The organism is Flavobacterium sp. UMI-01, from assembly GCF_019656315.1.
Lineage (GTDB): Bacteria > Bacteroidota > Bacteroidia > Flavobacteriales > Flavobacteriaceae > Flavobacterium.
Map to the genome: position 1 here is coordinate 128655 of NZ_BPLU01000007.1, position 99394 is coordinate 228048.

Annotated in this window: 96 protein-coding genes and 1 tRNA gene (1 of these 97 running past the window's edge); 38 read left to right on the forward strand and 59 right to left on the reverse strand. The window is 33.3% G+C overall.

Annotated elements, in window-relative coordinates; all coding sequences use genetic code 11:
* The 7 genes from K5R64_RS03830 to K5R64_RS03860 all read right to left on the reverse strand — a co-directional run.
* Positions 1-38, reverse strand: partial view of a F0F1 ATP synthase subunit B gene (locus tag K5R64_RS03830; protein ID WP_220761069.1) — the 5' end (the start) only. 463 nt of this gene lie to the left of the window's left edge; 38 of the gene's 501 nt are visible here — the first part of the coding sequence; the start codon lies at positions 36-38; its stop codon lies beyond the left edge, outside the window.
* A gap of 89 nt (positions 39-127) precedes the next feature.
* Positions 128-325 carry an ATP synthase F0 subunit C gene (atpE, locus tag K5R64_RS03835; protein WP_008465835.1) on the reverse strand — a complete coding sequence of 66 codons (198 nt, stop codon included), beginning with the start codon at positions 323-325 and terminating at the stop codon, positions 128-130.
* Between the two features lie 52 nt (positions 326-377).
* Entirely contained in the window at positions 378-1538 is a 1161-nt protein-coding gene (gene atpB, locus K5R64_RS03840) for a F0F1 ATP synthase subunit A (RefSeq protein ID WP_220761071.1), read from the reverse strand.
* Between the two features lie 111 nt (positions 1539-1649).
* Positions 1650-2048, reverse strand: a complete 399-nt coding sequence (locus K5R64_RS03845; protein WP_220761073.1) for a hypothetical protein — start codon at positions 2046-2048, stop codon at positions 1650-1652.
* 91 nt (positions 2049-2139) lie between these two features.
* Positions 2140-2370 carry an AtpZ/AtpI family protein gene (locus K5R64_RS03850; RefSeq protein ID WP_220761075.1) on the reverse strand — a complete coding sequence of 77 codons (231 nt, stop codon included), beginning with the start codon at positions 2368-2370 and terminating at the stop codon, positions 2140-2142.
* A complete protein-coding gene (locus K5R64_RS03855) occupies positions 2336-2743 on the reverse strand; it encodes a polymer-forming cytoskeletal protein (RefSeq protein ID WP_220761077.1) in 408 nt (135 codons plus the stop codon). Before K5R64_RS03855 ends, K5R64_RS03850 begins: the two co-directional genes overlap by 35 nt.
* A gap of 2 nt (positions 2744-2745) precedes the next feature.
* Entirely contained in the window at positions 2746-5427 is a 2682-nt protein-coding gene (locus tag K5R64_RS03860) for a gliding motility protein (RefSeq protein ID WP_220761079.1), read from the reverse strand.
* A gap of 246 nt (positions 5428-5673) precedes the next feature.
* On the opposite strand from K5R64_RS03860, the gene K5R64_RS03865 reads away from it, so the two are divergent.
* Complete coding sequence (locus tag K5R64_RS03865; protein WP_220761081.1) at positions 5674-6726, forward strand: ferredoxin--NADP reductase; 1053 nt, start codon at positions 5674-5676, stop codon at positions 6724-6726.
* 267 nt (positions 6727-6993) lie between these two features.
* Here the strand turns inward: K5R64_RS03865 and dprA are convergent, their stop codons facing one another.
* Positions 6994-8094 carry a DNA-processing protein DprA gene (gene dprA / locus K5R64_RS03870; protein WP_220761083.1) on the reverse strand — a complete coding sequence of 367 codons (1101 nt, stop codon included), beginning with the start codon at positions 8092-8094 and terminating at the stop codon, positions 6994-6996.
* Positions 8095-8196: 102 nt separating this feature from the next.
* Here dprA and K5R64_RS03875 point away from each other — a divergent pair, with 102 nt between their 5' ends.
* Positions 8197-9135, forward strand: a complete 939-nt coding sequence (locus tag K5R64_RS03875; protein ID WP_220761085.1) for an SPOR domain-containing protein — start codon at positions 8197-8199, stop codon at positions 9133-9135.
* 228 nt (positions 9136-9363) lie between these two features.
* Positions 9364-9903, forward strand: a complete 540-nt coding sequence (locus tag K5R64_RS03880; RefSeq protein ID WP_220761087.1) for a hypothetical protein — start codon at positions 9364-9366, stop codon at positions 9901-9903.
* A gap of 279 nt (positions 9904-10182) precedes the next feature.
* On the opposite strand, the gene K5R64_RS03885 is transcribed toward K5R64_RS03880, so the two are convergent.
* From K5R64_RS03885 to K5R64_RS03935, 11 genes are all read right to left on the reverse strand, one after another.
* Entirely contained in the window at positions 10183-10482 is a 300-nt protein-coding gene (locus K5R64_RS03885) for a type II toxin-antitoxin system RelE/ParE family toxin (protein WP_220761089.1), read from the reverse strand.
* Positions 10482-10727, reverse strand: a complete 246-nt coding sequence (locus K5R64_RS03890) for a type II toxin-antitoxin system ParD family antitoxin (RefSeq protein ID WP_220761091.1) — start codon at positions 10725-10727, stop codon at positions 10482-10484. Before K5R64_RS03890 ends, K5R64_RS03885 begins: the two co-directional genes overlap by 1 nt.
* A 299-nt stretch (positions 10728-11026) precedes the next feature.
* Positions 11027-11689: a hypothetical protein gene (locus tag K5R64_RS03895; protein ID WP_220761093.1), complete on the reverse strand. Its 663-nt coding sequence runs from the start codon at positions 11687-11689 to the stop codon at positions 11027-11029.
* A 236-nt stretch (positions 11690-11925) separates the two neighbouring features.
* Positions 11926-12153, reverse strand: a complete 228-nt coding sequence (locus K5R64_RS03900; RefSeq protein WP_220761095.1) for a hypothetical protein — start codon at positions 12151-12153, stop codon at positions 11926-11928.
* A 2-nt stretch (positions 12154-12155) separates the two neighbouring features.
* Positions 12156-13049, reverse strand: a complete 894-nt coding sequence (locus K5R64_RS03905; protein WP_220761097.1) for an SH3 domain-containing protein — start codon at positions 13047-13049, stop codon at positions 12156-12158.
* Between the two features lie 534 nt (positions 13050-13583).
* The gene (locus tag K5R64_RS03910) at positions 13584-15857 is read right to left on the reverse strand and encodes a helix-turn-helix domain-containing protein (protein WP_220761099.1); all 2274 of its coding nucleotides are present in this window, start codon (positions 15855-15857) and stop codon (positions 13584-13586) included.
* A gap of 799 nt (positions 15858-16656) precedes the next feature.
* Entirely contained in the window at positions 16657-17217 is a 561-nt protein-coding gene (locus tag K5R64_RS03915; protein ID WP_220761269.1) for an OmpH family outer membrane protein, read from the reverse strand.
* A gap of 313 nt (positions 17218-17530) precedes the next feature.
* Positions 17531-18379: a bifunctional 2-polyprenyl-6-hydroxyphenol methylase/3-demethylubiquinol 3-O-methyltransferase UbiG gene (locus K5R64_RS03920; RefSeq protein WP_220761101.1), complete on the reverse strand. Its 849-nt coding sequence runs from the start codon at positions 18377-18379 to the stop codon at positions 17531-17533.
* A 181-nt stretch (positions 18380-18560) separates the two neighbouring features.
* Positions 18561-20432, reverse strand: coding sequence for a tRNA uridine-5-carboxymethylaminomethyl(34) synthesis enzyme MnmG (gene mnmG / locus K5R64_RS03925; protein ID WP_220761103.1), 1872 nt, complete (start codon positions 20430-20432; stop codon positions 18561-18563).
* 209 nt (positions 20433-20641) lie between these two features.
* Entirely contained in the window at positions 20642-21061 is a 420-nt protein-coding gene (gene ybeY, locus K5R64_RS03930; protein WP_220761105.1) for an rRNA maturation RNase YbeY, read from the reverse strand.
* The gene (locus K5R64_RS03935; protein WP_220761107.1) at positions 21058-24354 is read right to left on the reverse strand and encodes a hypothetical protein; all 3297 of its coding nucleotides are present in this window, start codon (positions 24352-24354) and stop codon (positions 21058-21060) included. Before K5R64_RS03935 ends, ybeY begins: the two co-directional genes overlap by 4 nt.
* 273 nt (positions 24355-24627) lie before the next feature.
* Here K5R64_RS03935 and gltX point away from each other — a divergent pair, with 273 nt between their 5' ends.
* Positions 24628-26133, forward strand: a complete 1506-nt coding sequence (gene gltX / locus K5R64_RS03940) for a glutamate--tRNA ligase (RefSeq protein WP_220761109.1) — start codon at positions 24628-24630, stop codon at positions 26131-26133.
* 77 nt (positions 26134-26210) lie between these two features.
* Here the strand turns inward: gltX and K5R64_RS03945 are convergent, their stop codons facing one another.
* Positions 26211-26852, reverse strand: coding sequence for an outer membrane beta-barrel protein (locus K5R64_RS03945; protein WP_220761112.1), 642 nt, complete (start codon positions 26850-26852; stop codon positions 26211-26213).
* Positions 26853-26929: 77 nt separating this feature from the next.
* On the opposite strand from K5R64_RS03945, the gene K5R64_RS03950 reads away from it, so the two are divergent.
* Entirely contained in the window at positions 26930-27928 is a 999-nt protein-coding gene (locus tag K5R64_RS03950; protein WP_255580295.1) for an SPFH domain-containing protein, read from the forward strand.
* Between the two features lie 31 nt (positions 27929-27959).
* Here K5R64_RS03950 and K5R64_RS03955 read toward each other — a convergent pair whose 3' ends face one another.
* From K5R64_RS03955 to K5R64_RS03975, 5 genes are all read right to left on the reverse strand, one after another.
* Positions 27960-28223, reverse strand: a complete 264-nt coding sequence (locus tag K5R64_RS03955) for a DUF6327 family protein (RefSeq protein WP_220761114.1) — start codon at positions 28221-28223, stop codon at positions 27960-27962.
* A 2-nt stretch (positions 28224-28225) separates the two neighbouring features.
* The gene (locus tag K5R64_RS03960; protein WP_220761116.1) at positions 28226-28576 is read right to left on the reverse strand and encodes a competence protein; all 351 of its coding nucleotides are present in this window, start codon (positions 28574-28576) and stop codon (positions 28226-28228) included.
* Between the two features lie 33 nt (positions 28577-28609).
* On the reverse strand, positions 28610-28939 hold the full coding sequence (locus tag K5R64_RS03965; protein WP_220761119.1) for a YtxH domain-containing protein: 330 nt from the start codon (positions 28937-28939) through the stop codon (positions 28610-28612).
* 129 nt (positions 28940-29068) lie between these two features.
* Complete coding sequence (locus K5R64_RS03970) at positions 29069-29548, reverse strand: hypothetical protein (protein WP_220761121.1); 480 nt, start codon at positions 29546-29548, stop codon at positions 29069-29071.
* A 600-nt stretch (positions 29549-30148) separates the two neighbouring features.
* A complete protein-coding gene (locus K5R64_RS03975) occupies positions 30149-32272 on the reverse strand; it encodes a glutamine--tRNA ligase/YqeY domain fusion protein (RefSeq protein ID WP_220761123.1) in 2124 nt (707 codons plus the stop codon).
* Positions 32273-32382: 110 nt separating this feature from the next.
* On the opposite strand from K5R64_RS03975, the gene folB reads away from it, so the two are divergent.
* Together folB and K5R64_RS03985 are read left to right on the forward strand one after the other, a co-directional pair.
* A complete protein-coding gene (folB, locus tag K5R64_RS03980; RefSeq protein ID WP_220761125.1) occupies positions 32383-32742 on the forward strand; it encodes a dihydroneopterin aldolase in 360 nt (119 codons plus the stop codon).
* 105 nt (positions 32743-32847) lie between these two features.
* Positions 32848-32918, forward strand: a tRNA-Cys gene (locus K5R64_RS03985).
* Between the two features lie 123 nt (positions 32919-33041).
* Here K5R64_RS03985 and K5R64_RS03990 read toward each other — a convergent pair.
* Genes K5R64_RS03990 through rnr form a run of 3 tightly spaced genes read right to left on the reverse strand, consistent with a single transcriptional unit; the run spans position 33042 to position 36632 of the window.
* Entirely contained in the window at positions 33042-33725 is a 684-nt protein-coding gene (locus tag K5R64_RS03990) for a LysE family translocator (protein WP_220761127.1), read from the reverse strand.
* A gap of 36 nt (positions 33726-33761) precedes the next feature.
* Entirely contained in the window at positions 33762-34430 is a 669-nt protein-coding gene (locus tag K5R64_RS03995) for a head GIN domain-containing protein (protein ID WP_220761129.1), read from the reverse strand.
* 15 nt (positions 34431-34445) lie between these two features.
* Positions 34446-36632, reverse strand: coding sequence for a ribonuclease R (gene rnr / locus K5R64_RS04000; RefSeq protein WP_220761131.1), 2187 nt, complete (start codon positions 36630-36632; stop codon positions 34446-34448).
* Positions 36633-36774: 142 nt separating this feature from the next.
* Between rnr and K5R64_RS04005 the strand changes: the two genes are divergently transcribed.
* Positions 36775-37014, forward strand: a complete 240-nt coding sequence (locus tag K5R64_RS04005) for a DUF2007 domain-containing protein (protein ID WP_220761133.1) — start codon at positions 36775-36777, stop codon at positions 37012-37014.
* Between the two features lie 683 nt (positions 37015-37697).
* Positions 37698-38129, forward strand: coding sequence for a ribose 5-phosphate isomerase B (gene rpiB / locus K5R64_RS04010; protein WP_220761135.1), 432 nt, complete (start codon positions 37698-37700; stop codon positions 38127-38129).
* Between the two features lie 129 nt (positions 38130-38258).
* Here the strand turns inward: rpiB and K5R64_RS04015 are convergent, their stop codons facing one another.
* On the reverse strand, positions 38259-38537 hold the full coding sequence (locus tag K5R64_RS04015; protein ID WP_220761137.1) for a DUF1294 domain-containing protein: 279 nt from the start codon (positions 38535-38537) through the stop codon (positions 38259-38261).
* 72 nt (positions 38538-38609) lie between these two features.
* Here K5R64_RS04015 and K5R64_RS04020 point away from each other — a divergent pair, with 72 nt between their 5' ends.
* Genes K5R64_RS04020 through K5R64_RS04040 form a run of 5 tightly spaced genes read left to right on the forward strand, consistent with a single transcriptional unit; the run spans position 38610 to position 44289 of the window.
* Positions 38610-39659: a DNA-binding protein gene (locus tag K5R64_RS04020; protein ID WP_220761139.1), complete on the forward strand. Its 1050-nt coding sequence runs from the start codon at positions 38610-38612 to the stop codon at positions 39657-39659.
* Between the two features lie 2 nt (positions 39660-39661).
* Positions 39662-40126, forward strand: a complete 465-nt coding sequence (locus tag K5R64_RS04025; RefSeq protein ID WP_255580296.1) for a type II toxin-antitoxin system death-on-curing family toxin — start codon at positions 39662-39664, stop codon at positions 40124-40126.
* 33 nt (positions 40127-40159) lie between these two features.
* Positions 40160-42283 carry a Tex family protein gene (locus K5R64_RS04030; RefSeq protein WP_220761141.1) on the forward strand — a complete coding sequence of 708 codons (2124 nt, stop codon included), beginning with the start codon at positions 40160-40162 and terminating at the stop codon, positions 42281-42283.
* 39 nt (positions 42284-42322) lie between these two features.
* Positions 42323-43606, forward strand: coding sequence for an AAA family ATPase (locus tag K5R64_RS04035; RefSeq protein WP_220761143.1), 1284 nt, complete (start codon positions 42323-42325; stop codon positions 43604-43606).
* The gene (locus K5R64_RS04040) at positions 43603-44289 is read left to right on the forward strand and encodes a retron system putative HNH endonuclease (RefSeq protein ID WP_220761145.1); all 687 of its coding nucleotides are present in this window, start codon (positions 43603-43605) and stop codon (positions 44287-44289) included. The genes K5R64_RS04035 and K5R64_RS04040 overlap by 4 nt, the downstream gene beginning before the upstream one ends.
* An 86-nt stretch (positions 44290-44375) precedes the next feature.
* Here K5R64_RS04040 and tatA read toward each other — a convergent pair whose 3' ends face one another.
* Complete coding sequence (gene tatA / locus K5R64_RS04045) at positions 44376-44555, reverse strand: twin-arginine translocase TatA/TatE family subunit (protein ID WP_220761147.1); 180 nt, start codon at positions 44553-44555, stop codon at positions 44376-44378.
* Positions 44556-45041: 486 nt separating this feature from the next.
* On the opposite strand from tatA, the gene recA reads away from it, so the two are divergent.
* From recA to K5R64_RS04065, 4 genes are all read left to right on the forward strand, one after another.
* Positions 45042-46049, forward strand: a complete 1008-nt coding sequence (recA, locus tag K5R64_RS04050; protein WP_220761149.1) for a recombinase RecA — start codon at positions 45042-45044, stop codon at positions 46047-46049.
* 185 nt (positions 46050-46234) lie between these two features.
* The gene (locus tag K5R64_RS04055; RefSeq protein ID WP_220761151.1) at positions 46235-46645 is read left to right on the forward strand and encodes a membrane lipoprotein lipid attachment site-containing protein; all 411 of its coding nucleotides are present in this window, start codon (positions 46235-46237) and stop codon (positions 46643-46645) included.
* 16 nt (positions 46646-46661) lie between these two features.
* A complete protein-coding gene (locus tag K5R64_RS04060; RefSeq protein ID WP_220761153.1) occupies positions 46662-47210 on the forward strand; it encodes an RNA polymerase sigma factor in 549 nt (182 codons plus the stop codon).
* Positions 47207-48583, forward strand: a complete 1377-nt coding sequence (locus tag K5R64_RS04065) for a hypothetical protein (RefSeq protein ID WP_220761155.1) — start codon at positions 47207-47209, stop codon at positions 48581-48583. The genes K5R64_RS04060 and K5R64_RS04065 overlap by 4 nt, the downstream gene beginning before the upstream one ends.
* On the opposite strand, the gene K5R64_RS04070 is transcribed toward K5R64_RS04065, so the two are convergent.
* Entirely contained in the window at positions 48534-49319 is a 786-nt protein-coding gene (locus tag K5R64_RS04070) for a 1-acyl-sn-glycerol-3-phosphate acyltransferase (protein ID WP_220761157.1), read from the reverse strand. The two genes, K5R64_RS04065 and K5R64_RS04070, sit on opposite strands and share 50 nt — an antisense overlap.
* A gap of 249 nt (positions 49320-49568) precedes the next feature.
* Between K5R64_RS04070 and trpS the strand changes: the two genes are divergently transcribed.
* From trpS to K5R64_RS04095, 5 genes are all read left to right on the forward strand, one after another.
* The gene (gene trpS, locus K5R64_RS04075; RefSeq protein WP_220761159.1) at positions 49569-50543 is read left to right on the forward strand and encodes a tryptophan--tRNA ligase; all 975 of its coding nucleotides are present in this window, start codon (positions 49569-49571) and stop codon (positions 50541-50543) included.
* Between the two features lie 176 nt (positions 50544-50719).
* Entirely contained in the window at positions 50720-51406 is a 687-nt protein-coding gene (locus K5R64_RS04080) for a response regulator transcription factor (RefSeq protein ID WP_220761162.1), read from the forward strand.
* Positions 51396-52784, forward strand: coding sequence for a HAMP domain-containing sensor histidine kinase (locus K5R64_RS04085; RefSeq protein WP_220761164.1), 1389 nt, complete (start codon positions 51396-51398; stop codon positions 52782-52784). Before K5R64_RS04080 ends, K5R64_RS04085 begins: the two co-directional genes overlap by 11 nt.
* Before the next feature lie 77 nt (positions 52785-52861).
* Complete coding sequence (locus tag K5R64_RS04090) at positions 52862-53584, forward strand: hypothetical protein (RefSeq protein ID WP_220761167.1); 723 nt, start codon at positions 52862-52864, stop codon at positions 53582-53584.
* Positions 53585-53595: 11 nt separating this feature from the next.
* Complete coding sequence (locus K5R64_RS04095) at positions 53596-54543, forward strand: bestrophin family protein (protein ID WP_220761169.1); 948 nt, start codon at positions 53596-53598, stop codon at positions 54541-54543.
* Between the two features lie 39 nt (positions 54544-54582).
* On the opposite strand, the gene K5R64_RS04100 is transcribed toward K5R64_RS04095, so the two are convergent.
* The 3 genes from K5R64_RS04100 to K5R64_RS04110 form a co-directional block, all read right to left on the reverse strand.
* Entirely contained in the window at positions 54583-55593 is a 1011-nt protein-coding gene (locus K5R64_RS04100) for a glycosyltransferase family 9 protein (RefSeq protein WP_220761273.1), read from the reverse strand.
* Positions 55594-55780: 187 nt separating this feature from the next.
* Positions 55781-57532 carry an ATP-binding protein gene (locus tag K5R64_RS04105; protein ID WP_220761171.1) on the reverse strand — a complete coding sequence of 584 codons (1752 nt, stop codon included), beginning with the start codon at positions 57530-57532 and terminating at the stop codon, positions 55781-55783.
* Between the two features lie 22 nt (positions 57533-57554).
* Entirely contained in the window at positions 57555-58160 is a 606-nt protein-coding gene (locus K5R64_RS04110; RefSeq protein ID WP_220761173.1) for a DUF4254 domain-containing protein, read from the reverse strand.
* Between the two features lie 98 nt (positions 58161-58258).
* On the opposite strand from K5R64_RS04110, the gene upp reads away from it, so the two are divergent.
* Complete coding sequence (gene upp / locus K5R64_RS04115) at positions 58259-58912, forward strand: uracil phosphoribosyltransferase (protein ID WP_220761175.1); 654 nt, start codon at positions 58259-58261, stop codon at positions 58910-58912.
* Here the strand turns inward: upp and K5R64_RS04120 are convergent.
* A complete protein-coding gene (locus tag K5R64_RS04120; protein WP_220761177.1) occupies positions 58907-59836 on the reverse strand; it encodes a DUF6427 family protein in 930 nt (309 codons plus the stop codon). The genes upp and K5R64_RS04120 overlap by 6 nt on opposite strands.
* Positions 59837-59968: 132 nt before the next feature.
* On the opposite strand from K5R64_RS04120, the gene K5R64_RS04125 reads away from it, so the two are divergent.
* Entirely contained in the window at positions 59969-60199 is a 231-nt protein-coding gene (locus K5R64_RS04125) for a uracil phosphoribosyltransferase (RefSeq protein WP_220761178.1), read from the forward strand.
* 189 nt (positions 60200-60388) lie between these two features.
* Here K5R64_RS04125 and K5R64_RS04130 read toward each other — a convergent pair whose 3' ends face one another.
* Together K5R64_RS04130 and purD are read right to left on the reverse strand one after the other, a co-directional pair.
* A complete protein-coding gene (locus K5R64_RS04130) occupies positions 60389-61453 on the reverse strand; it encodes a T9SS type A sorting domain-containing protein (protein ID WP_220761180.1) in 1065 nt (354 codons plus the stop codon).
* A gap of 244 nt (positions 61454-61697) precedes the next feature.
* Positions 61698-62972, reverse strand: a complete 1275-nt coding sequence (purD, locus tag K5R64_RS04135) for a phosphoribosylamine--glycine ligase (RefSeq protein WP_220761182.1) — start codon at positions 62970-62972, stop codon at positions 61698-61700.
* A 253-nt stretch (positions 62973-63225) separates the two neighbouring features.
* On the opposite strand from purD, the gene K5R64_RS04140 reads away from it, so the two are divergent.
* The gene (locus K5R64_RS04140; protein WP_220761184.1) at positions 63226-64545 is read left to right on the forward strand and encodes a phenylacetate--CoA ligase family protein; all 1320 of its coding nucleotides are present in this window, start codon (positions 63226-63228) and stop codon (positions 64543-64545) included.
* Here K5R64_RS04140 and K5R64_RS04145 read toward each other — a convergent pair.
* The 7 genes from K5R64_RS04145 to K5R64_RS04175 all read right to left on the reverse strand — a co-directional run bounded on the left by K5R64_RS04145 (position 64520) and on the right by K5R64_RS04175 (position 72137).
* Complete coding sequence (locus K5R64_RS04145; RefSeq protein ID WP_220761186.1) at positions 64520-65299, reverse strand: glycosyltransferase family 2 protein; 780 nt, start codon at positions 65297-65299, stop codon at positions 64520-64522. The genes K5R64_RS04140 and K5R64_RS04145 overlap by 26 nt on opposite strands.
* Complete coding sequence (locus K5R64_RS04150; protein WP_255580298.1) at positions 65300-66667, reverse strand: undecaprenyl-phosphate glucose phosphotransferase; 1368 nt, start codon at positions 66665-66667, stop codon at positions 65300-65302. It lies immediately after the preceding gene.
* Between the two features lie 35 nt (positions 66668-66702).
* On the reverse strand, positions 66703-67686 hold the full coding sequence (locus K5R64_RS04155; RefSeq protein WP_220761188.1) for a UDP-glucuronic acid decarboxylase family protein: 984 nt from the start codon (positions 67684-67686) through the stop codon (positions 66703-66705).
* An 80-nt stretch (positions 67687-67766) separates the two neighbouring features.
* On the reverse strand, positions 67767-69440 hold the full coding sequence (locus K5R64_RS04160; protein ID WP_220761190.1) for a DUF6909 family protein: 1674 nt from the start codon (positions 69438-69440) through the stop codon (positions 67767-67769).
* Positions 69437-70924, reverse strand: coding sequence for a GH3 auxin-responsive promoter family protein (locus K5R64_RS04165; RefSeq protein ID WP_220761192.1), 1488 nt, complete (start codon positions 70922-70924; stop codon positions 69437-69439). The genes K5R64_RS04160 and K5R64_RS04165 overlap by 4 nt, the downstream gene beginning before the upstream one ends.
* A 5-nt stretch (positions 70925-70929) precedes the next feature.
* The gene (locus K5R64_RS04170; protein WP_220761194.1) at positions 70930-71442 is read right to left on the reverse strand and encodes a peptidase; all 513 of its coding nucleotides are present in this window, start codon (positions 71440-71442) and stop codon (positions 70930-70932) included.
* Positions 71443-71780: 338 nt separating this feature from the next.
* Positions 71781-72137, reverse strand: coding sequence for an arsenate reductase family protein (locus tag K5R64_RS04175; RefSeq protein WP_220761196.1), 357 nt, complete (start codon positions 72135-72137; stop codon positions 71781-71783).
* A 78-nt stretch (positions 72138-72215) separates the two neighbouring features.
* Here K5R64_RS04175 and K5R64_RS04180 point away from each other — a divergent pair, with 78 nt between their 5' ends.
* Entirely contained in the window at positions 72216-72671 is a 456-nt protein-coding gene (locus tag K5R64_RS04180) for a DinB family protein (RefSeq protein ID WP_220761199.1), read from the forward strand.
* 69 nt (positions 72672-72740) lie between these two features.
* Here K5R64_RS04180 and K5R64_RS04185 read toward each other — a convergent pair whose 3' ends face one another.
* From K5R64_RS04185 to K5R64_RS04220, 8 genes are all read right to left on the reverse strand, one after another.
* Positions 72741-72974, reverse strand: coding sequence for a DUF6814 family protein (locus K5R64_RS04185; RefSeq protein ID WP_220761201.1), 234 nt, complete (start codon positions 72972-72974; stop codon positions 72741-72743).
* Positions 72975-72976: 2 nt separating this feature from the next.
* The gene (locus tag K5R64_RS04190) at positions 72977-74497 is read right to left on the reverse strand and encodes an MFS transporter (RefSeq protein WP_220761203.1); all 1521 of its coding nucleotides are present in this window, start codon (positions 74495-74497) and stop codon (positions 72977-72979) included.
* Positions 74498-74597: 100 nt separating this feature from the next.
* A complete protein-coding gene (nadD, locus tag K5R64_RS04195) occupies positions 74598-75209 on the reverse strand; it encodes a nicotinate (nicotinamide) nucleotide adenylyltransferase (RefSeq protein WP_220761205.1) in 612 nt (203 codons plus the stop codon).
* A gap of 327 nt (positions 75210-75536) precedes the next feature.
* Positions 75537-76109 carry a guanylate kinase gene (gene gmk, locus K5R64_RS04200; protein ID WP_220761206.1) on the reverse strand — a complete coding sequence of 191 codons (573 nt, stop codon included), beginning with the start codon at positions 76107-76109 and terminating at the stop codon, positions 75537-75539.
* Positions 76110-76239: 130 nt separating this feature from the next.
* Positions 76240-77100 (reverse strand): YicC/YloC family endoribonuclease, encoded by an 861-nt coding sequence (locus tag K5R64_RS04205; RefSeq protein ID WP_220761208.1) that lies wholly within the window; start codon positions 77098-77100, stop codon positions 76240-76242.
* Between the two features lie 98 nt (positions 77101-77198).
* The gene (locus K5R64_RS04210; protein ID WP_220761277.1) at positions 77199-77708 is read right to left on the reverse strand and encodes an acyl-CoA thioesterase; all 510 of its coding nucleotides are present in this window, start codon (positions 77706-77708) and stop codon (positions 77199-77201) included.
* A gap of 159 nt (positions 77709-77867) precedes the next feature.
* Complete coding sequence (locus K5R64_RS04215) at positions 77868-78251, reverse strand: DoxX family protein (protein WP_220761210.1); 384 nt, start codon at positions 78249-78251, stop codon at positions 77868-77870.
* Between the two features lie 5 nt (positions 78252-78256).
* On the reverse strand, positions 78257-79405 hold the full coding sequence (locus K5R64_RS04220; protein ID WP_220761212.1) for a DNA polymerase III subunit delta': 1149 nt from the start codon (positions 79403-79405) through the stop codon (positions 78257-78259).
* A gap of 416 nt (positions 79406-79821) precedes the next feature.
* Here K5R64_RS04220 and pgk point away from each other — a divergent pair, with 416 nt between their 5' ends.
* The 3 genes from pgk (at position 79822) to K5R64_RS04235 (ending at position 84296) form a co-directional block, all read left to right on the forward strand.
* Entirely contained in the window at positions 79822-81009 is a 1188-nt protein-coding gene (gene pgk, locus K5R64_RS04225) for a phosphoglycerate kinase (RefSeq protein WP_220761214.1), read from the forward strand.
* Between the two features lie 106 nt (positions 81010-81115).
* Positions 81116-83134 (forward strand): LysM peptidoglycan-binding domain-containing protein, encoded by a 2019-nt coding sequence (locus tag K5R64_RS04230; RefSeq protein WP_220761216.1) that lies wholly within the window; start codon positions 81116-81118, stop codon positions 83132-83134.
* Between the two features lie 175 nt (positions 83135-83309).
* Positions 83310-84296 (forward strand): DUF4837 family protein, encoded by a 987-nt coding sequence (locus tag K5R64_RS04235; protein WP_220761218.1) that lies wholly within the window; start codon positions 83310-83312, stop codon positions 84294-84296.
* A 208-nt stretch (positions 84297-84504) separates the two neighbouring features.
* Here the strand turns inward: K5R64_RS04235 and K5R64_RS04240 are convergent, their stop codons facing one another.
* From K5R64_RS04240 to rnpA, 4 genes are read right to left on the reverse strand one after another with little or no spacing between them, the layout of a single operon-like run.
* A complete protein-coding gene (locus K5R64_RS04240; protein ID WP_220761220.1) occupies positions 84505-85311 on the reverse strand; it encodes an OmpA family protein in 807 nt (268 codons plus the stop codon).
* Positions 85311-86948 (reverse strand): S41 family peptidase, encoded by a 1638-nt coding sequence (locus K5R64_RS04245; RefSeq protein WP_220761223.1) that lies wholly within the window; start codon positions 86946-86948, stop codon positions 85311-85313. The genes K5R64_RS04240 and K5R64_RS04245 overlap by 1 nt, the downstream gene beginning before the upstream one ends.
* 3 nt (positions 86949-86951) lie before the next feature.
* Complete coding sequence (locus K5R64_RS04250; protein ID WP_220761225.1) at positions 86952-87782, reverse strand: DUF4349 domain-containing protein; 831 nt, start codon at positions 87780-87782, stop codon at positions 86952-86954.
* Between the two features lie 41 nt (positions 87783-87823).
* Complete coding sequence (gene rnpA, locus K5R64_RS04255; protein ID WP_220761227.1) at positions 87824-88204, reverse strand: ribonuclease P protein component; 381 nt, start codon at positions 88202-88204, stop codon at positions 87824-87826.
* Positions 88205-88525: 321 nt separating this feature from the next.
* Here rnpA and K5R64_RS04260 point away from each other — a divergent pair, with 321 nt between their 5' ends.
* From K5R64_RS04260 to K5R64_RS04285, 6 genes are all read left to right on the forward strand, one after another.
* On the forward strand, positions 88526-89260 hold the full coding sequence (locus K5R64_RS04260) for a 1-acyl-sn-glycerol-3-phosphate acyltransferase (protein ID WP_220761229.1): 735 nt from the start codon (positions 88526-88528) through the stop codon (positions 89258-89260).
* 10 nt (positions 89261-89270) lie between these two features.
* Entirely contained in the window at positions 89271-90257 is a 987-nt protein-coding gene (locus K5R64_RS04265; RefSeq protein WP_220761232.1) for an acyl-ACP desaturase, read from the forward strand.
* 257 nt (positions 90258-90514) lie between these two features.
* On the forward strand, positions 90515-91177 hold the full coding sequence (locus K5R64_RS04270) for an HD domain-containing protein (RefSeq protein WP_220761234.1): 663 nt from the start codon (positions 90515-90517) through the stop codon (positions 91175-91177).
* Positions 91178-91600: 423 nt separating this feature from the next.
* On the forward strand, positions 91601-93256 hold the full coding sequence (locus K5R64_RS04275) for a sensor histidine kinase (protein WP_220761236.1): 1656 nt from the start codon (positions 91601-91603) through the stop codon (positions 93254-93256).
* A complete protein-coding gene (locus K5R64_RS04280; protein ID WP_220761239.1) occupies positions 93253-93885 on the forward strand; it encodes a response regulator transcription factor in 633 nt (210 codons plus the stop codon). Before K5R64_RS04275 ends, K5R64_RS04280 begins: the two co-directional genes overlap by 4 nt.
* Before the next feature lie 171 nt (positions 93886-94056).
* Positions 94057-94380 (forward strand): hypothetical protein, encoded by a 324-nt coding sequence (locus tag K5R64_RS04285; RefSeq protein WP_220761241.1) that lies wholly within the window; start codon positions 94057-94059, stop codon positions 94378-94380.
* Positions 94381-94921: 541 nt separating this feature from the next.
* On the opposite strand, the gene K5R64_RS04290 is transcribed toward K5R64_RS04285, so the two are convergent.
* Both K5R64_RS04290 and K5R64_RS04295 read right to left on the reverse strand, forming a co-directional pair.
* A complete protein-coding gene (locus K5R64_RS04290) occupies positions 94922-95674 on the reverse strand; it encodes an ATP-binding protein (protein ID WP_220761243.1) in 753 nt (250 codons plus the stop codon).
* Between the two features lie 333 nt (positions 95675-96007).
* Positions 96008-96373: a helix-turn-helix domain-containing protein gene (locus K5R64_RS04295; protein ID WP_220761245.1), complete on the reverse strand. Its 366-nt coding sequence runs from the start codon at positions 96371-96373 to the stop codon at positions 96008-96010.
* Positions 96374-97253: 880 nt separating this feature from the next.
* Here K5R64_RS04295 and K5R64_RS04300 point away from each other — a divergent pair.
* Together K5R64_RS04300 and K5R64_RS04305 are read left to right on the forward strand one after the other, a co-directional pair.
* Positions 97254-98024, forward strand: a complete 771-nt coding sequence (locus tag K5R64_RS04300) for a DpnI domain-containing protein (protein ID WP_220761247.1) — start codon at positions 97254-97256, stop codon at positions 98022-98024.
* Complete coding sequence (locus tag K5R64_RS04305; RefSeq protein ID WP_220761249.1) at positions 98021-98221, forward strand: hypothetical protein; 201 nt, start codon at positions 98021-98023, stop codon at positions 98219-98221. The genes K5R64_RS04300 and K5R64_RS04305 overlap by 4 nt, the downstream gene beginning before the upstream one ends.
* 1 nt (position 98222) lies before the next feature.
* Here the strand turns inward: K5R64_RS04305 and K5R64_RS04310 are convergent, their stop codons facing one another.
* Positions 98223-98702, reverse strand: coding sequence for a phage N-6-adenine-methyltransferase (locus K5R64_RS04310; protein ID WP_220761251.1), 480 nt, complete (start codon positions 98700-98702; stop codon positions 98223-98225).
* Positions 98703-99394: the final 692 nt, after the last annotated feature.

A 99394-nucleotide genomic window follows, 5' to 3' on the forward strand; every position in this document is an offset into this window, starting at 1 on the left:
AATAAACCGAATGAAAAATCATTAATTAACTTCTCCATTATATATAACTTTATAAAATTTAATTTCTCTTTTAAAATATAACAACACCTTTAACCAACCGTTAAAGATGTTGTTATGGTTTTCTTTATTATTTTCCTAAGATTAAAGCAGCAAATGCTAAACCTTCTAATAAAGCCGCGATGATAATCATCGCAGTTTGAATTTTACCTGCAGCTTCTGGTTGACGAGCGATAGCGTCCATTGCAGATCCACCGATTTTACCTAATCCTAAACCTGCACCGATTACTACTAAACCTGCACCTACTAAAGTTGGAATTGTTCCCATAAAAAGTATTTATATATAAAATTAAACTTCAAAAAATTAAAAAAGAATGCTATTAATGTGCTGCATGCTCCTCATGATGGTGGTCTTGAACCGCCATTCCGATAAACAATGAAGACAACATTGTAAAAATAAAGGCCTGTAAAAATGCAACTAAAACTTCAATTACAGAAATAAACAATGTTAAACCTAACGAGATTGGTAAATCTGCTGCTAAATTCTTACCTACAAATATCATCGCAATCAAACTCATGATAACTACGTGACCAGCAGTGATGTTAGCATACAAACGAATTAATAAAGCGAAAGGTTTTGTCAATGTTCCTAATAACTCAATTGGAGCTAAAATGATTTTCATTGGGACTGGTACACCTGGCATCCAGAAAATGTGTCCCCAATAATCTTTATTGGCACTGAATTGTGTAATGATGAAAGTAAATAAAGCTAAACAAATAGTGATAGCAATATTACCCGTAACGTTAATTCCTAGAGGAGTCATTCCTAATAAGTTCAACAACCATACAAAGAAAAACACGGTCAATAAGTAGCCCATAAATTTTCTGTATTTTTTCTCTCCAATATTTGGGATAGCTATTTCGTCTCTAATGAAAAGAATAAGTGGTTCTAAAACTCTACCAAAACCAGTTGGGATTGGTCCTTTTTTATAAGATTTAGCCAAACCAGTAAACATTAAAAATAACAATACTGAAACTAAAAGCATTGAAACTACGTTCTTTGTAATAGAAAAATCTAAAGGTTGCTCGTTAGTTGGGTGGTGGTGCTCATCGTAGTTGATAGTTCCTTCAGCATCTGTTTTGTAGATTTTACCGTGTACTAACTTGTAGTAATTACCATCCACTTCTGCAACGTGCTCTCCATGATGTAACTCTGAAGAAGAAAAGATTTTTAATCCTTCGTCAAAAAGGATAACTGGTAATGAAAAACCATAATGTTTGTTCTCTTTTTCATCTGAAAAGAACACAAAATCATGAGAATCTTGTAAGTGATGATCAATAAATGCGTTGATTTTCTCTTTTGGATCTTGAGCTGCATGTCCCAATTCTTCATGATTTTCACTAGTCGCTATTTGCTCTTCATGAACAACCTGAGTTTGAACATGTGTGGAGTCAATTTCAGAGTTTGCAAAACTCATTACAGGTAGTAAAGCTATAAAAGCTCCTAGGACAAATTGGAGTGGTTTGTTTGAAATCACCATATTGTTAAAATCTTATTTTTTTACGTTTCTAAAATTTGGTGCAAAGGTACATTTTTTATTAATACTCAAAAGAATATCAAAAAAATATTTTTAAATTTTTCACAACCAGAATCAATTTTGTTGCTTTTCGTTTAATATTCTTATAGTTATATAAGTGTCTATTATCAAATACAAAATGAATATCATAAAAAAACTCATTTTTTCCAAAGCAACATTTTCGTCATTTTTGGCTAAGATGGGTCTCAAAATAACATAGGCTACCAGCATCTTACAGGAAGTTAGCAACAAAAAACTCATCCCTACCTGTTCATAACTTTTCTTTTTTACTAGTAATAAAGCGATTAAAACCAGTAAAGACAAGCCAAAAAAAAGGAAATACAAAAACCCCAATGAATAATGAAAGGTACTCAAATCTATTTCTAACCATTCGAAAACAAAATAATGAATGACAAATAAAACAACCGAAAAAAGAGCCAATCGAGCAAACGAAAAATAGTGATTTGTAAACATACTTTGTAGTGGGTAATTCTTTGGAATCAGATACAGTTTAAATGGTTTCGTTTTTTTTACCTATAGTTAAAATAAAAGAAAAATACTCCTTTTATTCCTTATCCTTATTTATTTGAACAACCTGCCTGATGACATTGTACATGGCAATAGCTGCTCCTATAATTACTAAAATTTGGCTATAGTACACCTTGTTACTCGGATGATTTTCATCTAACCAATCCCCTACATACGAAAACACAAATATAATGGTTCCCATTTGCACCGGAATATTGATAAGCGCCATCCACTTACTCGATTTGTTTTTTTGAGGTTTCTTTTCCATCGGTAAGTAATAGTTTTTTGTTGTCTTTCATTGTACATGAAGCGCTAAATTCGGCACCTGGTTCCACTGCTAATTTGCCCACAGTAACCTCACCATGAATACGGGCTTTGGATTTTACATTCAAAATTTCGGCAACTTGAATTTTACCATTAAACGTACCTTCAATATCGGCATTTTTACAAATAATATCACCTGTAACGCTTCCTGAAGGACCTATTACCAGTTTACCCGTCGATTGAAAATTACCTATGAGTTCTCCATCCAGTCTAAAATCAGCTTGCGAAATAATGTCACCATTGATTACCGTTCCTTCCACAATTCTATTTGTTTTCCCTAAAAGTTCGGTGTAGGATTTTGATTTTTTATCAAACATAATTATTGTTTTTTTGAAGCTAAATAGTCTTCTAAGTTCTTTTTTATTTGAACTATTTTATAATTTTCATTAGATAAAATAATAGCCGGTTCCTCAATTTTATAGTTTTTATTATCTCTTAAAATTGTGGTTACATTTTTGGCATAGGCCTCTGAATCTGCTCCTTGAATTACCAAAAAACGCTCTTTGCCTTTATAATCTTCCCAGTGATAACCTAAACTTTGATTGTATTCATTGGTTATAAATTGCTTCACTTTATTTTCAATCGATTTTAACTTACTATCCTCTGCTTTTGAAATTTTATAGAGAATTTTCCAATTTTTAGAATCCGTAGCGTTGAAATTCATGTTTTCTAAAACTGGAATTTGTTTGTTCATAATCTCCATCGCTTGTTTTCCTTCTTCGGTATTAGGATAGGTATCGGCAACATATTGAATGGCTTTTTTATAAGCTGCTAAACCATTTAGTTTCCCAATAGCGTTTGCTCTTAAAAACTCCATTTTGGACACTATGGCATCCCCCGAATATTGATTGATTAATCCCTCTGTTTTTTCCAAAACAACGTCATATTGCCCTTCCTGATACAAAGCATAGGCTTGATCATAACTCTGTTCTGGTGAATCTTGTGTGCCAGCGTTCAACTTAGCATTTGTTATAATTTGGGCATACCTCGAATTAGGGAACTGTGTTACAATGGCATTTTTAACTTCGTATGCTTTTGCAGCATCTGTAATTTGGTAAATTTTATACAAATTATATAAGGTAGGGAGTACCAATTTCTCTTCTGGCTGCTGACGTAATAATTGCTCTAATTTTGTCGTTGCCAATTGGTATTCTTTGAATTTTTCCTTGTAAATAACCCCCAATTGGTAGTACGCAAAATTGCGTTCTTTGTAAATGCTGTCTTTGACTTTTGGGTCTGTAGGCAATTGATTCAAGTAGAAATCAGTGGTATATTCCACAATTTCTTCGGTTTCTTTTTTTCCATCTTCCTCTTCAGTTGCTACGTTTTCTTCGTTGGTTGTACTGGCAATTTGACCATTAGACGCTGCAGCCATTCTCCAGTTTCCATTGGAAGAACGATTTCCCCACGTACTTTTAAAATTTATTTTTCCAAAAGAAACAAGTGAGGGGTTGTAAAAATAAAATACAGAAGTATTTGAATTAGCTCCTCCTATTGAAGGTGGTAAGGCAGCTGCTCTTGGTTTTGGCAACCCTATATTGCTGTCAGAAGCAAAATCCTCTACTGTTGATTTATTGTTGTTAGCGATGTTTTTCTGGATTTGCAATTGCTTTTCGGCAAGAATTCTTCTTTTCTCATCCTCTTCTTTCAAAACTTTGATGTGTTTTTCATAATAAGCCACACGTTCAGGAGCTGACATCGATAAAACCTGAATAATACTGTCGTTGCGCACTGCTATTCCTTCATACAGAATTACATCATCTAAGTCTTTACGAACTTTATTAATATGAATGTATTCTCTGCTTTTGTCATTCAGTTTAGTCAATGTACTATCATAATATTTAGCCGCCATAGCGTATTTGGCTTTTCGGAAATACATATTCCCAATATTTCTATAGTTAGAAGCTACTAAATATTGGTCTGTTTTAGATTTTTTAATGGCCGTTGTATAATGTGCCAATGCTTTTTTCTGGTTGTCTTGTTTGTCATAGAAAAGTCCCATTTGGTAATGCAATACATCCAAGAAAGGACGGTTTTCTCTATCTTTTAAAAGTTTGTCAAACGTTTTTAAGAAAACTAGCGTATCTTCTTTTTCAAAATCAAACAGTTGTGCTTTTTTGGCCTGAGCCTGAATAACATATTTTCGTTCCGCTTTTCGATTCATTTCAATTACCGACTCGTAATGGGCTAAAGCTTTTTCAGGATGCTTCATCTCTTCATGCAATTGTCCTAAAATAAAACGATAACGCGCTCTTTGTTGGTTGTTTTTAGTGAATTTTTCAGCCAAAATCAATTTAACTACTGCACTGTCTTTTTCTTCCAGATTCAAATACGCTTCTGCCAACAGCGCATTGGCATCCGAAAAAACTTGTTTCGGCAAAATAGTCGTGTTCTCTAGACTTGCTGTTGCCTTTATTTTATTCTTGTCCGCTACTTGCTTTTGCGTTGTTTCTAAAAGTCGGGTAATATTTGCAATTACTAAGGCATCGTTTCCTAGACGCATATTGGTTTTTTCGCGCCAAACTTTAGCTTCATAAATTTTACTACTTCCAGGGTATTTGTATAAAATATAATTAAAGGCATCCAGAGCAGGAATAAAACGTTGGTCATAATATCTTGATTTTCCTAGTAAAAGATAAGCTTCATCCGTTTGATAATTGCGCTCCATTCCATCAATATTCATGGAATGTTTCTGAATGGCTTTAGTCGCTTTTTTTTCGGCTAACTCAAAATCGGCATTAGCGGCTTTTTTAGTCCCAGTTCCATCGTCCTTGAATTGCATTTTCTCAATAGGCAGTCGCTTCCAGAAATTGTCTTTTTCATTATCTTCAATACTGACCAAGCCTTTATCTAAACCTATTCCACCATTATATAAAATATTATATTTTGTACTTAAAGCATGAGAGTTTCTTGATAAAAAATTATCTCTCTTTGTGGAACAAGCGCCCAAAAATATAAAGAGTCCTAACGAAATTGAACGGTAAACTATGGTGGTTTTCAATTGACTGTATTTTTTATCATTTAACTTTTAAAACACTCTTCTAGTATAATTGACTGGTAAAAATACGTTTCTTTTTGAAATATAGAAATTTATAGTTCGAAAAACACTTTTAAAGAACAATTTCTTTCTGTTCTCAAGAGACCACTGTTGTTTGGTTTTGGATTTGAGGACTAGCATACAAAAAAAAATCTGGTAAATAGGTACAATTTATCAAGGTTTCCTACTTTTGTAAAAAATATAATCAAGATGCCTTCATTTTTAAAATTAATTATAAAAGAAGTAAAACGTGAAACGGCAAATGCTGTTTCGATTCTTTTTAATGTACCCGAAGAATTAAAATCTAACTATTCTTTTATTGCAGGACAATACCTGAATTTAAAATTAACCCTTGATGGAAAGGAAATCCGCAGGGCTTATTCTATTTGTTCTTCACCTGAAAGTGGTGAATTACGCATTGCTGTAAAAGCAGTCAAAGACGGTGTTTTTTCACAATTTGCCAACAATCAATTAAAAGCTGGTGATGTAATTGAAGTAGGTGAACCCGAAGGAAAATTTACATTTGAGCCTGTCGCTGACAAGCAAAACAATTACATCGCTTTTGCCTCTGGAAGCGGAATTACTCCTGTGATTTCCATAATAAAATCTGTGTTAAAAAGTGAACCAAAGAGTTCTTTTGTTTTGGTTTACGGAAACAAATCGCCTGAAGAAACTATTTTTCATCAAGAGCTGCATGATTTACACCTGCAATATGTCAATCGTTTTTTTGTGGATTATGTGTATAGCCAAGTGCATGTTGAGCATGCACAATATGGTCGTATTGACAAAGCTATTGTTAATTTTGCATTGAATAACAAACACAAAGAAATTGATTTTGACAAGTTTTACTTGTGTGGCCCTGAAGAAATGATCAATACAGTTTCGACGGTTTTAAAAGAGAAAAACGTTAAAGATTCGGCTATTCTTTTTGAACTTTTCACTGCTTCGTCTCAAGAACTTGAAATCAAAGATTCTCTGGAAGGACATTCTAAAATCACCATTATGGTAGATGATGATGAAACTAGCTTTGAGATGTCGCAAAAACAAACGATACTAGAAGCTGCATTGAAAAAAGGAATTGATGCGCCATATTCTTGTCAGGGTGGAATTTGCAGTAGTTGTTTGGCGCGTGTTACTTCAGGTACCGCCGAAATGAAGAAAAACTCCATTTTGACGGACAAAGAAATCGCAGATGGACTTATTTTGACTTGTCAAGCGCATCCTACTTCGGACACTATTTATGTTGATTATGATGATGTTTAATGAAGTTCTGAGACACTGAGATTCTAAGATTTTGAAGGCGTTTCTATTGTCAGGCTGTCCCGAAACTTCGGGAGTCGAAGTCTTTTTTAACTAAAAAACTCATAAAAATGGACTAATGCTATCTTTTAGAAGATGTACCCTATATCAGCTTTGACAACTTTTTGAAAGTTGTCAAAGCTTTTTTTTTAATGCAATTCACAAAAAACCATTTCGCTACATTACCCTACAATCAAAAAAATCATAACGCCTTTCTGTCTTTTGTTAAACTTAAATCGCCTCAAATAATTTTCCTGGTAATGGACGAATCACCCCTTTGAGTTCCATCGTAAGCAATAATCCCGACATGCGATAGATAGGAAAATCACAATGCAAAGCAATGATATCCATTAGTTCTTTACCCGTTTTGAGCAAATAATCATATACTTTTTGTTCATCAGGTTCTAGGGAAACAAAAAGTTGTTTTTGCACCGCTTTGGGTTCTGGCTGAATGTCCCAATTGAGCATGTAAATCAAATCAGCTGCGCTAGTTAATACATGGGCTTTTTGAGTTTTTATCAGCTGGTTACACCCTTGACTGTACTTATCTGTCACTCTACCAGGTACCGCAAACACATCACGATTGTAATCATTGGCCATATTAGCAGTAATCAAAGAACCTCCTCTTTCGGCAGATTCAATAACGATAGTAGCTTCCGTCATGCCTGCTACAATGCGATTGCGACGTACAAAATTTTCTTTATCTGGATTGGCATTACTCCAAAACTCGGTCATAAATCCTCCATTTTCCTCAACTTTGGCCACATATTTTTTATGCGGTTTGGGATAAATTTGGTTCAACCCATGCGCTACCACTCCTATGGTTTGCAAATCGTTTTCCATTGCCAATTGATGAGCAACAATATCTACACCATAGGCAAAACCGCTTACAATAACTGGATTCAAAGGAGCCAAATCTTCGATTAATTTGCGACAAAATTCGGTGCCATACGACGTAATTTGGCGTGTACCTACAATGCTAATCATTTTGCGTTGGGACAAATCAATTTTACCCGAAGAAAACAATATTACCGGACTGTCAAAACAATGTTTTAAGCGTTCGGGGTAATTTTCTTCCTGAAAAAAATGAGTTGTAATCTTATTTGCCCGAATAAAAGCCAATTCTTTTTCGGCTTTTTCAAAAACGGTTTTGTCCTTAAGACTCTTCAATAATGCCGTTCCTACTCCATCAATTGAAGCCAATTGTTGGGATTTTGTATGGAAAACATTTTCGGCCGAGCCACAATGCGTTAGAAGTTTTTTGGCCATAATATCTCCTACTCCATCCACTCTTTGAAGGGCCAAAACGTAAAATAATTCCTGTTCTGTCATGGTAATGAATTGTTTTTGAAAAGTATAAAAAATTACTGCAATTGTTAATAAAAATTGTGAATAAATTTTTGATAACTATTTTCATTGTCTAAATTTGTAGGTATGAATATAGAACATTACATCGCCCAGCTTTTATACCGTCACCAATGTGTTACCATCCCTGGTTTTGGTGCTTTTTTAACTGAGATTCAATCCGCACAATGGATTGAAAGTTCTCATTCATTTTTTCCTCCAAAAAAATTGATTTCTTTTAATGCCAACATTAAAAACAATGACGGCTTATTAGCCAATCATATTGCGCATGCTGAAAAGACCTCTTACAGTTATGCGGTGAGTGCTATTCAACATGAAGTGCTTCAATGGAAAAAAACATTAGAAAACAACAACGTACTTTGCTTAAAAAACATTGGTGAACTTAGTTTAAATGTTGAAAACCATATCGTTTTCAAGCCTTTGGATCAACACAATTACTTGACTTCATCTTTTGGATTGAGTTCGTTTGTCTCCCCTGTTATCAAAAGAGAAATGGCACCAACTCTAGAACTTGTTGAAGAAAAAGAAGTTGTAGTATTTGAACCTGAGCACAACAGCAGCCGTTCGTATTTGAAATACGCTGCTATCTTTATACTAGGACTAGGTTTAGCCGGTACCGTAGGCTATCCTATCTATCAAAAAGAACTGATGCAACAAAAAACTATGGTTGAAAAATCGGTTCAAAAACAAGTAGAAGCTAAACTTCAAGAGGCTACTTTTTTTATAAAAAATCCGCTTCCTGCAGTTACACTTTCTATCAAAGAAACCAAAACCAAAATGTCGTACCACGTAATGGCTGGGGCTTTTAGAGAAGAACGTAATGCTAATAAAATATTACAACGCCTAAAAGATTTAGGTTACGATGCCAAAAGGATTCCGCAAAACAAACACGGTTTATATCCTGTTCTTTACGGTAGCTACGCCACTTTTGCCGAAGCAGAAAAAGCTAAAAAAGAAATACAACAAAAAGACAATCCCGAAGCTTGGCTCCTGATTGAATCTCTATAAGAAACAACCCCAAAAGCAATTGCAATTTGGGGTTTTTTTATGGTTTCTAAAATGTTACACAATAAATTCACCCTAAAGCAGTTATATACATCGCATACCATTTTTTTGAAAAACCTAGGATTTTGATATCCGACACTAAAAGGCTATATTTACATTGCTGACTGTTTTACAGCAAGAATTCCTTTTATAACTAATTCTAAAATACCTGAATTACGATTTTTGTTACTCATGAAAAAACTTTTTTTTATCCTTACCGTCAGTTTGTTTTTTAGTTGTAAATCCAAAAAAGTAGTTACCACGACACTCCCTATCAACGAACAAACGGAAGAAACCACCAAAGAAGCCGAAAATGCCCTTGAAGAAAAACCTGCAGCTCCTTATGTTAAACTCAATTTAAACGCCGTTAAAAGCGCTCAAAAGCTCAAAGCATACGAACTAGGCAAACGACTTCTAAATACCTGTAATACGTCGAAATTTAAGCCTTATACAACAGCCGAAGCAACACCAAGTGTAATCAACAATATTACCATTGATGCCATTTCAAAAATTTGCACCCGTTACCGCCAATATTACGGGGAATTTATCGACTTAAAACTAGCCGAAATTTATCAACTTACCGACGACCAAACTACCGTCTATCGCTACAAAGCATTGTATTCTAAAAAAGTGGCCAACAAAGAACTTCGTGTGTATATGGACACCACAAACCGCATGTCAGCCATCAAAACCATGGACTGGGAAAATCAATATGTGGTGAAAAGGAAATAGTTTTATAAATTGTATGTTAAGTTACGCTTGTTTTTTGTGTTCTCCTATGTCAGAAAGACAAAAAATGATAATTCTATTACGTAACGTTTGTCATTCCGGAGGAATCTCAGATGCAGTAAGCTCTTTGTTTGGGACGCTTTCAGCTTGACAAACAATGTCTGAAATCTATGACTGCATTGCCAATCTTTGTGGGCGCAAAGTCAGAGACATTTGCGCAGCGAGCTACACTTTGCGGAGCTGGTTGTGGTAAGGTAAGTCAGCGCGATCGAGTTTTTTTATTTATTCCGCTAATCTGCTTTCAATATCCATTCTTTCGTGTAAAACTCTAACGACTTCAATTTCATTCGTTTTGTCTTTTTTAAAGAAAATTAAATGTGATTTCACTTTTGAATATTTATATGACTTTAGGATTTTCCCCAAGTCACAAGCCATATCTAAATCATTAACGATATATTCAATTTCGTCAATAATTAAGTTATAATATCGATCTGCTTGTTCAACGGACCAATTTTCTGCTGTATAAATCCAAATGTTATTAATGTCTTCTAATGCCTTTTCACTAATTATGTACTCTGACATTATTTTTGAAAATTAGCTTTTAGCATTTCGAGATTTTTATTGCGGTCAAAATTTTTGATTTTACTGCTCTTTTCACCAATTTTTAGTTCATTGATTAGAGATTTTTTTTTAGTTTCTTCTTGCTCAAAAACTCTTAAAGCAGTTCTAACAACTTCACTTACTGAACTATATTTTCCTGTAGAAATTTGTTCATTAATAAAGTTTTCAAAATAGTCACCTAATAATATTGATGTATTTCGTGCCATAATTATTGTTTTTACCAAAGATACCAATAATTGGTATTAAAATCAATTTTTTTCGTTTTTTGTGCAAAAGTTACTGTTAACGTTTCCATCCGCTAGCGCGAGCGCAATGTCATTAAGTTAAGCGTTTTTTGTGTCATTTCGACCTAGGAGGAATCTTCGTAAGTATTGCAAGTACTTTATTTGCAAATCTGTATGGGAGCAAAGTCAGAGACATTTGCGCAGCGAGCTACACTTTGCGGAACTGGGAATGCTTTCATTTTTTATTGTTTTCCATAAATATTTAAAAAATCCTAATAGGTTTAATTTGAATCTTTTAGTTTTAAAAAGTTTGGCTCAATATCATTTAGATAACTATTCCATTTTTTCCAACTAAAATATGAACTTGGATGCTTAATAAAAAAAACATTGATAATATTATTATTGCTTTTTATAACCTTATGAAAAGCCCAATATCTACCTATCTTTTCTTCATTATCTTCCAATAATACAAATTGGTCACTTTCATTAATTAAGCTATTAAAATATCTTTCTGATGAATTCCCTAAAAAAATCAAATGAGTTGGTTTGATTTGTAAATTTTCAATCATTTTAATTGCAACTTTTAAATAATTTTTAAAATCATTTTGATTAGGTCTTTCTGATAACAATTTCATTGGTCTTTGAATCAAATTATAAAAACCAACTTTTGACCAAAAATCACTAATTACAAATTGATTATCACCAAACAATGCCTTATATGTATTCGAAAATATTCTCCAATTTTCTCCTGTTTCTAATCTTTTAATTATGTCAATTGTAGTGTTTGTACTATTCAAAAAATTTTGATAACAATCATCATCAAAATTTCGATTTTTATCCACTGAATAATGACTTTCTCCAATTAACATTAATCTCAAATCTCTATTTTCATACCTTGCACCAATCCAAGGACTCCAAATCTGTTTAAATTCTTCGTTAATCATATTACAAATTCAATCATTAATTTTTAGAAAAATAATTCTGATATTAGTATTGCCAAAACAAGGGTAACCCCAATAAAAGATTTAATGCACCATTCGATTTTTATTTTCAACAATTCGTATCTACTTTTTACATAATATTCTCTCTTAGCTAAAAAAAAGGGAGCAACAATCCATGTAATTATTGATGCAATAACTCCAAATATAGCAGGAATAACAAATAAGTATATGTTTTCCATTTAAAAAATGATATTAATGATTAAAGCAATTATTAAAGACGAGTAAAAAAACTCAAGGTAAACATTTCTTTCATTCTTCTTAATTGATTTTTCAAGTTCAGACGCTTTCCAAATATTATTCTTTTTTCTATCTATTTCATTTTCAATTTTGGAAATATTTGATTTTGCAAAATCAATATCGTCAATATGTAGGTCTAATAAATCTACTAACTCTTGTATTTTTTCCATTATTATTTATAATCATTGTTTATTTCGTAATTCGTAACAAGATTGTTTAAAATATGAATCTTTAAACGCCATCTATTATATTTTCCTTTATCATAAAGATATGTTTCCCATTTATTGATAGCATCAGATTTTTCATTTATTTCGTCATAATCTCCTATGAAATATTTAATAAATGTTTTATGTAATCCAACAAAAGGCTTTTCCTTATTTATTAATTCATTTGTATTTTCAGCACCGTATAATTCAATTAATTTCTCTTTAATTAAATTAAATTGTTCACTTTTAATTTGATTTGATTTATTGATTGCATCATTTAAATTACTTTCTGTTTTTGCTAATTTAACATTTTCATTTGTAATTTGTTCTTTTAGTATTTCTTTTGAAATATATTTGAGATTTTCTTTCGAGTTATTATTGAAATAAAATTTGTCTATATATATATTATTTTCAATTTTAAAAATTGAACTTATCCTATAACAAAGAAATATCAATAACATTATTACAACTAATATTTTAAAAATTGGTAACTCATCATAAAAAGAATATAAAGTACCAATAGTGGTTAATAAAAAACCTAATAGAATAGATTTCCCTATCAATGATAGTCTTCCATTTATTTCCAATTGAATAACTTTTCTTTTTAAGAAATAAAGCAATACAAAACATAAAATTGAGATTAACACAAATGATTTAAATAAAATCTTTTTGGTAACATTTAATTTTAAAATTTCGGGTTTTTGTTGTTTTACTTCATCTAGAAATTCATTTATGACATATCCTTTCAATGAATCTTTATATATTACCTCCAACCATCTTTTTCCTGCCGCAGTAACTTTTAAAGTATCATTTTCATTAATTTCTGTTATTTTTTCGGAATGAGATGAAGGTTTTTCCATTAAATAAATACGGTTAGTTGTTACAGCGGTTATTGTGTCGTATCCGTAAAAACTTATACTGTATAAGAGAATTATGTAAAAGTAGATTTTTTTCATATTATATTTGAGATTCATATTTTATATTTAATCTATTTATTGAATTGATGTTGCAAAGTTAAAACATCAAAATATCGAAGTGTATCATTGATTACAATAAATTTATTTTTAAATGACCAACAATATACGTCTATAAAAATAAATATTTAAATTCTTAGTCTTTGATTTAGTTAACCAATATTAGATTCGTTCATTTTAGACAAAATTAAAACTTTTTCTTACTTATCAAAGTTCTTTATTTACATTTTTATTATGAATAAAAAAACAAAATCTTATAAATTAGAGCCCTGACAGCAGCGGCATCCTTGTGGCGGCAGGCGTTAAGCCGCCACAAGATAGAGCGTATGGCAGGAACAATCCTTCCTAAAATACCCAATCGCTCAGCTCCTAAAAAAAACTTAGTCTCTCAGAACCTTAGCAACTCAGCGCCTCCAAAAACTAATTCAAACTTGCCTTGAACATCCTCAGTTCTTCCCAGCTGAATTTTTCGCCATATTTTTCTTTTAGAGGCGAAACGGATTCTTCTTGGTAGCCATGGAACGCTTCGGTTAATTCTTGAATCTTATCTTCGGGCATGACATCATTGATCGTAATAGTTTTAGCATGGATTAACTTCGTCAAATGACTTAAAATGGTTTCCTGTGTGAGTTTCCTAATGGCTGCGATTTCGGTAATTGTATTTTTTTGTACCCACAAATCGTAGGTTTCTTGAACGGTGGATTTTTTGGGTTCTTTCTTGTCGGTTTTTTTCTTTGAAGTATAGCGATTGGTATCGGCTTCGTCTTCAATCAAAGTGACGTGGGTTTCTTTGAACTGCGATTGGATGGCATTGGTTTTTCGGGACAGGTAATGCTTGATGTCGTTTGATGTCAGTTTTTCTTTGGAAATGGCCTCGCCCGCCACCACGGTTTCGATAAGCAATTTGGCTTTCATCAAGCGCAAGACTGCTTTGGACTGTAATTCTTCGAGAATTTTGAGTTCGTCATAAAGGGTTTTGGCTTTTTGGGTGCGTTTGACTTCTTCGATTTTCCAAAGAATTTCGAAAACCAATTCGTCCATAGGCGCTAGGAAATAATTAAAAGCCGCCTCGATGCGCTGGCTCACATGAATCAAATCAACGGTTTCGTTTGCAAAAATTTTGTTCAGCTGCTGAATGAATTTTTGCGAAGGCGCGAGCAAACTATCCATCGCTTGAAATTGCTTGTCGGCCCAAAGGGAGTGTTTGGATTTTAGCTTGGATTCGGTGTCGCCGTTGTAACTGTATTTGTGGTTACGCCATTCTTGTGCCAAATCATGCCATTCAAAACTGTTTATCAGATAATTATGGATGAAATTTTTGGTTTCAAAATGCAGGGAATTTTTCAAAAGTTCGTCGGTGGCTTTGTTTTGGGCGTATTCCATCACTTCTTCATCGTTCGAAATTCCGTTCATACGCAACGGAGAAAGCAAAATAAGCCCGTTTAACGAACGTAAACGCGATAAGGCAACATAAGCCTGTCCAGGCATAAAAACTTGCGAAACATCAATCGCTGCTTTGTCAAAGGTCAAACCTTGGCTTTTATGGACTGTAATCGCCCAAGCGAGTTTGATGGGATAATGCACAAAAGTCCCCAAAACCTCCTCCTCGATTTCTTTTGTGAGTTCGTTGACTTTGTAGCGAATGTTTTGCCATTCGTATTTTTCGACCTCGATGGTTTTGTTTTCTTCGGGAAAATGCACACGGATTTCGTTAGCCGAAAGCGTCTTGATAATCCCCATTTTTCCGTTGAAATAATTTTTATCAAAAGACAAGTCGTTTTTGACAAACATCACCTGTGCGCCTACTTTCAGTTGCAAGACTTCATCGAGCGGATACATTTTATCGGGAAAATCGCCTGTGATTTCAGGTTTAAAACTGAAAAGTTTTCCTTCCAAATCGTCAAGTGCCTGCGTGTTCATCTTGTCGGCTTTGGCATTGTGTGTCGTTAGGGTAATATACCCTTTGTTGGCTTTTAAATCAAAATTAGGTTGCACGTATTGATTGAGCACCTCCATGTCCTGAGGCGTAATGGTGTTGTTGCGCAGATTGTTTAAAACCGAAATGAAGGTTTCATCATTCTGACGAAAAATTTTGGACAACTCGATATACAACGGTGGACTTTGCTGTACCACATGGGAATGGAAAAAGAATTTCCCTTTGTAATAGAGTCGCAATGTACTCCACTCCTCATCTCGAATCACGGGCGGTAATTGCAATAAATCGCCAATATACAAAACCTGAACTCCTCCAAAAGGTTGTGATTTTTTACGAACAGTTTGCATCATAAAATCGATAGCGTCCAATAAATCCGCACGGAGCATACTGACTTCGTCAATCACAAGCAGTTCCATATTGCGGATGACGGCTTTCTTGACGCCGTTCATTTTGAAATGACGACGCAAAGTATCCTTAGATTCTAATTTGACTCTATCAGAAAAATGAGAATCAACATTAAACGATGGAATAAATCCACCAAACGGCAGTTGAAACATCGAATGAATGGTTACACCACCCGCATTAAGAGCGGCAATACCCGTGGGTGCCACTACAACGGTATTTTTGTGAGTGGTTTCGATAATTTGGCGTAATAAAGTAGTTTTTCCGGTTCCGGCTTTTCCAGTAAGGAAGATGGATCGCTGGGTTTGGTTGATGAATTGCAAAGTATATTTTGCGGCGTCTGTTAATGTAGTCATGGCGTATAAAATTAGAAATGTAAAAATACAATTTTTTGATTATGAATGTATTTGGAAAATTAAAGAGTGTGAGAAAATATTAAACACTTTGTCGGGTTTGAACCATACAAGGCATATATGAAAATGTAAGACTGGGTGTTTGGATTGCTTAATTAAAACATCTAAGGGCATTGTGTTTTTATAAACATATAAACCATAAAAGTTTTCAAAGTGATTTGGAAAAGTACTTTTTAAGTCCAAAAAGTTTAGAAAACTACATGAACCAACCACTTCAGCCAGTCCTGAGCGAAGCAGAAGGGCTCGAGGTGACAGAACGTAAATAATTAAAAAACATTGTGTTATTATGTCTAGTGAAATGCCATTAACTGAAGCATTTAACCGTCACTTCGAGGGTTAATTTGTATGCTAGAAAAAAAAGCAATATAAAATGATGTTTTCTTGGTCAGGAGCATGTCGAAGCCTTATTTAAATAAAAACATCTTTGTAGTGATTTTGAATTGCAACGCGAACAGCTTTACTACTCAAATGGTATCGAGAAGCCTAATGTTCATGAAGTTCTCGATACATTTTATTAAAAAAATTATCCCTTTTTTTAATAAAACACTCGAACATACCCAGTGTAAACTTTATCATAACGGCATTGTTACCGAGCGAAGTCGAGGTGCTTTTGCTTAAAACGCTTTGTGAATCTTCGTGGTGCTTCTTTGTAAATCTTAGTGAGATAACTAAAAACGAAACCATAAAAAAACCTTCATTCTTAGGTTAAAATGAAGGCTTATACTTTTTTTTAAGAAAAAAATTACTTTTTAGCTTCTGTTTTTTCTTCTTTATCTTCTTTTTTGTCTTTAGCAGCGTACTTGTCGTTCAATGCTTTGATGATTTCTTTTGTGATATCTAATTTATCTTCAGCATACAAAATAGAAGCTACATCTCCTGTACCATAAATGTATGTGTAACCGTTCTTTTTACCGTATTCTTTGATGAATTTTTTTACACCAGATACTAACGAATCCATTTCTACACCACTATCTTGTTGCAATTGTTGAGCCAAAGCTTGTTGTGCATAACCTAGTTGTTGTTCTCTTTTTTGTAATTCTGCAGCTCTTTTTTGCGCCCACTCTTGTCCATTTGCCTGAGCTTGTTGTTGAAAACTAGAAGCGTCTTGCTTGAAACGATTAATTTCAGCTTCTAACTGTCTTCCTTTTTCTTCTGATTGTGCTTTGTATTTTGCTTCAAGGTCTTTTGCCTCCGTATAATTTTTCATTAACTCAGAAGTATCTACATAAGCTGTTTTAAATTCCTTTACTTCTTTTACTTCTGCTTCTTTTTGACAAGAAAAAACCAAAAATGCCAATACCATACTTGCGATGGTTTTTTTAGTCAAGTTGATGCTATTTCTTTTTTGTAATTGGTTACGCTGTAATTTCATTTTATTTTTTTTGTGATTGAATGTGATGGGAACAAAAATATAAAAAAATAAATAGCATCCTAAAATTCTTGAAATTTTGGCATAAAAATGCACTATTAGAATAATTTATAGTTGTTATTTTTAAGATAATCTAAAGTTATTAAAAACGGCTTTTATAAATTAATTTTAAACAAACTTTTTAAAAGAACCCTATTTCCTTTCATAACGAATAAAAATCATCGTTTAAATCGCTTTAAAATGAGTTTTAGGCATTTTTGAGTACGTAAATATGTGATGAATACTCAAAATTCTTTTTCGCTTTCCAATTAGACAGCAAGCCGATAAAAAACGCTTTGATAAAATTCATTTTCCCAGATTTGTATTTTTCAGAAAGCAAACTCACATAAAAAGAGTCAAATTTCATTGGAAGCATTTTTACCAATTTCATATTTTCTTTTTCAAAAAGTGATTCTATGGCTTTTTTAGAAAAGTGCCAAAAATGAATGGGTACATCATAAGCCGCCCAAAACTCTTTGTAATGTTGAGCATCGAAAGATTTAAAATTGGGCACTGCAACAATTAAGGTTCCCGTAGATTTTAACAAGCGTTTCAATTCTTTGATTTGAAAATCTAAATCGGGTACGTGTTCCAAAACATGCCACATCGTAATGACATCAAAAGAATGATTTTCTAATTCGGTTGTTGTAGTTACAAAATCGATTCCTTTATTTATAGCAATTGCTTTGGCCCGATCACTAGGTTCTATTCCCATCGTTTGCCAACCATTTTCTTTGGCAACAAAAAGGAACTCTCCTGTTCCTGCACCAATATCCAAAAGTTGTCCTTGAGACGACTGCATTGAATTGATTAAATCTAACTTATTTTTTAAAGCTATTCCTTTTACAAAATGATAGGCTTTTTCAAATAACGAGCGTTTGTTATCGGTATGCGAAATATAATCTTCGCTTTCATAATATTTACCTAAAACATCCAAAGCAGGTTGCGGATGTGTTAACAACATATCCAACGCTTCATCATAATAAAGTTCAAAAACTTCTTTTGAAACCGAATGGTCTTTGACAGTAAGAAAATGTTTTTTATTCGAAATATCCATTATTATAGTGGTCAGTAATCAGTTAGTTAGTAATCCGTTTATCAGTATTGCCAAGGGGTTGGTACATAAAAATTCATAGCGTTTCACGTGGAACAATGTTATAAAAAAGTGTTCAGTGTTCAGTTTACTAGTGAACAGCCAGTATAAAACTGAACACTAAAACCTGAACACTGAACACTACTTATCTTCCCATATAAACCAGCAACACCGAAATATCACTTGGAGAAACACCACTGATACGTGAGGCCTGTGAAATAGTTACAGGACGAATCTTTGAAAGTTTTTGTTTGGCTTCAATAGACATGGATTTGATTTTATGGTAATCAAAATCTTCTGGTATTTTGACATCTTCCAATCTTGTCAACTTATCGGCATTGTTTCGCTCTTTTTCGATATAGCCAGAATATTTGACTTGAATTTCGGCTTGTTCCAAAATCTCCTCATCTACTGTATTCTCCTCAATGTATTGTTGAACTTTTTCAAATTTCTTCATATCCTCCAACTCAATTTGTGGACGGGAGAAAATTTTAAACATCTTATCGCCTTGTGAAATTGGAGCCGAATCTTTGGCTATCAAAATAGGATTGGTTTCTGCAACGGTAATACTGGTTTCTTTAAAAAAAGCAACCATTTTATCCGATTCATTAAATTTATGCTCCATGCGACGCATACGCTTTTCAGAAGCCAAACCAATTTTATACGACATAGGTGTCAATCTAAAATCGGCATTATCTTGACGCAATAAAGTGCGGTACTCTGCACGAGAGGTAAACATTCGGTAAGGTTCCTCTGTTCCTTTGGTAATTAAATCATCGATTAATACACCAATATAAGCTTCATCACGTTTTAAAATAAAAGGATCTTTTTCGTGTACTTTTAAATGGGCATTTATTCCTGCCATTAATCCTTGAGAGGCCGCTTCTTCATAACCTGTTGTACCATTAATCTGTCCGGCAAAAAACAAACCTTCGACTAATTTCGTTTCAAGGGTATGCTTTAATTGTGTTGGCGGAAAATAATCATATTCTATAGCATAACCTGGACGGAAAAATTTCACGTTTTCAAAACCTGCAACAGTACGCAAAGCTTTGAATTGAATGTCTTCTGGCAAAGAAGTAGAAAAACCATTTACATACACCTCACAAGTATCCCAACCTTCAGGTTCTACAAATAACTGATGACGTTCTTTATCAGCAAAACGATTAATTTTATCCTCGATAGAAGGACAATATCTTGGACCAATACTTTTGATGCGACCATTAAACATTGGCGAACGATCAAAACCTTCTCTCAGAATATCATGAACCACTCCGGAAGTATAAGTCATATAACACGAACGTTGATGAACCAGTGGACTTGTTTCATCAGAATAAGAAAACTTATGAGGTTTAACATCTCCCTTTTCTTCATTCATTTTGGAATAATCCAAAGACCTTCCATCCACACGTGGTGGAGTACCCGTTTTCATACGACCTGCTTCAAAACCTAATTTCACCAAATCTTCAGTAATCCCAAAAGCAGCACTCTCACCAGCTCTTCCTCCACCAAATTGCTTTTCACCAATATGAATCAAACCATTTAAAAAAGTTCCGTTAGTCAACACCACCGATTTAGCACGAATTTCAACACCAAGCGAAGTTCGAATTCCTTTGATGCGATTGTTTTCAATAATCAATCCTTTGACCATTTCTTGGTAAAAATCCAAATTAGGAGTTCGTTCCAACATCAAACGCCATTCCTCTGCAAAACGCATCCTGTCGGATTGCACACGTGGTGACCACATCGCAGGACCTTTTGACTTATTCAACATCTTAAACTGAATGGCCGTTTTATCTGAAACAATTCCAGAATAACCTCCCAATGCATCAATTTCTCGCACTATTTGTCCCTTGGCAATTCCGCCCATCGCAGGATTACAAGACATCTGTGCAATGTTTTGCAAACTCATAGTAACCAACAAGGTTTTTGAACCCAAATTAGCCGCAGCTGCAGCCGCTTCTGAACCTGCATGTCCTGCACCTACCACTATTACATCATACTCTTCTACAAACATTTTTTATTTTGGATTTGAGATTCAGGATTTGGGATTACTCCCTCAACATAAATCTATTTGTTTTGTTCCACGTGAAACATTTTGAAATTAGGAAATCAAATTTAGGATTTAGAAATTTTAAAAAATGAACTACCAAAAATGTTCCACGTGAAACACTTAATTCAAATTGTAAATCCTAAATAAAGAAATCTATAATCCTTAATTATTCGCTAAAGTTCCACGTGGAACATTTTCATTTTTTCTTCTTCTTTCGAGCGCATTAAAACCTCGTCTTGTTCTGTTTTGTCTTTGTACCCACAATAATGAAGTACCCCATGAACCATCACACGTTTTAACTCTTCTTCAAAAGAAACATTAAAATCATTAGCATTGTCCTGAACACGTTCCACAGAAATAAAAATATCGCCATGAAGTTCATTACCTAAAGAATAATCAAAACTAATGATATCTGTTAATGTATCATGATTGAGGTATTCCATATTGATTTTGTGAAGATAATCATCATCGCAAAAAACATAGTTTATTTCCCCTTCCTTCTTCTTTTCAGACTCAATTACACCAGACAACCAAGAAGCATATTGCCCCTCATTCTCTAATGTAAAATCATTTTCGTAATTAAAACTAATCATTTATTATTAAAATATTCTTGAACTTTTTGTTCAAAATTAGAGCGCAAAGGTAGTGATTGTCTATTTAAAATTTCAATACTGTTTAAATAATCTAAAAGAACGTTTGGCAACGCATTAGAACGGTTTTGAAATTCCTTTTTAGTAGTTTCAGCTTGTCGTTTAGTGTCTTGGTTTTGTTCCTGTACAGCAGTTTCTAATTTTAATAATTCTTGTTTCACATTCAACACCTTTTGCAGAAGTTCGTTAGTAAAACCTTTGTTTAAAAGTTGTTTTTCTATCTGTTTCATTTGTTCTAAAACATTACCCCCATTACGACTTAATCCATGTTGCTTTAATTCATTTTCTAAGGATTCTCGTAGCTGTTGTTGTTCTTTGTAAATTTCTAGGATAGCTTTAGCATCACCTTCCCCCTCCTTGCCATCAGCTCCTTTATCAGAAGAGGAACCTTTACCTGATTTCCCATCTTTTCCATCACTACCACTTTCGTTAGGTTGCATACCTTGTTTGATTTTATCACCCAAACCTTGCTGTTTTTTTATTATATCTGGCAACTGCATTCCTTCTCCCTCACCTTTACCTGGTTTAGGTTTACCGCCACTAGCACCCGACAAAGACATTTGCATAGAAGACAAAATAGAACTTAAAAAATCCCCCAATACATTCGCTGATGCAATGGTGTACTGTTGATGAGAAATACCTTTGGACAATTGTGAATTGGTAAAATTATCTAAAGCCTTATCCATATTGTATTGGATGTTTCCAATTTCTTTGGTTATATCTTCTGCAATTTTTGGATTACGTAATGACATCGCAAACAAACTATCATCCACATGTTTGAATTGCGTTTTTAAGTTTTGCTGCACTTTAATATTTCTATTTAGTGAAGGTGAACCTGATTTAATATTTCTAAATTGTTTCATTAAATCTTCTTGTGATAATGAAAAAGCCAACAAATTATCCAAAATCTGACGTAACATTTTTACATCTTCTTCCAGTTGTTCTTGTTCATTCATTGCCACACTTTGTTTCATCTTTTGAGCTAAAGATTTCATTTTTTGAGCGGCTGACTTTTGTTTGGGTTTAGCTTTGGAAGCAGCATTTTTTTCCAATTCAGTTTTAGCTATATTCAAATCCTCATCGATGCTTTTATCTTCAGCATCTTCTTTATGTAAATCAAGAGGTGATTTTAATTGTTTATTTTCTTTAGATAAATCTTGTAAATCTTCTTTGAGTGCATCAAAATCTTTATTGATTTGACCTTGTTTCTCAAGACCATCACTTTTAGGATTATCAGCCAAATTATCTTGTTTTTTAGAAAGTGATTCTAATTTTTCAGCTAGTTGTTCCGCCTTTTTTTCTACGTAATATTTTTTAGTTAACTCAACTAACTGTTCCAAACTCTTGGTTTGGTTTTTACTATTTTGTTTGAAATTATCTAATTTGTTTAGTAATTCTTCGTTCTTAATTTTATCATTTAAAGCTTTAAGTTCATTTAATAACTTTTCGTTTTGTTCCAAATCCTTTTTCGTTTCATCTAAACGTTTCTTTAATTCATCCTTAAAGGCATCGGATTTTTTGGATTTAAAATCATCCAAATTCTCTTTTAATTTATCAGCAAATTGCTTCATTAATTCATCCTGCTTTTTTTGGCGTTGAATAAAATCATTTACATTTTGTTGTTCTTTAAAGTCAAAATTTTGTTTTTCCTTTCCTAGTTGTTGTAATTTATCTAAAGCAGAAAATTGTTTGCTTTGCTCTTTCAAAGATTTTTGCAAACCAGTAAGATTTTCCGATTGTTGTTGTAAAATTTGATCAGCCTGTTCTTCATCTGTACTAATTCTACTTGAAAAAACAACTGACTTTGCGCTTTTAAAACCATGTAAAGCATCATTATCAAAAACTTCAAAATAATAATCATACACTTTACCTTGTTCTACAGGAAGATTTGCTGGAAAAGAAAATACAAATTGATCCACCGTTTTCCCTTTAAGTGGAATGGTTCCACGTTTGGCACTTTTCTCTTGATGGTGTTCGTAATATACAATTTGTAATTTATGCAAGCCATAATCATCCGCCAGTTGACCTAAAACATATTTCGATTTCATCTTTAGACTATCAGGTGCAAAAGCAGCTTGTATGGTAGGCAATTGGTCTTTGATAACCTCAATTTGATACTCCAAATTTTCGTAATCTTTTACATTAGAATTAGAAGTAATGATTTGGTAACCGAAGGTTTTAAAAATAGCTTTCGAAAAGGAAAAATTAGCCATTGTAGAAACAAAGGGGGAAATTTGATTCTCTTCTTTAAAAACTACCTTTTGCGTAGCCACGGTGGCCAACTTCCACTGAATGCGTGTACCTTCAGGAACAACAGCGTTACCGGAACCTACAATATGTGAGGGTTTTTTATTCAAATATGAAGGGAAAATTAATTCCATTTCAAAATTGGCAATAGAAGGCACTTGAACAACTTGCAATTCATAATCAACCGACTTAATACCATTGGCCTCCACGTGAAACAATACATTTCGTGTTGGTTTAACAATTGTATATTCAAATTCACCAGGCTGTAATTGTTCCAGAAAATAACTTTCGTCACCTATGTGGATAGTAACATTTTCAGGTATTATAGAACCAACTGTTTTTAGTTTTAAAACAAAATCCTGTTGTTTTTGGGTTTGTAATTTAGAATTAAGAATCTCAAAATCAAAAGGCGCTGGTGGTACAAACTTTTGATTGTAATGTACTATTCTGTGCAAACTTTGAGAAATGATTTGATCATTCCCTGAAAAATAAAAAAACAAAATGAATAAAATGGGAATGACTGCCAGTGGTAAATATTTCTTATTCGCAGAAAAATTTATGGCTTTCCCAAAAGGAATGGGTTGTAAGCGATTGGCTTTTTGTTCAATAGAAGCAAGAAGCAACTCGGATTTTGAATGGTTGTTAGCCAGTTGTAAAAAATTTGTAAGTTGGTCATTCACTTCTGAAAAGTGATTTCCGATAATCACCGAAGCTTGTTTATAGTCTATACCTTTTTGGAGTTTTAATAATTTGGAAATTGGAAAAAGTATAAATCTAAAAAAGAGAAAAACTTCAACCCCAATGAAAGTCCAAAAGAGAATCGTTCTGGACGAAGGCTGTAACCAAAGAAAATATTCTACAAAAAGGGTGAATAATAAATACAGTAAACCCAAACCAATGAAGATAACACTACCTCTAATGAGTTCATTAGTATAATATTTTTTGATAAAAGCTTCTAACTTTTGATAAATGAGATTTGAGTATTCCAAAATGCTAAAGTTCAAATTATAATAACCAATAAAATTACTATTTTATATGGATAATTAATAGAAAAAGTTGGAAGTTGAAAGTTAGCATGTTATTTATTGGAAATTGCTCTGCGTGAGGGATTGTAGTAAACCGCCATAGCGGTACGGAAAGCCCGACAGCAGCAAACAAAGGGGCTAAATAACCGCCAACAGAAGTAAACCCCTTTATTTGCTGGTGGCACGCCCAAATAAAAAAAGCGATTATAAATTGTATCTTTGCTAAAAATTATTCACATGTCAAAGCAAGTTAGAGTGCGTTTTGCACCAAGCCCAACGGGACCCTTACATATTGGCGGCGTAAGAACCGCTTTATTTAACTATTTATTTGCCAAGAAGAACGGTGGTACGTTCTTTTTGAGAATTGAAGATACAGACCAAAGTCGGTTTGTACCAGGAGCAGAAGCATACATATTTGAAGCTTTGGAATGGCTAGGCATAGCACCTGATGAAACCATTGGTAAGAACGAAAAATTTGGGCCATATCGTCAAAGTGAAAGAAAGGATTTATACAAACAATATGCTGACCAACTCATTGAAACGGGTTGGGCTTATTATGCATTTGATACTGCTGAAGCTCTTGATGCTCATCGTAAAGAACACGAAGCACAAGGTAAAACCTTTATTTACAATCATCACAATAGAGAAAAATTAGATACATCATTAGTTCTTTCAAAGGAAGAAACAGCAAAAAGAATTGCCAATGGCGAGGCTTATGTAATCCGATTTAAAACACCTGTTGATGAAATTTTACATTTGAATGACCTTATACGTGGTCACATCAAATTTGAAACCAACTTATTAGATGACAAAGTGTTATTTAAAAGTGATGGAATGCCAACTTACCATTTGGCTAATATTGTAGATGATCATTTAATGGAAACAACCCATGTAATACGTGGAGAAGAATGGTTGCCTTCTATGCCACTACATGTATTGCTGTATCACGCCTTTGGGTGGTTATCCCCTGAATTTGCGCATTTACCTTTAATTTTGAAACCTGTTGGAAACGGAAAATTATCCAAACGTGATGGTGATAAATTAGGGTTTCCAGTTTTTCCATTAGAATGGAAGACCGAAGATGGTATTTCATCAGGATATAGAGAAAAAGGGTTTTTCCCAGAAGCTGTGGTTAACTTCTTAGCATTGTTGGGTTGGAATGACGGAACAGACAAAGAATTATTCACACTAGAAGAATTAATTGAATCATTTGATTTGAATCGTGTTCATAAAGCGGGAGCTAAATTTGATCCTGAAAAGAACAAATGGTTCAACCACCAATACTTAATCAAAGCTGATGATGCTCTTTTAGCAGCAGAATATGCCAAAATTTTGAATGAAAAGAATATTTCGGTATCAGAACCAGTTTTAATCAAAATTGTGTCTTTAATTAAAGAAAGAGCACATTTTGTGAATGAATTTTGGGAATTGTCAGATTACTTCTTTGTAGCTCCGACAGAATATGATACTAAGGCAGCCAAAAACTGGAAAGAGGAAACACCAGGATTCATGCAAAATTTAATTACTGTTCTTGAAGGTATTGAAGATTTTACGTCGGGAACTATTGAAACGATTGTAAAAGAGTGGATGACTCAAAACGAAATTGGGATGGGTAAAGTAATGCAACCTTTCCGATTAAGCTTGGTTGGCGCTTTGAAAGGCCCTCACCTATTTGACATTGTTGAAATTATTGGAAAACAAGAAACGATTGCGAGAATCAAAACGGCAATTAATCAATTATAATCTAGTACAAGAAAGGAAAAAAGAGGGGTAATTTCAGTAACGAAAATACCCCTCTCCTATTTTATATCCATTCACTCTTACAAATAAATAATGAGGTTTCCATTGATGACGCCTGGATTACCTTTAAAATCGTCTCCTAAATCTTTAGTATTTAAATTACCTAAGGTATTGAGTAGGCCATATTGGTACGAAACTTGAAAACGAAGGTGCTTTCCTCCTGCTGTGACCCCTACTGTAGGATACAAATTAAATTTAGAGATATCAACAATATCTTTGGCTCTTAAAGTGGTACCGTCTATAAAGTTATTTTCCTTATCTGCATCTAATTTCAGCTTGCCATTGAATTGGGCAATGGGACCAAATTCAAAACTTAAATGATTTTCTAATATTACATAACTCATTTGTAATGAAATTTGAGCTGAAGGCAATTTGTATTTTACTTGTTCATCAATAATTCCATTGTATTTTGTATCTACTGAAAAATTATTTTCACTGAATTGAATGTTGTACACCATATCCCAGTTATTATAGAAATTTCCTCGTATAGACAAGCCTGCATTCCATCCTGTTTCTGGATGAGTTTGAAAATTATCTGTCTGTAATGACATTTGGTTAACCCCTACAGTTATACCTATTCGATTGGAATCTCGATAACCGTATTGGGCACGAATCAATGGAATTGAAAGAAAGAATACTAAAATGAAGCTAAATTTTTTCATATAATACATTTGAACAAAGACAAACCTAAAGTTTTTTTGTTAAATTAGAGGAATTATAAAACTAAAATTATAAAAAAATGGGTATTTCATTTATTATTTTTCTCTTTTTTGGCTTTTTCATCTTCCTCTCTTCTTTTTTTACTGTCAAACAACAAACCGCAGTAATTATTGAACGATTTGGTAAATTTATCAGTATCAGACATTCAGGATTGCAACTCAAAATTCCAATTATTGATAGAATTGCAGGCCGTGTGAATCTCAAAATCCAACAATTGGATGTGATTATTGAAACCAAAACCAAAGACAATGTTTTTGTAAAACTAAAGGTATCCGTACAATTTATGGTGGTAAAAGAAACCGTTTATGATGCCTTTTACAAATTAGAATTTCCTCATGATCAAATTACATCCTATGTATTTGATGTAGTACGTGCCGAAGTGCCAAAATTAAAATTGGATGATGTTTTTGAACGCAAGGATGATATCGCCATTGCTGTTAAAAGAGAATTAAATGAAGCTATGACAACCTATGGATATACTATCATAAATACCTTGGTAACGGATATTGATCCTGATATTCAAGTAAAAAATGCGATGAACCGAATCAATGCTGCTGATAGAGAAAAAACAGTAGCCGAATTTGAAGCAGAAGCTTCCAGAATTAGAATTGTTGCCAAAGCCAAAGCGGAAGCAGAAAGCAAGCGTTTACAAGGTCAAGGTATAGCCGACCAAAGACGCGAAATTGCGAGAGGATTGGTTGAAAGTGTGGATGTATTGAATAAAGTAGGCATCAATTCACAAGAAGCCTCGGCTTTAATTGTTGTTACGCAGCATTATGATACCCTTCAAGCTATTGGTGCAGATACCAATTCAAATTTAATCTTACTCCCAAATTCGCCCCAAGCTGGTAGCGAAATGTTGAATAATATGGTCGCATCTTTTAGCGCTTCAAATCAAGTGGGTGAAATGATGAAAAATAACAACAAATCAAAAGCAAAAAATAAAACTAAAAATCCTGATGCCTATCAACCACTTGATGCGCATGAAGAAAAAGAAAGTGAAGATGAAGATGTATAAAATCTATCCATATGGAATAAAAAAAAGAAGCTTAACGGCTTCTTTTTCTATTTAAAATCCATTTGATTGCTAAAGGAATTAAAAGGCTTAAAACAGTGTTTTTGGAATCTGTTATAGTTGAAAAAACACCTTTGAATACACTAAAAACATTTTTAGTTAACCCAGTAGGTGTAAATTGTTCCTTAGTTTTTTGAATCCCTAAAATAATTTTTTGATAATTAATTTCTTTTTCAATTCTAAGAATATCCAAATCAGTATCTATTTGTTCAAATGAACTGTATGTTTTTTTATCCATAATTAATTATTAAAAAAAATGGTAGAGAATTTTTTAATAAGAAGCACTTCAAGCCATTTTTTATTTACTAAAAAGAAAAGCAAGCCTATAACAAAATACCCTACTGCAACTAATAAAAACCCTATAATATAGCTTTCAAAATACGCACTTAAAGCAAATGCCAAACCTATTGACCCGAAAAATAGTATCATCAAAAGAAAAGCTAAAAGCAAAGTAAACTTAAAAATAGTCATTAATGACTTCATTAAAAGTTTAAAAAACTTTAGCTTGTAGTATGCAACACTATTTTCAATATACGAATGGATTTCTTCGTGAATGTGTTCGGCATTTTCTTTTATTTCTTCAAAAGCCATAGATATTATTTTATAATTGTGTTACCGGGTAACTTATTTTTGAAGTTTAGCATTTTTATTTTTCAATTCAGCCAATTTAATTTCCAGAAAGGAAATAATATCTTCGGTTTTATAGCTCATTTTAGAAAGTAAATCTTCATAACTTCCTTCCAAATCAATTTTAGCTGTTGTAAATTTATTTTTTACTTCTTCAGATAAATGATCAATTTTTTTCTTTAAATCTTTTTCTGCTACTTTATAACCATCTTTTATTTTTCCTCTGGTTTTAGATCCTTTGTCTGGAGCAAATAAAATTCCAACGCCTGCTCCAATAATAGCTCCTGTTAAAAGAGCTAACAATGTGTTTCCTGTATTATTTGACATAGCTTACTGTTTTTTAAATTTACCATAAATATAAGCAATATTTTACTTATAAACTATTGATTTTGAACATAAATCTAAAGAAATCAAAAAAAAATCCCAAGAAATGCTCTCGAGATTAAATAAATAATTCTAGTAATTATAGGCTATAACTCGAAATTTTCCATTGTTTTTATCGACTATAACTACAAAAGGAAAACCCATTTCGGCTACTTTGTATTTTATTTTACGGATGGATTGTTCGTTGATAAAAAAATTGGTACCCCCTTTATTGATACCTTCATAAACTACAAGCTCTTTTTTGGAATCCAAACCTATCGAATGTTCTGGTTCAATTACAGTAACTTTTTCAAAATCCTTTTTGGAATTTAGCATCACTTTTGGCGTAATCATTTCAGAATGTGACGTTTTTTTGTCATGTAAATAGGCCACCGCATATTTACTAATTTTATATTCTACAGTACTTCCTACAGGTGAATAGAGCAATAAATTGTTTTGAAACTTAATGAAATTAACGTCTATTTTTTGACCGTTATGTTTTTCAATTTGATGTGTTTGAGCATGCATAGCCATACTCAAAAAAATACCTAATACAGTTGTACTAATCCTCATAACTGATAAATTAAATGAATAAGATTAACCTCTACGAATTGGAAGTTCATGCGTTTTGTAAGTAAATTTAAAGTCTGCAAGTATTGAATATAATTACAAAACAGATTCGTAAATTCTAAATGATTAATAATTAAACTAATTAACGAAGCTGCAGGGTACATTTTTAAGAAGCTAAAGCGAGATGCAGTCAAAAGACATAATCTTAACTCCATTTAACATTAAAAAAAATTTTTGTACGTTCAGTAAAATTCCATTTTAAAAATAAATTGAGAATAACTCAAATTTTAATTTTACAAATATCATTCCTTACATACTTCCTACAATTGGATTCCTTAATGGCTTCCAAACAAAAATAGAAAATTGAAATTATCGTCTTTATTAAAATGAAGTTAAAAAACACACAAATCAACTTAAAAACTTAATTTAAGCGTTTTAAAGCTATTATATTCTATGAAACATGACTAAGTATAGTTTTTAAAAAATAATTCATCAGAAACCAAATAATTAATTCGTTTTTAATTAGTAAAAACAATTAAAATTTAAAAAATTATAAATAAATACAATAATAAAAAAAAGTGCTCCTAAAAGCACTTTTGATAATTATAATTTATTAAAAAATTGTTCTATGAATTCCTTTTCACGTTCGGTGGAACTTTTAGGCGGATTTTCTTTTAATTTCAAAACTTCTTCTTTGAAGTGATTTAAAAAAGCATCATCATACCCTAGGTGAACTAAATTTAATAGTGCTCTTGAACGTACAAAAGTGGATTCACTTTTTAATGACATCAAATATAATTTGGTTACTTCCTCCCTATCATAATCCGATGTTTGTAAAGGAGCATATTTCAAAATAAAATTAGAGAACAACAACGACGCTTTGTTGTTGTTAATATTTTTCTTGAATGAATTTTGCAACAAACTGTAGTTAGAAATTCCAGCTAAAGTCTCCCCTATTGCTTTACGAATCGCTATACGTTCTTCTCTAGTGGCTACTTTAAAATATTTATTAATTTCTTTTAACGAATTATTGATGCTATTGCTTTCTTTTTTTCCTTTTTCTTCCCAAGCATCTTTCAAACCTACGGTTTTATTGAACACTAGTTTAGAGCCTGTACTGTCTTTATCAACAGCAAAATAACCCAAACGTTGAAACTGGAATTTATCTCCTACTTGAACAGTAGCTAAGCTAGGCTCAAGATAAGCTGTAGCAATAGTTAAAGAACTAGGATTCATAAAATCCAAGAAATTCTTTTCTTTATGACTATCCGGTGCTTCATCAATAAACAGACGGTCGTACAAACGCACTTCGGCTGGAATAGCATGTGCAATCGAAACCCAGTGTAAAGTACCTGCTACCTTACGTTGTGAAGCTTCACTCCCACTTCCACTACGACTGTCTTCGTCATAGGTAACATGGATTTCAGTAATTTTACCAGTGGCATCTTTCACTACTGATTCTCCTTTGATAATGTAGGCATTCTTCAAACGGACTTCATTACCCAAACTTAATCTAAAGAATTTAGGTGGAGCCACCTCTAAAAAGTCCTCTCTTTCAATATAAATTTCTCTTGAAAAAGGTACTTTTCTATAACCTGCAGCTTCATCTTCTTGATTATTTTCGGCATCCAAAAGTTCTTCTTTTCCTTCTGGATAATTGGTAATAATCACCTTTACAGGGTCTAAAACTGCCATTACACGTGGAGCTGTTTTGTTTAAATCATCACGCAAACAGAATTCTAATAACGAATAATCAATGATGTTTTCACGTTTAGCAACCCCTATATTTTCACAAAATTTGCGAATAGAAGCGGGAGTATATCCTCTTCTACGCAATCCTGAAATAGTAGGCATACGAGGATCATCCCAACCTGAAACAATATTCTCTTGAACCAATTGCAACAGTTTTCTTTTACTCATTACCGTATAATTCAAATTCAGACGCGCAAATTCATATTGGTGTGGTCTTACCTTAGCATCCTCATATATTTGATCCAAAAACCAATCGTATAACTCTCTATGCATCACAAATTCAAGCGTACAAATAGAGTGTGAAATTTGCTCAATATAATCGCTTTCACCATGAGCATAATCATACATAGGATATATACACCAATCGTTAGCTGTACGATGATGATGGCGGTGTAATACTCTATACATCAAAGGATCACGCATCAACATATTAGTTGAAGCCATATCAATTTTGGCTCTTAAAACATGACTTCCTTCAGGAAAATCACCTTTCTTCATACCTTCAAACAAGGCTAAATTTTCTTCAATAGAACGGTTTCTATAAGGACTATCCACACCTGGTTGTGTAGGTGTTCCTTTTTGAGCAGCCATTTCTTCTGAAGATTGACTATCTACATATGCCTTTCCTTTTTTAATCATTATTATTGCCCAATCGTACAATTGTTGGAAATAATCAGAAGCATAGCGTTCTTCAGCCCAATTGAATCCTAACCATTGTAAATCTTCTTTAATAGCATCTACATATTCCTGTTCTTCTTTGGCAGGATTGGTATCATCAAAACGTAAGTTGACTGGTGCATTGTATTTTAGCCCTAAACCAAAATTTAAACAAATCGATTTAGCATGACCTATATGTAAATACCCATTGGGTTCAGGTGGAAAACGAAAACGTAATTGGTCTTGTGGAAAACCATTTGCTAAACTTTCTTCAATGATTTGCTCAATAAAATTAAGGGATTTTTCTTCGGTAGCCATTATTTTGTTTTATTTTAGCAAAGATAAAAAAAGCTAGTTTAAAATGGTTTAAAGTTTAAAGTTTGTCACACTTAACTTTTGCCTTAAACTTGGAACTTCAAAAAAAAAATATGGGAATTATTAAATTAAAAAACATACGTACCTACTCTTTTCACGGTTGCTTAGTAGAAGAATCGAAAATAGGTTCTGACTATAGTGTTGATTTAGAGATAAAAACCGATTTGACCACTTCTTGTCTATCAGATGAATTAAAAGATACGGTGGATTATGTTCATTTAAATAAAATTGTAGTCGAAGAAATGGCAATTCGTTCTCAATTATTAGAACATGTTGCACAAAGAATCATTTTTAGAATATTCAAAGAAATACCTGTAGTGACCAAAGTAATTATTGGAGTTTCTAAATTAAATCCTCCTATAGGTGGTGATGTTGAATCAGTTACTATCCAATTAAAAGAATACCGAAAGTAAAAGTAAGTGCTTTCAAAATTCAAATTTTATATTTTTTTTAAATTATAATCAGGAATCCTTTTAAAATTTAAACTTTTTAAGTACTTTTGCCATCCGTTAATATATGGCGTCGTGGCCGAGCGGCTAGGCTGGGCTCTGCAAAAGCTCCTACTCCGGTTCGAATCCGGACGATGCCTCAAGAACCTCTAAAGCAATTTAGAGGTTTTTTTTATGTCTTTTTTTAAGGAAATAAAAGCTACTAAGGCGGTTTTCAGAAGGTAAAGAAGAAGCATAAAAAAACGCTCTAAATGAGCGTTCTATTATTGTTTGTTTTCAATTTTTTGAAAGGCTTTTTTAACCATTTCTTTTTCATTTGGAAAAAAACCTTGTGACATTAATACCACTCCAAAAATCATCAAAACAATACTAATTCCTTGTTTTATTTTTAAAATATTAGTGGGAGTCATTTTTGATTTTAATTGTTTAGCCAATATAATTTTTAAACAATCAATCACTAAATAAGTGACTATTACAGTGATAAAAAAAGTCATCATGCGAGAAGTTTGCATTTCCATTGTAGGCCCAATAGAAATAATAATTGCCAGCCAAAACCCCAAAACCCCAATGTTTATAATATTTAAAAACAATCCTTTGAAAAATAAACTCAGATAGTTTTTACGAATGATTTCGTTATCAATGGCTTTAGTGTTTATTTTTTTTTCTTTGTGTAAACTTAAAAAGGAGATGATTCCGTAGGCAACCATAATGATTCCTCCAAAAATAAATAAGGAAGGTTTGTCTTCTAAACTTTTAATCATTCGATAACTCCCTAAATAAGCTATCGAAATGAAAATTGCATCAGCAAAAACAACACCCAAATCAAAGACCAAAGCAGCCCTAAATCCTTTTATGATACTAGTTTCAAGTAGTATAAAAAAAACAGGGCCGATCATAAAACTCAAAAAAATGCCCCAAGGAATACCCGCCAGAATATCGTTTATCATCAAAATCTAAAGTTGGTTTACAATAAAATCTGCAATTTAATTTTTTTCTTCAATTTTACCTCCAAGAACAGTAGCTTTATTTATTTGTTTAGGCTTTCCATAAATGTAAACCGTACCTCCTGCCCTTACTTTTGCATCAACCAAAGTTGTGGCGTAAATTTCGGCAGTACCACCAGCCAAAACAGTAATGGTTGTTTGTGAAGTATGTAAATCAATGGCATCAATACTAGCACCTGAAGTCACATTTACTTCCTGATTATTAGCTTTACCCGAGAGTTCAATTATAGCTCCCGTTACTGCTTTTACATTCACTTTTTCGGCTTCAATTTCAGCTTGAATGGTAGCTCCTTCACGAGCACTAATATTAAGAATAGTCCCTTTGAAAACTGCATCACTGCTTACAAATGAACCTTCGTTAGCATTTATTTCATCTATATTTTTAAAATACAACTGAATATGGATTTCATCTCCAGATAATAACTTCGGGAATGGCATACGTAATTTTAATTCGCCATTGTTATTCACAGTTTCTACTTCTGAAGCTCTAGCTCCGTTAATAATAATTTTATTCTCTGAACTTGCGATTAATTTAACAGTAAGTTTATCAAAAACACTCACTGTCCTAAAATCACCTAAATTTTTAGTCACCTGTGCTAAAGTGATTTGAGAAAGCATCACTAAAACAATCAATCCAATTTTTTTCATTTTTACCTTAATTTTTTAATGTTTTTCACTTCTTCTTATAAAGTTAAAATCCAGTTGTTTTTTAACTAAATCGGCATTTTTAACTGTAACGTAGATTTCGTCACCTAATTGCAATAACCGTTCCGAAGTTGCACCCACTAAGGCATATTGTTTTTCATCAAAAGTATAGTAATCCTCTTTTATATCTCGGATTCTTACCATTCCTTCACATTTATTTTCGATAATTTCTACATAAATTCCCCATTCAGTCACCCCTGAAATCACCCCTAAAAACTCTTGATCTTGATGGTCTTGCATGTATTTTACCTGCATGTATTTGATAGAATCTCTTTCAGCATTGGTAGCCAAACCTTCCATGGTAGAACAGTGTAAACATTTGGTTTCAAACACTTCTTCATCAGCTGATTTTCCTCCATCTAAATAATACTGTAACAAGCGATGCACCATGACATCTGGATAACGACGTATAGGAGATGTAAAATGCGAATAATAATCAAAAGCTAATCCGTAATGCCCAATATTGTCTGTAGAATATTTAGCTTTACTCATCGAACGAATAGCTAAAGTATCAATCAAGTTTTGCTCCTTTTTTCCACTCACATCTTCCATCAATTTATTAAGTGATTTCGAGATATCTCCTGGATTACGGAAATCTAGTTTATAACCAAACTTAGCAATAACCGTTTGCATGGCAATTAATTTATCTTCATTGGGTTCATCGTGAATACGATAAATAAATGTTTTCTTTTGTTTACCAATGTATTCTGCCACTCTCCTATTGGCTAACAACATGAATTCTTCAATTAGATGATTGGCATCTTTGGCAATTTTAAAATAAACACCTTCTGGTTCTCCATTTTCATCTAAGTTGAATTTTACTTCTACTTTATCAAATGAAATCGCACCATCATTCATTCTCTTTTTTCTGAAAATCTTTGCTAATTCATCTAATTTAAGCGTCGCAGAAACAATTTCAGGTGCAACTTGATATGCAGCTCCAGTTAATGAAATTTCGGCTGGTATAACATCGTCTTTTGTTTCGATGATGTATTGGGCTTCTTCGTAAGCAAAACGTTGGTCTGAGAAAATCACTGTTCGACCAAACCATTGATTCACCACTTGACATTTATCTGTAATTTCGAATACAGCAGAAAAGGTATATTTTTCTTCTTGTGGACGTAACGAACAAGCAAAATTGGAAAGTACTTCAGGCAACATTGGAACTACCCTATCTACTAAATAGACAGATGTAGCACGTTGATAGGCTTCTTCATCCAGTATGGTTCCTTCTTCTAAATAATACGAAACATCGGCAATATGAATTCCTATTTCATAGTTTCCATTTTCTAAAGGTTTGAACGATAAAGCATCATCAAAATCCTTAGCATCCTTAGGGTCAATTGTAAATGTAAGCGTATCACGCATGTCTCTACGATTGGCAATTTCAGCTTCAGTTATCGAAGTATCTATTTTTTGAGCAAAAGTCTCTACTTCTATAGGAAACTCTGCTGGTAAACCATATTCAGCTAAAATGGCATGAATTTCTGTATCATGTTCACCAGGTTTACCCAGTACTTTTACCACTTTTCCAAAAGGACTATCGGCGCGTTTGGGCCAATCTTCAATATGAACTAGCACCACATCACCTTGTTCAGCCTCCCCTATTTTGTCTTTTGGAATAAAAATATCCGTGTACATTTTTGGATTAGCGGTCGATACAAAAGCAAAGTTTTTTTGAATGTCAATTACCCCAACAAAATCTGTCTTAGCTCTTTCAATAATCTCAACTACTTCACCTTCAGGACGTTTTCCTCTCCTTCGGTTGTAGATGTACACTTTAACTGTATCTTTATCTAAAGCATGATTCAGGTTATTCGTTGGAATAAAAATATCATCTTCTAATTCTTCACAAATAAAATAAGCCGTTTTACGACTGGTCATATCAATCGTCCCTTGATAATATTCTTTACTTTCTGTTTTTAACAAATATTTACCAGGTTCGGTTTCAACAATTTTCTTTTGAACCGTTAATAACTTTAAATCTTTAATAATTTGATTGCGACTTTGTGTATCGTCTTTTTCTAATTTAGCAGCTATCTGTTTATAATTGAATTCTTTATTAGCGCTATTGGAGAGAATTTTTATAATTTTATCAGAGAAATCCAGTTGTTTCTTAATCGGTTTTCTTAATCTTTTTCCCATAATTGATTTCTTAAAGTTCGAAATTACAAAATAGTTAACAGTTAAAAGTCGATTCTTAAAAGTTTTAAATAAATAATAACGTAATACAGCAATTTTACTTGCTCATGAATTTCAATTATCTTTATGATCAAACTTCAATACTATGGAAACATTTGTAACCATTGCCGTCTTTGATTACAACTATCAAATTGAAATCATCAAACATCGTTTGAATATCGAAGGTTTTCAATACTATTTTGAAAACGAAATCATGTCTTCCTTCGCTCCCCTCTATTCTACAGCTTTAGGCGGAATCAAACTTAAAGTTCATCCTAACGATTTTGAAAATGTAAAATTGATTCTCGAAGAAATGAAATTCAATAACAATTTGAGAATCGTTTAATTTTTTCAAAGTTGTCAACATATATTAAATACAACAAAAAGAAATTTTAAAATTTTAAAAAAATATTATTGTTATTATAGGCTGTTAATAGTGCCAATAATTTTAGTAATTTCTATTTTGAATATTAGTTTACTCTTTTTATTAACACTTATTAACAACGTTGTTTAATGGTAAAGAATTCATTTTTAGTGTTTTTTAAAAGGTAATTAACAACGGTTGATAATTAAAAAAGAATTCAAATTGTAAATAAGTATTTTTAAAAATTGTGTTGATAAACTAAAAATAGCTATTAATAACTTTTCTAAAAATTCAACAAACTTTTTTAGGTTTTTTCATTTGAGTTTTGGATTACATCTTTTATTAATATGACCAAAAAATAGTTTTACTTTTCTATCCAAACTTATCAACATTTTGTGTTAACTTAATATTAACTGAAAATCAACAGTTTAAAAAACACTATTAACAATCTATTTTTTTTATTAAAATATTGAATATTATGTATTGATTTTCAATGTTTTATGAGTAATTAATAATTGTTAATAACCACATAAGTTACTTAAAACAAGTCAATTAGATAAGAATTTGAATAGTCTTTTCTGTTTAACAAATAATGAATAGTTCCATTTTTATTTATTTCAATAATCTTTTGGTAAATTTGCAACCACAACTTAATATAATAAAGAATGAAAATTTCAATTGGAAACGATCACGCTGGTCCAGAATATAAAAAAGCTATCGTAAAAATGCTGGAAGCAAAAGGATATGAAGTTACTAATTATGGAACAGATACTTCTGATTCTGTAGATTATCCTGATTTTGGACACCCTGTTGCATCCGATGTAGAAGCTGGAAAAGCAGATTATGGCATTGTAATTTGTGGAAGTGGTAACGGAATTGCTATGACTGTTAATAAACATGCAGGTGTAAGAGCTGGTTTGTGTTGGACAAAAGAAATTGCTTATTTAACTCGTTTGCATAATGATGCTAATGTGTTGAGTATTCCTGCACGTTATACTTCGATTGAACAAGCTATTGAAATTGTTGATACTTTCTTAAATACTGAATTTGAAGGTGGAAGACATCAAAATAGAGTGAATAAAATTGCTTGTAGTTAAGCAATTGTTATTATAATATGACCGCAAAATGACTATTTAAACGAGTTGTTTTGCGGTTTTTTTGTTTTCTATTGACTGAATTAATGTAAATGTTAAGCATTTTTTAAGCCATTTGTAAATTGAATTTTATTATTTGAAAGGAATTAATCCATTAGTAAAAAGAAGGTATAAAACTCCAATTTGAAATATTACAATTCCCCAAAACTTCCATAAATAGGAAGTTTTTGTTGTTTTATGTCTAAAAGTTATCATTCCTAAACCAGAACCAATTGTTCCGCCAGTTAAGACAAAAGTAAGGAGCCATCGTTCCGCAATTCTTCTTTTATGTTTTTTAGCTAAATATTTGTCATAACCTATGATTAAAAAAACAAATAAATTAAGTCCTAAAAAAACGTAGAATAAAATCATTATTGGTGATTAATTAAAAGTTAAAGATAGTATTTTAGCAGTTGTATTTAGTTATCAATTTATATTAGTAAAATGAAAGATTTAACCAACTCTCAGATTGACAGGAATAATGTATTGAATAACAATATTGCCATCAAAGAAATGTATAACCAATTAGGTTTTACGGGAATATATTTTGAGAATAAATATAGGTTTACTCTTAATCAAGTTGCAAAATTTTATGAAGTAGACATTCGTACGATAAAAAGATTACTTGAAGATAATGGAGATGAACTTAAAAATTCAGGATACCAATTATTTACTGGATTAAGATTAAAACAATTCAAAGAAGTTGTTTCTCAACTGAGGGACATCAATGTCCCTCAGTTTATTCAAGAGGATGATAATGAATCTATTGGTTTACGTACTTCAAGTTTAAGTGTTTTTACCTTTAAAGCATTGTTAAATATTGGAATGTTATTACAAACATCAGAAAAAGCAAAAGAGGTTAGAACTTTTGTTTTAAATGTAGTGATTGATGTTTTAAATAAAAAATTAGGAGGTTCTACTAAATTTATTAATCAGAGAGAAGAGGAATTTGTTCCAGCTGCAATGAGAGAAATAAATTACAGAAAAGAATTTACAAACGCAATTGATTTTTGTATAGTTCCAAATAAATTTAAATATGGACAGTTAACAGATAAAATATATAAAAGTATTTTTAAAGAAAATGCTAAAGAATATAGGAAAGTTCTTGATTTAAAAAAGAAAGAAAGTGTTCGAGCTACTATGTATTCAGAAGTATTAGATTTAATATCGAGTTATGAAAATGGTTTTGCAGAATTTTTAAAAGATCAATTTCAGAATAATAAAGATCAATTCTCATTATCAGAAGCCCATGAAGTTTATGCTAATTTTGAAAAATTAACTAATAAAATATATGAGCCTTTAAGAGAAAAAGCAAGAAGTCTAATGGCAAGTAGAGATATGGCTTTTAGAGATGCTTTACATGAAAAATTAAAAGATTATGTAAATACAGTAAGTACTGAGGATTTTGATAAATTTTTAGGAGAAAGGAGTCAAGCGCTTGAAGATAGATTAAAAGAAAATATAGATGTTTTTAAACGTTTAAAAGATCGTTAATTATGAACTATCTTTATTTTGATACAAATCACGCTATTAAAGAACAAAATTTTATTATAGAAAATAGTGGTGGAAGAAAAGGAATTATAAATATAGGTTTGGTTGATAGTGTTTTAGAACATATAAAGAATGATTTGTATTATCCAGAATTTGAAAATAAAGTATGTCATTTATTTTATTCAATTAATAAAAATCATGCTTTTGAAGATGGTAATAAAAGAACTTCAATAGTGTTATCTGCTTATTTTCTTGAAGTTAATGGTTTTGATTTTAAGGTAAGTCATTTTATAAAAGAAATGGAAAATATTGCAGTACATGTAGCTGATAATAAAATTGATAAGGATTTGTTACAGGAAATAATTACATCTATTTTATATGAAAATAGTTACGAAGAAGAACTTCAATTAAAAATTATTAATGCAATTTCTTGTATTGAAGAAAATAATCAAGAAGAAACGGAATTTTAACTTTTAAAAGAGTTAAAAAATTATAATAAATCAATGACAAACATACAATTCATCGCCAAGTCTGTTCCAACAGCTGCCATAAACATTCAAAAAACAGTCGAACTTTTACAAGAAGATTGTACCATTCCGTTTATTTCTCGTTATCGAAAAGATACCACAGGAAACTTGGATGAAACCCAAATTGAACTAATTGCCAAATTTCAAAAAGAGTACGAAGCGATTGTAAAACGTAAAGAAGCCATTCTAAAATCAATCGACGAACAAAAGGCTTTAACGCCCGAATTGGATAAAAAAATTCAGCAAAGTTTCGATTTACAGGAAATTGAGGATTTTTATTTACCATATAAAAAGAAGAAAAAAACCAAGGCTGATGTCGCTCGTGAAAATGGTTTAGAACCCTTGGCTAAAATCATCATGGCACAAAACAATGATGATGTTGATTTTTTGGCTACTAAATATCTTAATGAAAATGTCAAAAATGAGGACGAAGCCTTGCAAGGCGCAAGAGACATTATAGCCGAATGGATTAACGAAAACCTCTTTGTTCGTAAACAATTGCGTCGTTTATACCAACGAAAAGCTACGATAACGACCAAAGTAGTGAAATCAAAAAAAGAGGAAGAAGGCGCCCAAAAATTCAGTCAGTATTTTGATTGGTCTGAGCCTGTTAGTAAAGCTCCTGCGCATCGATTATTAGCGATGTTGCGTGCCGAAAATGAAGGTTTTATCAAGTTTAAAGTCGAAGTAGATTTAGATGAGGCTTATGATATGATTGACGAATTGGTGTTGAAAGGTCAAAATGCTACGACTCCTCATGTTCAACTAGCCATTGAAGACAGTTACAAACGCTTGTTGCAACCCGCTATTTCGAATGAAACCTTACAAGAAGCTAAGGCGAAGGCGGATGCCAATTCGATTCAGGTTTTTGCGTCTAATTTAAGTCAGTTGTTGTTGGCGCCACCTTTGGGTGAAAAACGAATTTTGGCCATTGACCCTGGTTTTAGAAGTGGTTGTAAAATCGTTTGTTTGGACGAAAAAGGGGATTTACTTTATAACGAAACCATTTACCCACACGTGCCACAAAATGAAACGGCCATGGCGATGAAAAAAATCAAATCGATGGTCAATGCTTATAACATTGATGCTATTTCTATTGGAAACGGAACAGCCTCGAGAGAAACCGAATTTTTCATCAAAAAAATAGCCTTTGACAGACCAGTTCAGGTTTTTATTGTTTCAGAAGCAGGGGCTTCGGTTTATTCTGCTTCAAAGATTGCAAGAGAAGAGTTTCCTAATTATGATGTAACGGTTCGCGGTTCGGTTTCGATTGGTAGACGACTTTCGGACCCTTTAGCCGAATTGGTAAAAATTGACCCCAAAGCTATTGGCGTAGGCCAATACCAACACGATGTGGACCAAACCAAGTTGAAAGAAGAATTGGATTCAACAGTGATTCGTTGTGTGAATTCCGTTGGGATAAACATCAACACGGCCAGCAAGCATTTGTTGAGTTATGTAAGTGGAATAGGAGAGAAGCTAGCGGAAAACATTGTGACGTATCGTTCTGAAAATGGCCCTTTCGAAGATCGAAAACAACTGAAAAAAGTTCCACGTTTGGGAGAAAAAGCCTTTCAACAAGGGGCAGCTTTTATTCGGGTAAAAGAAGGAAAAAATCCCTTGGACAATTCGGCTGTACATCCCGAAGCCTATGGAATTGTCGAAAAAATGGCCAAAGATTTAAAAATTTCGGTTGTTGATTTGATTGGCAACAAAGAAAAAACAGCCTTACTAAAAGCCGAAAATTACACCAATGAAACTATAGGAATTTTAGGAATTAAAGATATCATCAAAGAGCTTGAAAAACCAGGATTAGACCCTCGAAAAGCCGCAAAGATTTTTGAATTTGACCCGAATGTTAAAACCATCAAAGACCTTAAATCAGGGATGATTTTACCTGGGATTGTCAATAACATTACCAATTTTGGTTGTTTTGTCGATATTGGAGTTAAAGAAAGTGGTTTGGTTCACATCTCTCAACTCAAAGAAGGCTTTGTAAGCGACGTAAACGAAGTGGTGAAGTTACACCAACAAGTACAGGTAAAAGTCACCGAGGTGGATGAGGACAGAAAACGTATTCAGTTGACGATGGTTTTGTAAACGAAAATCTTCGTATTTTTGTTAATAATTGAAAATAAAATGGAAAATAAAAAAGTAGTGGAACAGGAAAATAAAGAGCATTCTTATTTCTATTCATTAGAATTAGAAGGTATTAACTGTTTTAAGGATAATCAGACTTTAGATTTATCAGACGAACAAGGAAATTATTCTCCATGGACAATTATTTTGGGTGATAATGGGACTGGGAAAACTACTTTGTTGAGAGTTTTAGATAGAATGCAGCCAGTGGAATCTACACACGAAAACCAATTATTTTCCAACCCAATATTTGCTTTTGAATATATTTTAAAAAATTCAATGCTTGATGATTCAAAAGCAAAGCTATTCATAAATAAGAATGATTCAAAAGCATATTTATCTATACAATTAAATCACGGAAACGCTGAAATATTTGGTTATAAAAACACAAACTCATTTTTGATTTCTTATGGTGCGTCTCGAAGAATGAGTAAAAACACAAACCTTTCTAAATTAGGTGAAAATAAAAATAAAAACACATCTCTTTTTGATGAATCTTTAGAACTTCTAAATGCCGAAGAATGGTATCTTCAAAAATTCTTAGCTTATTCTACTGCTGATAATGGTATAAAAATAAAATTAGAACAACAATTGTCATTGATAAGAAAAGTTCTTATCGATTTTCTTCCAGATGTTTTAGATTTAGGAATTAAAGAAATTAAAACCGTAAACGACAAATCATCTTTAGAAGTTAAAATAAACGAAAATGAATGGATAAACTTGCGAGATTTAAGTTTTGGCTATCAAACACTAACGGCATTACTAGTTGATATTGCTTCTAAAATGATGGAACAATATCCAAATAGCCTCAATCCATTAGAAGAACCTGCAATTATTTTGATTGATGAAATTGATTTGCATTTGCACCCTAAATGGCAACGAACGGTAATTGATAAATTATCTCACCATTTTCCTAAAGCACAGTTTATCGCTACTTCACACAGTCCTTTAATTGTTCAAGCGGCTTTAGATAAGAAAGCCAATATTGTGGTTTGTAGAAAAGAAGGGGATAAAGTTGTTATTGACAATGATCCAGATGAAGTGAAAGGATGGAGAGTTGACCAAATTTTAACTTCGGATTTATTTGAAGTTGAAAGTCCAAGATCTAAAATTACTCAAGAAATGTTAGACGAGTACATGATTTTGAAAGGGAAGTCAAACCTTACTAAAAAAGACAAAGAAAAAATAGATGAGCTTGCTCCAAATATTGAAAAAGCGTATCCAAAGACAAAATCTGATTTGGATGATAAATTATCCAAGTTTGCTGAAAAATATTTAAAATGATACAGGTTGCAAGAATCCAAAAACCAGAGGTTTTAGTTCAAAATGCTAAAAACTGGACTGTTGAATATTTGAATGCTAAAGCAATATATGATAACTCAAATACTCCTGAGAATAAAAAAACATTTCAAAACATAGAAAAACGCTATAATCATCTTGAAGTTAAAACTTCTTTGAAGCAAATGTTTAAAAAGAAATGTGCTTTTTGCGAAAGCCATATAACTCATGTAGATTATGGTCAAATAGAGCATTTTAAACCTAAATCTAAATATCCTGATTTATGTTTTGAATGGAATAATTTTTTACTTTCTTGCTCAATATGTAATGGAAAAGCGAATAAGGGGGATAAGTTTCCTTTAGCACAGGAAGGAGGACCTTTCATCAATCCAGTAGATGAAAATCCTGAAGATTTTTTAAAATTTGAGTTTGATAATACAACGAAGACTTTTTTAATTTTTCCAAAAAATAACAGAGCTGTAACTACCATAAAAGAACTAGGCTTAAATAGGGATGATTTAGTTGAGTATAGAACAATTGAATTATTTAAAATAATGAATATTCTCGATTTAATTTTGGATAAAAATCAAGATGAGGTTTTAGAAGAATTTGTAGATATGTTTACTGAAAAAGATCAATACTATGCTTTTATTAAAGCAATATTTAAAAAGATAAAAAATGAGAATTAGTCAACTAATTTTAAAAAATTACTTAAAAAAACCCCAAATTCTAATACATTATTAGAGTTTGGGATTCAAATAAGAAACGATATTTCTTATTTAGTTTCTTCTTTGTCTTCTTTTTTATCAGTAGCAGCATCGTCTTTGGCAGCGTTTTTAAATTCTTTAAGACCGCTTCCTAAGCCTTTCATTAATTCTGGAATTTTTTTACCTCCAAAAAGTAATAAAACCACTGCTAATATAACTAGGATTTCTGTAACTCCAAATCTTCCCATGATTGAATAATTTATGCCGAAGCCTATTTGTAATAAATCTAGCTACAAAGGTAAATAGAATTCCTTAATACAAACTCACTATAGGGCAATTATTTATAAGTGGTGAAGTTAAAAATTTATTAAAAAGCGATGTCTTATACGCTCAAAACCTTTCAAATTCGCAATAATGCTTCTATGCTAATTTTTATAAAATGGATATCTAAAAGCAATATCTCTTATTTTAATACTTGAAACTTTCAGCACGAGCATTATTAAAGCTAATATGAGCTAAGTTCAATGATGCTAACAGTCTCAAAGCAAAAGTGGCAGGTGAAATGCTCACAGAAAAAGAAAAAATATTTTTGAAACTTAAATTTTTAGACAAAAAAAAGAAGTATTTTTACGGAGCTTTTTAAATAATAATAAGCTAAATTGATAATATAAAAGTCTTTGTAATCAATTTATTAAGTAAAAAAGAATAGATAATTAATATAGAATAAAGAGACGATGAGTTCAGAGAAAGAAGCCAAATTAAAAGCGTTACAATTAACGCTAGACAAATTAGACAAAACCTACGGTAAAGGGACAGTGATGAAAATGGGCGATAAGGCTATTGTAGAAGTAGAGTCTATTTCGTCAGGTTCATTAGGAGTGGATTTAGCACTTGGAGTAGGTGGATATCCTAAGGGACGTATTATTGAAATATTTGGTCCTGAATCTTCGGGTAAAACAACCCTTACTTTGCATGCCATTGCCGAGGCTCAAAAAGCAGGTGGTATTGCCGCTTTTATTGATGCTGAACATGCTTTTGATAGAAATTATGCAGAAAAATTAGGTGTTGATATCGAAAATTTAATTATTTCCCAACCTGATAATGGAGAACAAGCTTTGGAAATTGCTGAAAACTTGATTCGCTCAGGTGCTATTGATATTGTAGTTATTGACTCGGTTGCTGCTTTGACACCTAAGAGTGAGATTGAAGGTGAAATGGGAGATTCTAAAATGGGATTACACGCTCGTTTGATGTCACAAGCCTTAAGAAAACTTACAGGAACTATCAGTAAAACGAATTGTACCGTATTTTTTATCAACCAGTTAAGAGAGAAAATAGGGGTAATGTTTGGAAACCCTGAAACTACCACGGGTGGTAATGCCTTGAAATTCTACGCATCGGTACGTTTAGATATACGTCGTTCCACTCAAATTAAAGATGGAGAAAATGTTCTGGGGAACAGAACCAAAGTAAAAATTGTTAAAAATAAAGTTGCACCACCATTTAAAACCGCAGAATTTGACATCATGTATGGAGAAGGAGTTTCTAAAACTGGTGAAATTTTGGATTTAGCAGTAGAATTTGAAATCGTTAAAAAATCAGGTTCTTGGTTTAGCTATGGTGATACTAAATTAGGTCAAGGACGTGATGCGGTGAAATCCTTAATCAAAGACAATCCAGAATTAGCGGAAGAATTAGAAGAAAAAATTAAAGCTAAAATCAAAGAGATAGGCGATAACTAATTGTAATTTTTAATAAAGTACTAAATGCTCGAGTGACAAATTCGAGCATTTTTTTTTATCTTTAACTGAGGTTTTCTTTATGAAATCTCTACCAACAGCATTTTTTTTGAAAAAAGACGCAACCTTTTTCAATTCTTTTCATCTTAAGAAAAGACAATTATTATTAACCTTAAAATATTGAAAAAATGAAAAAGATTTTATTCCTTTTAGTCGCTATGATAGCTTTTACGGGCTGTACTCTTGATGATAATAATGATACTTATACTTATAGCATATTACCTGTTGAAAGTTATGAACTTCCAGAAACATTTACATTAGGCGAAACGTATGAAATAAAATTAAAGTATCAAAAACCTACTGGATGTCATTTGTTCCAAGGCATTTATTACAGCAAAGAATTAAATACTAGAACCGTTGCTATTCAAACTGCTGTAAAAGACAATGAAGTATGTACGGCTGAGGTGCCAGCACTTTCAGAAACATCTTTTAATTTTTTAGTTACTAATACGGGCTCGTATATCTTTAAATTTTACAAGGGAAAAGATACCGATGGTGAAAATATTTTTGAGGAAGTAGAAATTCAAGTAGCAGAATAATTCATTCCCGTTTTCAGTGGTAGTAGAAGAGCTTATAAAAGAATGTAAAAAAAATAACCCCAAAGCACAGGAACAATTATATAAATTGTTCGTGAAAAAGCTCTTTGGGGTTTGTTTGAAATATTCTAGTAGCTATGCTGATGCCCAAGATAATTTACAAGACGGATTTTTGATTATTTTTCGGAAAATAGATCAATATTCAGGAAAAGGCTCTTTTGAAGGTTGGTGCAAACGGATTATGATTAATAATGCACTCCAAAAATACAAAGGCATTCATATTCTTGAAGTTTTAAACGAATCCATACCCGAGGTCGAAATCGAAGTAGAATGGGAAGAAGAAAACTTTTCGATAGACTATCTGATGGAAATTATTCAAGAACTTCCACATCAATACCGCATGGTTTTCAGTCTCTATGTATTAGATGGGTATTCTCATCAAGAAATTAGCGAAATGCTTGGAATCTCAACAGGAACAAGTAAATCTAATTTACATCGCGCTAGACTCTTATTAAAAGAAAAAATTGAAAACAGAAAAAATAATCCTCTAGAATCATCGGCACAATGAAAGAGAGAAAAAATATAGACCGATTGTTTCAAGAACAGTTGAAAGATTTTGAAGCAAGCCCTGATGAGCAAGTTTGGCAAAACATTGCTTCAGAACTCCATAAGGATAAGAGAAAAAAACGTATTATCCCTTTTTGGTGGATGTATTCTGGCGTGGCCGCATTAGTTGTAGTAGGTTTTTTTATTTTTAATACATATAAAAATCAAACTATATTACCTGTTGATAATCCAGTAGTAATTCAAGAGATTCCTGAAAAAATACGCAGTATTCCTGAGCAAAATAATTTGAAAAATAAAGCCCTTCCACATACTCTTACCGAAAAAAATACAGCAAATAAAACGCAAAAAACAACTGTTTCAACTGTTGAAACAGTTGCCATAACAAGTACCCATACCAATGGAAACTCGAATTATAAAAATACGTCTCCATCTTTGAGTACACCAACACAGATAACGGCTATAAAACAAGAAGTTCCGTTGAAAAACAACCCTTTTGAAACACTAGAACCCACAACAGAAAAAGGTATAGAAAATAATAATAAAACACAAAATGATATTGCGACTACTAATTTGAATGATGTTGTTAAATCTCCCGAAGAAACAAATCCATTGGAAGAAATTTTAAACGAAAAAACACAAAAAAGAAATGATTTGGCCTCAAATAATAAAGGCAAATGGCAAATCACTCCTAATGTGGCTCCGGTGTATCTTCAAGCTAATTCGGGAGGTTCAGCAATTGACAATCAATTTTCGAACAATGAGAAAAGTGGAGAAAGTAGTTTAAGTTATGGATTAGGAGTACGCTATGCTGTAAACTCAAAAATAATGCTGCGAACCGGAATAAATAAGGTAGTCTTGGGATATAATACTAATGATGTTGTTTATACTCCAGGATTGGCCTCTAATAGCATAGCAAGTATAAATTACAATTCGGCAAATTCAGCTGTAGAAGTAACCAATCAGGAGAGTTTTAATTCCTTATCAGCAGTTGAAAAAAACATTCAAAAAACAGAAAATGGTGCTATCAACCAAAAAATGGGATATTATGAGATGCCTTTAGAGATTTCGTATGCGCTTTTAGACAAAAAAATTGGTATCAGTTTGATTGGAGGATTTAGTACTTTATTTTTGGACGAAAATAAAATTTCATTGGTTTCTTCTAATTCTAATGTCGAACTTGGGGAGGCCAATAATCTAAGTAAGGTGCATTTAAGTTCTAATTTTGGCGTTGGATTCAAGTACCAATTAGTCCCTTCGCTCCATTTTCATTTTGAACCAACGGTTAAATACCAATGGAATACTTTTTCATCAAATGCAAACAATTTTAAACCTGTTTTTTTAGGGTTGTATTCAGGGGTGAGTTATCGTTTTTAAAATTAAAGTGAAGCAATTGGTTTAAAATAATACCATAAGTCATTTCACGAAGATTTTTTCGGTCTAATGATGTTTTTCCTTTCGTTTCAATGGGAGAATGAATTTTTACTCTCATTAAACCTGGGCTGCCACTGAAAAAAGTATAGGAAAAACGTTTTTTATTATCACCAAAAGTAATGGGTACAATTGGGATTTGATGGTCAATGGCTAATCGAAACGCACCGTCTTTAAAAGTATCTAATATTATGGATTCATCATCAGGTACGCCTCCTTCAGGAAAAATGCACACACTTAGTCCCATATTTAATCTTTTTTGAGCTTTTTTGAAAACATCATTTTTGCTTTTGGAACAATTTCTATCCACCAAAATACAAGTACGTTTGTAGAAAAAACCAAACAGAGGAATTTTGGCTAATTCCTGTTTGCCCACAAAAACAAAAGGATTTTTAACCACTGCTAGCATCAACATGATGTCAGTCATGGAGGTATGATTGGCCACAATCATATAACTTTTTTTGGGGTCTAATTGAGACTCTTTTTCAATTTTATAATAAAATCCCATTCCAAAAAGGATAAATTTTGCCCAAATTCGTGCCATCTTAAAAAAATAAGGATAGCTTTTGTAAGAAAGAATAGAAAGAACCAAAAATGGGAAAAGAATCAAGATGGGTATTGCCATCAAGACATAGAACCAAATGCGCCAAAGAATCCAAAAAATAGATGTAATGATTTTCATAGTTTCAAAAATACTTTTTTTAACTGTAAAGTTTATAAAGAAAAAATATTTAACCCTAATGTTAGTATAACCGAAAAATTCATAAAGTAAAGATTTACTTCTACATTTTTTAAACATTGCGTATGTTGCAGTAAAGAAATACCTCTACTTTTTTTAAAAACTTAAAACACTTTTCGACCTTTGCGATTAAAAACAAAACTTGACTATTGCAAAAAACTTTACGTACTTTGCGATTAAGAAAAATACACAATGGCAAAAATACTTACGGGTGTTCAAAGTACCGGAACTCCACATTTAGGCAATTTATTAGGAGCAATTATCCCTGCAATTGAATTATCAAATAATCCCGAAAATGAATCGTTTCTTTTTATTGCCGATTTACATTCGATTACTCAAATTAAAAACGGTGAAACTTTAAGCAACAATACATATAGTACAGCAGCGGCTTGGTTAGCTTTTGGATTAAATACAGATAAAGTGACTTTTTACAGACAATCAGATGTGCCACAAACCGCTGAATTGACTTGGTATTTGAGCTGTTTCTTCCCTTACCAACGTTTGACTTTGGCGCATTCTTTTAAAGACAAATCAGACCGTTTGGATGATGTGAATGCAGGATTGTTTACTTATCCTATGCTGATGGCCGCTGATATTTTGTTATATGACGCAGAGGTTGTTCCAGTGGGTAAAGACCAATTGCAACATCTTGAAATCACGCGCGATGTAGCTTCTCGCTTCAATCACCAAATGGGGGAAACCTTTGTACTTCCGGAGGCTAAAATTCAAGAAAATAGCATGTTGATTCCAGGTACAAATGGAGGTAAAATGAGTAAGTCTGCTAATAATATTATCAATATTTTCCTCAATGATAAGGCGTTACGCAAGCAAATCATGAGTATAGAAACGGATAGTACACCTCTTGAAGAACCTAAAAATCCAGATACTTGTAATGCCTTTGCCATTTATTCTTTATTGGCTTCAACCGAACAAATCGAAGCCATGAGAGCGAATTACCTAGGTGGAAATTACGGTTATGGCCATGCTAAACAAGCTTTGTTTGAATTAATTGTTGAAAAATTCAAAACAGAAAGAGAACGGTACAATTATTATATGGACAACCTTACTGAAGTCGATGCTTTACTAAAAAAAGGTGCTGATAAAGCGGGAATTGTCGCTTCAGGAGTATTGAATAGAGTACGAGAAAAATTAGGATTTAGCGCTTAAATAAACCTTAAAATAGCAACTAAATTTTGTTTAGTTAAAGACAAAAGCTTCGATTAAAAAGTCGGAGCTTTTTGTTTTTATGAATACAACACTTCTTAATTATATCATAATTTTAATTTTTAGCATTTCCATTATTTGAAGCAATCACTATTTTTGTTTATAATGCAATCATTACTATGAAATTACTCATTGTCGAGGACGAACCTAATTTATTGTCTATTCTAAGAAAAGGACTATCAGAAAACAATCATGAGGTCAGTGTTTCTATGGATGGTAAAACGGCTTTGGAAATGATCGCTAATTACAATTTTGATGTTGTTATTTTGGATATTATGTTGCCAGATATCAACGGAATCGAAATTTGTAGAAGAGTTCGTTCTACCAAAAATTATGTGCCTATTTTGCTTTTAACGGCCTTAGGAACATCTGAAAATATTGTTACGGGGCTCAATGCAGGTGCCGATGATTATTTAGTCAAACCTTTTAAGTTTGGTGAACTTGAAGCCCGAATTCAAGCCATTTATAGGAGAGCTAATCAGCAAAATGAAAAAATAGAAAATGTTACCATTGGAGATTTATCTATAAATCCCAAAGCTAAGACGGTTGAACGCGATGGAGTTTCAGTGGTGTTAACAGCAAAAGAATTCAAATTATTGTATTATCTGGCTCGCAACAAAGAAATGATTGTTTCCAGAGAACAGATTTTAGAAAATGTTTGGGATATTAATTTTGATATGAACACGAATGTAGTCGATGTGTATATCAATTATTTAAGAAAAAAAATTGACAAACCTTTTGAACAAAAATTAATTCACACCATCAAAGGATTAGGATACGTTATTAAACTACAAGATGAACATTAGAAAAAAAATTGTTTTTACTTATGTAGGTTTGTCCACATTAAGCACTTTGCTTTTATGTGTGCTTGTGTTTATCATGTTTCGTCAAAACAACCAATATCATTTTTTAAAAAGACTAGAAGACAGAGCTAAAATTGTAGCTTCGATTCATTTTCAAAATGATCCTGAAAAAATTAAATATTATAGCAATCTTAAAAAAAATGGTCTCGAAGAATTAATCCAAGAGGAAGAATACGTACTCAAGGTAAATAGTGAAAATAGTTTTGAATACAATATCAATCTTAAGGTTCCTAACGAATTTTTTTCTAATATTCTTCAATCTGGAAAAGACTGGTATGAAATCGATAATAAATATTATTTAGGCCAAATTTTTACCGAAAACAATCAAAAATACATTGTGATTGTTGGGGCAAGAGACCGCATGGGTAAAAACACCACAATTTTTATCGTGCGTATTATGGTCTTTGGTGGTATTGGATTTTTGTTATTAGCTTTTGTATTTGGACGTATTTTAGCCCAACGCGTTTTTTATCCTGTCGCACGAATTACCAAAGAAGTAAAACGCATCAGTGCCTCTAATCTTCATAATCGATTGCCTGAGATTAAAAATTCGCCGGAGTTAGCTGACCTGACTGCGACTTTCAATGATATGTTGGACCGTTTAGAAACTTCATTCGAAATTCAAGCCAATTTTATTAATAATGCTTCGCACGAATTAAAAACGCCCATTACAACGATTATTGCCGAAGCAGAAATCATGCTCTTAAAAGAACGTCAACCTGATGAATACATTCAATCTTTAGAGAATATTTACAATCAAGCTTCTCGACTAGGAAACTTAACCGAAAGCCTATTAAAGCTTACGCAAACGGGCTATGATGGAAAAAAACAAGTACAAGATATTGCTCGAATTGATGAAGTTTTATTAGATGTAAAGTCCGATATTGATAAAATATATCCCGAAAATCGTGTGAGTATCAAACTTAATTTGGCTCCCACCGATTCTAATTTACTCTTGATTCCCTGTAACAAACCCTTATTGGAATTAGCCATCAATAATATTATTACAAACGGTGTTAAGTATTCGGATAATAATGAGGTGTTTGTAGTACTTACTGCGACTAATGATGTTATAAAAATTACAATAAACGATATTGGAATTGGCATACCACCAGAAGATTTTCCGTATTTGTACGAACCTTTTTTTAGAGGTAAAGTTGCGGCAAAATATATTGGTTATGGATTAGGACTTCCCTTGGCGATGAAAATTATCCGAATGCACGAGGGAGAGCTTCAAGTGCAATCCGAACAAAATAAAGGAACTATCGTCACTATTTTGTTCAAAAAATCAAACATTAAAAATTCTAATCTTGATTCTTAGGAAATTCTAATTTTAACTTAAGCGCATTCTAATAATGGAAGGATTAATTTGTAGGTATAGACTAAAAAATTATACTTATGAAAAACTTTTTAATTCCTACTACGTTAGAATCTGATACTATTGCAGCAGTAAAATCAGCTATTGGTCAAGCCCATCAAAATGGCAGCGAAATTATTTTAATGTTGACCACTGAAACGCCAGATACTTTTTCTTCTTCCCACTTTTTACGTGAAATGAGAACAGGACTAACTTCAAATCAAGAAGAAGTTCTAGAAACTTGTCGCTATATCGTTGAGCATACTAAAAACTGTAAAATTAAAGTTCATAACCAATGCGGTTTATCATCGTTAATCTTCAAAGGATTGATTGATTTTTACGCCATAAAATTGATTATTTTTCCCCATTCTTATAAGCAGGAAACCAAAAGAATTCATCAGTATTTATTTCAGTTAGCAACCAATCAAAAATGTCCTATTCTACATTTAGGTTTAGAACAAAATGAAGGTAACTTTAATAAAGCGCTTTATATTGAAAATCGTGATGCTCAAATTTCAATTGAAAATATTCAACAGTTTTTAAATGAAAATTTTCCTTTAGAAATTGTAAGCAAATCACCCAATTTTGAAGAAAACTATAATGAAGTTGCCTTTTATTTGACAGAAGCCATCTCAAAATATAATATTGATATGCTTGTTGAAACGAGAAAAAGACAAAAAATAAAATTCAGACGCAGTAAGAAAGAGGATTTCAACGAAAAGTTAGGAATTCCTGTTTTATCTCTTTATGAAGAACTAGTTTAATAATTGATAGTATGTTATTAAAGAAAAAAATCCCATTGAAATATGTTCTTGGAAAAATAAAGCTTGAGTTGGCATTGGTATTTTCTTATACCGTATTATTTGAAATTTTTCATCATTATTTTATTAACGTCAATGTTGAAATTCCTATTGCGGTGCCAGCTATTATTGGGACTATTATTTCGCTATTACTAGCTTTTAAATCTAATCAAGCCTACGACCGCTGGTGGGAAGCAAGAATCATTTGGGGTTCTATTGTAAACGAATCTAGAACCTTAGTAAGACAAATAATTACTTTTTACAAAGATCCCGATTTTTCAATCGAGGCTAATGATTTCAAAGAGAAATTTGCCAAAAGACAGATTGCTTGGTGTTTTAGTTTAGGTGAATCCCTACGCAATGGTGATGCCATCAAACCAATAAAACATTTGCTCACAGAAGAGGAGTTGCGTTTTGTAAAAAATCACAAACACATCCCCAATGCCTTATTAGTGTTACATGCCAAAGATCTCCATAGAGCACGAAACCAAAAGCGAATCACCACCTATCAACAAGTTGAAATTGACAATACTTTAACCCGTTTATGCGATGCGATGGGGAAATGTGAGCGAATTAAAAATACCGTTTTCCCCACGACTTACAGCATGTATATTCATTTCACATTGTGTTTGTTTATTATGCTATTGCCATTTGGTCTTATCAGTTTATTGAGTTGGTTTGCTGTTCCATTAATCATGACCATTGCAGCGGCCTTTTTTTTAATCGAAAAAATGGCTATTCATTTGCAAGACCCATTTGAAAACAAACCCACAGATACACCCATGACTACCATTGCCAATGCAATTGAAAAAAATTTAATGCAAATGGTGAATGAATATCGGAATGAATTTGAAATTCATGATGAGGTTTCCGCTAAAAATGAATCCATCAAAATGGAGCGACAAACCTACTTTGTTTTATAAAATAAAAAGCACGAAGAAAATAGTTCTATCGTGCTTTTTTTATGGTTCTAAGTTGTCTTCTATTTTCGCTACCACATCCAAAACTGAAATCGTTCGCATCGCCTCATCATAACCAGGAATGATTTTGTTTCCGTAAACGGAGGTAGGCAATTGGGGATATTGTTTTCTATCAGCAGTCAATGCATTTGATAAGGGTTGGTTAAAAGGCATAAATCCCGCATACGGATGGGTTGCTCCCCATAGCGTAACCACTTTTACACCTAGCATGGCGGCAATATGGGCATTTCCTGAATCCATTGAAAGCATGACATCCAAGTTACTGATGAGTTCTAATTCCTGTTTGAATTTGATTTTTCCCGCCATATTGATGACATTTGATTTACCATTAGCAAACGCATCTAAAATTTCAATTTCTTTTTTCCCTCCACCAAAAAGCAGAATTGTATGATTTGGTTTTTTAGAGAGTTCTGTAATCACCTTTTGCATCAGGTCTTGAGGATAGACTTTAGCATCGTATTGAGCAAATGGAGCGATTCCAATGAGTTTTTCAGGATTTCCTACCATTGCCTTTAAATCTTCACTTAAAGCGGCTTTTTTAGGGAATTCAGGATGATTTAAATCAATTGAGAAACCTAATTGAGCAAAAACGGTACAATGATTTTCAAACATGGTGGGTACAGGTTCAAAAATCTTATTTTCAGCTCTGGTCAGCGCTTTCTTGCCTTCACGTCCTTTATCAACCGCTGCTACTTTTTTTCCGCTTAATGCAAATAATGTTCGAACCACTTTAGAACGCAACACATTATGCAAGTCGGCAAAGGCATCAATATGTAGTTTTTTAAGTTCGCTAAACAACCGAATCAATCCTAAAAAACCTTTGTGTTTCTCTTTTTCATCAAAAGCAAAAAATGAGACGTTCGGGATTCCGTCAAAAAAAGGTTGAAAAAAAGGTCTGGAGACCACTGTGATTTTAACCTGCGGATATTGTTTTACAAAAGTCCGTAAAACAGGAACCGTCATGGCGACATCTCCCATTGCGGATAGTCTCATGACGGCTATATGTTGTGTTTTATTTGGCAATTTTTTGAATGCCATAATTTGAATACTTTATTTAAAATGTGGTAATATGTGGTGTTTTTTTGGCCATTTTTTGGCCATTTCATTTTATTTAAATTTACTGAAAACCAAGAGCTAACAAGTGAGTTGTTAACAAAAATCTTTAGTTTTCAACAATTTATTAGCCTTTTTTTGGCCTTTTTTTGGCCATTCCATTATTGTTTTCCAAATCAGAAATAGTTTTGGAAATTGCCTCTGCATACACTTCCATCTTTTTTATATAAGCATCATTAATCCTATATACAGCTCCTTGTTGTTCAAGACTTTCATTAGTAACAAATTTTTCTACTCTAGACCTTACTTGCTTTCGAGATAATTTATCTTCAAAAAGACCTACGAAATCTTTCATTTTTGCCTTTTCTTCTTTTAATAAAAATTGAAAAATAATATTAAAAACTTGACTTTCATCTAATTCTTGTAGATTATAATACTTAGCTTTTTCATCTGTAAATTCATAATAATCTTTAGACAGAATATAATAAACAGCATTTGTCTTTCCTCTTTTTTCAATAAGCTTTTTATCTAAAAGTTTAGAAACTATTTCGGCATCCAAATCATTTTTAGTTATGCCTTTTTTTATCATATTTAAAGTAATCACCTCTAAAACAGATAGTTTTTCTGATTCTGGCAACTCATCCTGTACTGCAACTATAAATAGCGCAAAAGCTCTATCTTCAATTACAGCTGATAATTTTAAATTTACTTGAAAATTATCAGATTTAGAATAATCTGGTTCTGCTTTTCCTTCTATGAGTGTATTGTAAAATATCTTATCAACACCTTGTCCAGAACGTTCTACAATACCTGTCTTTTGTAAAACATCTGCTAAAAGTCTGTTTCTGGGAGTACTTGGTGTTTTTAATAGATTATCTAAATTAACACCTATTGGAAAACCACCAGCGTTTAAAATATCTAATCTTTGAGGAAATTGTTTGATTACAATTTCTGAAGTTCTTCTATAATCTCTATGAGTAATTGCATTATTTACGGACTCTCTAATGACTTCTTCATTAAAAAAAGGAACATTAAAAATAAAAGCTCCATCCTGAATAGGAAAACTTCCGTTTCTTAAATTAATAGTATTCCAAAGTTCATCTATTATAATAAAAAAAGGTTCTGCAAATTCAATTCTATTATCAAATGAAATTTGATTTTCAAGATTTCTATATTCTAACATTACTTTAGCTTGCGGAAGCTTCTCTTGAAGAATTTCCTTTTTGGCTAAAAGAATCAAAGCTGCATTGGTCAACTTTCCATCCACAGATAGCCCCAAATCAGAGAGCATTTGACTATCAGACAATAACTTAAATTGAGGGTTATTCTGCTTTAAAGCATACTTTTCTTTTAATATAACTATTGCTCTTTCGTCTAAATCTGAAAGTAGCAGGCCTTCACAAATTTGCTCAGAAAAATCAGGCTCTTGTTCTTGAATAATTTTCAAATAGAATTCGTCAGACATCGGTTTTAATTCTTCTCCAACTCGCATTAATGCAACGTCTTCAAACTTAAAAACCTTTCCTGCTGGACGACTAGGTACTTCAATAACCAATACTCTTTTTTCTTCTTCAAATAATTCATATATAGAAGGTCTAATTCCAATATCAGTATATATTTTAGATTCTAATTCACCTATAGAACCCAAATTTTGTTTAGTCCCTACTACTTCGTGTGGATAGTTATCCGTCATCCCAATGACTAAATAACCGCCTCCTTCATTACATAAGGCAGTAACATAGCCTAAAATACATCTTCGTCTATCACTAGGTTTTGGCTTTGAACCTCCATCATAAGATATATTACCTCCTTCACCTTTTTTAAATTCAACTTTATCCTCAGATTCTTTGAGTTTTTTTAATTTTTCAATAGTTATCATAAATAAAGTTTTATCAAAAAAATTATTTCTTCCCTTGGTACAAAACAGGATTCAATTCATCATCATTGTACATTTTCATTTGTTTGTACACTTTCATGAACTTATTTCCGTTTTCAATATCGGTCAATAAATCGTCAATCGCTGTAGATAAATCAGTGCGTTGTTCTAAAAGCACATTTAGTTTTTCTTGGCACTTGTCTCTGTGTTCTTGTGACGCTTCTTCACGGGTAGCTTCTTCTTGCATGTGGTATATTTTCAACGCTAGAATAGACAAACGATCAAATGCCCACGCTGGACTTTCAGAGTTGATTTTAGCATCAACCTTAGCTACTACTTTACTGTATTTTTGAAGAAAATAACTATCGATATATTCCACCATATCTGTACGTTCTTGATTAGAAGCATCAATTTTTCTTTTCAATGTCAAAGCCGCTACAGGGTCAATATTTGGATCACGTATGATGTCTTCATAATGCCATTGTACGGTATCAATCCAGTTTTTTAGATATAGCAAATGCTCAAATTTATCCTTTGGATAAGGATTGTTGATGGGTTGATCTACATTATCAAACTGGTGATAATCTTTAATACTTTGCTCGAAAACAGAATAGGCTAATTTTGAAAACATATCGGTATATTTTATACTCGCAAAGATACTTTTTATACTTTTATAAAAAAATTAGAATGAAATTTTATCATTATAATTCATTAAGCTACTGAGTCCTTATGCAAATTCACCATTTATCCGAGAATAATAGCGTTTTGATGCATTTTTTGTGTCAAATAAGGGATGTCGCCATACAACAAGATCGCATGCGTTTTCGTAGAAATATTGAACGTATTGGTGAAATTATGGCCTATGAAATAAGCAAAGTACTTGATTATACGCCTCAGCAAACTCAAACACCCTTAGGAGTTAAAACCAGTGCAGTCATCAGTACTCCCATTGTAATTTGTTCTATTTTAAGAGCAGGATTGCCTTTTCATCAGGGGTTTTTGAATTATTTTGATGCGGCTGATAACGGATTCATTTCGGCATATAGGTACCATCCCCATCAGGATGATGCGTTTGAAATTAAAGTGGAGTATCAAGCTATAGGGAATTATGAGAATGCTACTGTGTTACTGGTGGACCCTATGCTTGCAACGGGACAATCAATCGTAGCGGTTTGTAATCAACTGAGGGAAAAAGGGGGCGCAACTCAAATACATCTTGCTGTAGTTATAGCTGCTCCTGAAGGAATCGCCTATCTTGAGCAAGAGTTGCCTTCTAATTGTCATCTTTGGATTGCTTCGATAGACGAGAAACTCAATGAACACAAATATATAGTGCCTGGACTTGGCGATGCCGGCGATTTAGCCTATGGGACTAAATTATAGTTGAGAGAAAAAAGCAAAGAAACTACACAAAATAAAAACCCCTAAAACCAATTCTTGTTTTAATTTTATTTGTGGCAATTCAATGTGATTGGTAGCCATAATGGCGAGGGGAGCAATGGTAAAAAGTAAGACATCATTACTTTTAAAAGGCGAAATAATGAAAACGGCTATTCCAATAAAAAAAGATGCTATAATCTCTTTGTAAGAAGCTTGAGTCAATACTGGTTTTGTATGTAAGGTAGCCAACATGGACACCAAAAAAAACAAAGCAATAGTGGCATAAATTGAAAAGGCTATATTTTGATACACATCATTGAAATAATCTATTTCAAAATACGTATAAGCATTGTTTTTAAGATAATCTAGCGCCTCAAAATCGAATACAATGGCAAACAGTAAAAAAAGTGTTGCTGTTGTAAAAAAAGCAATAAAAGGCAAAAACCAATTTCGGTAATCTCGCGCCACATGAAATATAATGGCAATAAAAACCAAAACAATATAAAGGATACACCAAAAATGGAATAAGGCCGCAATAAATATCCACAATGAGGCATCAAATATCTTTTCTTTGGAAGCTTTTAAAGAATGTAATGAAATCAATCTTCGTAATGCTAAAAGGACAAAAAAATTGGCGAGAATGAGGTTCAAATTATCCCAAAGTGAGGGAAAAAATGAAAAAAATAGAAAATAAAATAGTATGCCAAAACTACTGTCCTTTGAAAGGCCGTTTTTTTTTGAAATAAAGTTCGTTACAAAAACAGAAAAAAGGGTAGCCAACAAGATTCCCACTTTTTCCACTATCAAAATTGACGAATTGACCCAACTCACATCTTGAATTTGGTAAACAGAAAAGAAAACCAGTATTAAAATTACGACCAAAGAGAAATTTAATGGTGTAGATTTTTTAAAAACACTTGTTATCATAAGGATATTTTATACTTTTGTGACTGTAAATATACTATTTGTTTAAAAAGGAAGGCTTCAAGTTGAAAAGTTTCTTTTAAAAAAGGAATTTACAGTTGATTAAATTAAAAAAACAACATAATTTTTTACGATATGAAAGCATTTTTCGAAGGAATTCAATATTTATTTGTAGATATTTTATTTGCTCCTTTAGATTTTTTACGTTCACTTGAATTAGTGACTTGGTTTGGAGCCAATACCATCAACTGGATTTTTATGATTATCTGTTCAGTAGCTATTGTTTATTGGATCAAACAATTACAAATTTTTGATGAAGCAGGAACAGAGAACCAAGACACAACTGCTCATTCATTTTTGAAATAATAGCGACGTAACTACTATTAAGCAGTTTCCGAAAATAAAAAATCCTCAATCTTAAAAGTTAGATTGAGGATTTTTTTATTTGTTGAGATGAATTATAATAAATATTTTCCAATATCTCTTCTGAAATTCATTTTCTCAAATTGAATTTTATCCACATTGGCATACGATTTTTTCAAATCTTCTTGAAAATTAATCAGCTACTCTAATAATTTTCTTGTACAGGTTACTATTATTCTTAGTCACAACTCTCACTATATAAACGCCAGTAGGCACAACTGCCTCCAACATAAACGTTACATCTCCTTTTTGAAAGTTTTTAGTTTCGGTTTTCATTAGCTGTCCACTAATATTAAAAAGATACAAATTAACAAAACCGTCTTCGTCTAAGTTAAATTGTACATTGAAGGCTTCTTTAAAGGGATTTGGATATATGACCAACTCTTCTTTTTTAAATACTTGTAATCCTTGATCGGCTATAGGCTTAGAAATAACAGAAATATTATTTACTAATTTATCTGTCGTATCCGTTATAGTGTCATTTTCAGCAATAAGAGTTTGGCTATCTACAATGATTGTTTCTTTTTCTATGTTACTGTTCTTAATTGGTAAAAGCTGAGACACAATAATCTGATCGATTTCCCAAGCTCCTTTTAAACAATGTTGAAAACCTATACAATTTCCATCAATAGGCAAAATATATTGTTTATAGACTTCTTGTCCGTTAATTTTTAATCTAACAAACCCCTCTTCCTGAAGAACTTCATATCTGTTTTTAGCTTTTGGGTCAAAACCGATTTCTTCTAATTTTCTTTTGATGTTTACTTTATTAAAGTAATCCCATTTTGATTGATAAAATTTTAACCATACAAAACCATCCAAATGAATATCCAATTGGTAGAGCATTGCCTTTTCTTTAATATATCTTTTTGATGAAACACCCCATTGAATATCTAAAACATCCTTAAAATCGCCACCACTAATTTGCTTAGCATCAACAACTATGGAAAAATTTTTGGATGTATCCAAACTGTCAATCTCTTTGGAATACCACAAACATCCCCTATTATCGAAGTTTTTATGGAGTTTTTCTAAATGTAAAACTCCTTTATCAATATTTACTATAAATTCTTTTGCAGTTGGTCTTAAATCCCAAGCATTTCCATTATCGTTAAAGTTTTCATTGAGTAGAATTCTTTCTTGTCCATAACTAAGGGTTGCTAAAAAGAATATTCCAAAAACTAAGGATTTAATCATCTTACTATCATATTTTAATTGAAGTCAAATTGCAAAGCTTTAACAAAACTCTTATCTTGTACTACCTATGCCTGAACTAATTTTCGAATCAAAAATAATCTATTTTTAAGCGTTTCTCATTTTTTAAAACAAAAAAGTTGTAACCATTTTAATAGTTACAACTTTCTATTATTGTCCTTGATTAAATGTATGGTAAAAGTAATAGCTATGCTCTTCTTTATATATAAATCTAAGCTATAAGGGTTTACAATAAATCATTCCCTATATCTCTTCTAAAATTCTTTTTCTCAAATTGAATTTTTTCTACATTGGTATACGACTTTTTCAAAGCCTCTTGAAAATTCTCCCCGTAGGATGTTATTGCCATGACACGACCACCATTGGTCACTACATCAGTACCTTCTAGTTTGGTTCCAGCGTGAAATACAATTGAATCCGTCACGTTTTCTAGTCCGGTTATTTTCTTCCCTTTTTCGAAATCTTCAGGATAACCACCTGAAACTAGCATTACGGTAGTAGCGCTTCTTTCATCAATTTCAAGGTTGATTTCGTCTAATTTTTGATTGGCAACTGCCAAAAACAATTCCACTAAATCAGTTTTCAATCTTGGAATCACCACTTCTGTTTCTGGGTCGCCCATACGTACATTGTACTCAATCACGATAGGTTCTCCTTTTACATTGATTAATCCAATGAAAATAAAACCGTTATAGGTAATATTATCTTTTTGTAAACCAGCTACTGTAGGTTGTACAATGCGAGTTTCAATTTTTTGCATCAACTCATCTGTCACAAAAGATACTGGAGAAACGGCACCCATACCTCCTGTGTTGAGTCCAGTATCTCCTTCACCAATACGTTTGTAATCTTTGGCTGTTGGCAGTATTTTATAGCTTTTACCATCAGTCAACACAAAACAGCTCAATTCAATTCCGTCTAAGAACTCTTCAATCACAACTTTTTCACTAGCGGCACCAAATTTTTGTCCTACTAACATGTTTCTCAACTCGGCTTGTGCTTCTGCTAAGTCTTGAATAATCAATACACCTTTTCCAGCAGCTAATCCGTCTGCTTTTAATACATACGGAGGTTGCAAAGTAGTTAAGAACGCACAGCCTTGCTCAACAGTTTCAGCTGTAAAACTATCGTAAGCAGCTGTTGGGATATTGTGTTTTACCAAAAATTCTTTTGCAAATTCTTTACTTCCTTCTAATTGTGCACCTAATTGCGAAGGTCCAATCACAGGAATTTCCGTCAATTGAGCATCATTTTTAAAGAAATCAAAAACACCTTTTACTAATGGGTCTTCAGGACCAACTACTACCATTTGGATGTTGTTTTCCAAAACCAAGGTTTTTACGGCTTCAAAATCAGTAGGTGAAATGGCAACAATTGTGGCAATAGAGGCCATTCCTGCATTTCCTGGCGCTACAAAAAGGGTGTCACAAAGTGGACTTTGAATCATTTTCCAAGCAAATGCATGCTCTCTTCCGCCTGAACCTAGTAGTAAAATATTCATGAGTAATGTTTTTTTATTTTTTTAATGATGGTGCAAAAATAATTGTTTATAAATAAACAGATGCGTTTTCTCCTGCTAATTCGTAAATTATTGTGTTTTTTGAATTTTAAATAAACAGTTTTCTACGGAATTATCGTAAATTAATTTATTCTAAAGTCATTTTTTTAATAAAACGGTAACTTAACGAATGCTTTTTTGCACATTCATTTGTCCTGAGCATAGTTTAGTACTATTTTTGATGAAAACTTGCCCGATGTTTTCACTTTTTGATTTAACGTTACGTCTTAATCGTTTTCCAATAAAGAAAGCCAAACAAGATTTGGATAAAATTGTTCAGTTAGCTCCCAAAGAGAAAATTCAATTTATTGAAAATCACAAAAAAGCCATTGTTGATTATCATCTCCAAAACAATCCATTTTATAGAGAATTGGCTGGGGGAATATCTTCAAGCGAATGGGAAAAATTGCCTGTTTTAAATAAGCAGAACTTACAAAAGTCTCTCAAGAAGAGACTTTCTAAAGGGCATAATGTCAACAATGTATATTTAAATAAAACTTCAGGTTCTAGTGGAACACCATTTATTTTTGCCAAAGATAAATATTGTCATGCCTTGACTTGGGCCTCGAATTTTATGCGTTTTGGTTGGCATAACATCAATCTTAATTATTCCTATCAAGCCCGGTTTTATGGTATTCCTAAAGATTTTTTAGGCAATACAAAGGAACGTCTCAAAGATTTTTTAAGTCGTAGGTATCGTTTTTCTGTTTTTGATTTATCAGATGAACATTTAGAAACATTTTTGGTTCGTTTTCAATCTAAAAAATTTGATTACATCAATGGTTATACGAGTTCGATTGTTTTATTTGCTAAGTTTTTACAAAGAAAGGGGATTGTACTTAAAACGATTTGTCCTAGTTTGAAAGTCTGTATGGTAACCTCCGAAATGCTTTTTGAAAAGGACAAAAAGTTATTGGAAACTCAATTGGGAATTCCAATTGTGAATGAATATGGCGCATCCGAATTGGATTTGATTGCTTTTCAAAACACAGAGGGAGAATGGCTCATCAATGCAGAAACATTGTACGTTGAAATTTTGGACGAGAACAATGCCGTTTTGCCTTATGGAAAAGAGGGTAGGGTAGTGATTACATCATTGTTTAATAAGGCACATCCATTTATACGCTACGATATAGGAGATATTGGCGTTTTGGATGCAAACAGTACTGTTGATAAACCAATTCTAAAAAAACTTATCGGAAGAACTAATGATGTAGTACATTTTCCAAGTGGTAAAAAATCACCAGGTCTCATTTTTTATTATGTGACCAAAAGTATTATTGAAGACGATGGCCATGTTAAAGAATTTATTATCAAACAAACACAGCTAGATACATTTGAAATAAAATATGTGAGTGAAACCGAATTAAACGACGCCCAAATACAAAAAATTAAAAAGGCAATTGATTTGTACCTAGAACCTCATTTGAATTTTATTTTTATAAAAAAAGAAGTGCTTAATAGGTCAAAAAGAGGAAAACTCAAACAATTCAAATCGGCTTTGACAACCGCTTGATGTAAAAGGGTTTTATGGCTAATTGAGTAATCAAAAAAACAGCCATACACGCTAAAGCTACTGGCCAATTGTACCCATGATGGTCCTTGTACACTGCAAAATTATGTTGAATTAAATCAAATTTGGAAGCCGATAGAGAATGGGTACGCACTCTATAATAAGCCAAACTTTCAGGAACGGCATTAGCTTTTTTTATTTTTTTTAAAAGCGTTAACCAATGCATCCAATCCTGACGTTTTCTGGAAGATGAAATGGGTATTTTTCCAAAAAAATGCGTATCATAAATCCCTGTAAGATTGCCAATATAATTGCAAAAAAACAATTGCCTGTAGGTTAATTTTTGAGGAGGAACGACTCTTTTATTCATAGGGTTTCCATCTTCATCGATACAATCATAAGCAGAAAAGGTAAAAGGAACCTTATGTTTGTTGAGGAAAGCAAGTTGTATAGACAGCTTTTCAGGTTTCCATAAATCATCCGCATCCAAAAAGGCAATATACCTTCCTTGTGCTTGATTCAAAGCAGTATTTCGTGCTATTCCTGTACCTGAATTTTGGTGTAGTTCAATATATTTAATTCTAGAATCATCCTTGGCCATGGCTTTTACAATAGCCATAGTAGTATCCGTAGAAGCATCATCAACAAGGATAATTTCCCAATTTGTATGTATTTGGTTTTGTACCGATTGAATTGTTGCTGAAATGTATTTTTCAGATTGATAAGTTGGGATGATTATAGAGACCAATTCATTCATCTAAAACGCTTTTTTATCTCCCATTAAAATATTTACAATGGTTTGAAAAATGATTTTTAAATCTAAAAATAATGACCAGTTTTCAATATAAAACACATCATATTTTATTCTGTTTTCCATGTCTTTTTCATTATTAATCTCGCCTCGGTGTCCACTTACTTGCGCTAAACCAGTGATGCCTGGTTTTACACTGAGTCTCACAAAATATTTTTTTATTTTGTTTCTGTAAGCGTTATTGTGAATCCACAACTGTGGTCTAGGACCTACTATAGACATATCTCCTAATAAGACATTGAAAAATTGTGGAAGTTCGTCCAGACTGGTTTTACGTAAAAATTGTCCAATTTTAGTGATTCGAGGATCATTTCGTTTGGTTTCGTTTTCAGAGGTATCGTTGACATACATGGAGCGAAATTTATAACAAATAAATTCTTCTTGGTTGATACCAGGACGGCCTTGTTTAAAGAAAATTGGACCTTTGGATTCTAGTTTGATTAGAAGGCTAATAATAGGTACAACCCAAGAAAGAAAACAGACAATGATGATTAACGAAAAAACAAGGTCAAATAGTCGCTTGATGAATTGAACTTCGGGTTCATTAAGCACACTGTTTTTTAGTGAAAGTACTGGAAATAGTTCGTAATAATCTATTTTTAAATTCTTTGAAAAAATAGCTTTTGTATCTGGAATAAATTTTAATGTTCGGTTGTTTTCATACATAAAGCCAACCAAATCTTTTAATTTTTCATTGGATAAGTCATGTAGCGAACAGTAAACTTCATCTACGTTGTTGTCAACAACATAAGGTTTTACATCTTCAAATTTTCCCTTAATTTCTGGACCTTCTTTTTTATCTGAAAAATAGCCTAAAAATTGGTAACCATAATCTGTTCTGGAATCAAACAATTTTTTTAATTCTACTGCCTGATTGGAGTGACCAATGATAATGGTTTTTCGATTATTGCTTCCTGTGATAAGGCGGTACTCTTTTAACAAATAAAAAAGTAAAAACTTGGCTAATGCTATCGAAAGTGTACTTAAAACAAAAAAACAAAGAATAATCCATTGATTAAAAATAGCCTGTGAAGTAAATGGAAAATAGGCTATAGCCAATAAAAAAAAGATGATCTGTTGTCGGGTGATTTTAGTCGAAATTTCAATCAGTGTGGTAAAGCGATACACGTGATAAAATTTACTAAAAAAGGCAACAGCACTCCAACTCAAAAGTAAATAAGCAGTATAATTATTGACATTAAAATTAAGCCCCTTGAATAAGCAGGTGCTTAAGGTAATGATAATCAACATATCTGTAATTATACTGATGGGCCTTATGTATTTTGAATATCTACCTATACGCGTGAGTGTCATACTTTTGTTTTTAAATTGGAAAAAGTATAGGTGAGTTATTTAATATAATCAGAAAAATCTTTGTGTTCTTCTTTTGATAATTCTTCTGGCGATAAAGATTTAAAATAATCATAAGTGATTTTCATTCCTTCTGAACGACTCACTTTAGGTTCCCAGCCTAATAATTCTTTGGCTTTAGTAATATCAGGTTGTCTTTGCAACGGGTCATTTATAGGAAGTGGATGGTAAACAACTTTTTGATTGGTTCCGGTAAGTTTGATGATTTCGTCAGCAAAATCTTTGATGGTGATTTCATCGGGATTCCCAATGTTTACAGGATACACATAATCAGAATGTAACAATCTAAAAATTCCTTCTACCTGATCATCTACATAACAAAAAGAGCGGGTTTGCATGCCGTCTCCAAAAATTGTTAAGTCTTCACCTCGCAAAGCTTGTCCTATGAAGGCGGGAATAACACGGCCATCATTGAGTCGCATTCTAGGGCCGTAGGTGTTAAAAATACGCACAATTCTTGTTTCTAAGCCATGAAAAGTATGGTAGGCCATAGTAATAGATTCTTGAAAACGTTTGGCTTCGTCATAGACCCCCCGTGGCCCTATCGTATTGACATTGCCGTAGTAATCTTCGGTTTGTGGATGCACCAATGGGTCTCCATATACCTCAGAGGTTGAAGCAATTAAGATTCGAGCATTTTTAGCTTTGGCTAATCCTAATAAATTGTGTGTTCCTAGCGAACCAACTTTGAGGGTTTGAATAGGGATTTTTAAATAATCTATGGGACTTGCTGGAGAGGCAAAGTGCAAAATATAATCCAATTGTCCTGAAACATGAACATAAGTGCTTACATCATGATGATAAAATTCAAAATTTTCTAATTTGAATAAATGTTCAATGTTCTTCAAATCTCCTGTAATCAAATTGTCCATACCTATTACACGATACCCTTCTTTGATAAAACGATCACACAAATGAGATCCTAAAAATCCTGCAGCACCTGTAATAAGTATTCTTTTCATAGTTTAATTGGAGTGTATTTTGTTAAAATTACTGTAAAAAAAAGGTTTTTTGTCTAAAATAAAAAGCAAATGCGGGTTTATTATCTTAAAATTTGTTCCAATATTTTAATTGTAATTAAATACGTTGGTTTTACACCTGTTGTTCCTAATCCTCCAGAGGCTAAGGTGCTACCTGTTTCTAGTGGATTATCAGAGGCATAGTAAGCGTAGCGTACTTTGACATCTTTGGGTATGCTTTTTCTAATTTTTGAGGCCGATTGGATGGCTTTTTGATAATGAGAACCTTCCATTTCGAGTCCGATAACGCCCCAAGTCGATTCGTGAAAAAACTTTAATAAATCCCTGTTTTGTAACGATGTACCCAACACTGTGACCATAGGTCCTGAATAGACCGAGATGCCATTTCCTTCAAACATACAGGCTGTTAACTCATTTTCAAAATAATAATTATCGGCTGTTCCTTCATTGATATGCGCGTTAGGTATCATGATGTCGCCTTTTCCTCCTTCTAAAATTCCTGCTTTCCCCATAATGGATACCGACGCTACATTTAAGAAAACATCCTTTTTGTAGGGTTTTAGTAATTCATCAATCGTTTCATAAGCCTGTTCCCCAAAAGCATAATCCATAACAATCAAAACAGGTTTTTGTTCTCCCAAAATAGTATCAGGGAAAGAGGTGTGACTCCAATCGATTTTGGCAGTGTCAAAAATTTGCACATCGATATTTGTGCCAGAGGTATCGGGTAAAAAGAGCATCCCATTTTTTTCAGCATGTTCTTCTACTTTTCTACGTAAATCTCCCGCATCTGATTTGCTTAATTCTTCATAAATAGAAAAATCCGAATGGTCCTTGAATTTGGATTTCAAAACATAAGTTGCAAATAAGGAGTTCATCACAGAGTGCATATTGGCACTAATAACATGGATGGGACGGTGTAAAAGGGCATTCGTTTTTAGGACTTCCTTAATACGAGTGGCCCAAATTTCACCATGAATGTGATGACCTAAACGTTCTCTTAATATAGGACTAAAAGTTATGGTTCTTTTTTTGTCTTCGGCTACTTCGCTAATGGCGAGTTTACCCAGCCAATAGATAATATGTAAAAAACGATCTGGAGCTGCTATGCTTCCAAAGGCATCATAAATATCTGAAATATCTTCGAAGGTTCTCCCTAGAATATTGGCCGTATGCGAGATGGTTTTTTCTCGTTCAATCAAGCTTAGTTTTTTCTTTTGCGTAACGGCTTGCTCTAATTTTTCCCAATCTCTAGAAATTTCACCCCCTTCGTCAAGGGTCACTCGATGGCGAATTTTGTGTGACTCAATGAAGATAAATGTGAGGTGTGTCAAAATATCGTAAATGTCTGAACGACCACGTGTGATTTCAATATGCATCAAGTCATCATCGATACGGTAACAATTACGACGACGCTTTGGGGGAATAATCACTTTAAAATGAGATTTATCATAGCCTTCATGCGAAGTTAAATTGATAAATCGGCATTCTTCGATACCCATTGGTAATCGTTCTATAACATAGAGTAGTCCCTTAAGTTCTACTTTTTCATCTACAATATGACCATAAATTTCTGGTCGTAAAGCCAATAATGCTTCTCGTAAACTATCTCCAGATATACCCATGGGTTTGTAAAAACCACGGTTGAATAAATGACGCATGGTGATGTACATTTTTTCAATGGCAGCCGAAGATTCTTGGGCTCGAGTTATTTTTAAATTTTTAGTTTCTGTCATAATGTAGGTAATAAATCCACAATTTTTCTATCATTCGCTAAGCGAGGTACTTTATTTTGACCGCCTAATTTGCCTATTGATTTCATGTATTCCTGAAACCCATTTTTAGCGACTTTGGTTATCACTACTTTTTGCAAAATATTCCCCACAATCAAATCGTCGTAGTAGATGTTTTGTTTGCGCATTGCGGTATCTATCGCTTCGGCAAAAGCGTCTAGATCCTGAGGGTCATTTTCAAATTCGATAAACCATTCATGGTAAGGCAAACCTTCTTTGGGCGTAATTTGTGGAGCTACTGTAAACTCATTCACTCGAATCTCCGTTCCTTCCATGGCTTCTTGTAAGGCAGATTCGACTTCTTTACCGATAACGTGTTCTCCAAAAGCCGAAATATAATGTTTGATTCTTCCTGAAACAATCACTCGATAGGGTTTTAAAGAGGTAAACTGTATTGTGTCCCCAATGTTGTATGCCCAAAGTCCTGCATTTGTTGAAATAATCAAAACGTAATTCACGCCTAGTTCGACTTCGCCAATGGTGTAGCGTCTAGGTTTATCCGTGTAAAATTCGTCACTTTTGATGAATTCATAAAAGATACCTGAATTCAACAACAACAACATGCCTTTCTCAGTTTGGGAATCTTGGTAAGCAAAAAAACCTTCTGAAGCAGGGAAAAGTTCAATGCTGGGCACTTTACGACCGATTAAATTTTCAAATTTGGCTCGGTACGGTTCGTAATTCACCCCACCGTATATGAACAAATTAAAGTTTTTGAAAATGTCTCCAACGGGTTTTCCTGCTCTTTGTTCCAATCGCTCAAAGTACATTTGTACCCAAGAAGGAATACCTGAAATGACCGTCATGTTTTCTTGAATGGTTTCATCGACAATCGCATCAATTTTGGCTTCCCAATCTTCCATACAGTTGGTTTTCCAAGAGGGCATGCGGTTTTTTTGCAAATATTTAGGAACAAAATGCGCTACGATTCCTGAGAGACGACCAAACTGAATTCCGTTTTTCTTTTCGAGTATAGGACTTCCTTGTAAAAAAATCATTTTTCCAGAAACAAAATCAGCCTTGCCTGTTTCGTGAATGTAATGAAGGATGGCATTACGAGCGGCTTCAATATGATAAGGCATCGATTCTTTGGTAAGCGGAATGTATTTAGCTCCTGAGGTAGTACCCGAAGTTTTGGCAAAATAAATAGGTTTACCTGGCCACAAAATGTTTTCTTGTCCTTGAACCACTTTTTCAATATAGGGTTTTAAATCTTCGTAATCTCTTACGGGAACGCGTTGGGCAAAGTCTTGGTAATTTTGAATGGTGTCAAAATGATGGTCAATACCAAATTGTGTCTTGCGGGCGTTAGCTACTAAAGAATCAAAAACAGCTTGTTGGGTTGCAATAGGATTTGTTGCCCAAAGTTGTGTTTTTTGGAACACTTTTTTAGCGAATATTTTGGCAGCAATTGATTTTATAAACATGCTTTTTATTTTTTGGTAGGTTGTACCTTAGTTTGGGGTAATTTGGATGCTTTTTTTTCTTCTTGTTCTACTTTGGTTCTCAGTAGCAGTTCTTTTTCAGAGGCGTTCACGTCCAGTTTGGGTGACGGGGCTTCGGTTTCGACAAGAATTGAGTCTTTGTTGAATTTTGCATATTCTAATTCTCCATTTAGAACTTTTTGAATGGACTGAATATAGGCTTCGTTTTTCTTCAAAGCGATAAGTAACGAATCGGATTTTAAGGCTAGCTCTGTGGCATCACGTTTGAGTTTAGAAGAGGAATAACCCGGAATGTATTCTCTTAACGGTGTAAAAGCAATGATAAAGGTGGTAATCGAGATTAAAAATAGGGCACCCAATGTTGCTACTACAAAGACATTCATTAAGGTCAATTTGAGTGAAAAAATTTCTTCAAAAGTATCCTCATTCAAAATCACCAAACGGTTTTTTGTGAATAATTTACTGTGAAGTTTTTTGCGTTTCAATCGTTTTCCAGCCATGATTTTTTCTATATGTCACAAATATAATAATTAATGTAAACCAAATTATTTTCCCTCTTGCCACTTCCAGTATGTTGCAGTATTCGAATTGTTTTTTTGGTGTGGTTTAAGGTGTTTAAATAAATACTAACGACTCAACTAAGTTAGGAAATGATTGGGGATGCAAAACAGGAAAAGGAGGAAAAAATTTCAGGTATGAGCCGGGTGTGCATGAGGGATAGAAGCAAGCTACCAAAGTAGCGCGTATAGCCCGACAGCAGTAGTCAAAAGGGCTTTGTACTCTCCATCATAGGAAAGCCCTTTTGACTACTGGTGGCATGCCCAAAATAAAATTGGGGTTATACAAGCCCTAAGGCTTTATGGACTTTGAGTATGTTTTGTTGGCTGTTGCCAATGTAGATTTGCTGGTCAATGATAAAAACAGGCCTGCTCAAAAAGGTGTAGTGTTCCAGAAGGTATTTTTTATAATCAGCCTCAGTTAGGTTTTTATTTTTGAGGTCGAGGGTTTTATACATTACAGCTTTTTTGCTAAAAAGGGCTTCGTAACTGCCTGATAATTGGTGCAATTGTTCTATTTCTGGTTCCGTAAGTGGATTTTGTTTGATGTCGTGAAACTCAAGTTCTAGGTCTTTAGGTAAGGCTTTGATAATTTTTCGACAGGTATCGCAACTGGCTAAATAATATATTTTGTTCATAAAAGTGTCTTTTTTTTAAGTACAAAGTAACTTTATTTACGATGGAAATTGATTATTTTTAGCAAAAAAAATAAAAAAATGAATTCCATATTTGAAGTTTCCAGAACCCAGCGAAAATTAGCGGGACAGATTTTAGAAAATTTTTCACTCGAGCAGTTAAATACCATTCCAGAAGGATATAGCAACAATTTGTTTTGGAATATTGCTCATGTGGTGGTGACCCAGCAGTTATTAGTTTATAAATTATCGGGCTTACCTATGTTGGTTTCGGATGAATTAGTAGAGCGGTATAAAAAAGGAACTGCGGTTACTGCGCCAGCTACTCAAGAGGAAGTGCATCAAGTAAAAGCCTTATTGGAGGAAACTTTGGTTCAGACAGAGAAGGATTATAACAACGGTGTTTTTGTGAATTATTCAGAATATCCTACGTCTACAGGCTTTGTGATTAAAAGTATTTCGGATGCCCTTACTTTTAATGTTTTTCATGAAGGCCTTCACTTAGGAATCATGATGCGTTTGAAAAAATTAGTCTAATACGCTGATACAATAATAAATTTCCCCAAAGCGTTTGGTTTTTTCAAGTGCTTTGGGGATTTTTTCTTGTTAAGCTTTGTTTTTGTTAGAGTTGTATTCGCCAAGTAGGGCAAAATAACCAAAAGTCCCAAGTCCTAAAACAATTAATGGGGTAAGTATAAAAAGAATGATAATCCCAAAAACCAAGTCTTCTTGTTTGCCGGTTTCTAATTTTGGCAAGCCAAAAATAAAGATGCAAAAATAAGCAGCTGCCACCGCTAATAATAACCAAAGCACTCCTAAAATTTTTTTGATTGTGTTCATAGTTAATCGTTTTCAGTGTTGTTTTTTCTATCCAAATAAATCATTCCTATCACAAAACTAACCGATGCGATAATAATAGGATACCAAAGTCCTTCCAAATAAAATTCTACATCGCCAGCGTCTTTAGCATTGGTAACCAAATAAGTAGAAATTGCGGGTAACAAGCCCCCAAAGATTCCGTTTCCTACATGATAGGGCAATGACATCGAGGTGTATCTAATTTTAAGCGGAAACATTTCGACTAAGAACGCTGCAATAGGCCCATAGACCATCGTTACAAATAACACTTGGATAAAGACTAGAAATATTAATGTCCATTTGTCATGTGAATTGATAGTAATGGTGGTTGCGGTGTCTTCTTTTGCAATGGATAATCCATCTGCGGTATAATGGGTGGTTTTAATTTCTTCTAGCGTGGTTCCATCCGTATAATTTTTATTGGTGGTAGTGAGTGTAAGGGGTGTTGTTGGGTTTTCTTTAGTGGAAACAACTGGGGGTGTAGAAGGATTTATTTCGGTTTTGTTTTTGACAGAAACCGTTTCGTACATCATTTTATAAATAGGACGATAGGAAACAACTGCGATTAGCATTCCCGCCATCATAATGGATTTTCTACCTATTTTGTCGCTCAACCAGCCAAAAAAGATAAAAAAAGGCGTACCAAGGAGTAATGCAATACCAAGGAGTTCATCTACTTGTGAAGAATCAATGTGCATGACAGTTTTCATAAAACTCATGGCGTAAAATTGCCCCGTGTACCAAATTACCCCTTGTCCCATAGTAGCTCCAAATAAGGCTAGTAAAACAAACTTAAGATTGTAGCGATTGCCAAAACTGTCTTTTAACGGATTGGTACTTGTTTTTCCTTCTGATTTTGCCTTAGCAAAAGCAGGTGATTCATGCATTTTTTGTCGAATCAAGTACGAAACATACACCATTATCAAGGAAACCCAAAATGGAACTCTCCATCCCCATAAATCAAATTGTTCTTTGGTCAACAGGTTGCGAGTGGTTAATATAACCATTAATGAAACAAATAATCCTGCGGTAGCAGTGGTTTGTATCCAAGAGGTCCAGTAGCCTCGCTGGTTTTTTGGGGCATGTTCTGCAACATAGGTAGCCGCTCCACCATATTCACCACCTAAAGCCAATCCTTGGAGCAAACGCAATAGTAAAACCAAAAAAGGAGCCATAAATCCGATAGTGCTGTAACTGGGGACGCATCCTATGGCAAACGTGGCACCTCCCATTAATAAGAGGGTAACCATAAAAGTGTATTTTCTACCAATTAAATCACCCAATCGCCCAAAGAAAAGAGCTCCAAAAGGGCGCACCACAAAACCAGCCGCAAAGGTGGCTAAAGTGGAAAGAAAAGCAGCAGTAGGGTTGTCTTCAGGAAAAAATTTAGTAGAAATAACGACCGCTAAACTACCAAAAATATAAAAATCATACCATTCTATTAAAGTTCCCATCGAGGAGGCCGAGATGACCTTCCAGATTCCTTTTGTTGCAGTTTTGTCCATTTATAGTTGTTTTGGTGAAAACAAATATAAATTAATTATTAAAAAAATGATGATTTTATAAAAAAATAACAATTTTGATTCTAAGCTACTTAGGCAGGTATTATTTTTTATAAAAATTATTATGGTCTATGTATTCCCAAACTTTAACAGGTAGTAGAGGTTGTACGTTTTTATGGTTCTTAATATTTTCTCTAATAAAGGTGGAAGAGATTTCGACCACTGGTGCCTCAATCATGTTGATTTTGGAATTGTTTTGAAATTCAAAATTCGTGGTATTGTTAGCCATCCCATCAGCTACAAGGTCTTTTGTCTCCAATCGTGGATAAACATACAGCGAATAATTTTTTAAAATCATTTCGTAGTTTTTCCATTTGTGCAAAGAGTTCAGATTGTCTTCTCCCATGATTAGGGCAAATTCATAATTGGCGTATTTTTCCTCAAGATAAACTAATGTATTGATGGTATAGTTGGGTTGAGGTAATTTGAATTCAATATCTGTGGGTTTGAGTTTAGGAAAATTTTCGGTGGCTAAATGCACCATGTGCAAACGATGGTAATCGTCTAACAAAGTAGATTTTTTTTTCAAAGGATTGTGTGGTGTAACCACCATCCAAACTTGATCTAAATCCGTATGCTCCACCATGTGATTTGCAATAATTAAATGACCCACATGTATGGGATTGAATGTGCCAAAATAAAGTCCTATTTTCATGATTTTGAGTTTAGTAACTTGTTGTGAAGTAATTTTATTAACGATTGTATGTTGTGCCAATGGTACTGCAATTTACTAAAATTGTAGTTTTAGTACTTCATTAAATCGGTTATTTTAGTGTTGCTCTATCATAAATAGCAATGTGTCAAAAATCAAATCAATAATTTAAGATTTGTTTTTTTTGAGTCGCAGTTTTTGAGAATGTGTTCAACCTAATAGGCCGTCATGAATCCCATCTCAGCTCAAACGAATCGCTTTGATTAGGTTTTATGACGGCCATTAGGATAAAAAAAATGGGATTGAAACATTCCCTTTTGAGTGTAAAGTTTATTTGGTTACAAAATCGCGCACTAGTTCGTAAGCTTCTTGTAAGGCTACATCCAATTCGTAGTTTTTTATCACGACATCAAATTGAGGTGCTGTCGCGAGTTCCACATGTGCTTTTGCGATGCGCATATTAATCTTGTCCTCACTCTCTGTAGAGCGTTCTTTCAATCGGCGTTTTAATTCGTCCACACTTGGTGGTTTAACAAAAACGGCCAATGTTTCTTCGGGAAATTTATGTTTGATACGCAAACCTCCAGCTACATCGATGTCAAAAATTACATTTTTGCCTAAGGCCCAGATTCGTTCTACCTCGCTTTTTAGAGTTCCGTAAAAGTTGTCGCGATAGACTTCTTCCCATTCTACAAAATCTTCGTTTTTGATGTGTTGTTTGAATTCATCTAACGAAATGAAATAATAGTCTTTTCCATTGATTTCAGCACCACGAGCCTCACGTGTTGCAGCTGATATAGAAAATTCTAAATTCAAATCTTCTTGTTTTAGCAAATGTCTTACTATTGTAGTTTTTCCAGAACCTGAGGGAGCTGAGAATACGATTAACTTTCCTTTTTTCATTTTTATGCTGAATTAATTTCAGTATCTTTTTTTATGACTTATTCCACCAATGAATCAGGTTGCAATTGTTCTTTTTGCCAAAAAAAAAGATTTTACGATTATTTAAATGTAATTGTTATACTAAAAACAATTATAAAACATTCAAAACCTGTTCTTTAATTTTTTCTAATTCGTCCTTCATTTGAACGACTAATTTTTGCATTTGAGCGTGATTGGATTTGGACCCCATTGTATTGATTTCTCTTCCCATTTCTTGGGTGATAAATCCTAATTTTCTACCATTGGCTTCAGTACCGTTGATGGTTTCTATAAAATAATCCAAATGATTGGTCAAGCGCACTTTTTCTTCGGTGATGTCTAATTTTTCAAGATAATAAATAAGCTCTTGTTCAAAACGATTCTCGTCCACATTTACAGCCAATTCGTTTATGGCAGTTTGCAAACGGTCTTTGATGGCTTGCACACGCTCTGGGTCTAGAGCCAAAGCTTCTTCCATGAACTGGCGAATATTATTGATACGCAGTAAAAATTCTTTTTCTAAAGACTGACCTTCATCTTTGCGAAAAAGCATTAAATTTTGAACAGCTTCATCAATTACAGTTTGTATTTGTGCCCATTCGTTAGGATCAATTTCTTCACGTTCTGTTTTGGTAGTATCAGGAAAGCGTACGGCCATTTTCATCAATTCAGTAGCATCGGCATCGGCATAAATTTCGCGCAACTGATTGATATACGCTTTGACGATAGGTACGTTGACTTTGGTTGAAGTTTGTTCGGCGGTACTTTCGATATAAATAGAAAAATCTACTTTTCCTCTTTCGAGTATGGTAGCCAATTGTGTACGCAACCCCAATTCCATTTCGCGATATAAAGAAGGCATTCGAACATTCAGATCAAGCCCTTTACTATTTAAAGATTTTACTTCTACGGTAACTTTTTTGGTTGGTAATTGCAAAGTAGCTTTACCAAAACCAGTCATTGATTGTATCATATATTTTTATAAGAGTGGTCAAAGATACGCAAAAAGTTTTTTGGTACTAAGACTTGAAAGCGAACACCTCTGATAGGCGAATGGGATATAGTGCTCTGTTAAAGAAATAAAGCTTTGAGTTCGGTGGCATCTTCGGGCTTTATTTTTCCAGCGAGTAAAAGACTGAGTTGTTTGCGTCGTAATGCGCCGTCGTAACGTTCTTGCTCCAATTCGGTTTCGGGAACAATAGGGGGGACTAGGACTGGTTTTCCTATTTCGGTAACGGCAACAAAGGTATAAATGGCTTCGTTGGCTTTTGTTTTTTCGCCAGAATTTCGGTCCTCGACCCATACATCAATATACACCTCCATCGAACTATTGAAGGCTCTAGAGACTTTGGCTTCAATGGTAACAACGCTTCCTAACAAAATGGCTTTGGTAAAAGCAACATGATTGACAGAAGCAGTTACGGAAATGCTTCGAGAGTGCCGTTGCGCTGCTATGCTTGCCGCTCGATCCATACGAGCCAGAAGTTCTCCACCAAAAAGATTGTGAATATGATTAGTTTCACTAGGTAAAACTAAATCAGTCAATACCGTTAAAGATTCTGAAGGGGTTTTGGGTGTCATCATGTAGCGGTGTTTTTTAATTTGGGAACAAAGACAAAAAATTTATTTTATTATTTCATTGAAATGAAATTTTAGCCTTTGATTATTGCCATTTCGCTTTCTATTGATTGGCTATTTCCATTGAAATTAACCATTGAATTGACTATTGAAATTGATTTTTTAATTCAACCAATAAACAGCCATAACGGCCGGAATAAAATAAATAACAATGGTTCTGGCTCCGTCATAATCTTTGGCTAAACGTTGTCCAAAAAGCATCATCAATAAGGTGATAGCTGAGAATACGGCTCCATAAAACCCAAAAATTCTGCCATCACTTACAATTAATTCGATGGCACCTACAAAGCACAATATGGTCGAAACTAGTTCCATCAGTACTAGATTAATCACTGCGAGTTTGACGTGATTTTTTAGTCGGGTTTGGGCAAAATGCGATTTCATCCAATTGATATTATCGTCCCAGTAGAATAATTTTTCATAACTGGATTGCAAATAGGTAATCCCAAAAAATAGCAATATCAATAAAGAGGCAGGATTGTTCATAATCGTTATTTTTTATGAATAAGTCGGGTTAGTTTTATAGACAAATCGGTCAAAATTATTTTGGCATTACCATTGCGTTCCACATGGTACATGGCATCACCAATTTCATTGTAAATGTCAATAATGTTGTTGCCGTTTACAAAGGGAGCAAATTTTTCCAATTTGAAATTAGCTACTTTGGGTTCAAAATAAACTAAACCAGGTGCTTCATAATTGAGCATCAGGGCTTGGCGAAACATTTCGATACAAAAATCCAAGAATTTCTTTTGACTTTCTCTTCCCAAGGCCGCAATTTTTTCACTCCATACAATCAAATCATGAATAGCTGAAGCGTCTTTTTTTGCTTGAAAAGCAGCTCTCACCCAGGTAACAAACCATTCTTCAAAAGGGTGTTCTTCGCTATCATCATGCAATAAATGCAAGGCTTTGTTGTAATTGCCTTGTGCTTGATGGGCGATTTTTTGCGCTAGTTTTTCGTCAATTTGTTCTTTCTTAATCAAGGCTTCGGCAATTACATTTTGGCTTAAGCCATTGAAATGCAATATCTGACAACGCGAACGAATGGTTTGGATGATGTCCTCTTCGTTTTCACTGATTAAGATAAAAATTGTTTTTTCGGGTGGTTCTTCCAGCAGTTTAAGTAATTTATTAGAGGCTTCGATATTCATTTTATCGGCCATCCAAATAATCATAATTTTATAACCGCCTTCATAGGATTTTAGAGCGAGTGTTTTCAACATTTCAGCGGCATCCTCAACGCGTATCAAGCCTTGCTTGTTTTTTACATCAAGAATGGCATACCAGTCAAACAATCCTCCATAAGGCTGTTCCAAGACAAATGTTCTCCAATCTGCAATGAAATCAATACTTTTGGGTTTGGTTTTCACTTCGTCAGTGGTGACCGTAGGATATACAAAATGCAAATCAGGATGTGCAATTTTGTCGAATTTTAGATTGCAAGCAATATTTTCTCCTGTATTTTCCCCGTTTTGGTTTTGACATAAAATATATTGCGCATAGGCAATGGCCATGGGTAAAGTACCGCTACCTTCAGGCCCTACAAATAATTGCGCATGGGGAATACGTCCTGAACTAGCACTTTGTGTCAGGTGGCTTTTGATATGTTCTTGTCCTAAAATTTCAGAAAATAGCATAAAGCAAAGATAGCAGAAAATGGATTAGTCAAAAATATTAATAAGCAAAGTTTCTAGGTTAATCGAGGATTATTAAAATGCCACGAATTCATGAATTGAAATATTTTTTGAAAATCCAAATCATAGTATGGCTTTTAATAATGAAGCTGATTGTACTGCTTTACTAATTGTAATTTGTGAATTCGTAGCAAAATTTAGTTAAGTGTCTTCCAGAAAGATTACGACTGTTTTAAAAACACAATTTGGATGTTTTTTGTATAAAAAATGATTTCCAAGATAAATATTGTAAACAAATAATTCACTTACATCGTTTTCGTTCTCTTGAGGGGCTTTTTTTTAGATTAATCAAATATTTTACTAATCTAAAAGTTCTATATTTGCTATTCTTTGAAAAAAATAAACTTAAAACAAATCTAATGAAGACTTTAAACGACTTTGATTTTAACAATAAAAAAGCAATAATTCGTGTTGATTTTAACGTGCCTTTGGACGAAAATTTCAACGTAACCGATACCACTCGTATTGTGTCAGCAAAACCAACTATTGACAAAATTCTTGCTGATGGTGGAAGTGTTATTTTGATGTCACACTTAGGAAGGCCAAAAGGTGCTGAGGAAAAATATTCTTTGAAACACATCTTAAACACCACTTCTGAAATTTTAGGTGTTCCTGTAAAATTTGCTTCTAACTGTGTAGGTGAAGTTGCCAAACAAGCGGCATCGGATTTAAAAGCAGGAGAAGTTTTATTGTTAGAAAATTTACGTTTTCATGCTGAGGAAGAAGCAGGTGATGTGGCTTTTTCTAAAGAATTAGCTTCTTTAGGAGATATTTATGTAAATGATGCTTTTGGAACGGCGCATAGAGCACACGCTTCTACTACCATTATTGCTCAATTTTTCCCAACTGCTAAATGTTTTGGAACGTTATTAGCCAAAGAAATTGAAAGCATCAATAAAGTTTTAAAAGATAGTGAAAAACCAGTTACGGCTATTTTAGGAGGTTCAAAAGTTTCTTCTAAAATCACGGTTATCGAGAATATATTAGACAAAGTGGACCACATGATTATTGGTGGTGGAATGACCTATACATTTATCAAAGCTTTAGGAGGAACAGTAGGAAATTCTATCTGTGAGGACGATAAACAAGAATTAGCTTTAGAAATTTTGCGTGCAGCAAAAGAAAAAGGAGTTCAAATTCACATTCCAGTAGATGTAGTAGCGGCTGATGATTTTTCGAATACAGCTAATACACAAGTTGTAGATGTAATGGCTATTCCTGACGGATGGGAAGGTCTTGATGCAGGTCCAAAATCTTTAGAAAACTTCAAAAAAGTAATTTTGGAATCTAAAACGATTCTTTGGAATGGTCCATTAGGAGTTTTTGAAATGGAAACTTTTGCCAAAGGAACAATTGAATTAGGAAACTTTATTGCTGAATCTACAGCTAATGGTGCGTTCTCTCTTGTAGGAGGTGGTGACTCAGTTGCAGCGGTAAAACAATTTGGTTTCGAAGACAAAATGAGTTATGTTTCAACTGGTGGAGGTGCCATGTTAGAGATGCTTGAAGGAAGGGTTTTACCTGGAATTGCAGCAATTTTGGAATAAAAACAACATTTTTAACAATATTTATAGTTTTTTTTAGTTAATACGTAGTATGTTTGCATTAATTTATTCTTAACAAGTTATGAATAAGCGTATTAACTAAAGAAATATGACTATAAAAAATATCACCATAACGCTTTCTTTATTGGTATCAATTCCTTTGTTCTCGCAAGATATTGCTGAGAACAAAGGAATTGTTCGTTTTGAGACTGCCCTAAGCTATCTGGATTCTATTAAAAGTACTTTTGTCAAAGATGATTTGGCTGCTTGTGTGGATAATATGTGGATGAAAGAATTGACCGAATTGGATTTGTACAACGAAATGACCCATGATATCGCAACCATTGATACAAGCGTTAAAGTAGATTATGAATTGCCTACTGATTTGTTGAAATCCAGACTGGAAGCAATGAATGCTAAATCTCCGTTCCGAATTCAATACAATGAAAATTTGGAAAATGTGATTAAGTCTTTCTTAAAATACCGCAGAAAATCCTATGAGCGTTTGATGGCAGTTTCAGAATATTATTTTCCCTTATTTGAAGAAACATTTGCCAAACAAAACATTCCTTTAGAAATAAAATATTTGGCCATTGTTGAATCTGCTTTGAACCCCAAAGCGGTTTCCAAAATGGGAGCTACAGGTTTGTGGCAATTTATGTACCATACTGGGAAACAATACGATTTAAAAATTGATTCTTATTTAGACGAACGTAGCGACCCTATAAAGGCGACTCAGGCTGCTGCGCAGTACATGAGTAATATGCATGCTATTTTTGGAGACTGGGAGTTGGTGTTAGCTTCATACAACTCGGGACCAGGGAATGTAGCTAAGGCTATTCGACGTTCAGGAGGGAAACAAAATTTTTGGGACATTCGCAATTATTTACCCAAAGAAACACAAGGCTATGTACCTGCTTTTTTGGCTACGATGTATATTTATGAGTACCATAAAGAACATGGTATAAAACCTAATAGAGCTTCATTACCTCATTTTGCAACTGATACAGTAATGATTAAAAGAGAAATGACTTTCAAACAAATTTCGGATTTATTAGACGTTCCTATGGAGCAACTGCAATTACTCAATCCGGCGTATAAGTTGAATACAATTCCTGTTTATAATGATGCGAAACATTTTCTAAAATTACCTAAAGATAAAATCGCCCTTTTTACCTCTAACGAAGATAAAATTTATGCTTATGTGCAGCACGAATTAGAGCGAAAAGAAGGACCTTTCCAAAATGGTGCTAGTGCGGTGGCAAGTCGTTCCACTTCAAAAACGGATACCCTGCAATTAAATCCTTCGAATACACAAATTTATAAAGTTAAACAAGGAGATAATTTGACTCTTATTGCCGAAAAATACCATGTAAGTGTCGAGAGTATCATGAAATGGAATAACCTCAATAGTACTGCTATTGCGTATGGCGAAAGTTTAAAAATAGGTGTGGCGGATTCCATTAATAAAAGCAACAAAGCTTTGTTGACTAAACCTACTACAGTGGAGGTGAAAACAAGTAAAGAGGAAGCGGTGGCTCATGCAGAGGAGGAAACTTCTGAGGAGGCTACTTATTATGTGGTTCAAAAAGGTGACAACCTTAATTCGATTGCTAGGAATTATAATGTAAGTATTGCTGAGCTTACAGCTTGGAATGATTTAAATGGAAGTGCTATCAAATTAGGAACTAAACTTAAAGTTGGTGAAAAAACAACAGCAACAGAGGAAGAAGTTGCGGTCGTTTCGACGACACCTGTAGTTTTGAAAAACATTCAATATGTGGTTCAAAAAGGGGATAACCTTGGTTCTATTGCTAAAAAGTTTGGTGCTTCGTTACAAGAATTAAAACAATGGAATAAATTAGCTTCTACAACGGTAGCTGTAGGGAAGACCTTGGTTGTTGCTAAAAATGAGCCAGCCATCAACACTTCGTATGCAAGTATCAATTCTTTTAAGAAAACCGATACTTTTGCCAAACCATCGCCTACGGACTACTACGTTCAAAAAGGAGATACATTGTATAGCATTGCTAAAAAATCGGGTGTTACCATAGCCGACTTGAAAAAATGGAACGATATTAGTGATGAAGGTATTAAACCCGGAATGAAATTAAAAATTAACGGATAAATACGATAATCTTCTCTAAATTTGGGTTTTATTATAATGAAGTAATTTAAACTTTTTCCGTTGGGCTACAAAATGGTCTTTTGCCTGATATTTTAACTGTATTATGCTCAAGGTACAGTGCAAAAAAAGCCAAAATTTGTGTCAAAAAAGTTTAAATAGCCTCAATTACAAAATTATGAAAAAGTCCCATTTTTTATTTTTAGTCTTGAGCTTGTTTTTCTTTTCTTGCAAAAACAATAACGACCCTGTTATAAAAAAAACGACAGGTCAGATTAACAGTGTGTCCATTGTTATAGATGATCAATTATGGAATGGCGAAGTAGGGGATAGCATTCGTAATAAATTTGCTTCGCCTGTACTAGGCTTACCACAAGAAGAACCTCTTTTTAATATCAATCAATATCCCACAAAATTACTCGAAGGATTCATTACCGATAGCCGTAATATTATCGTGGTCAAAAAGGAAGAAATCAATAAATTTGAAATCATTACAGACCAATATGCTTCACCGCAAAATGTATTTCATATCTCCGGTAGGACTGCCACTGATATTATTTCGATTTTAGAAAAGCAAAGCCCTACAATTATCGCGACTATTAGGCAAACTGAAATTGAGGAATCTCAAAAAAGCATCAAAAAATCCGTTTTGAATCCTAAAATCATTCAAAATAAATTCCAAATCAACTTAGACGTGCCTTCGGATTACCATTATACGTTGCATGAATCTAATTTTTTATGGTTAAAAAAAGAAATTGTAAGTGGGAGCAGTAGCTTGTTACTTTATCAAGTTCCTATTTATCAAATCATCAATAAGAATAATATGGTTTCTAATATCATCAGCATGCGAGATTCTATTGGTAAACTGTACATTCACGGAAAAGAGTTGGATACAGATATGATTACCGAAGAAGCATATTCACCTTATTTTTTTAAAATAAAGTTAGCTGGCAAAGTCGCTTATGAAATGAAAGGAACTTGGGAGCTGAAGAATGATTTTATGTCAGGCCCTTTTATCAATTACGTGATTATCGATGATGAGTACAGTAGGGCTCTAGTTTTGGAAGGATTTTGTTATTCTCCATCTAAGGAAAAACGGGATTTGATGCACGAGTTAGAAGCCATAATCAAGTCGGTTTCAATTATTAAAAGAGATTCAAATTAACCCGTTGGGTAAAATTAATTTAATGGTTAAGTTCATACCTATTGTCACATTGGGCTTGTCGAAATGTATCCTACATGAAGTATTCGACCCTGTGATAAGCTCAGGGCAGGCTCAGCTCAGACTGACTGTTAGGTATAAATAACTTTAGATTTAAATTAGAATTGCCATTTTTAAATGAATCTGATCACTTTCATCCAACGGGTTCACATTAGTTTTTTGTAATCAAAAATTCAACCCTCCTATCCATGGCATCTCCCTGACCCAAAGGGAATTTGTTTCCACACCCTTTGTATGACATTCTTAGGCTATTGATTTTCTTAGACATAAGGTATCTGAAAACAGCTTTGGCTCTATTGACAGATAATTTTCGTTCTTTAGTAGCTTTATCAATTGCATCGTGGAAATGAGATGGCGTACAGCATACATGACCCCGAATTTCAAATTCCAAGCGATTGTTTTTGGTTAGAATAGCGGCTATTTTGTCCAATTCTTTTCGGGAAGCAGGCGTTAACTGACTACTGCCAAGAGGGAACAAAATAGTTTCAAAATAAATACGGTCTCCTACATCATGATGGTCTTGTAAGGAATTGTAAATGCCATTTCCAAAACTGTTTTTAGGGACTAGCATCATATCCACACGTCGGTTTTGAGACCTTATTTTGTCAAGATCTTCGATTGTATCAGGTTTGATTAAGACACGCCCACGACCTTCAATAATAAGTATCTTGTTTTTGTTAAATCCTTGGGAGAGCAAAAGATTTCGTACTGTTGACACCCTCTTTTCGGATAGTTTGTAATTGTAATCGTGGTTGCCGCGGTCGTCACAATAACCATAAATTTGAACGGATTCTATTTTAGAAGTATCAATTTTTTTGATGTAATCAAGTGCGATTTGGAGTTGGTCTTTTTCCAGTGTGTATTTATCGAATTCAAAATAGACGGTTTCAATCTTTTTTTGCTGGGCTGAAACCATTCCAAAAAGCAATAAAACGACTAGTTGAAATAATTTAGGCATTACATTTTTAATATTTTTTGGTATTCAATTGGTGTGTTTAATAACGCAACGGATTTTTTGATAGCCAAGCTGTTGTTCAATTCGTATTGGTACAAACCATCTTGATAGTGATAGCGTTTGATAATTTCGTTCAAAATCAAATGACTAATCTCAGTTTTGTTTTTCACAATCAATTCCTCTTCGCTTTTTTGTAAAGTGTTCAGGAGTTGTTGGTATTCTTTGATTATGGATTGGTCAATTTTTTCTTTTTGAGCAATTACCAAGGTGTTTTTTAAGGCGAGTTCGGTTTCGGTATTTAAGGCTATTTTTTGGGATTTGATGTAATTTTTGAAATCTTCAAAATGAGTATCAGTAAATACCGGGAACTCCGTCGTTGGTTTGGGATTTTTGTAGAAAAAGACGGTTGCATAATTAAAGATAACATCATTTTTAACCAGTGCATCAGCAATAGCACTCGATTTAGTTTCTTCAATTTCTACATCAGGCAAAATCCCGCCACCATCATAAACGGTTCTTCCTTTACGCGTTTTAAAGGCGTTGTAATTTTTAGCATCGGTACGGGTAGCCATTCCTTTGGCATCTTTGTGAGCATAATCTAAGGCTTGAATGCAACGACCTGAAGGGGTGTAATACCTTGAAATGGTTACTTTGAGTTGGGTGCTATAAGTCAAATCAACGGGTTTTTGAACCAGTCCTTTACCAAAACTACGACTGCCTACGATTACAGCACGGTCCAAATCTTGTAAAGCACCAGAAACAATTTCTGAGGCTGATGCGCTTTTGCCATCTACAATAATAACAAGTGGAATTTCGGTATCTATAGGTTCAAACGAAGTTTTATAGGTGTTGTTGTATTTTTCAATTTTAGACTTGGTCGTTACAATAATTTCATTTTTAGGTACAAATAAGTTGCAAATATTCACCGCTTCATTCAAGAGTCCACCAGGATTGCCTCTTAGGTCAAGGACAATGCGTTCAGCCCCCTGTTTTTTTAATTCTAGCAAAGCTTCTTTGGTTTCGTTAGAGGCTTTTTTGTTGAAATGAGCCAACACGATGTAACCTGTTTTAGCATCTATTTTGGCATAAAAGGGAACCGATTTAATTTCGACTTCGTCCAAGATGATTTGGGTAGTATTTCTTTTGCCTTGGCGGTTGAATTGTACCTCAATCTTCGTGTTTTTGGCTCCTTTAAAAAGTTGGGATGCATCTTCTTTAAAATCAGTTAGGACAACATCACCTATTTGAACAATTTCATCACCTGGTTTGATTCCAGCCTTATCAGCTGGAAAATTTTTATAGACTTCCTTGATAATGATTTTGCCTTCTTTACGTTGGATGAGAGCGCCTATCCCAGTGTATTCACCCGTATTGTTGATTTTGAACTTCACCACATCTTGTTCGTTAAAATAAACAGTATAAGGGTCAAGGTTAGCCAACATGGATTTGATGGCTTTGTCCATTAAATCGCCTGGATTGGTTTCGTCAACATAATTGGCGTTCAACTCTTTAAAAAGGGTGGTGAAAATCTCAATTTGCTTGGCAATTTCAAAAAAATTATCTTTAAAGCTAACTCCAACAAATAAAAAGGCAGAGGCAATAACAGGAATTACAATTTTCTTTTTAAAATATTTTTGCATTTATTAATTATTTTTTAGGAAGCGTTTGTAGATAAAGTAACCTAATAATCCAAAAAGTAATACAAAGGGCCAAATAGAAAGGAGGCTCAATAAAAACGTGGAAAAAGTATTGAACCCTGATTTTATAGCATTCCAAATTTTTGCTCCATACGAAACAGTGGCACCACTTTCATGAGCAATGGGTTTATAAAATTCAATGTTTATGGTACTTAATGAAATTTGATTTTTTAAGTAATTCAATTGGCCTTGTTTCGCTTCTATTTCCTCTCGAATAGCGGCAAGTTGAGCTTCAATTTCTAGTATCTCCGAGACCTTATTGGCTTTTTTCAATAATTCAAGATAACGATTTTCTAAAGTTTTCTTGGCCTTTATACGAGTGTCTATATCAATATATTGTGCTGTTACATCCTCAGCAGCAATTTCTTTGTGATCAAAGTAGGATACTCCTTTTGAAATATTTTGAATAAAAGCATCAAAATTTTGACTCGGTATCCTAACGATTAAATTTCGGTAGACAGTTTCATCATTCTTACCGCCATTATCATTTTGTATAATGCCACCTAGTTCTTTGGTGTATTTAATGATTTGATTATAGGTGTCATTCAAATCTTTAGTTTCAAAACGTAGGTTTCCTGTTTTGACTATTTTTTGTTGGATTTCGGAAGTGTTTGTTTCGACTGTTTTTTTAATTTTTGCTGTTGCAACTGTTTCAGTATCTGCTTCTGAAGATGGCGCTGCCATTTCTAGTGAATTGACGCCTAAAGTGTTTTCTTCTGCTTTTTTGCAACTCACAATAGTAAACAACAGTATAAAAGACAATAGAGTCGATTTCATAAGTAGGTTTTTTATATGTTAAAAATACAAAAAAACTATAGTTATTCTTGTTTTTTTATCTGGTCTAAAAATTTCTCAAAGAGTTGTCTAGTTTTGAGGTTAATTTCTTCAAATTGTAGTCGGTCCTTGGTTTGATAAAACAACATAAAAGAGTAGGGTTGGTCTAAGTGTTCGAGCAACAAATGCTTATTCAGGCGATACGTTTCTCGTAGTACTCTTTTAAAGTAATTGCGGTCCACGGCTCTTTTGAAGTTTTTTTTCGAAACAGATACTCCTATTTGCGTGCGGGTGTCTTCGCCTACAGCACCTGCATAATACACCAATCGCAAAGGATATTTGGAAACCGATTTACCCTCTGAAAACAGCAAACCAATTTTAATTTTGCTTTTGAGTTTTTCTTCTTTAGGGTAATTGAATTTCATGTTTTTGTTACTAATACGCTACAATTGTAGCTCGCAAAGGTACAATTAAAGCACCAATCTAGTAGAGCAATCGCATCAGTTTTTTTAATACGGCTGTACAATTTATAATGGTAATCATAGCCTGAGGGGTAAGAGGAGTACCATGGATGTAGCTGGAGGGTTGTCATAAAGAGGTTCTAAAATGGGAGCCAGGGCATATAGGGTATTTAAGTAATGATGGTTCTATTTGGACAGGCAGAGGTGTAGCTTGTCTATATATTATAGAGGAATTAAGTACACTAAAATATTATTTACTACTTTTGCAGACTAAAAAAAATGGGCATGCATAAAATGATATCTTATCCTATATCAGTAATTTATTACTTATTGTTTGGGCTAGTATTGGTGATTTTTCATCCTATACAATGGATTTGTTTGCGATTTTTTGGATATCAGGCGCATAAAAAAAGTGTGGATTATTTAAATTTCTGTTTGTTGATGTGTACCTATTTGGTAGGAACCACGTATACCATCAAAAACAGAGAGTGCATTCCGCAAGGCGTACCGTTGATTTTTGTGGCCAATCATCAAAGTATGTACGATATTATCGCTATGATTTGGTTTTTGAGGCGTTTTCATTGTAAATTTGTAAGTAAGAAAGAATTAGGTTCAGGAATTCCTAGTGTTTCTTTTAATTTGAGACACGGTGGTTCCGTCTTAATTGACAGAAAAGACCCTAAACAAGCGATACCCGTTATCAAAGGCTTATCAGAATACATAGAAAAAAATAATCGTTCGGCGGTTATTTTTCCTGAAGGAACCAGAAGTAAAACTGGAAAACCCAAAGAATTTGCTCAAAGTGGATTGAAAATACTGTGCAAATATGCTCCATCGGCTTATGTGGTTCCCGTTTCGATAAATAATTCATGGAAAATGGTGCGATTTGGATTTTTTCCCGTAGGTTTAGGTAATCGTCTAAGCTTTGAAATGCACGACCCTATAAAAGTTAGTGAGACTACTTTTGAGGATTTAATGCAGCGCACAGAGCGCACAATAGTAAAAGGAATACAATTTTAAAACATATATAATGTCAATAAAAAATATCAGATTAGAAGTAATGCAGTTTTTAGAGCAAAAGGTGGACAGTTTTGTTGACCAATATCTAATACCTGTAGAACAAATTTGGCAACCATCTGATTTTTTGCCCAACTCAGAAAGTGATAACTTTTTGGAAGAAGTAAAAGAATTGCGTGAGATATCCAAGGATCTTCCTTATGATTTTTGGGTAGCTTTAGTAGGAGATATGATTACCGAAGAAGCTTTACCTACCTATGAAAACTGGTTGATGGAAGTAGAAGGTGTTGATAACCTTGAGCGTAATGGCTGGGCCAAATGGGTGAGAGAATGGACTGGAGAAGAAAACCGTCATGGGGATTTATTGAATAAATACATCTACCTATCAGGACGTGTGAACATGCGCGAAGTCGAGATGACTACGCAACACCTTATCAACGATGGTTTTGATATTGGTACCGGAAGAGACCCGTATAAAAACTTTGTTTACACCAGTTTTCAAGAGTTAGCTACTTATGTATCGCACAATAGAGTATCGCAATTGGCAAAAAAATACGGGGATAAAAAATTATCCAAGATGTGTAAAATGATTGCTGGGGACGAAATGCGTCACCACCATGCTTACAGTCATTTTGTAAACGAAATTTTTAAAGTGGATCCAAGCGAAATGATGTTGGCGTTTCAATACATGATGAAACAAAAAATCGTCATGCCAGCCCACTTTTTGAGAGAATCAGGACAAAAAATTGGAACGGCATTTGAACAATTTTCAGATTCAGCACAACGTATCGGGGTTTATACCGCTAACGATTATGTTGAAATTTTGCAAAAATTAATCGACAAATGGGAAATTGATAAAATAGTAGGGCTGACGGATGAAGCCGAAAAAGCTCGTGATTATTTGATGAAATTGCCTGCTAGAATGGCTCGTATTTCAGAGCGATTGGTTATACCTGCAGAATCTCATATTTTTAAATGGGTAGAGCCTGCTCGATTGTAAATTTTTGATTAACAATTTAACCCTTTAAAACGTTTAATAACCACAGATTCGCTAATTTAATTGAAACCGCTTGAACAAGCATTAGTGTAAATTTTGGTCCTGTTAATAAAGAAAATATTGATTTAATAAAGGGAATCTACGAATCTGCGATTGTTTTAAGTCAAAAGCTTTAATTTGAAATTAAATGAAAACATACTGCTGATTTTGAAGTATAATAACTTTGAAATCAGCTTTTTTATATCCAAAAAATTGCCCCAATGAACCCAGACATCATCTCGCAGACCATCACTTTTGTAAAAGAAACTTTAAAAGACGCCGAAGGAGGACATGATTGGTTTCATATTGAAAGAGTTTATAAAAATGCGTTGTTGATAGCCAAAGAAGAAACCTGCGACTTGCTAGTGGTGCAATTAGCAGCTTTACTACATGATATAGCTGATAGTAAATTTCATCCAGATGCTTCGGGCGGAGATGAAACCTTAGGCCCCAAAATGGCGCATGATTTTTTGGAAAAACAGAACATAGCACCCACCACTATAGCGCATGTGGTTGCTATTATAGAAAATATTTCATTCAAAGGGGGCAAACAAGAACAACTTTTTTATTCTAACGAATTGGCAATTGTTCAAGATGCTGATCGACTGGATGCCATAGGAGCCATAGGAATCGCTAGAGCGTTCAATTATGGAGGGTTTAAAAATAGAGCGATGTACGACCCAAGTATTGCTCCAAATGTTAATATGACCAAAGAGGAGTATAAAAAAAGTACCGCGCCGACCATCAATCATTTTTATGAAAAATTATTGCTCCTAAAAGACAAAATGAATACCGTGACAGGAAAGAAAATTGCAGAACAACGCCACAAGTATATGCAAGGATTTTTGGCGCAATTTTATGCTGAATGGGATGGTGTCCTGTAATGAAGTGGGTGTCATAGATTCGGTTTTTATCAGATGATTTCAAAGATTTCTTTATAGTTGGTTTGATTCTGCTCATGGTTTATTCAAGATTTGCTGCAGGGCTAATGCTTGTAGGATAAGCAACTTTTTTCATCCCAATAATCCTAGCGGCAAAACTCAATTTGACACTTAATGATGTTCCTGACGCTATTTGATTACCTCTAGTCTAATGGGAACACAGACCTCTTTAAAAGCCATAAATTCCTAATGCAGATTTTGGGCTTAATTCTTTTATATTTGTTATATCCTAATGGGTCAGTAGTTTGTAATAGTGCCATGGGGGCATTAGCTTTCTGCCTTAAGACAATGATTTTACTTAAACCCAAATTCCGCAGTAAACTTCGTAGGGAAACGAAACCAATTGTAGCTTTAAAATAATTGATAATGAACATCAAAACCTTAATACTGATTATAATTAATAGTTTGATTGCCTTGGTTATCACGTTGTTGTCATTTTCATCGTACCAACAATTTTCAAGAGTTTTGGACGATCGCGTGTTGTTGCAATTAAACTCTATTAAAACCCTCAAGAAAAACCAAATTGAGCATTTGTTGAAATCAGAATGGGAACGATTTGAAGTTTCTAAATCGCTTACTCCAATTCTTGATAACACCGTTTTAAAGCTTCCAGATAGCATTACCCGCAGGGAAGGAATTCACGATTTTACACCGTATCATGTGCATAAAAAGACCACAATTGGTTTTGTGTCTCATTCAAAAACGGGAACCAAGATTAAAATTTTGGATTACAACAAAATAAAAGACATTCTTCTGGAACGAACCGGAATGGGAGAAAGCGGTGAATCCTATCTTGTGGGAACCGATTTTCGAATGCGGTCGCAATCTCGTTTCTATCCTAATAAAATCCCTTATACGCTAGCAGTTAAAACAAAAGGAGTTGCCAAAGCATTTAAAGGCATCAATGGCAGAGGAATTTTTGAGGATTATAGAGGAGTCGAGGTATATAGTGTGTACAGTTTGCTTGATATACCCAATTTAAAAATGGTAATCCTCTCAGAAATGGATGTTGATGAGGTTACAGTGCCTTTAAAACAATTGAGGTTACGACTCGCAGGATTAACTTTGGGTATTTTTTTGCTTGGGATTATGCTCTCTCTTATTTTGACCCGAATTATTACCAATCCCATAAAGAACATGCAAAAAAGTCTCCGCATCATGGCCGAAGGAGATTATAACCAAACGAATGAATTTATAAAAAATTCAAAAGAAATAAAGGAAATGTTTGAGGCCTTGGCTAATTTGAAAGCCTCTTTACAAGGAGCCGTAAAATTCTCAGATGCTATTGGGAAAATGAATTTGAATACCAAGTACAAACCTAAAAGTTCCAATGATCTTTTGGGAAAAAGTCTTTTGATGATGCGGGATAAGCTAATAGAATTCCGAAACAATGAAGAAAATACCAGAATTCATTCTAAGCGAATGTTGGTTGACGGTATGGAAAATGAACGACGTCGCCTTTCGCGGGAACTACATGATGGTGTGGGTCCGTATTTAACTTCCTTAAAACACTACATTGAAAACCGAGTGGAAAACGAAGAGAAAAAAGCAGAAATGAAGAAAATCGTTGATGAAACCATTTCTGAAATCCGGTTGATGTCTAATGCCTTGATGCCGGCTTCGATAGACGATTTTGGGATTGGGGTCACTTTGACTAACTTTATCGATAGCTTGAAAAAATCCACCACCGTAACCATTGAATACGAAGATTTAACCAAACAGGAAAGTTCCAATATTACCAACCATCAGGCCATTAACCTGTTTAGAATATGTCAGGAGTTAATCAACAATTCATTAAAACACGCGCAAGCCAAGAACATCCGAATCACACTTTCAGAATTTGATGAGTTTATTTCCCTGTTTTATTTTGATGACGGCATTGGGTTTAACATAAAAACAGTTAAATTAGGCTTAGGAATTAGTAACATCAAAGAGCGTGTTGAAATTTGCAATGGCAAAATTACCATTGATGCCACCCCAGGAAATACGAGTTTTGAAATTGAATTACCCATAGAATTATGAACGAAATCAAATTAATCATAGCCGATGACCATGAGCTTTTTCGAAATGGACTCGCAGAGTTACTCCGAAAGCATGAAGACATACAGATTGTCAAAAGTGTAGGCGATGGCCTGGCTTTCATGAAGCTTGTTAAGAGTCAGTTTGAGGCGGATATCGTTCTGCTCGATATTACTATGCCCCATTTGGATGGTTTTGAGGTGTTGAAAGAATTAAAAAACATTGATTCAGATATCAAACCCATTGTAATTTCGATGCACGATGATGGGAATTACATCGCCAAATGTGCCAAAATGGGCGCTTACGGTTACTTATTGAAAAACACCGATGAAGCCGAATTGATATTGGCCATTCGAACAGTACATCAAGGAAAAAAATATTTTAGCGCCGAAATTTCTGAAAAGATGATCAACTTCATGTCCACACAAAGCATCAGTGAAGCAATTTTGTCCAATAAAGAAACCGAAGTTTTAGGTTTGATTTCCAAAGGCTTAACGACTAAAGAAATTGCTGCCAAACTTTTTGTGAGTTCCCGAACCATAGAGACGCATCGCGCCAATATTTTGAAAAAACTCGAAGTAAAAAACACCGCCGAACTCATCAAAAAAGCCACTCAATTGAGTTTGATTTAAAGTTGTAACAAATTGACAACTAGATTTTTGACTAAAAAAATATTTAATCTACGTAGCTTAGCATAAATTAAGGCTATCCGTATAAATACGGATGCAAATAGGGTAAATTCCCATAATCCTAAAAACCTATTGTGAGATGTAACTTTGTCTAGAACCATAAAAATAATAGACATGAAAAAAGCAGCATTGATTTTAGGAGTTTTAGTATTTTCTTTAGGTGCATTTGCACAAGATGGAAATAACGTGAAGCAGAGTGATTTAAAAGGACCTGCTTATAAAAACTATAAAGCTTGGATGCACAAAACAGTGCCTACAGAAATATATACAGATAACAATAAAGAAGCACTACAAGGTCCAGCTTACAAAAATAACCAAGCGTGGAAAAACACTTCCAATCAAGACTTGGTGGCAGTAAAAGCAACTGGTAGCGAAAGACAAAAATTAACAGGACCAGCTTACAAAAACCATGGTCCTTGGAGTAAAAAAATTCAATAAAAGGTATTCGTAATCCCTAAGGATTGCAAATCGTTACTCATATTAAAGCCGTCCGGAATGTTATTTTTTCGGGCGGTTTTTGGTTTTGGTTTGTTTTGGAGTTAGTGAAACACTGCCTTTTTAAATTACGATACTTTTCCTCATCTATGTTTCAAAATCTTTTAAGCAAGGAACATCTTGCTCAATAGTACAGATAAATTTACAAAAATGCAGCTTAACTTAAGCTGTAATTTTCATTTGCATATCAAAAGGCTTGTATCCTAATGAATCATTATATCGATTATGCTTTCTTACTCTCTATAGATGTTCCTTAATTTAGACTAATTGTTCCTTATTAACAGGTGGATATTGAAAACCAATACTTAGCACAGCATTTTCAATGTTCCTTAATCTATCCTAAATGTTCCTTATTTCTTTTTTTATTAGAACTAAAAAGCACTTTCTTAATGTTCCTTAACTAAGACCAAATGTTCCTTAATCTCTCGGAACCCTTTTAAAACCTAGGCATATTACTTCAAAAAGAATGTTCCTTAAATGATAATTAATGTTTCTTAAATACAAAAACAGCATTTATATCTCTTTGTTTTTCGCTTAATCTATCTAAAATCCCTTCTGTTACAAATTGATTCAAGTAGAGACGAATGGTCTTTTCGTTAACTCCAATACGACTAGCAAAATCTAGTACAGTGCCTTGGTGATTCAAGAACAAGTAATTGATAATATTTTTTTGAGTATCATTATAGGTATTCCAATTATGCTCAATCTTTTCTAGTACCGAATCATGAATAGTTTTTGAATGCTCACTAATTTTATTTCTCAATGTCAAATAAACATTGCCATTTTCTTCTTTATATTCAGGAGTGGATAACATTGATTTTTCCATTGATTCATAAATCCTTGAAACCCCTTCATTGAGTTGCCGTACATAACCCATGTCTTCTAGTACTCTAGCTACACGAGGGTTTCTAGCGAATCTTTCACTCTTAATATTTTCTACGGTTACTTGTGCTGGCAGAGGTCCGCTATTACTGATTTCTAGACGATTATCAAAATGTTTGATATAAATAGAGTTACCCTGAACATTGTAAGAACGGTGACAAAGTGCATTAACCATTCCTTCTAGCCAAGCTTCTTCGGGATATTCGGGAACTTTTTTAAACCGGCCTGTTTCCATGTCCAGAAAGTAATAATCCTTGAACGAAGCTCTTAAAAAAGCTTTTAGAGCATCGATTAATCTCGGAATATTATTTTCAAATCTTTCATCTTTTACAACGTTGTGACTTGTTCCTGTCAAAGCTTCTGTTCCTTCATAACGTACATAGCGTACTGATGCAGAAGAGATATATTTTTCAGGGTCTTGAGTGAATAGAAGTACCGAAGCATTTTTTAATTGAAAAATTCCGTCTTTCTTCTTGGCTAGATGTCGTTTTACTAATAAATCTAGAACATCGCCCTTGTAATTTAGTTTTTGTTTGTACTCATTGAGTAAATCTTGGTCTAAATCATCAAAATCAAAATCCTTAACTATTTCTTCTTCAAAACGTCTTATACCTTTATCGTATTCTAATTTTTTGATTCTATCTCGATCTAGTAATCTGTTTGTGTCTAATACTCTTAAATAGACATTTTAATTATCTTTTCTGGAAAAAATACGTTCCAAATCTTGCTCAACATGATATAAGAAAATCAAATTAGCATCCATCTCAATCTCTTCCAATTCTACATTGCAAGCTGGGTGAACAAAATCAAATACTAGCGTTCTATATGCATCGAGTTTGTCACCTAATGTTCTAACATCTTGTAAGGCTCCGTTATCAGCAACTCCAAAAGCTAAAACACCTCCATCAGCATTAAGCATTCCTATCAATTCTTCGGCAATTTTGGTAGGTTTTATGTCTTTTTCGCCTAATCCTTTTCGCTCAAAGTATTGATTCTCTTTTTGCGTACGCAAATACACATCAGTGATTAAAGAATTAATGGTTGAAATTATCATAATAGTTGTTAGTTGTTAAAGGGTAGTTGTTTTATTAATCATTGATAATTAACAATTATCCATTAAATTGATTTTATTTCATTAATACCAAAACGTTTTAATGTTTGGACGTAATTCGTTTTCTCAACATCACCAAAACTGGAATACTTAAAGATTATTCTATCTATTTCTGGGTTTAGGGCTGATTTCCATTTGCCAATTCCTTCAGCTACTTTATTGGTAAAGCTATCAGCTACGTAAATGAATAAAGTTCCATAACCTACACTGAATACTTTTTTGCCTTCTATGACTTTTTCTTCAATAGGTTAAATCTATACCGCATTTAAGTAAAATTTCAAATAATACATATTCTTCCGTATGACTCGTTTTAATGTTATTTTGAGAATCAGATAAATTATCTGAATTAGCATCCCAACTTTTGATATTGGAACTATCTAGTTTAAAAACCTTAAAGCCTAAATCTTTTGCTTTTTCTGGATTTTATTGAGTTTTTTGCTCTACATATACGTTCTTTTCCGATTTTAGCAATTGATGTATTGTCCTGATTTTAAATTATCCATCTATAAATTACAATTGCCGTTCTGTTATGGTAAAAATATGCAATATTTTACAAGAACACTTTTCTTATTGTAAAAAATCGTGAAAATTTACAATTACAGTTATGCTATTGTAAATAGCACATCAAATTTTGCAAAATAATTTTTCTTGTTACCATAAATACTATTTTCTTACTTAGTATATATTTTACAACTAACAAACTTTTAAACAAAGTCTAATTTAAACTTCAACAAATTTTTTGAACGAATTAATATCCGAATTTGATAATAAAAGCCATTAAAATTGTAGATTTGATCACCAAACTTTAACTCAATTCGGTAAAATGAATTTAAACTTTGACTTAAAAAAAGCAGAAGGTTATTCGAGTAAATCCCAAATAGCAAGAGTCTTGACCGAAAATTGGGTTAAAGAAAATTCATATTGCCCTTGTTGTGGAGCATTGCCCATTATCGAATACAGCAACAATCGACCAGTTGCTGACTTTTATTGTTCAGTATGTGCTGAAGAATTTGAATTAAAGAGTAAAAACGGAAATTTAGGACGCATTATTAATGATGGCGCCTATGAAACTATGATTTCAAGAATTACATCAAATACAAATCCTAATTTTTTCTTCTTAAGCTATAATAAAAGCTTTGCTGTTGAGAATTTTTTAGTGATTCCAAAACATTTTTTTACTCCTGAAATAATTATAAAAAGAAATCCGCTTAAAGACACAGCCAAAAGAGCAGGCTGGATAGGTTGTACTATTGACATTTCAAAAGTACCTGAAAGTGGTAGAATTTTTATTGTAGAAAATTCAAGAATAATTGAGCAAGATAAAGTAAATATTAAATTACAACGAACTGATTTTTTAAAAAGTAAAAGTTTAGATGCGCGAGGTTGGATATTAGATGTTTTAAATTGCGTTGAAGATATTAAAAAGCCAACTTTTACCATAGACGAATTGTATGCTTTTGAAAATAAGTTGAAAATTAAATATCCAAATAATAACCATATCAAGGATAAAATTCGTCAGCAATTACAATTTTTAAGAGACAAAGGACTAATCGAATTTAACGGTAGAGGTAATTACACAAAAATAGAATTATGAAAAAATACATTTTTATTACACCCGAAGGAAATACAACTTCACCAAATAATGAAGAAGTTGAAAACATGCAAGTGATAGGAATCATTGAAGACGTTACAAACGAAGATGAAGCTTTGAAAAAACTCCTTCAAGAAAACAGTTGGATTTTTGATTGTGATTTTAATGTCGCTGAATTCATTTGTTACGAAATCAAATAATCTATTTTAAATACAAAAATCTACCTGCTATTCCAGCATTTTTAAGAATTTCGGCATTTTCTTTACCATACGCTATAAATACACTTGGCGCTCCAGGAGTTCCTGCTTGAATACCTGAAACATGATAAAATTTAATTCTACCCTTTACAAACAAAACTGCATCAGCATCATTCCAAATATGATTAAAGAAACACTTCGTCTCTGTTCTAGCAAAAATTAAAGCAATTCCGTTTCCGTGATTTTTTAATTTCTCCAACCATAATTCCATTCCTTTGCCATAAGGAGGATTCAAATACACTCTTCCAAACCAATCTTTTTTTAAACCATCGTCTTTTATTGTAAAATTGGTTTTCGCATGTACAAAAGGAGGATTCACAGGACTACAAGGATCCAAATCAAAAATCCCTAATTGTTTCACTAATTCAGGAGGTGTAAGCCATTCTACTGTAGTGTTTTCGGAACGTTCAAAAGAGGTATCCATTTCTTTATATTTTTATTTTTCAAATAAATAAATAAAAAAACAGCTACACAATACACAATAAGTGTGATCCTGTTAAAATTTGATTGTGCAAAATATTTCTATCTTAAAATCATCTTTTACCTCCATTAGAAGATACACCTAAGAACGTTGCCATCAAAAAATGGATGAAAGCCTATTGCGAGGAATACTGTTTAAAAACGGTGGATTATTTGCCATTTTTAACATGGGAAGAAAATGTGTTCTAAAACACTTATGTTCTCTAAATATTTACAAAAGACTGATGTTCCATTAATTTTAAATGAAAGTGTAAAAAATTGACGTCAACTTAACAAGTTATTTTTCAAAAACAATAGGTAATATACTTTAAAAAAACTAACCACCTATTTTTAATCTAGATTTACATTTTCAGAGTTTTTTTGATATGGCAGAAAACGACTCAAAAGTTTGATTATACAAAATACAACATAACTGCCTTGTAATTGTATATACTATTTTAATTCTATTTGTTATCCTAGTTTGATTAATATTATTTAAAACCCGAAATGTAGCTCCTCCGCCACGGCGGACTCGAACCAAGTCCAAAAAAGTTCCGAGCATAAAAAAAGAAGCCGTCTCAAAACACAATTTGAGTTGGCTTTTTTATTTTCAGGTTTTTTAGTTTGATTTTTCTTTCTGCTGAAAAAGTCAAAAAT

Coding starts and splice junctions, on each gene's coding strand:
- atpE (WP_008465835.1), bottom strand. CDS start 325: ATGGGAACAATTCCAACTTTAGTAGGTGCAGGTTTAGTAGTAATCGGT.
- atpB (WP_220761071.1), bottom strand. CDS start 1,538: ATGGTGATTTCAAACAAACCACTCCAATTTGTCCTAGGAGCTTTTATA.
- K5R64_RS03845 (WP_220761073.1), bottom strand. CDS start 2,048: ATGTTTACAAATCACTATTTTTCGTTTGCTCGATTGGCTCTTTTTTCG.
- K5R64_RS03850 (WP_220761075.1), bottom strand. CDS start 2,370: ATGGAAAAGAAACCTCAAAAAAACAAATCGAGTAAGTGGATGGCGCTT.
- K5R64_RS03855 (WP_220761077.1), bottom strand. CDS start 2,743: ATGTTTGATAAAAAATCAAAATCCTACACCGAACTTTTAGGGAAAACA.
- K5R64_RS03865 (WP_220761081.1), top strand. CDS start 5,674: ATGCCTTCATTTTTAAAATTAATTATAAAAGAAGTAAAACGTGAAACG.
- dprA (WP_220761083.1), bottom strand. CDS start 8,094: ATGACAGAACAGGAATTATTTTACGTTTTGGCCCTTCAAAGAGTGGAT.
- K5R64_RS03875 (WP_220761085.1), top strand. CDS start 8,197: ATGAATATAGAACATTACATCGCCCAGCTTTTATACCGTCACCAATGT.
- K5R64_RS03880 (WP_220761087.1), top strand. CDS start 9,364: ATGAAAAAACTTTTTTTTATCCTTACCGTCAGTTTGTTTTTTAGTTGT.
- K5R64_RS03885 (WP_220761089.1), bottom strand. CDS start 10,482: ATGTCAGAGTACATAATTAGTGAAAAGGCATTAGAAGACATTAATAAC.
- K5R64_RS03890 (WP_220761091.1), bottom strand. CDS start 10,727: ATGGCACGAAATACATCAATATTATTAGGTGACTATTTTGAAAACTTT.
- K5R64_RS03895 (WP_220761093.1), bottom strand. CDS start 11,689: ATGATTAACGAAGAATTTAAACAGATTTGGAGTCCTTGGATTGGTGCA.
- K5R64_RS03900 (WP_220761095.1), bottom strand. CDS start 12,153: ATGGAAAAAATACAAGAGTTAGTAGATTTATTAGACCTACATATTGAC.
- K5R64_RS03905 (WP_220761097.1), bottom strand. CDS start 13,049: ATGGAAAAACCTTCATCTCATTCCGAAAAAATAACAGAAATTAATGAA.
- K5R64_RS03910 (WP_220761099.1), bottom strand. CDS start 15,857: ATGACTACATTAACAGACGCCGCAAAATATACTTTGCAATTCATCAAC.
- K5R64_RS03915 (WP_220761269.1), bottom strand. CDS start 17,217: ATGGTATTGGCATTTTTGGTTTTTTCTTGTCAAAAAGAAGCAGAAGTA.
- K5R64_RS03920 (WP_220761101.1), bottom strand. CDS start 18,379: ATGGATATTTCGAATAAAAAACATTTTCTTACTGTCAAAGACCATTCG.
- mnmG (WP_220761103.1), bottom strand. CDS start 20,432: ATGTTTGTAGAAGAGTATGATGTAATAGTGGTAGGTGCAGGACATGCA.
- ybeY (WP_220761105.1), bottom strand. CDS start 21,061: ATGATTAGTTTTAATTACGAAAATGATTTTACATTAGAGAATGAGGGG.
- gltX (WP_220761109.1), top strand. CDS start 24,628: ATGTCAAAGCAAGTTAGAGTGCGTTTTGCACCAAGCCCAACGGGACCC.
- K5R64_RS03945 (WP_220761112.1), bottom strand. CDS start 26,852: ATGAAAAAATTTAGCTTCATTTTAGTATTCTTTCTTTCAATTCCATTG.
- K5R64_RS03950 (WP_255580295.1), top strand. CDS start 26,930: ATGGGTATTTCATTTATTATTTTTCTCTTTTTTGGCTTTTTCATCTTC.
- K5R64_RS03955 (WP_220761114.1), bottom strand. CDS start 28,223: ATGGATAAAAAAACATACAGTTCATTTGAACAAATAGATACTGATTTG.
- K5R64_RS03960 (WP_220761116.1), bottom strand. CDS start 28,576: ATGGCTTTTGAAGAAATAAAAGAAAATGCCGAACACATTCACGAAGAA.
- K5R64_RS03965 (WP_220761119.1), bottom strand. CDS start 28,939: ATGTCAAATAATACAGGAAACACATTGTTAGCTCTTTTAACAGGAGCT.
- K5R64_RS03970 (WP_220761121.1), bottom strand. CDS start 29,548: ATGAGGATTAGTACAACTGTATTAGGTATTTTTTTGAGTATGGCTATG.
- K5R64_RS03975 (WP_220761123.1), bottom strand. CDS start 32,272: ATGGCTACCGAAGAAAAATCCCTTAATTTTATTGAGCAAATCATTGAA.
- folB (WP_220761125.1), top strand. CDS start 32,383: ATGGGAATTATTAAATTAAAAAACATACGTACCTACTCTTTTCACGGT.
- K5R64_RS03990 (WP_220761127.1), bottom strand. CDS start 33,725: ATGATAAACGATATTCTGGCGGGTATTCCTTGGGGCATTTTTTTGAGT.
- K5R64_RS03995 (WP_220761129.1), bottom strand. CDS start 34,430: ATGAAAAAAATTGGATTGATTGTTTTAGTGATGCTTTCTCAAATCACT.
- rnr (WP_220761131.1), bottom strand. CDS start 36,632: ATGGGAAAAAGATTAAGAAAACCGATTAAGAAACAACTGGATTTCTCT.
- K5R64_RS04005 (WP_220761133.1), top strand. CDS start 36,775: ATGGAAACATTTGTAACCATTGCCGTCTTTGATTACAACTATCAAATT.
- rpiB (WP_220761135.1), top strand. CDS start 37,698: ATGAAAATTTCAATTGGAAACGATCACGCTGGTCCAGAATATAAAAAA.
- K5R64_RS04015 (WP_220761137.1), bottom strand. CDS start 38,537: ATGATTTTATTCTACGTTTTTTTAGGACTTAATTTATTTGTTTTTTTA.
- K5R64_RS04020 (WP_220761139.1), top strand. CDS start 38,610: ATGAAAGATTTAACCAACTCTCAGATTGACAGGAATAATGTATTGAAT.
- K5R64_RS04025 (WP_255580296.1), top strand. CDS start 39,662: ATGAACTATCTTTATTTTGATACAAATCACGCTATTAAAGAACAAAAT.
- K5R64_RS04030 (WP_220761141.1), top strand. CDS start 40,160: ATGACAAACATACAATTCATCGCCAAGTCTGTTCCAACAGCTGCCATA.
- K5R64_RS04035 (WP_220761143.1), top strand. CDS start 42,323: ATGGAAAATAAAAAAGTAGTGGAACAGGAAAATAAAGAGCATTCTTAT.
- K5R64_RS04040 (WP_220761145.1), top strand. CDS start 43,603: ATGATACAGGTTGCAAGAATCCAAAAACCAGAGGTTTTAGTTCAAAAT.
- tatA (WP_220761147.1), bottom strand. CDS start 44,555: ATGGGAAGATTTGGAGTTACAGAAATCCTAGTTATATTAGCAGTGGTT.
- recA (WP_220761149.1), top strand. CDS start 45,042: ATGAGTTCAGAGAAAGAAGCCAAATTAAAAGCGTTACAATTAACGCTA.
- K5R64_RS04055 (WP_220761151.1), top strand. CDS start 46,235: ATGAAAAAGATTTTATTCCTTTTAGTCGCTATGATAGCTTTTACGGGC.
- K5R64_RS04065 (WP_220761155.1), top strand. CDS start 47,207: ATGAAAGAGAGAAAAAATATAGACCGATTGTTTCAAGAACAGTTGAAA.
- K5R64_RS04070 (WP_220761157.1), bottom strand. CDS start 49,319: ATGAAAATCATTACATCTATTTTTTGGATTCTTTGGCGCATTTGGTTC.
- trpS (WP_220761159.1), top strand. CDS start 49,569: ATGGCAAAAATACTTACGGGTGTTCAAAGTACCGGAACTCCACATTTA.
- K5R64_RS04080 (WP_220761162.1), top strand. CDS start 50,720: ATGAAATTACTCATTGTCGAGGACGAACCTAATTTATTGTCTATTCTA.
- K5R64_RS04085 (WP_220761164.1), top strand. CDS start 51,396: ATGAACATTAGAAAAAAAATTGTTTTTACTTATGTAGGTTTGTCCACA.
- K5R64_RS04090 (WP_220761167.1), top strand. CDS start 52,862: ATGAAAAACTTTTTAATTCCTACTACGTTAGAATCTGATACTATTGCA.
- K5R64_RS04095 (WP_220761169.1), top strand. CDS start 53,596: ATGTTATTAAAGAAAAAAATCCCATTGAAATATGTTCTTGGAAAAATA.
- K5R64_RS04100 (WP_220761273.1), bottom strand. CDS start 55,593: ATGAGACTATCCGCAATGGGAGATGTCGCCATGACGGTTCCTGTTTTA.
- K5R64_RS04105 (WP_220761171.1), bottom strand. CDS start 57,532: ATGATAACTATTGAAAAATTAAAAAAACTCAAAGAATCTGAGGATAAA.
- K5R64_RS04110 (WP_220761173.1), bottom strand. CDS start 58,160: ATGTTTTCAAAATTAGCCTATTCTGTTTTCGAGCAAAGTATTAAAGAT.
- upp (WP_220761175.1), top strand. CDS start 58,259: ATGCAAATTCACCATTTATCCGAGAATAATAGCGTTTTGATGCATTTT.
- K5R64_RS04120 (WP_220761177.1), bottom strand. CDS start 59,836: ATGATAACAAGTGTTTTTAAAAAATCTACACCATTAAATTTCTCTTTG.
- K5R64_RS04125 (WP_220761178.1), top strand. CDS start 59,969: ATGAAAGCATTTTTCGAAGGAATTCAATATTTATTTGTAGATATTTTA.
- K5R64_RS04130 (WP_220761180.1), bottom strand. CDS start 61,453: ATGATTAAATCCTTAGTTTTTGGAATATTCTTTTTAGCAACCCTTAGT.
- purD (WP_220761182.1), bottom strand. CDS start 62,972: ATGAATATTTTACTACTAGGTTCAGGCGGAAGAGAGCATGCATTTGCT.
- K5R64_RS04140 (WP_220761184.1), top strand. CDS start 63,226: ATGTTTTCACTTTTTGATTTAACGTTACGTCTTAATCGTTTTCCAATA.
- K5R64_RS04145 (WP_220761186.1), bottom strand. CDS start 65,299: ATGAATGAATTGGTCTCTATAATCATCCCAACTTATCAATCTGAAAAA.
- K5R64_RS04150 (WP_255580298.1), bottom strand. CDS start 66,667: ATGACACTCACGCGTATAGGTAGATATTCAAAATACATAAGGCCCATC.
- K5R64_RS04155 (WP_220761188.1), bottom strand. CDS start 67,686: ATGAAAAGAATACTTATTACAGGTGCTGCAGGATTTTTAGGATCTCAT.
- K5R64_RS04160 (WP_220761190.1), bottom strand. CDS start 69,440: ATGACAGAAACTAAAAATTTAAAAATAACTCGAGCCCAAGAATCTTCG.
- K5R64_RS04165 (WP_220761192.1), bottom strand. CDS start 70,924: ATGTTTATAAAATCAATTGCTGCCAAAATATTCGCTAAAAAAGTGTTC.
- K5R64_RS04170 (WP_220761194.1), bottom strand. CDS start 71,442: ATGGCTGGAAAACGATTGAAACGCAAAAAACTTCACAGTAAATTATTC.
- K5R64_RS04175 (WP_220761196.1), bottom strand. CDS start 72,137: ATGAACAAAATATATTATTTAGCCAGTTGCGATACCTGTCGAAAAATT.
- K5R64_RS04180 (WP_220761199.1), top strand. CDS start 72,216: ATGAATTCCATATTTGAAGTTTCCAGAACCCAGCGAAAATTAGCGGGA.
- K5R64_RS04185 (WP_220761201.1), bottom strand. CDS start 72,974: ATGAACACAATCAAAAAAATTTTAGGAGTGCTTTGGTTATTATTAGCG.
- K5R64_RS04190 (WP_220761203.1), bottom strand. CDS start 74,497: ATGGACAAAACTGCAACAAAAGGAATCTGGAAGGTCATCTCGGCCTCC.
- nadD (WP_220761205.1), bottom strand. CDS start 75,209: ATGAAAATAGGACTTTATTTTGGCACATTCAATCCCATACATGTGGGT.
- gmk (WP_220761206.1), bottom strand. CDS start 76,109: ATGAAAAAAGGAAAGTTAATCGTATTCTCAGCTCCCTCAGGTTCTGGA.
- K5R64_RS04205 (WP_220761208.1), bottom strand. CDS start 77,100: ATGATACAATCAATGACTGGTTTTGGTAAAGCTACTTTGCAATTACCA.
- K5R64_RS04210 (WP_220761277.1), bottom strand. CDS start 77,708: ATGACACCCAAAACCCCTTCAGAATCTTTAACGGTATTGACTGATTTA.
- K5R64_RS04215 (WP_220761210.1), bottom strand. CDS start 78,251: ATGAACAATCCTGCCTCTTTATTGATATTGCTATTTTTTGGGATTACC.
- K5R64_RS04220 (WP_220761212.1), bottom strand. CDS start 79,405: ATGCTATTTTCTGAAATTTTAGGACAAGAACATATCAAAAGCCACCTG.
- pgk (WP_220761214.1), top strand. CDS start 79,822: ATGAAGACTTTAAACGACTTTGATTTTAACAATAAAAAAGCAATAATT.
- K5R64_RS04230 (WP_220761216.1), top strand. CDS start 81,116: ATGACTATAAAAAATATCACCATAACGCTTTCTTTATTGGTATCAATT.
- K5R64_RS04235 (WP_220761218.1), top strand. CDS start 83,310: ATGAAAAAGTCCCATTTTTTATTTTTAGTCTTGAGCTTGTTTTTCTTT.
- K5R64_RS04240 (WP_220761220.1), bottom strand. CDS start 85,311: ATGCCTAAATTATTTCAACTAGTCGTTTTATTGCTTTTTGGAATGGTT.
- K5R64_RS04245 (WP_220761223.1), bottom strand. CDS start 86,948: ATGCAAAAATATTTTAAAAAGAAAATTGTAATTCCTGTTATTGCCTCT.
- K5R64_RS04250 (WP_220761225.1), bottom strand. CDS start 87,782: ATGAAATCGACTCTATTGTCTTTTATACTGTTGTTTACTATTGTGAGT.
- rnpA (WP_220761227.1), bottom strand. CDS start 88,204: ATGAAATTCAATTACCCTAAAGAAGAAAAACTCAAAAGCAAAATTAAA.
- K5R64_RS04260 (WP_220761229.1), top strand. CDS start 88,526: ATGCATAAAATGATATCTTATCCTATATCAGTAATTTATTACTTATTG.
- K5R64_RS04265 (WP_220761232.1), top strand. CDS start 89,271: ATGTCAATAAAAAATATCAGATTAGAAGTAATGCAGTTTTTAGAGCAA.
- K5R64_RS04270 (WP_220761234.1), top strand. CDS start 90,515: ATGAACCCAGACATCATCTCGCAGACCATCACTTTTGTAAAAGAAACT.
- K5R64_RS04275 (WP_220761236.1), top strand. CDS start 91,601: ATGAACATCAAAACCTTAATACTGATTATAATTAATAGTTTGATTGCC.
- K5R64_RS04280 (WP_220761239.1), top strand. CDS start 93,253: ATGAACGAAATCAAATTAATCATAGCCGATGACCATGAGCTTTTTCGA.
- K5R64_RS04285 (WP_220761241.1), top strand. CDS start 94,057: ATGAAAAAAGCAGCATTGATTTTAGGAGTTTTAGTATTTTCTTTAGGT.
- K5R64_RS04295 (WP_220761245.1), bottom strand. CDS start 96,373: ATGATAATTTCAACCATTAATTCTTTAATCACTGATGTGTATTTGCGT.
- K5R64_RS04300 (WP_220761247.1), top strand. CDS start 97,254: ATGAATTTAAACTTTGACTTAAAAAAAGCAGAAGGTTATTCGAGTAAA.
- K5R64_RS04305 (WP_220761249.1), top strand. CDS start 98,021: ATGAAAAAATACATTTTTATTACACCCGAAGGAAATACAACTTCACCA.
- K5R64_RS04310 (WP_220761251.1), bottom strand. CDS start 98,702: ATGGATACCTCTTTTGAACGTTCCGAAAACACTACAGTAGAATGGCTT.